The sequence below is a fragment of the Chitinophaga cymbidii genome (genome assembly GCF_007992715.1).
Classification (GTDB): Bacteria; Bacteroidota; Bacteroidia; order Chitinophagales; family Chitinophagaceae; genus Chitinophaga; species Chitinophaga cymbidii.
In genome coordinates, this window is sequence record NZ_BKAU01000001.1 from 2,417,364 (window position 1) to 2,532,706 (window position 115,343).

92 protein-coding genes and 1 tRNA gene (2 of these 93 cut by a window edge) are annotated in these 115,343 nt (G+C 53.8%); 59 read left to right on the forward strand and 34 right to left on the reverse strand.

From position 1 onward, the window contains the following. From CCY01nite_RS10040 to CCY01nite_RS10055, 4 genes are all read left to right on the forward strand, one after another. A protein-coding gene (locus CCY01nite_RS10040; RefSeq protein ID WP_146860221.1) for a RelA/SpoT family protein crosses the window boundary here: on the forward strand, positions 1 to 290 show its 3' portion. Its footprint begins 1,942 nt before the window's first position; only the last 290 of its 2,232 coding nucleotides appear in the window; its start codon lies off the left edge, out of view; the stop codon is at positions 288 to 290. A gap of 75 nt (positions 291 to 365) precedes the next feature. Then, the gene (locus CCY01nite_RS10045) at positions 366 to 1,628 is read left to right on the forward strand and encodes an adenylosuccinate synthase (protein WP_146860223.1); all 1,263 of its coding nucleotides are present in this window, start codon (positions 366 to 368) and stop codon (positions 1,626 to 1,628) included. Positions 1,629 to 1,724: 96 nt separating this feature from the next. Next, positions 1,725 to 2,261, forward strand: a complete 537-nt coding sequence (locus CCY01nite_RS26630; RefSeq protein WP_186830994.1) for a hypothetical protein — start codon at positions 1,725 to 1,727, stop codon at positions 2,259 to 2,261. A 99-nt stretch (positions 2,262 to 2,360) separates the two neighbouring features. Next, positions 2,361 to 3,566, forward strand: coding sequence for an anthranilate synthase component I family protein (locus CCY01nite_RS10055; protein WP_246129901.1), 1,206 nt, complete (start codon positions 2,361 to 2,363; stop codon positions 3,564 to 3,566). A 2-nt stretch (positions 3,567 to 3,568) separates the two neighbouring features. Here CCY01nite_RS10055 and CCY01nite_RS10060 read toward each other — a convergent pair whose 3' ends face one another. Further along, positions 3,569 to 4,489: a TIGR01777 family oxidoreductase gene (locus tag CCY01nite_RS10060; RefSeq protein WP_146860228.1), complete on the reverse strand. Its 921-nt coding sequence runs from the start codon at positions 4,487 to 4,489 to the stop codon at positions 3,569 to 3,571. Positions 4,490 to 4,633: 144 nt separating this feature from the next. On the opposite strand from CCY01nite_RS10060, the gene CCY01nite_RS10065 reads away from it, so the two are divergent. The 5 genes from CCY01nite_RS10065 (at position 4,634) to CCY01nite_RS10085 (ending at position 10,566) form a co-directional block, all read left to right on the forward strand. After that, positions 4,634 to 6,154: a hypothetical protein gene (locus CCY01nite_RS10065; protein ID WP_146860230.1), complete on the forward strand. Its 1,521-nt coding sequence runs from the start codon at positions 4,634 to 4,636 to the stop codon at positions 6,152 to 6,154. 15 nt (positions 6,155 to 6,169) lie between these two features. Next, complete coding sequence (locus CCY01nite_RS10070) at positions 6,170 to 7,150, forward strand: hypothetical protein (RefSeq protein ID WP_146860232.1); 981 nt, start codon at positions 6,170 to 6,172, stop codon at positions 7,148 to 7,150. A gap of 106 nt (positions 7,151 to 7,256) precedes the next feature. Then, positions 7,257 to 7,949, forward strand: coding sequence for a phosphoribosylformylglycinamidine synthase subunit PurQ (gene purQ / locus CCY01nite_RS10075; RefSeq protein ID WP_146860234.1), 693 nt, complete (start codon positions 7,257 to 7,259; stop codon positions 7,947 to 7,949). A gap of 42 nt (positions 7,950 to 7,991) precedes the next feature. Then, positions 7,992 to 8,447 carry a protein-disulfide reductase DsbD domain-containing protein gene (locus CCY01nite_RS10080; RefSeq protein WP_146860236.1) on the forward strand — a complete coding sequence of 152 codons (456 nt, stop codon included), beginning with the start codon at positions 7,992 to 7,994 and terminating at the stop codon, positions 8,445 to 8,447. A 115-nt stretch (positions 8,448 to 8,562) separates the two neighbouring features. Then, positions 8,563 to 10,566 (forward strand): protein-disulfide reductase DsbD family protein, encoded by a 2,004-nt coding sequence (locus tag CCY01nite_RS10085; RefSeq protein WP_146860238.1) that lies wholly within the window; start codon positions 8,563 to 8,565, stop codon positions 10,564 to 10,566. 152 nt (positions 10,567 to 10,718) lie between these two features. Here CCY01nite_RS10085 and CCY01nite_RS10090 read toward each other — a convergent pair whose 3' ends face one another. Then, positions 10,719 to 11,630 carry a hypothetical protein gene (locus tag CCY01nite_RS10090; RefSeq protein WP_146860240.1) on the reverse strand — a complete coding sequence of 304 codons (912 nt, stop codon included), beginning with the start codon at positions 11,628 to 11,630 and terminating at the stop codon, positions 10,719 to 10,721. Positions 11,631 to 11,811: 181 nt separating this feature from the next. Here CCY01nite_RS10090 and CCY01nite_RS10095 point away from each other — a divergent pair, with 181 nt between their 5' ends. From CCY01nite_RS10095 to CCY01nite_RS10130, 8 genes are all read left to right on the forward strand, one after another. After that, entirely contained in the window at positions 11,812 to 12,495 is a 684-nt protein-coding gene (locus CCY01nite_RS10095) for a response regulator transcription factor (RefSeq protein WP_146860242.1), read from the forward strand. Next, a complete protein-coding gene (locus tag CCY01nite_RS10100) occupies positions 12,492 to 13,817 on the forward strand; it encodes a sensor histidine kinase (protein ID WP_146860244.1) in 1,326 nt (441 codons plus the stop codon). Before CCY01nite_RS10095 ends, CCY01nite_RS10100 begins: the two co-directional genes overlap by 4 nt. Before the next feature lie 29 nt (positions 13,818 to 13,846). Then, entirely contained in the window at positions 13,847 to 15,247 is a 1,401-nt protein-coding gene (locus CCY01nite_RS10105) for a TolC family protein (protein WP_146860246.1), read from the forward strand. Positions 15,248 to 15,257: 10 nt separating this feature from the next. After that, the gene (locus tag CCY01nite_RS10110) at positions 15,258 to 18,497 is read left to right on the forward strand and encodes an efflux RND transporter permease subunit (RefSeq protein WP_146860248.1); all 3,240 of its coding nucleotides are present in this window, start codon (positions 15,258 to 15,260) and stop codon (positions 18,495 to 18,497) included. Then, complete coding sequence (locus tag CCY01nite_RS10115) at positions 18,481 to 19,581, forward strand: efflux RND transporter periplasmic adaptor subunit (RefSeq protein WP_146860250.1); 1,101 nt, start codon at positions 18,481 to 18,483, stop codon at positions 19,579 to 19,581. The genes CCY01nite_RS10110 and CCY01nite_RS10115 overlap by 17 nt, the downstream gene beginning before the upstream one ends. Positions 19,582 to 19,765: 184 nt before the next feature. Further along, on the forward strand, positions 19,766 to 21,292 hold the full coding sequence (locus CCY01nite_RS10120; RefSeq protein ID WP_146860252.1) for a response regulator: 1,527 nt from the start codon (positions 19,766 to 19,768) through the stop codon (positions 21,290 to 21,292). A gap of 8 nt (positions 21,293 to 21,300) precedes the next feature. Continuing rightward, positions 21,301 to 24,867 (forward strand): response regulator, encoded by a 3,567-nt coding sequence (locus CCY01nite_RS10125; RefSeq protein ID WP_146860254.1) that lies wholly within the window; start codon positions 21,301 to 21,303, stop codon positions 24,865 to 24,867. 9 nt (positions 24,868 to 24,876) lie between these two features. Next, positions 24,877 to 25,698 carry a CheR family methyltransferase gene (locus tag CCY01nite_RS10130; protein WP_222614336.1) on the forward strand — a complete coding sequence of 274 codons (822 nt, stop codon included), beginning with the start codon at positions 24,877 to 24,879 and terminating at the stop codon, positions 25,696 to 25,698. A gap of 6 nt (positions 25,699 to 25,704) precedes the next feature. Here CCY01nite_RS10130 and CCY01nite_RS10135 read toward each other — a convergent pair whose 3' ends face one another. The 3 genes from CCY01nite_RS10135 to CCY01nite_RS10145 all read right to left on the reverse strand — a co-directional run bounded on the left by CCY01nite_RS10135 (position 25,705) and on the right by CCY01nite_RS10145 (position 27,338). Further along, positions 25,705 to 26,109, reverse strand: a complete 405-nt coding sequence (locus CCY01nite_RS10135; RefSeq protein ID WP_146860258.1) for a response regulator — start codon at positions 26,107 to 26,109, stop codon at positions 25,705 to 25,707. A 53-nt stretch (positions 26,110 to 26,162) separates the two neighbouring features. Then, entirely contained in the window at positions 26,163 to 27,167 is a 1,005-nt protein-coding gene (locus CCY01nite_RS10140; protein WP_146860260.1) for a class 1 isoprenoid biosynthesis enzyme, read from the reverse strand. Positions 27,168 to 27,265: 98 nt separating this feature from the next. Beyond that, positions 27,266 to 27,338, reverse strand: a tRNA-Ala gene (locus tag CCY01nite_RS10145). Positions 27,339 to 27,479: 141 nt separating this feature from the next. Here CCY01nite_RS10145 and CCY01nite_RS10150 point away from each other — a divergent pair. Together CCY01nite_RS10150 and CCY01nite_RS10155 are read left to right on the forward strand one after the other, a co-directional pair. Beyond that, positions 27,480 to 28,157: a response regulator transcription factor gene (locus tag CCY01nite_RS10150; protein WP_146860262.1), complete on the forward strand. Its 678-nt coding sequence runs from the start codon at positions 27,480 to 27,482 to the stop codon at positions 28,155 to 28,157. A 10-nt stretch (positions 28,158 to 28,167) separates the two neighbouring features. Further along, entirely contained in the window at positions 28,168 to 29,430 is a 1,263-nt protein-coding gene (locus CCY01nite_RS10155) for a sensor histidine kinase (protein WP_146860264.1), read from the forward strand. Between the two features lie 2 nt (positions 29,431 to 29,432). On the opposite strand, the gene CCY01nite_RS10160 is transcribed toward CCY01nite_RS10155, so the two are convergent. Together CCY01nite_RS10160 and CCY01nite_RS10165 are read right to left on the reverse strand one after the other, a co-directional pair. Next, on the reverse strand, positions 29,433 to 29,930 hold the full coding sequence (locus CCY01nite_RS10160; protein ID WP_146860266.1) for a GNAT family N-acetyltransferase: 498 nt from the start codon (positions 29,928 to 29,930) through the stop codon (positions 29,433 to 29,435). Continuing rightward, complete coding sequence (locus CCY01nite_RS10165; protein ID WP_146860268.1) at positions 29,927 to 30,208, reverse strand: type II toxin-antitoxin system TacA family antitoxin; 282 nt, start codon at positions 30,206 to 30,208, stop codon at positions 29,927 to 29,929. The genes CCY01nite_RS10160 and CCY01nite_RS10165 overlap by 4 nt, the downstream gene beginning before the upstream one ends. A gap of 151 nt (positions 30,209 to 30,359) precedes the next feature. Between CCY01nite_RS10165 and CCY01nite_RS10170 the strand changes: the two genes are divergently transcribed. Then, a complete protein-coding gene (locus CCY01nite_RS10170; RefSeq protein ID WP_146860270.1) occupies positions 30,360 to 31,853 on the forward strand; it encodes a trypsin-like peptidase domain-containing protein in 1,494 nt (497 codons plus the stop codon). Positions 31,854 to 31,967: 114 nt separating this feature from the next. Here the strand turns inward: CCY01nite_RS10170 and CCY01nite_RS10175 are convergent, their stop codons facing one another. Genes CCY01nite_RS10175 through CCY01nite_RS10195 form a run of 5 tightly spaced genes read right to left on the reverse strand, consistent with a single transcriptional unit; the run spans position 31,968 to position 37,496 of the window. Next, entirely contained in the window at positions 31,968 to 32,381 is a 414-nt protein-coding gene (locus tag CCY01nite_RS10175; RefSeq protein ID WP_146860272.1) for a response regulator, read from the reverse strand. Further along, positions 32,365 to 33,462 carry a hybrid sensor histidine kinase/response regulator gene (locus CCY01nite_RS10180; protein ID WP_146860274.1) on the reverse strand — a complete coding sequence of 366 codons (1,098 nt, stop codon included), beginning with the start codon at positions 33,460 to 33,462 and terminating at the stop codon, positions 32,365 to 32,367. Before CCY01nite_RS10180 ends, CCY01nite_RS10175 begins: the two co-directional genes overlap by 17 nt. A 13-nt stretch (positions 33,463 to 33,475) precedes the next feature. Next, complete coding sequence (locus tag CCY01nite_RS10185; RefSeq protein ID WP_146860276.1) at positions 33,476 to 35,638, reverse strand: sensor histidine kinase; 2,163 nt, start codon at positions 35,636 to 35,638, stop codon at positions 33,476 to 33,478. A gap of 31 nt (positions 35,639 to 35,669) precedes the next feature. Further along, positions 35,670 to 36,368 carry a hypothetical protein gene (locus tag CCY01nite_RS10190; RefSeq protein ID WP_246129902.1) on the reverse strand — a complete coding sequence of 233 codons (699 nt, stop codon included), beginning with the start codon at positions 36,366 to 36,368 and terminating at the stop codon, positions 35,670 to 35,672. Positions 36,369 to 36,395: 27 nt separating this feature from the next. After that, positions 36,396 to 37,496 (reverse strand): ThiF family adenylyltransferase, encoded by a 1,101-nt coding sequence (locus CCY01nite_RS10195; protein WP_146860278.1) that lies wholly within the window; start codon positions 37,494 to 37,496, stop codon positions 36,396 to 36,398. 558 nt (positions 37,497 to 38,054) lie between these two features. Here CCY01nite_RS10195 and CCY01nite_RS10200 point away from each other — a divergent pair. Then, entirely contained in the window at positions 38,055 to 38,777 is a 723-nt protein-coding gene (locus CCY01nite_RS10200; RefSeq protein WP_146860280.1) for a superoxide dismutase, read from the forward strand. 64 nt (positions 38,778 to 38,841) lie between these two features. Here the strand turns inward: CCY01nite_RS10200 and CCY01nite_RS10205 are convergent, their stop codons facing one another. From CCY01nite_RS10205 to CCY01nite_RS10215, 3 genes are all read right to left on the reverse strand, one after another. Then, entirely contained in the window at positions 38,842 to 40,464 is a 1,623-nt protein-coding gene (locus CCY01nite_RS10205) for an ArnT family glycosyltransferase (RefSeq protein WP_146860282.1), read from the reverse strand. Positions 40,465 to 40,568: 104 nt separating this feature from the next. Continuing rightward, entirely contained in the window at positions 40,569 to 41,240 is a 672-nt protein-coding gene (locus tag CCY01nite_RS10210; RefSeq protein WP_186830995.1) for a phosphatase PAP2 family protein, read from the reverse strand. Positions 41,241 to 41,299: 59 nt separating this feature from the next. Next, entirely contained in the window at positions 41,300 to 42,742 is a 1,443-nt protein-coding gene (locus CCY01nite_RS10215) for an LptF/LptG family permease (protein ID WP_146860286.1), read from the reverse strand. A 257-nt stretch (positions 42,743 to 42,999) separates the two neighbouring features. Here CCY01nite_RS10215 and CCY01nite_RS10220 point away from each other — a divergent pair, with 257 nt between their 5' ends. Next, positions 43,000 to 43,608: a hypothetical protein gene (locus tag CCY01nite_RS10220; protein ID WP_146860288.1), complete on the forward strand. Its 609-nt coding sequence runs from the start codon at positions 43,000 to 43,002 to the stop codon at positions 43,606 to 43,608. Here CCY01nite_RS10220 and CCY01nite_RS10225 read toward each other — a convergent pair. Continuing rightward, positions 43,605 to 43,985: an START-like domain-containing protein gene (locus CCY01nite_RS10225; RefSeq protein ID WP_146860290.1), complete on the reverse strand. Its 381-nt coding sequence runs from the start codon at positions 43,983 to 43,985 to the stop codon at positions 43,605 to 43,607. The two genes, CCY01nite_RS10220 and CCY01nite_RS10225, sit on opposite strands and share 4 nt — an antisense overlap. A gap of 400 nt (positions 43,986 to 44,385) precedes the next feature. On the opposite strand from CCY01nite_RS10225, the gene CCY01nite_RS10230 reads away from it, so the two are divergent. The 9 genes from CCY01nite_RS10230 (at position 44,386) to CCY01nite_RS10270 (ending at position 52,310) form a co-directional block, all read left to right on the forward strand. Beyond that, positions 44,386 to 45,255 (forward strand): sigma-70 family RNA polymerase sigma factor, encoded by an 870-nt coding sequence (locus tag CCY01nite_RS10230; RefSeq protein WP_146860292.1) that lies wholly within the window; start codon positions 44,386 to 44,388, stop codon positions 45,253 to 45,255. Positions 45,256 to 45,412: 157 nt separating this feature from the next. After that, positions 45,413 to 46,732 (forward strand): signal recognition particle protein, encoded by a 1,320-nt coding sequence (gene ffh, locus CCY01nite_RS10235; RefSeq protein ID WP_146860294.1) that lies wholly within the window; start codon positions 45,413 to 45,415, stop codon positions 46,730 to 46,732. Positions 46,733 to 46,868: 136 nt separating this feature from the next. Then, entirely contained in the window at positions 46,869 to 47,339 is a 471-nt protein-coding gene (gene rpsP / locus CCY01nite_RS27030) for a 30S ribosomal protein S16 (RefSeq protein WP_146860296.1), read from the forward strand. A gap of 81 nt (positions 47,340 to 47,420) precedes the next feature. Further along, positions 47,421 to 47,942: a ribosome maturation factor RimM gene (gene rimM / locus CCY01nite_RS10245; protein WP_146860298.1), complete on the forward strand. Its 522-nt coding sequence runs from the start codon at positions 47,421 to 47,423 to the stop codon at positions 47,940 to 47,942. Between the two features lie 9 nt (positions 47,943 to 47,951). Next, the gene (gene trmD, locus CCY01nite_RS10250; protein WP_146860299.1) at positions 47,952 to 48,632 is read left to right on the forward strand and encodes a tRNA (guanosine(37)-N1)-methyltransferase TrmD; all 681 of its coding nucleotides are present in this window, start codon (positions 47,952 to 47,954) and stop codon (positions 48,630 to 48,632) included. Positions 48,633 to 48,715: 83 nt separating this feature from the next. Next, the gene (gene rplS / locus CCY01nite_RS10255; protein WP_146860302.1) at positions 48,716 to 49,063 is read left to right on the forward strand and encodes a 50S ribosomal protein L19; all 348 of its coding nucleotides are present in this window, start codon (positions 48,716 to 48,718) and stop codon (positions 49,061 to 49,063) included. A 263-nt stretch (positions 49,064 to 49,326) separates the two neighbouring features. After that, positions 49,327 to 49,554 (forward strand): Sec-independent protein translocase subunit TatA/TatB, encoded by a 228-nt coding sequence (locus CCY01nite_RS10260; protein WP_146860304.1) that lies wholly within the window; start codon positions 49,327 to 49,329, stop codon positions 49,552 to 49,554. Positions 49,555 to 49,615: 61 nt separating this feature from the next. Further along, the gene (gene gatA / locus CCY01nite_RS10265) at positions 49,616 to 51,061 is read left to right on the forward strand and encodes an Asp-tRNA(Asn)/Glu-tRNA(Gln) amidotransferase subunit GatA (RefSeq protein ID WP_146860306.1); all 1,446 of its coding nucleotides are present in this window, start codon (positions 49,616 to 49,618) and stop codon (positions 51,059 to 51,061) included. A 13-nt stretch (positions 51,062 to 51,074) separates the two neighbouring features. After that, positions 51,075 to 52,310, forward strand: coding sequence for a lytic transglycosylase domain-containing protein (locus CCY01nite_RS10270; RefSeq protein ID WP_146860308.1), 1,236 nt, complete (start codon positions 51,075 to 51,077; stop codon positions 52,308 to 52,310). A 79-nt stretch (positions 52,311 to 52,389) separates the two neighbouring features. Here CCY01nite_RS10270 and CCY01nite_RS10275 read toward each other — a convergent pair whose 3' ends face one another. Continuing rightward, positions 52,390 to 53,781 carry a cation:proton antiporter domain-containing protein gene (locus CCY01nite_RS10275; protein ID WP_146860310.1) on the reverse strand — a complete coding sequence of 464 codons (1,392 nt, stop codon included), beginning with the start codon at positions 53,779 to 53,781 and terminating at the stop codon, positions 52,390 to 52,392. Between the two features lie 99 nt (positions 53,782 to 53,880). Here CCY01nite_RS10275 and CCY01nite_RS10280 point away from each other — a divergent pair, with 99 nt between their 5' ends. From CCY01nite_RS10280 to CCY01nite_RS10305, 6 genes are all read left to right on the forward strand, one after another. After that, positions 53,881 to 54,267: an RNA-binding S4 domain-containing protein gene (locus CCY01nite_RS10280; protein WP_146860312.1), complete on the forward strand. Its 387-nt coding sequence runs from the start codon at positions 53,881 to 53,883 to the stop codon at positions 54,265 to 54,267. A gap of 40 nt (positions 54,268 to 54,307) precedes the next feature. Next, complete coding sequence (gene lysA / locus CCY01nite_RS10285; RefSeq protein WP_146860314.1) at positions 54,308 to 55,534, forward strand: diaminopimelate decarboxylase; 1,227 nt, start codon at positions 54,308 to 54,310, stop codon at positions 55,532 to 55,534. Between the two features lie 45 nt (positions 55,535 to 55,579). Beyond that, the gene (locus tag CCY01nite_RS10290) at positions 55,580 to 56,254 is read left to right on the forward strand and encodes a DUF3267 domain-containing protein (RefSeq protein ID WP_146860316.1); all 675 of its coding nucleotides are present in this window, start codon (positions 55,580 to 55,582) and stop codon (positions 56,252 to 56,254) included. A 74-nt stretch (positions 56,255 to 56,328) separates the two neighbouring features. Beyond that, positions 56,329 to 58,695 carry a hypothetical protein gene (locus tag CCY01nite_RS10295; RefSeq protein WP_146860318.1) on the forward strand — a complete coding sequence of 789 codons (2,367 nt, stop codon included), beginning with the start codon at positions 56,329 to 56,331 and terminating at the stop codon, positions 58,693 to 58,695. A gap of 227 nt (positions 58,696 to 58,922) precedes the next feature. Next, complete coding sequence (locus CCY01nite_RS10300; protein WP_146860320.1) at positions 58,923 to 59,345, forward strand: hypothetical protein; 423 nt, start codon at positions 58,923 to 58,925, stop codon at positions 59,343 to 59,345. 25 nt (positions 59,346 to 59,370) lie between these two features. Continuing rightward, positions 59,371 to 59,955, forward strand: coding sequence for a hypothetical protein (locus CCY01nite_RS10305; RefSeq protein ID WP_146860322.1), 585 nt, complete (start codon positions 59,371 to 59,373; stop codon positions 59,953 to 59,955). Between the two features lie 167 nt (positions 59,956 to 60,122). On the opposite strand, the gene CCY01nite_RS10310 is transcribed toward CCY01nite_RS10305, so the two are convergent. Together CCY01nite_RS10310 and CCY01nite_RS10315 are read right to left on the reverse strand one after the other, a co-directional pair. Further along, the gene (locus tag CCY01nite_RS10310) at positions 60,123 to 63,764 is read right to left on the reverse strand and encodes a BamA/TamA family outer membrane protein (RefSeq protein ID WP_146860324.1); all 3,642 of its coding nucleotides are present in this window, start codon (positions 63,762 to 63,764) and stop codon (positions 60,123 to 60,125) included. A gap of 2 nt (positions 63,765 to 63,766) precedes the next feature. Next, positions 63,767 to 64,612 (reverse strand): SdiA-regulated domain-containing protein, encoded by an 846-nt coding sequence (locus tag CCY01nite_RS10315; protein WP_146860326.1) that lies wholly within the window; start codon positions 64,610 to 64,612, stop codon positions 63,767 to 63,769. A gap of 70 nt (positions 64,613 to 64,682) precedes the next feature. Between CCY01nite_RS10315 and CCY01nite_RS10320 the strand changes: the two genes are divergently transcribed. The 4 genes from CCY01nite_RS10320 to CCY01nite_RS10335 are packed head-to-tail and all read left to right on the forward strand — an operon-like array spanning position 64,683 to position 69,828. After that, entirely contained in the window at positions 64,683 to 65,912 is a 1,230-nt protein-coding gene (locus tag CCY01nite_RS10320; RefSeq protein WP_146860328.1) for a Pycsar system effector family protein, read from the forward strand. A 3-nt stretch (positions 65,913 to 65,915) separates the two neighbouring features. Further along, positions 65,916 to 67,910: a polyphosphate kinase 1 gene (ppk1, locus tag CCY01nite_RS10325; protein ID WP_146860330.1), complete on the forward strand. Its 1,995-nt coding sequence runs from the start codon at positions 65,916 to 65,918 to the stop codon at positions 67,908 to 67,910. Positions 67,911 to 67,933: 23 nt separating this feature from the next. Next, the gene (locus CCY01nite_RS10330; RefSeq protein WP_146860332.1) at positions 67,934 to 68,419 is read left to right on the forward strand and encodes a DUF4442 domain-containing protein; all 486 of its coding nucleotides are present in this window, start codon (positions 67,934 to 67,936) and stop codon (positions 68,417 to 68,419) included. A gap of 5 nt (positions 68,420 to 68,424) precedes the next feature. Next, positions 68,425 to 69,828: an MBL fold metallo-hydrolase gene (locus CCY01nite_RS10335; protein WP_146860334.1), complete on the forward strand. Its 1,404-nt coding sequence runs from the start codon at positions 68,425 to 68,427 to the stop codon at positions 69,826 to 69,828. On the opposite strand, the gene CCY01nite_RS10340 is transcribed toward CCY01nite_RS10335, so the two are convergent. The 7 genes from CCY01nite_RS10340 to CCY01nite_RS10370 all read right to left on the reverse strand — a co-directional run bounded on the left by CCY01nite_RS10340 (position 69,825) and on the right by CCY01nite_RS10370 (position 81,493). Further along, positions 69,825 to 72,932, reverse strand: a complete 3,108-nt coding sequence (locus CCY01nite_RS10340) for a sensor histidine kinase (protein ID WP_146860336.1) — start codon at positions 72,930 to 72,932, stop codon at positions 69,825 to 69,827. The two genes, CCY01nite_RS10335 and CCY01nite_RS10340, sit on opposite strands and share 4 nt — an antisense overlap. A gap of 22 nt (positions 72,933 to 72,954) precedes the next feature. After that, positions 72,955 to 73,800: an SMP-30/gluconolactonase/LRE family protein gene (locus tag CCY01nite_RS10345; protein WP_146860338.1), complete on the reverse strand. Its 846-nt coding sequence runs from the start codon at positions 73,798 to 73,800 to the stop codon at positions 72,955 to 72,957. Positions 73,801 to 73,825: 25 nt separating this feature from the next. Then, positions 73,826 to 75,574 carry a hybrid sensor histidine kinase/response regulator gene (locus tag CCY01nite_RS10350; RefSeq protein ID WP_146860340.1) on the reverse strand — a complete coding sequence of 583 codons (1,749 nt, stop codon included), beginning with the start codon at positions 75,572 to 75,574 and terminating at the stop codon, positions 73,826 to 73,828. A gap of 84 nt (positions 75,575 to 75,658) precedes the next feature. Beyond that, positions 75,659 to 78,265, reverse strand: coding sequence for a PKD domain-containing protein (locus tag CCY01nite_RS10355; protein WP_146860342.1), 2,607 nt, complete (start codon positions 78,263 to 78,265; stop codon positions 75,659 to 75,661). A 151-nt stretch (positions 78,266 to 78,416) separates the two neighbouring features. Continuing rightward, on the reverse strand, positions 78,417 to 79,997 hold the full coding sequence (locus CCY01nite_RS10360; RefSeq protein WP_186830996.1) for a PAS domain-containing sensor histidine kinase: 1,581 nt from the start codon (positions 79,995 to 79,997) through the stop codon (positions 78,417 to 78,419). 90 nt (positions 79,998 to 80,087) lie between these two features. Next, the gene (locus CCY01nite_RS10365) at positions 80,088 to 80,483 is read right to left on the reverse strand and encodes a response regulator (RefSeq protein WP_146860345.1); all 396 of its coding nucleotides are present in this window, start codon (positions 80,481 to 80,483) and stop codon (positions 80,088 to 80,090) included. 62 nt (positions 80,484 to 80,545) lie between these two features. After that, entirely contained in the window at positions 80,546 to 81,493 is a 948-nt protein-coding gene (locus tag CCY01nite_RS10370; RefSeq protein WP_146860347.1) for an aldo/keto reductase, read from the reverse strand. A 105-nt stretch (positions 81,494 to 81,598) separates the two neighbouring features. Here CCY01nite_RS10370 and CCY01nite_RS10375 point away from each other — a divergent pair, with 105 nt between their 5' ends. Further along, complete coding sequence (locus tag CCY01nite_RS10375; protein WP_146860349.1) at positions 81,599 to 83,170, forward strand: beta-N-acetylhexosaminidase; 1,572 nt, start codon at positions 81,599 to 81,601, stop codon at positions 83,168 to 83,170. A gap of 6 nt (positions 83,171 to 83,176) precedes the next feature. Here CCY01nite_RS10375 and CCY01nite_RS10380 read toward each other — a convergent pair whose 3' ends face one another. From CCY01nite_RS10380 to CCY01nite_RS10400, 5 genes are all read right to left on the reverse strand, one after another. After that, positions 83,177 to 84,145, reverse strand: coding sequence for an NAD(P)/FAD-dependent oxidoreductase (locus tag CCY01nite_RS10380; RefSeq protein ID WP_146860356.1), 969 nt, complete (start codon positions 84,143 to 84,145; stop codon positions 83,177 to 83,179). A gap of 76 nt (positions 84,146 to 84,221) precedes the next feature. Continuing rightward, positions 84,222 to 84,482: a UBP-type zinc finger domain-containing protein gene (locus CCY01nite_RS10385; protein ID WP_146860358.1), complete on the reverse strand. Its 261-nt coding sequence runs from the start codon at positions 84,480 to 84,482 to the stop codon at positions 84,222 to 84,224. 6 nt (positions 84,483 to 84,488) lie between these two features. Then, positions 84,489 to 86,153 (reverse strand): FAD-dependent oxidoreductase, encoded by a 1,665-nt coding sequence (locus CCY01nite_RS10390; protein WP_146860360.1) that lies wholly within the window; start codon positions 86,151 to 86,153, stop codon positions 84,489 to 84,491. A 5-nt stretch (positions 86,154 to 86,158) separates the two neighbouring features. Beyond that, complete coding sequence (locus tag CCY01nite_RS10395) at positions 86,159 to 87,547, reverse strand: sensor histidine kinase (protein WP_146860362.1); 1,389 nt, start codon at positions 87,545 to 87,547, stop codon at positions 86,159 to 86,161. A gap of 26 nt (positions 87,548 to 87,573) precedes the next feature. Further along, positions 87,574 to 89,004 (reverse strand): arabinose isomerase, encoded by a 1,431-nt coding sequence (locus CCY01nite_RS10400; protein WP_146860364.1) that lies wholly within the window; start codon positions 89,002 to 89,004, stop codon positions 87,574 to 87,576. Positions 89,005 to 89,023: 19 nt separating this feature from the next. Between CCY01nite_RS10400 and CCY01nite_RS10405 the strand changes: the two genes are divergently transcribed. Next, the gene (locus CCY01nite_RS10405; RefSeq protein ID WP_146860366.1) at positions 89,024 to 89,905 is read left to right on the forward strand and encodes a helix-turn-helix transcriptional regulator; all 882 of its coding nucleotides are present in this window, start codon (positions 89,024 to 89,026) and stop codon (positions 89,903 to 89,905) included. A 220-nt stretch (positions 89,906 to 90,125) separates the two neighbouring features. Beyond that, a complete protein-coding gene (locus CCY01nite_RS10410) occupies positions 90,126 to 90,716 on the forward strand; it encodes an RNA polymerase sigma factor (RefSeq protein WP_146860368.1) in 591 nt (196 codons plus the stop codon). 259 nt (positions 90,717 to 90,975) lie between these two features. Here the strand turns inward: CCY01nite_RS10410 and CCY01nite_RS10415 are convergent, their stop codons facing one another. Beyond that, positions 90,976 to 91,380 (reverse strand): hypothetical protein, encoded by a 405-nt coding sequence (locus CCY01nite_RS10415; protein ID WP_146860370.1) that lies wholly within the window; start codon positions 91,378 to 91,380, stop codon positions 90,976 to 90,978. 215 nt (positions 91,381 to 91,595) lie between these two features. On the opposite strand from CCY01nite_RS10415, the gene CCY01nite_RS10420 reads away from it, so the two are divergent. The 15 genes from CCY01nite_RS10420 (at position 91,596) to CCY01nite_RS10490 (ending at position 111,071) form a co-directional block, all read left to right on the forward strand. Continuing rightward, positions 91,596 to 92,756 carry a FecR family protein gene (locus CCY01nite_RS10420; protein WP_146860373.1) on the forward strand — a complete coding sequence of 387 codons (1,161 nt, stop codon included), beginning with the start codon at positions 91,596 to 91,598 and terminating at the stop codon, positions 92,754 to 92,756. A 292-nt stretch (positions 92,757 to 93,048) separates the two neighbouring features. Next, entirely contained in the window at positions 93,049 to 96,393 is a 3,345-nt protein-coding gene (locus CCY01nite_RS10425) for a TonB-dependent receptor (protein WP_222614337.1), read from the forward strand. Positions 96,394 to 96,405: 12 nt separating this feature from the next. After that, complete coding sequence (locus tag CCY01nite_RS10430) at positions 96,406 to 98,094, forward strand: RagB/SusD family nutrient uptake outer membrane protein (protein WP_146860379.1); 1,689 nt, start codon at positions 96,406 to 96,408, stop codon at positions 98,092 to 98,094. Position 98,095: 1 nt separating this feature from the next. Continuing rightward, the gene (locus CCY01nite_RS10435; protein ID WP_146860382.1) at positions 98,096 to 100,519 is read left to right on the forward strand and encodes a hypothetical protein; all 2,424 of its coding nucleotides are present in this window, start codon (positions 98,096 to 98,098) and stop codon (positions 100,517 to 100,519) included. A 10-nt stretch (positions 100,520 to 100,529) separates the two neighbouring features. Next, on the forward strand, positions 100,530 to 101,597 hold the full coding sequence (locus CCY01nite_RS10440; protein WP_146860385.1) for a hypothetical protein: 1,068 nt from the start codon (positions 100,530 to 100,532) through the stop codon (positions 101,595 to 101,597). A 1-nt stretch (position 101,598) separates the two neighbouring features. Beyond that, positions 101,599 to 103,431, forward strand: coding sequence for an FAD-dependent oxidoreductase (locus CCY01nite_RS10445; protein WP_146860388.1), 1,833 nt, complete (start codon positions 101,599 to 101,601; stop codon positions 103,429 to 103,431). Further along, positions 103,431 to 104,390: an FAD:protein FMN transferase gene (locus CCY01nite_RS10450; RefSeq protein ID WP_146860391.1), complete on the forward strand. Its 960-nt coding sequence runs from the start codon at positions 103,431 to 103,433 to the stop codon at positions 104,388 to 104,390. The genes CCY01nite_RS10445 and CCY01nite_RS10450 overlap by 1 nt, the downstream gene beginning before the upstream one ends. A 21-nt stretch (positions 104,391 to 104,411) precedes the next feature. Continuing rightward, entirely contained in the window at positions 104,412 to 104,903 is a 492-nt protein-coding gene (locus CCY01nite_RS10455; protein ID WP_146860394.1) for a hypothetical protein, read from the forward strand. A 66-nt stretch (positions 104,904 to 104,969) separates the two neighbouring features. Beyond that, positions 104,970 to 105,278, forward strand: a complete 309-nt coding sequence (locus tag CCY01nite_RS10460) for a hypothetical protein (protein WP_146860397.1) — start codon at positions 104,970 to 104,972, stop codon at positions 105,276 to 105,278. Positions 105,279 to 105,294: 16 nt separating this feature from the next. Further along, positions 105,295 to 106,143 carry a hypothetical protein gene (locus tag CCY01nite_RS10465; protein ID WP_146860400.1) on the forward strand — a complete coding sequence of 283 codons (849 nt, stop codon included), beginning with the start codon at positions 105,295 to 105,297 and terminating at the stop codon, positions 106,141 to 106,143. Between the two features lie 16 nt (positions 106,144 to 106,159). After that, positions 106,160 to 106,834, forward strand: a complete 675-nt coding sequence (locus tag CCY01nite_RS10470) for a response regulator transcription factor (protein ID WP_146860403.1) — start codon at positions 106,160 to 106,162, stop codon at positions 106,832 to 106,834. 2 nt (positions 106,835 to 106,836) lie between these two features. Continuing rightward, positions 106,837 to 108,207 (forward strand): sensor histidine kinase, encoded by a 1,371-nt coding sequence (locus tag CCY01nite_RS10475; RefSeq protein WP_146860406.1) that lies wholly within the window; start codon positions 106,837 to 106,839, stop codon positions 108,205 to 108,207. A 48-nt stretch (positions 108,208 to 108,255) separates the two neighbouring features. Then, a complete protein-coding gene (locus CCY01nite_RS10480) occupies positions 108,256 to 109,578 on the forward strand; it encodes a KAR9 family protein (protein ID WP_146860410.1) in 1,323 nt (440 codons plus the stop codon). Between the two features lie 80 nt (positions 109,579 to 109,658). Continuing rightward, positions 109,659 to 110,243 carry a Crp/Fnr family transcriptional regulator gene (locus tag CCY01nite_RS10485; RefSeq protein WP_186830997.1) on the forward strand — a complete coding sequence of 195 codons (585 nt, stop codon included), beginning with the start codon at positions 109,659 to 109,661 and terminating at the stop codon, positions 110,241 to 110,243. Positions 110,244 to 110,291: 48 nt separating this feature from the next. Beyond that, entirely contained in the window at positions 110,292 to 111,071 is a 780-nt protein-coding gene (locus tag CCY01nite_RS10490; RefSeq protein ID WP_146860416.1) for a sterol desaturase family protein, read from the forward strand. Between the two features lie 26 nt (positions 111,072 to 111,097). Here the strand turns inward: CCY01nite_RS10490 and CCY01nite_RS10495 are convergent, their stop codons facing one another. Together CCY01nite_RS10495 and CCY01nite_RS10500 are read right to left on the reverse strand one after the other, a co-directional pair. Next, entirely contained in the window at positions 111,098 to 113,461 is a 2,364-nt protein-coding gene (locus tag CCY01nite_RS10495; RefSeq protein ID WP_146860419.1) for a TonB-dependent receptor, read from the reverse strand. Between the two features lie 113 nt (positions 113,462 to 113,574). Then, a protein-coding gene (locus CCY01nite_RS10500; protein WP_146860422.1) for a hypothetical protein crosses the window boundary here: on the reverse strand, positions 113,575 to 115,343 show its 3' portion. The gene runs 226 nt beyond the window's last position; 1,769 of the gene's 1,995 nt are visible here — the last part of the coding sequence; its start codon lies off the right edge, out of view; the stop codon is at positions 113,575 to 113,577.

A 115,343-nucleotide genomic window follows, 5' to 3' on the forward strand; every position in this document is an offset into this window, starting at 1 on the left:
ACTACGGTCACCGGGTGGTGAAAACGAAGTGGGTGAAGAACCGCGAGATCTCCTTCCTCACCGGCCTCCGGATCGTGGGAATGGACGATGTGGGCGTGATCCACAAGATCACCAACATCATTTCCGGCGAGCTGAAGATCAATATCGCGGGGCTGACCATCGAATCGAAGGAAGGGCTCTTTGAAGGACTGATCAAGGTTTTCGTGCATGACAAGGATGAGCTGGACGAACTGGTGGACCGCCTGAAGGGCCTCGAAGGCATCCAGAGCATCAACCGGCTGGAAGATTAGCGGATTATTTCTCCCACAATTCAGGCAATCGCCTTATTTTTGCTCCTCTTTTAAACCATAAATCATAAATATACAATGGTAGATGTACTGCTGGGGCTGCAATGGGGCGATGAAGGCAAAGGCAAGATCGTAGATTACTTTGCGGGCAAATATGATATTATAGCCCGATTCCAGGGTGGTCCCAATGCGGGCCATACCCTGTATGTCAATAACCAGAAAGTGGTGCTGCACACCATTCCTTCCGGCGTGTTCCACAACAACACCCTCAACCTGATCGGCAATGGCGTAGTGCTGGACCCCGTGACCTTTAAAAAGGAATGCGAAAAGGTGGCCGCACTGGGCATCGACCTGAAAAAGAACCTCTTCATTGCCGAGAAGACCCACATCATTGTACCTACCCATCGCGCGCTGGACAAGGCTTCCGAGCTGAGCAAAGGGCAGGAGAAGATCGGCTCCACGCTGAAAGGTATCGGTCCCGCTTACATGGACAAAACCGGCCGCAACGGCCTGCGCGTAGGGGATGTGCTCAAAGCGGATTTTGAAACGGCCTATGGCAAGCTCAAAACAAAGCACCTGCAGCTGCTGGCGAATTATGATTTTACAGAAGATATTACCGAATGGGAAAAAGAATTCTTCGAAGCGGTGGCTTTCCTGAAGGAAATGAACATCGTGAGCGGGGAATACTGGCTGAACGGCTATTTGAAAGAAGGTAAGAAAGTACTGGCGGAAGGCGCCCAGGGCAGCATGCTGGACGTTGACTTCGGCACTTATCCCTTTGTGACCTCCTCCAATACCATCTCCGCCGGCGTTTGCACCGGCCTGGGCATCGCCCCGAAATGGATCGAGGAAGTGATCGGTGTCACAAAAGCGTACTGCACCCGCGTGGGCGGCGGTCCGTTCCCCACCGAGCTGGAAGACGAAACCGGCGAAACCCTCCGCCAGGCCGGTAACGAGTTTGGCGCCACCACTGGCCGTCCCCGCCGCTGCGGCTGGATAGACCTCGTGGCCCTGGATTATACCTGCATGCTCAGCGGCGTCACCCAGCTGGTGATGACAAAAAGCGACGTGCTGGACGCTTTCGACCAGGTAAACGCCTGCGTGGCCTATGAGATCAACGGTCAGCAAACCCGGGAAATGCCGTTCCAGCTGAATGGACTGAGTATCAAACCCGTACTGGAGCATTTCCCCGGCTGGACGGAAGCCACTGCAAAAAGCAGCGCTTACAGTGCATTGCCTGCGGAAATGAAAAAATTCTTATCTTTTGTTGAAAGCTATTTGAACGTACCCGTACAATACGTGTCCAACGGCCCTGGACGGGACCAGATACTCGAAAAGTAAAGTCAAAAAAGTACGAAAAAAAGATCCAAAAAAAAATTTGGCGAATCAAAAAAACTGTTAAAACTTTACGCAAGAATCTAATAGTAACGTACCATTATGAAATCAAAATCTGATAAAGAAAAAGAGACTAAAAAAACTGCTTCTCCGAAGACTGACAAAGCGGCTGAAAAGAAGGCCGGCACTAAGCCTAAGAAAGATGCAGAGGAGGATGATGAGGAGGGCGAGGAGGATACTCCCCGCAAGTCTGCTGCTTCTCAAAAATCAGATAAGCTTGCGGCAAAATCCAGGAAGAACGACGATGATGATGATGACGATGATGACGACGATGATCTCCCCAAAGCTGGCGCCAGAAAGGGTGCCAAGGCCGGTGCTAAAAAGAAGAAAGATGATGATGACGATGATGATATAGACGATGAGGATGATCTGGATGATGAAGATGATGCCTGGGAAAAAGGCGATGACGATGATTATGATCCGGATTTCGAGGAGTTTGATATGCCGAAAGCGAAAGGCAAACGCGGCCGTCCCAGCAAAAAGGGCGGTGATGACGATGATATGGACCTGGACGATGACTTCAAGGACATGGACATGTTCAACGACCGTTTTGATGATGATGACGATGACGATTTCTAATCCGCAATAGTGCTATCATACAGTTTTCCTGTAAATAATATAAGCGCATTTAAACAGCAAATGTTGAACTGGGGCAACCGGTTCAACATTTGTTGTTTTTTGGACAATAATGAATACCGGCTCTCCGGTCAGAATGCGGAAGCACTGCTGGCCGCCGGCGCGGAGGAGGTGCTGCAATGCAACGCCGGCCAGGCATTTGACCGGCTCCGCGAATTTCACAGCGCCGCTCCCGGCTGGCTGTTCGGCCACCTGGCCTACGATCTTAAAAACGAAACCGAGCGCCTGCGCTCCGCCCATCCTGACCACATCGGGTTTCCCGACCTGTATTTTTTCCGCCCCCGTTACCTGCTGCGCCTGCAACAGCAGGAGCTGACCATCAGTGGGAACGGCCTCACGGAAAAGGAAGCGCACGACATTTTCGCCGCATGCCTCCGCGAATCGGTGTCCGCCGACACTGCCGCTACGTGGAAGCCCTTCAGGCTGCAAGGCCCCGTTGACCGCGAATATTACCTCCACGCCGTGAAAGCGCTGCAGGAGCACATCCGCAAAGGTGATTGCTACGAAGTGAACTTTTGCCGCGAGCGGTTCGCAAATGCCGCCATCAACGATCCCCTGTTGCTGTTCAGGCGCCTCAACGCCCTGTCGCCCGCGCCCTTCGCGGCATTTTATAAAACAGACGGCAAATATCTCGCCTGCTCCAGCCCCGAAAGATTCCTGCAAAAGCAGGGCAACCAGCTTGTTTCACAGCCGATCAAAGGCACCGTCCGCCGCTCCGCCGACCCCGCGCAGGACGCACAGCTGCGGGACACACTGCTGCAAAGCGCCAAAGAGCAGTCGGAGAACGTGATGATCGTTGACCTCGTACGCAACGACCTTTCCAGAACCGCCGTACAGGGCAGCGTGAAAGTAGACGAGCTGTTTGGCATCTACGCCTTCCCGCAGGTGCATCACATGATCTCAACGGTAACGGCTACACTGGATGAACGTTTCCATTTTACAGACGCCATCCGCTACGCTTTTCCCATGGGCTCCATGACCGGCGCGCCGAAAGTGCGGGTGCTGCAGCTGATAGAGCAATACGAACGCTCGCGGCGGGGGCTGTTTTCCGGCGCCATCGGCTACATTACGCCGGAAGGGGATTTTGATTTTAACGTAGTGATCCGCAGCATCCAGTACAATGCGGAAACGGAACATGTATCTTTCCAGACAGGCTCTGCCATTACGTTTTACAGTGATCCGGAGAAGGAGTGGGAGGAATGCCTGCTCAAGGCGAAGGCGCTGGAAGCGGCGCTGGGGGCGGAGTGAGCCTATTTGTGTTGCTGCAATATCTGCTCCACCGCGCCGGATACTTCGGGATAAGAAAACAAAAAGCCCGTTTCCTGTATTTTTTCCGACGACACTCTCACGCTTTTCAGGACTTCAATGCTCATCTCTCCCAAAGCGAGCTTCAGCGCGAAAGCGGGGATGTGAACGCTTACGAAACTCTTTCCTTTGGCGGCGCGGGCCAGCGCCATTACCAGCTCTTCGTTGGTCACAGGGTTGGGGGCCACCGCGTTGTACACACCGCTCAGCCGGTCGTTCACGATGGCGTTGAAATAAAGCCGCACCAGGTCCTGCAGATGTATCCAGCTGACCCACTGCTGCCCGTCGCCCATCACCGTGGCGAAACCGAGTTTCAGGGGTTTGTAGAATTCGCGGAGCGCGCCGCCCTGGAGGCTTAGCACGATGCCCGTGCGGAAGACGATCACTTTCTTGCCCAGCCGCTCGGTCTGCCGTATGCTGTCTTCCCAGGCGCGGCTGGTAGTGCCGAGGAAGTCATGTGCCGGGGGATCATCTTCCCGGAAGATCTCATCTTTGTACGGACCGTAATAACCCGTAGCCGAGGCGCTGATCACTTTCCGCACCTTGTTGGGCGTGTCGCTCAGCCGCTCATACAAAAGTTGCCCGCTCTGCACCCGGCTGTCTACGATCTCCTGTTTACGGCGTTCCGTCCACCGCCCTTCCGCCACATTGGCGCCGGCAAGGTGAACGATATGGTCTGCCTCCTGCAAGGCAGTGGTATCCAGCGTTTTGCGGTGCAGGTCCCACTGAGCGTAACGAAGGCCAGGGTGGTTGGAGCGCCGCGGCCTCCGCGAAAGAACGATCACCTTATAGCCTTTCTCCAGTAACATCTCCGTCAACGCCCGCCCCACAAGGCCGGTCCCGCCTGTGATTAATACCGTATCCATAAAATAAAAGTACGCAATAAAATATCAACCGTATATCCATCCTCCCCTTTGCAAAAAGATAATTTTCGTGTAGGTTTGAAGCAGGAGCATGCATAAAACAGCAGCAACGAACGTTTATCCTGTATCAAACCTTAAATAATTGTCATGCGCATTCGCTATATCTTACGGTTTTTTATCCTGATACTGCTCACCACAGCCGCTTCCGCCCAGAAAGTAACCTATTCGGAGCCGGAACGCGATGACTATAAAACCACCGAATTCGAGATCATCGGCAGGATATCCGGCAACATTCTGGTGTATAAAGCCGACCGTGGTGACTATAACATCTCCGTATATGATAACGCCATGCAGCTGAAAGATCGTGTGAAGCTGGACTTTTTACCCAAAAAACTGATCAGCGTGGATTTTGCCGCTTACCAGGATAAAGCGTACATGATCTACCAGTTCCAGCGCCGGGACGCCGTATACAGCTTCGTTGCCAAGCTGAACGGCGATGGTGTGTTCGAAAGCGCACCCGTGATGGTGGACTCTACCCGCATCGGCAATTTCACAAAAGAGAACAAGGTATATTCTGTTGAGATATCGGAAGATAAAAGCCGCATCCTGCTGTACAAGATCAACCAGGATAAGGAAGACAACCACGTTTTTTACACTTTCCTGTACGATGGCGATTTCAGGCTGATCAACAACAGCCGCGTTTCCTTGCCCATGGCCGCCAAGCGCCAGTTCCTCAGCAATTTTCACCTGAACAACGACGGCGACCTGATCTTCACCAAGCTGGAAAGGACCACCAACCGGGATTACATCGTGAACGGCAACGTAGTGATCAAACGGGCGACAGTAGACGATTTCGAAGTAATGCCCTTTGAAGCGAAAGGCGTTTTGCTCGATGAGATAAAGATCAAGCTGGACAATGCCACCAAACAGGCGCTCGTGACCGCTTTTTATTACAAGCAGAAGCGGGGCAATGTGGAAGGCATTTACCTGCTGCGGCTGGACCTCGCCGCCCACACAAAGGTCTTCGAGAAATTGACCGCTTTCAGTCCCGAGCTGAAGCAGAACGCCCGCGGTGAATCGTCCACTTCCTCCGCATTCAACGACTACTTCATCCGCAAGATCATCAACACCAAAGACGGCGGCTTCCTGATGACCGCCGAAGCCTACTACACCACCTCCCGCACCACCCCCTGGAACCGCTGGAACTACATGTACGGCGGCATGGGCGGCTACGGATATTACCCGTATTATTATTCCCCCTACTCACCGTACTACTACAACCCCTACGGCTGGAACGACGGACAGGGCACCCGCTATCACTACGACAACATCGCCATCCTGTCATTCGATGAAAAGGGCGACATGCAATACAGCAACTTCGTGCACAAAAGCCAGTTCGACGACGGGGCCGACCTCTACCTGAGCTATATGCTGGTGAACGTGGGCAGCGAACTGCACTTCCTGTTCAATGAGCTGGACCGCCGCCAGTACGTGCTGTCGGAAAACACCATCGGGGCGGACGGCAAGGTGAGCCGCAGGCCCACGCTGCGTAACCTGGACAAAGGATTTAGCTGGATGCCCCGCTACGGCAAGCAGATCAGCGCCAGAACGGTGATCATTCCCTGCATCTACCGGAATTATATTTGCTTTGCTAAAATTGACTTTTAATTACACCTTTGCACCGTGATACGTTTCTTTAGATCAGGCAACCCCTTAACGGTTCTGCTGCTGTTCATCTACACGTTGCTCATCAAATTTTACTACCTTTTGCACCCGTCCACCTTCCTGGCGGACGGTTCCGAGGGCCTGGTATATAACCTGCTGACAACCTGGCTGGAAGGGCTGGTGGGCAAGAGCCCGCTGTTCTTCACCACCATAGCGCTACTGCTGCAATTCCTGCAGGCTTTGCTGCTCACCCGTATCATCAACAACCACCGGCTCTTTGCAAAGGACAACTACCTGCCGGCCATGAGCTTCCTGCTTTTCACCTCCCTGCTCGAAGCCTGGAACGTATTTTCACCCGCTTTGCTCGTAAATACCATCATGTTATGGATATTCTCCAGCATTGCGGACCTGTATATGCGTACCTCCGCCCGCGATGTGGCCTTTAACATGGGGTTTGCGCTGGGGATATGCGGACTTTTCTACTTCCCGGCCATCATTTTCGCCGCGCTGCTGCTTATCAGCCTGCTGATCATGCGGGCTTTCCGGCTGGCGGAGTGGATCGTGGGGCTGCTGGGGCTGATCTGCCCGTTTTACCTGCTGGGCACCTACCTTTTCCTGACAGACCGCTGGGAGAAGGTGGAATCGCTGCCGGTGATCGGGTTTAACCTGCCGGTGATCACGGATTACAAGGTCTGGGGCGCCCTGATCGTGAGCGTGCTGTTTTTTGTCATCGGCTGGCTGCTGCTGCAGCGCACCTATTCGAAGATGCTCATCCAGGGAAGGAAGATCTGGGCCACCGTAGTGGTGCATGTGCTGGTGGCGATGCTCGTGCCCTTCTTCAGCGAGCATTTTTCCGCGGGATACTGGGTGCTGGCGATTTTGCCGGTTTCCCTGTTCGCCGGGAACGTGTTCTGGAGCATTCCCAATAACACTTTCGCAAATGCCTTACATATTATCGTTTTGGCATATGTTATTGTGATGCAGTACTTTTCACACTAGGAGGATGTTAGGGGAATCATAATTCTGATGAGCGGTTATTGTAAATTCCCCAATGCTAAGTAATTTTGCTTTTTCCAATTGATAAATTAACGGAGGTATTATAATTATGAAATTTGGTGTTGTTACATTCCCCGGCTCAAACTGCGATCAGGACATGGTAGATGCCCTGCGCAACGACCTGAACCAGGAAGTAATTGCCCTGTGGCACAAAGACAAGGACCTGAGCATGTTCAGCACGGAAGATTGCATTCTGCTGCCTGGCGGCTTTTCTTATGGCGATTACCTGCGCTGCGGCGCCATCGCCAAGTTCAGCCCCATGATGCAGAGCGTGGTGGAGTTCGCTAACAAAGGCGGCCGCGTGATCGGCGTTTGTAACGGATTCCAGATCCTCTGCGAAGCCGGCCTGCTGCCCGGCGCCCTGCTGAAGAACCAGAACCAGCAGTTCATCTGCAAGAACATCTTCATGAAGAGCGAAAACACCCACACCTCCATCACTAAAGAAGTCACCGGCCGTCCGCTGATGATCCCCGTCGCCCACGGCGAAGGAAGATACTACGCCGACGAAGCTACGCTTGACAACCTTTTTGCAAATAACCAGGTACTTTTCCGGTATTGCGACGAGTTTGGCAACATTATTGAATCTGCTAACCCGAACGGCGCCGTTCGCAATATTGCAGGTATCTGTAATAAAGAAAGAAATGTATTTGGAATGATGCCGCATCCGGAAAGGGCCTCCAGTGAAGCACTGGGAAACCGCGACGGACAGCTCATCTTCCAGAGCCTGATCAATAACAACTAACATCAAACACCAAAAAATCAACCAACCAGAAAAAAAAGAACTATGAAGAAATTAATCGTTGCATTGTGCATGTTTGCGCTGCCGGTACTGGCTTTTGCTCAGGACGACAATCCGGTAAAATGGGAGTTTTCCACCAAGAAAGTAAGCGGACAGGTATATGAAGTGACCGCAAAGGCCACCATCGAAAAAGGATGGCACGTATACGCGCAGGAAGCCGGCGAAGGCCCGGTTCCCACCACCTTTACCTTTACCAAGAACCCGCTCGTGGCGATGAACGGTAAAGTGACCGAAGTAGGCAAAATGCACAAAGCGTTTGACAAGAACTTTAATTCCGAGCTGAAGTACTACGAAAACACCGTTTCCTTCGTTCAGAAAGTGACCGTTAAAGGCAAAGCTGCCACCAAACTCAAAGGCTCCGTGGAATTCATGGTGTGCGACGACCACCAGTGCCTGCCACCCACAGAAGTTCCCTTTACCTTTAGCCTTGGGGGTAAATAGACAGTGATCCTCACATCACAGGAAATATTATTCAGACATAAGCAGGAACGAGTTCTTTAGTAAGGACTCGTTTTTTGCATATGATTCTTTACAATCTGTTAAGTCTATCGTACATATGAAGTATCTTTTATTACTGATGACGGGCCTTCAGCTCCTCTTCCTGCCGCAGGCGCATGCACAGGAGGAAGCAGCAGCCCCGAAGCTGGTGGAATGGGAATATACAGCCGAGAAAAAGAACGACGGAACATACCTCCTGCACTTCAAGGCGAAAGTCGCCGAAGGCTGGAAACTCTTCTCCTACACCATGAGCGACGATGATCCCAATACCCGCTTTACGCTGGACAGCCTCAGCGACACCCGCGCGGCCATCACCGGCGTACAGGAAGTGGGAGATCTCAAAACCGCCAAAGAGCCCATCCTCGACAACCTCGAGATCAGATATTTTGAGAAGGAAGTGGACATGCAGGCCACCACGGAGTTGAAAGGCGAACCGGGAGATATCAAAGGCGTGATCACCTACATGGTCATCAAAGGAGAGGAAGTAGTGCCGGAAGAAACGGAGTTCCGCTTCAATGCAGACCCCGCCGCGGGCCTCGTGGCCGCGAAGGCCGGCCTGCAGATCAACGCGGAAGAGGCCGGCAAGCTGAAACGCAGCAAAATAGACCTGAAGAACCCCGTTAGCAAGGTAGGCGGCATCCTCGAAGAAGGCAAAGGCGTATGGGTAGTGTTCCTGCTCGGGTTTGTAGGCGGATTGATCGCACTGGTAACGCCCTGCGTATTCCCGATGATCCCCCTGACCGTATCGTTCTTTACCAAAAGCTCGCAGAACCGGAAGCAGGGCATCTTCAACGCCACCATGTACGGTTTCTTCATCCTGCTGACATACGTGCTGTTCAGCGTGCCCTTCCACATCGCGGGCGCCGCGGAGCCGGAGATATTCAACAACATCTCCACCAACGTCTGGCTGAACATCTTCTTCTTCGCCGTGTTCGTGGTATTCGCCATTTCGTTCTTCGGCGTGTTCGAGATCACGTTGCCGAGCGGACTGGCCAGCAAAGCGGATTCCAAAGCGAATAAAGGTACGCTCGTAGGCATATTCTTCATGGCGCTCACGCTGGTGATCGTATCGTTCTCCTGCACAGGTCCCATCCTGGGATCACTGCTCGCGGGCTCGCTGAACTCCGATGGAGGCGCCTGGCTGCTGACCGCCGGCATGGCCGGTTTCGGTCTTTCGCTGGCATTGCCTTTCGCGCTCTTCGCCATGTTCCCGAGCTGGCTGAACTCCCTACCGAAATCCGGCGGTTGGCTCACCTCCGTGAAAGTGGTGCTGGGCTTCGTAGAGCTGGCGCTGGCCGTGAAATTCCTGTCCAACGCAGACCTCGTTACGCACTGGGGCATTCTCCACCGCGAAACGTTCTTCCTCATCTGGATCATCATCGGCCTGCTCACCACACTTTACCTGCTGGGCTTCATCCGCTTCCCGCACGACAGTCCCGTTAAAAAGCTCGGAAAAGTAAGGATCTTCTTTGCCGTGTTGTTCGGTGCATTCACCCTGTACCTCATCCCCGGCATCACCAATACCAAATACGCCAGGCTGAAGCTCATGAGCGGATTCGCGCCGCCGATGTCTTACAGCTGGTACGGTAACAGCGGCCATGAAAAAGGCGCCGTGGAGCCGGATGTGATCAACGATTACGAAAAGGCGCTGGCGCTCGCAAAAGAGCAGAACAAGCCCATCCTGATCGACTTCACCGGCTGGGCCTGCGTGAACTGCCGGAACATGGAAGAGAACGTATGGACCGATCCCGAAGTGCACGCCCTCATCAAGGACAACTACATCCTCGTATCATTGTACGTGGACGACAAGCAGAAGCTGCCGGAAGGCGAAGAGTTCCTGCATCAGTTCGCGGACGGCCGCACCAAGGAGATCAAGACCATCGGTAACAAATACGCCACCATGCAGAGCGAGAACTTCATCAACAGTTCCCAGCCGCTGTATGTGCTCATCAGTCCGGAAGAAAAGCTGCTGACGCTGCCCGTAGCTTATACACCGAATATCCAGGAGTATGCGAACTGGCTGAAAGCCGGTATAGATGCGTTTGAGAAAGTGAAGAATTAAACTTGATGTTGATAAACGAAAAGCGGCTGTCTTTCAGAAGATCAGCCGCTTTTTTTATGGGTGCGATGGAACGCCGGTAAATTTTTCATGAATCTGCGGTCTGGCAATGCGGTACAATGGTTCCTGGTGCCGTGCCTGACCGGGGCGTTACGCTAATACAGTGACTGCCCGCAGCCCCGGTAGCTCTTGCCGTCGAACGTAACGGTCACGGTCATCGGATGGGAGATGTCCGCATCGTCCGTGCAGCGTTTGTTTTCAAATTTCGCCACGAGGGTATGCCCTTCGATCTTCGAATTGAATTCGGTGGATTCCTTGTTGCCCTTCTGCGCGTCGGAGCAGGGAAATTCATATTTATCCTCGCCGTAGTTGAAATTGAAGAGGATCTTTTTATTCGGGATCACCGCGAGGCTCCAGCCCGGTTCGTTGCCCGTGGCCCAGTAAGCGGCGCCCTGCTTGCGGACGTAGTTGGCCTCTTTGCTGAGGTCTTTCCGGTCCGCTTCCACCGCGGAGATCACCTGCTTCGCCAGCGAATCCACCGCCGCAGGTTGCAGGCGGAAGTCCGCCTCGCCGGGGGACTGGTACGGCCTGAATTCCGCTTCTTCCAGCGCCGTGAGGTCTTTTGCCTCGCGGGTTTCCGCCTGTAAAAGCGCGTTATTGCCGAAATAGAAGGAGTTTTCCGTTACTTTTCCCGCAGTGGCTACGATCTCGCGCAGCAGCACGGGTTTGGCCGTCAGGGAATCCAGGTAGATCCAGGTTTCCGTCTGGTCGCCTGTCTGCTTGCCTTCCGGGTAAATGTAGAGCCGCAGCGGCTGGTTATGGTCGTTGAAGATCGCTACGATGCCGGCCGCATTGTCGCCGCGCGTGTAATTGTGAACAGCCAGTGTGCGGTACTGCTGCCCGATCTGCTCGTCCACATCGCCAACATAGGCGCTGATGTCCGCCGCGGACGCCGTCACCGCTTCAGGTGTTTCAGTGGCAGCGCTGTCCGCCTGCTGCTCGGAACCGGGGCCCGCGCAAGCGCTCAGCACAATGGCTGCCATCAATACTAAAGAGTATGGTTTCATATTTATAGGTTTTACGGGTCGATTGTAAGCCAAACCTGTGCCAAAAACAGGAATTGTTGATTGCCAGCGCATTAGCGCCGGCAGGAAAGTATAAGTTAGCATTTTTTTATTATACAGCCCAATCCGGGCGTATCCGCAACTTCAAGATTGCTTCAAATTTGTGCGTAATTTGCAAAATATTATGAAGGTGTTGCTGATTGAGGATAATTTGGAACTGGCCAGCAGTATCAGCGAGTTCCTGGCAAGGGAAGGATATATCTGCGAGGTAAGCTACAATATCAAAGACGCGCAGGACAAGCTCATCTCCTTTCAATATGACTGCGTATTGCTGGATATCATGCTGCCGGACGGGAACGGGCTGCAGATACTTTCTTTCATGCGGCTCGAAAAGATCCAGAGCAGCATTCTCATCCTGTCCGCCAAAAATTCGCTGGACGACAAGATCATCGGGCTGGAAGAAGGAGCGGACGATTATCTTACCAAACCTTTCCATCTGCCGGAGCTGCACGCCCGGCTGCGCGCCATCTACCGCCGCAAGAAGCTCAACGGCAGCAATATCATCGCCTTTAACGAGATCAGCCTGAATATTGATACGCTGGAAGCTACGGTGAACGGGCAATTGCTGGATGTAACCCGCAAGGAATTCGATCTGCTGCTGTATTTCCTCGTGAACAAGAACAGGGTGCTTTCCCGGCAATCCATCGCCGCGCACCTCTGGGGCGATTACACCGACAATTTTGCAAATTTTGATTTTGTATACCAGCATGTAAAGAACATACGAAAGAAGATCAGCGCGGCCAACGGAACGGATTATATCGGTACGGTATATGGGCTGGGGTACAAGTTTAATACGTCCAAACAATGAAGCTGGTTGATAAATTCACCTTGTGGTACCTGAGCGCCACGCTCATTATCCTGCCGCTCAATGCGTACATTTCCTATCAGTCCATCCGCAAGGAGATCGACAAAGCTACGGTGGAAAGGCTGATGCATGTGAACGAGCGCGTAGCCGGACAGGTGAAGGCCGGGGAGCCGGTCAGCGATCATACGCAGGGCTGCAAGATCGTGGTGGCCGAATCAACGGCGGATGTGCCCGCCGGCCATGTTGAAGTGGCGGAGAAAAGCATAAAGGACATTCCCGAGCTGCGGGACAATGACCGCAAGGTGATCGTCAGCTCCTATTACAATATCAACAACCGGCTATACAAGGTCACTTCGGCGGATTACGTCACCCGGCCCGAGCAGATACTCGCGGGGCTGCGTACTTCCATCATGTGGAAGGTAGTGATCCTCCTGGCTTTTGTGATCCTCACCGCCAGGCTGGTATCGCGCTATGTGCTGGCGCCTTTTTACAGTACGCTTAAAAAAGTGCAGCGCTTCAACCTGAAAACCAAGCAGAAGCTGGAGCTGCCCCGCACCCGCACGAAAGAATTCAACGAGCTGAACTGTTTCCTGGAAAAGATGACGGACAAGGCGGTGAAAGATTACAGCTCCCTGAAAGAATTTGCGGAGAACGCCTCCCACGAGCTGCAAACCCCGCTGGCCATTATCCGGAGCAAGCTGGAATTGTTGTCAGAATCAGACATCCGGGGAGAGCAGGCCCATCTGATCGGCGACATGCAGAACGCCGTGGAAAAGCTCACCCGCATCAACCGCTCGCTGGTATTGCTTTCCAGGCTGGAGAACAATGAATATGAAGCCACGGAAAAAGTGCCGTTCAGCCAGTACACCCGCGACGCGCTCAGCGCGTTCTGCGATCTGATGGCCCTGAAATCCCTCCGGGTAAAAAGCCATATCGAAGATGAAGTCTGCCTGCACCTGCATCCCTCCCTGGCTGACATCCTGCTGAACAACCTCCTCAGCAACGCCATCCGCCACAACCAGCCGGAAGGCGCCATCGAAGTAACCCTGAACCACGAATACCTCATGGTGAAGAACACCGGCCACCCGCCCACAGGGCCTACCGCCGAAATGTTCCAGCGCTTCCGGAAAGGCAGCCAGTGCAATAATTCCATCGGCATAGGGCTGTCTATCGTGAAGCAGATCTGCGACATGAATAATTTTGAAATCCAGTACCATTATGCTTCCGGCCTGCATATCATTGTCGTGAACTTTCCTTCAGAAGCCGCCGCTTCAAAATTGCTTCAAAATGATGAGCGCTATTTGCATGAGAAAATCCGGCAGTAAGCCGCCATGCAAAAATTGCTTATTCGCACATGATGACTAAACGACATCCGGTACGTTTGTTCCTGCTCGCCATGTTTTGTTGTTATACCTGTTCTGCGCAAGCGCAGGTGCTGACCATGAAAGATGCAGTGCAAACGGCACTGAACAATTACGGAACCATCAAGGCCAAAGCCAACTATCTCAACGCATCCAAAGCCGCCGTCCTGCAGTCCCGGCGGGACTACCTGCCCAACCTGAGCGTGTCCGCACAGCAGGATTACGGTACCGTTAACGGCCAGAACGGCCCGCTGTACGGCTTTGGCGGCCTCGGCGTAGCTTCTTCCGGCCTTCCGCTGCCGGAGCAGAACTGGAACGCCGCTTTCGGCGCTTTGTACCTCGCCAACATCAACTGGGAATTTTTTGCCTTTGGCAGAATGAAGGAAAAGATCAGAACGGCGGAATCGCTCGCGCGCCGTGATGAGCTGGACTGGCAGCAGGAGCAGTTCCGGCACGAAGTGAAAGTAGCCGGCGCTTACCTGAACCTCCTGGCCGCACAGCGCCTCATCCGCTCCTGGGAGCGCAACCTGGAACGCGCGGATACCTTCCGCGCCATTGTGAAGCGGCGGGCAGACAACGGGCTTATCGCCGGGGTGGACTCTTCGCTGGCGAGCGCGGAAGCATCCAACGCCCGTATCACGCTTACCAAAGCGCGGGACCTGGAAAAGGAACAGGCCAACCTGCTGGCGCAGCTGATGGGCGTTGCCCCCGCGGATTTTGTGCTGGACAGCTCTATCATCACCCGCCTCCCTGCCGTTATAACGGATACGGTTACACTCAACAGCAGCGGCCATCCCTATCTGCAATACTACGAAAGCCGCATCCGGCTCAGCCAGAAGCAGGAGAAATATATCCGAACGCTCAATTACCCGGCGTTCTCTTTCTTCAGCGTACTGCAAACACGGGCCTCCGGCTTTTCTTCCCAATACGCCACAGATCAGACGGCCTTTACGCACAATTACTGGGACGGCATCAACCCCACGCGCAGCAACTACCTGTTCGGCATCGGGGTCACCTGGAACCTGACCAGCCCGCTGCGCGTCCGGCAGCAGTCCGCCGTACAGGGCTTCACCTCCAAAGCGCTGCAAAATGAAATGGAAGTGGTGGACCAGCAGCTGAAAGCGCAGCTGGTGCTGGCGGACGTGAAGATCAAAAATGCGCTGGACAACTACCGCGAAGCCGCCGTGCAGATCAAAGCCGCCTCCGACGCCTACCTTCAGAAATCCGTTCTCTACAGGAACGGGCTCAGCACGCTGGTAGACGTTACCCAGGCCATGTACACCGTGAGCCGCGCGGAAACGGACCGGGACATCGCCTACAGCAACGTGTGGCAGGCGCTGCTGCTGAAAGCCGCCGCCGCGGGCAACTTCGGACTATTTATCAACGAATTCTAACAGACATACAATGGGACTCATAAGAAGCGCACTGGAAAAACCGATCTCCATCCTCGTAATTGTAGCGGGGCTGTTCTTCTTCGGTATCAAATCCGTGCGGGACATCAAGGTGGATATATTTCCGGCGCTGGACATGCCGGTGCTGTACATCGCCCATCCCTTCGGCGGTTATACGCCCGACCAGATGGAAGCCTTCTTCGCAAAGAACTATGTGAACATCCTGCTGTTCGTGAACGGCCTCAAGTCCATCGAAACAAAGAACATCCAGGGCCTCACGCTGATGAAGCTGAGCTTTTACGAAGGCACCAACATGGCACAGGCCGCCGCCGAAGTCTCCGCCTACTCCAACAGGATACAGGCCATCTTTCCGCCCGGTTCCCAGCCGCCGTTCGTCGTTCGTTTTGACGCATCCACTTTGCCGGTGGGCGAGCTGGTGCTCAGCAGCGAGATACGAACGAACAACGAGCTGATGGACATGGCGAACGTGTACGTGCGTTCCTCCTTCACGTCCATTCCCGGCCTGGTGGCGCCGCCGCCCTTTGGCGGCAACATCCGCACCGTGGTCATCAAAGCCGATCCGGAACTGCTGCGCGTGCACAACCTTACGCCGGACCAGCTGGTGGAAGCGCTGCGCCTGAACAACCAGACCGCCCCCTCCGGCAACGTGCGCATCGGTGACAAAAACTACATCACACCAACGAACACCACTATACGAAACATAAAAGACTTTGAGAACATCCCGCTTTTCAAAGGCGGCGTGCAAACCCTCTACCTCCGCGATGTAGCCACCGTGGAAGATGGGGCGGACATCGCAGCAGGATACGCCCTCGTGAACGGCCGCCGCTCCGTGTACATCAACGTAGCGAAATCCGCGGACGCCTCCACCTGGGAAGTGGTGCAGACGCTGAAGAAATCCATCCCGCGCCTGCAAAGCCAGCTACCGGAAGACGTAACCCTGTCCTACGAATTCGACCAGTCCACCTACGTAATGAACGCCGTGAAAAGCCTCGTGAGCGAGGGCATCATCGGTGCGGTGCTGACGGGCCTCATGGTCGTGCTTTTCCTCGGCGACCTGCGGGGCGCGCTCATCGTGATCCTCACCATTCCCGTATCCATCATCTCCGGCGTACTGTTCCTGAACCTCTTCGGGCAAACCATCAATATCATGACGCTGAGCGGTCTTGCACTCGCCATCGGCATCCTGGTGGATGAAAGCACGGTAACGATAGAGAACATCCACCAGCATCTGGACATGGGCAAGCCCAAAGCCCTCGCCATCTGGGACGCCTGTAAAGAGATCGCGTTCCCCAAGCTGCTGATCCTCTTCTGCATCCTCGCGGTATTTGCGCCGGCCTTCACCATGAAAGGCATTCCCGGTTCGCTCTTCCTGCCGCTGGCGCTCGCGATCGGCTTTTCCATGATCACGTCTTACTTCATGTCGCAGACCTTTGTGCCCGTGATGGCCAACTGGATCATGAAAGGGCACAAGCCACATCACCTCCCGTCAAAGCTGGATGAAAGCGACACCTGGGACCAGAAGAAAGTACTCGTGGAGCGCGCGGACAGCAACAACGACGGCAAGATCAGCCGGTTCGAACGGTTCAGGGCGCGCTTCATCCGTTTCATCACCCGCATATTGCCGTACCGCAAACCCGTTGTGATCGCGTATTTGCTGATCATCAGCGGTATTGCCGCACTGCTGCTCATGAACGTGGGGCGTGATGTATTGCCGAAAACCAACGGCGGCCAGTTCCAGGTAAGGCTGCGCGCACCGGAAGGCACGCGCATGGAACGCACGGAAGAAAAAACACTCGCCGCCATCCACAGCATAGAAGACCTCGTAGGCAAAGAGAACGTTTCCATCAGCTCGTCGTACGTAGGGCAACACCCTTCGCTGTTCTCCGTAAGCCCCATCTACCTGTTCATGCCCGGTCCGCATGAAGCCGTGGTGCAGGTAGCGCTTAGTAAAGATTTTCATACAGATCTGGATGATCTGAAAGAACGCATCCGCGCCCGGCTGAAGGAAACAATACCTGACCTGCAATTATCTTTCGAGCCGATCGAGCTGACGGACAAGATCCTCAGCCAGGGTTCGCCCACACCGGTGGAAGTACGCATCACCGGAAGAAATAAAAAGCTGAATGAGGAGTATGCGCAGAAGATCATGACGAAGCTGCGGGAGATAGATTACATGCGCGATGTACAGCTTATGCAGTCCACCAAATACCCCGCCATCAAAATAGAAGTAGACCGCACGCGCGCCGCGCAGCTGGGTGTGGACATGACGGACGTTTCCCGCTCGCTGATCGCATCCACCTCATCCTCCCGCTTAACGGAAAAGAATATCTGGGTGGATGAAAAAGCCGGCCTGAGCTACAGCGTGCAGGTGCTGGTGCCGGAAAACAAGATGAACAGCATTCACGACATCAGCGAGATACCCCTGATGCGCAACGCCTCCCGCCCGCTGCTCGGAGATATCGCCACGATCAAAGAAGATACCACCTACGGCGAAAACGATAACCTCGGCGCCATGCCGATGATCTCCGTCACCGCCAACCTGAATAATAAAGACCTCGGCACGGCGGGCGAAGACGTGAAAGCCGCCATCGCTTCACTGGGCGAGCTGCCGCGCGGCCTTTCGATGGAGCTGGTAGGCATGTCCAACACGCTGGACGAAACTTTGTCCAGCCTGCAATCCGGCCTGATCATAGCGATCGTGGTGATCTTCCTCATGCTGGCGGCCAACTTTCAGTCCTTCAGCGTTTCTTTTGTAGTGCTCACCACCGTACCCGCAGTGATCCTCGGTTCGCTGCTGATGTTGATGCTCACCGGCTCCACGCTGAACCTGCAATCGTACATGGGCATCATCATGTCCGTAGGCGTATCCATATCCAACGCGGTGCTGCTGATCACCAACGCCGAGCATCTGCGCCGGCACAACGGCGATTCGCTGGCCTCCGCGAAGGAAGCGGCCGGGCTGCGCATGCGGCCCATTTTGATGACGAGCCTGGCGATGGTGGCCGGTATGATCCCGATGGCGATCGGCCATGGAGAGGGGGGCGACCAGGTATCTCCGCTGGGCCGGGCCGTGATCGGCGGGCTGGTGGCCTCTACGTTTTCAACGCTGATCATCCTGCCGCTGGTGTTCGCATGGGTGCAGAAAAAAGCATCCATCGTATCCGTATCCCTCAATCCTGAAAATAAAGACAGTAAACACTATATACCTTCTTTGTATGACAACAAACAATAGCATACAGATCATGTTCGCCGCCGTTCTGCTGGCTGGTTGCGGCGTTTCGCAAAGCAAGCCGGACAACAAGCCCGCGGAAACCGTTGCCGCCAACGCGGTGAGCATGTTTACGCTGAAGAAAGACGTTTTTTCCGCATCGCTGCGTATCCCCGGTGAGCTGGTGGCTTATCAGCAGGTAGATCTTTATGCGAAGGTGAACAGCTTTGTAAAAAAATTGTATGTGGACGTAGGCTCCAACGTTAGCGCGGGGCAGTTGCTGGCTACGATGGAGGCGCCGGAAATGAACGCGCAGCTGGCCGGCGCGGAATCACGGCTGCGCTCGCAGGAAGCCGTATACCTCGCCAGCAAGGCCAATTACGACCGCCTGTACCAGACCAGCCAGACGCCGGGCACTGTTTCACAGAACGACCTTGACCTGGCATTCGCCAAACAGCAATCCGATTATGCGCAGCAGGAAGCAGCGAAAGCAGCTTACCGCGAAATTGCGGACACGCGGAATTATCTGGAGATACGCGCGCCGTTCGACGGCGTGATCAGCACCCGGAATGTAAGCGCCGGCGCTTATGTAGGCCCTTCCGGTAAAGGTTCCGAGTTCCCGCTTTTCTCTTTGCAGCAGCAAAGGAAGCTGCGCCTCGTGGTAGCCGTACCGGAAGCATACACCGCCTATCTCGCCGGTGAAAAAGCCATCAGCTTTACCGTACGCTCCATGCCCGGCCGGGCGTTCAACGGTACAATTAACCGCCTCTCCGGCGCGCTGGACAGCCGTTTGCGCTCGCAGCGGATTGAAATGGACGTGCAGAACAACGACAAAACACTGTTGCCCGGCATGGTGGCGGAAGTGAACATTCCGCTGAATAATAAGGACAGCGTGTTCGTAGTGCCCACGACTGCCGTAGTAAGCTCCACCGAAAAAGTATTTGTAGTGCGGCTGAAGAACGGCACAGCGGAATGGGTGAACGTGCGCAGAGGCCGGGACGCGGAAGGAAAGACAGAAATATTCGGCGACCTCGAAGCCGGCGACATACTTGTGGAAAGAGCAAACGATGAAATAAGGAACGGATCAAAGATCACACAGAAGAAGTAACGGATCAATAACCTGGAATGTGCGGGGAGCGGTACGGTGATAGGTACCGTTCCCTTTTTTTATGGCTGTTTCATAAATTATGCCAATGCTGAAAGTGGGGTTAATCAATTGATAATGAATTATATAAGTGTGGAGGTAAATCTACAGTAAAGTAGTATGAAATTTAGATAAATTGCCGCACATTATGATCCTTATAGTTGATGACCGTCCCGATAATATCTATTCGCTCCAGAAGCTGCTTGAGATCAACAATTTTAAAGTAGATACGGCGTCTTCCGGAGAAGAGGCGCTGCGCAAGATTCTGAAGAATACCTACTTCCTGATCATCCTGGATGTGCAAATGCCGGGTATGGACGGCTTTGAAGTGGCGGAGGCGATCACCGGCTACAGCAAATCAAAAGACATTCCCATCATCTTTCTTTCAGCCGTTAATGTAGAGAAGCGGTTTATTGCAAAAGGATACACTTCCGGCGCGATCGATTATATCACCAAACCATTTGATCCGGACATCCTGCTGCTGAAGGTCAGCACTTTTTACCGCCTGAACCAGCAAACGCGCGCGCTGAACGAAACGCAGGAAGCGCTCTGGCAAAGCCTCGAGGAACTGCGCTCCATTCTCGAATCCATTCAACAGATCGCCTTTACCCTGAACGCCGCCGGTGAAATAGAATTCGTGAACAGGTACTGGTACGAGTATGCGGCGGACAAGTCCGTATTTCCTGAAGCGGAGGACGAAAGCCCTGCCGTAGCGGATTGCGTGCGGGTGGCGCTGGCTTCCGGCGTGCAGGAGGTCAATGAAGTAAGGATCAGGCATATCGGCAGGAATGAATACCGTTATCACCTGCTCAGCATGACGCCCGTGCGGAAAGACGACCGTATTGTAAAATGGGTAGGCATCTTTACAGACATCCACGAACAGAAAATGATCAACCAGCTGCTGGAAAACCGCGTGCACGAAAGAACGCTGGCCCTGCAGCAGGCCAACCGCGAGTTGGAGATCAGCAATCATGAATTGCAGCAGTTCGCTTACATTGCTTCCCATGACCTGAAAGAACCGCTCCGGAAAATACAGGTGTTCAGCAACCTCATCAGCGGAAAGATAGGAGAGGAGCAGCCGGAAGCGCTGCATTACCTTAACCGGGTCATGCATTCCGCGGAGCGCATGAACAAGCTCATCACGGACGTGCTGGATTATTCGAAACTTTCCATTACCTCCATATTTCATGTAACAGACATCAACACCGTTATCCGCGAGATCATGGACGATATGGAGCTGCTCATTGCGGAGAAGCAGGCGCTCATTCATGTGCACGAGCTGCTGCCGCTGGAGGTGATCCCTTCGCAGATCAGGCAGGTGTTCCAGAACATTATCAGCAATGCCATCAAGTTTTCCCGCGCGGGAACGCAGCCCCTCATTCACATCCGCGGAGAGCGGGTGAAAGAACGCGCGACGGACAGCAAGGCGGCGCCGGAAGGAGCCTGGTACCGCATCACCGTGTCGGATAACGGCATCGGCTTCGACGACACCTACCGCACCCGGATATTCGAGATATTTCAGCGCCTGCATGGCCGCAACGAATATGAAGGCACCGGCATCGGGCTGGCCATCGTCAAGAAGATCATAGACACGCATAACGGGCTGATCACCGCCCAGAGCGAGCCGGGCAACGGCAGCACATTTATCATGGTTTTACCTGTCAATCAATTATAAAAAGAGAAATGAAGTCTACATTCCAGCGGAATCTCATCATCGGCTTTGGGTTTTCCCTGCTATTACTGATATTCAGTGCAGTGGCATCGTACATCAGCATCCGCAACCTGGTAGAAAGCGCCAGGCTGGTGGACCATACCAATGACGTGCTGCGCAGGCTGGATGGCGTGCTCCTCCGCCTGAAAGATGCGGAAACCGGCCAGCGCGGGTATATCATCACCGGGAATGAAACCTATATGGTGCCCTACCAGAAAGCGATAGACAGCATCCGCATCAACATCGCAAGGGTAAAAGAAATGACGATTGACAATCCGGTGCAGACGGCCGCAGCCGACCAGTTGCTGGAACAGGTGATGTTACGCGCAAATGTGTTAAAATCGAATATCGATAAAAAGAAAAACGGCGCGGTACTGACGGTAGGCGATATTGAAGAAGGCAGGGTTTACATGGAGCAGGTGGATCAGCTGGTACAGCTGATGAAGGCCCGCGAAACGCAGCTGATGAAGGAGCGAACGGAGAACATGAACAAATTCGCGGCATCCACGCCGGCCTTCCTGATCATCGCCACTGTACTGTCCCTGCTCATCACCGTTACCTTCTTTGTGAAGGTGAACAATGATTTCAAGAAACAACGGCAGCTGCGGCGCGAACTGGAAATAAAGGACGAAGATATCAGCCGCCGCATCAGTATCATCCGCGATATTGCAAACAGGATCTCCGCGGGGGATTATTCCACCCGCGCGCAGGAAGTGGGGGAAGACGGGCTTGGCAACCTGTCCGTTTCTCTCAACAAGATGGCGTCTTCCCTGGAATATTCCTTCGGCCTGCTGGAAGGCAAGGAATGGCTGCAAACAGGCGTTACCACGCTGCATGACAAGATGCTCGGAGAATATGACCTGCCTTTGCTGTCCAGGAGCATCATCGATTTTGTAGTGACTTACACCGGCAGCCATGCCGGCGCATTTTATATGGTGGAAGAAGGCTCCGCGCTGCATTTCCTGGACGGGTATGCGGTAGACGGAAAGCATGTAAAACCCGTGATACCCTTTGGCGACGGCCTGGCCGGGCAATGCGCGGAAAGCCGCCAGATGATGCATCTGCAAAACGTGCCGGAAGACCTGCTGGTCATCAGCCACGCCACCGGCGCCGTAAAACCCCGCAACATCGTTGCCATCCCGCTGCACCATGAACGCAAAACAGAAGGCGTGATAGAGCTGGCGTCGCTGCGGCCTTTTTCCGAAAACGACCTCGCCTTCCTGGAAGCGATCGGTTCCAGCATCGGCACCGTGCTGCACGGCGTGAAGAACCGCCGGCGCCTGCAGGAACTGCTGGAAGAAACGCAATCGCAATCGGAAGAATTGCAGGCGCAGCATAACGAGCTGGAAAACATCAACAGCGAACTGGAAGCGCAAACAGAAAAGCTGCAGGCATCCGAAGAAGAGCTGAAAGTGCAGCAGGAAGAGCTGCTGGAAGCGAACGAAGAGCTGGAAGAAAAAGCAAGGCTGCTGGAAGAACGTAACCAGCTTGTGTTTGAAAGGAATATTGAAATACAGCGCAAGGCGGAGGAACTGGAACAGAGCACGCGCTACAAATCAGAATTCCTCGCGAACATGTCGCACGAACTGCGCACGCCGCTCAATTCCATCCTGCTGCTGTCCCGCCTCATGGGAGATAACAGCCAGCAGAACCTGACGGAGGAGCAGGTGGAATATGCCAGCGTGATACAGAACTCCGGCAAGGGCCTGTTGTCGCTGATAGACGAGATACTGGACCTCTCGAAGATCGAGGCGGGCAAAATGGAGCTGGTGTACAGTGATGTGAGCGTGGAAGATATTATGCAGGACATGCGGTCGCTGTTTGAACCGGTGGCGAAGGAAAAGGGGATCGACTTCCGGGTAAAGGCGGATGATAACGTATACAGCATCATTGAAACGGACAAGCTGCGGCTGGACCAGATCATTCGCAACCTGGTGTCCAACGCGCTGAAGTTTACCGCCACGGGATATGTGGAGCTGCGGGTGTCTATGCCGGAGCAGCGCAGCACCGTGATGTTCACCGTGAAGGATACCGGTATTGGTATTTCGCGGGACAAGCAGCAGATCATCTTTGAAGCCTTTCAGCAGGCCGATGGCTCCACGCGCCGCAAATACGGCGGCACCGGCCTTGGGCTGTCTATCAGCCGCGAGCTGACGAAGCTCCTGGGCGGGGAGATATCCCTGAAGAGCGAGCCCGGGAAAGGCAGCGAGTTCACTGTGAGCATCCCCGCCACGCGCGCCGCGGCCGCCGCCTTTACCGTGCAGCCGCAGGAAAAAACGGAGCCGCTGCCGGAAACAAAAAGGGAACGTTTCGTGAGCCAGGTGATACCGGAACAGGTGGAAGACGACCGGGCTTCCATCACGCAGAAAGACCGCGTGATCCTCATCGTGGAAGACGATACCAGCTTCGCCAGGGCGCTGCTGGAATTTACCCGGCAGCGGGGATATAAAGGCGTGGTGACCGTACGGGGCGACGAAGCCGCCGGTCTTGCGCTGCAATACAGGCCGCAGGGTATCTTGCTGGACATACAGCTGCCCGTGAAAGACGGATGGGAGGTGATGGAAGAGCTGAAAAGCAATCCACTCACCCGCCACATCCCCGTGCATGTGATGTCTTCCTTCCAGGGCAGGTTCAAGAGCCTGTCCAAAGGCGCGGTAGACTTCATCGACAAGCCGGTGGCATACGAGATGATGGACGACATCTTTACGAAGATCGAGTTCATGCTCCATAATAATCCCCGCAAGGTGCTGATCGTGGAAGAAGATATGAAGCACGCCAAAGCGCTGGCCTTCTATCTTTCCAATTACAAGGTGAACACGGAGATCCGGGAGAACATCCTGGAAAGCGTGGAAGCGCTGCGGCAGAAGGAAGTGAATTGCGTGATACTGGACATGGGCATTGCCGGCGAGCGGTCTTACGATACGCTGGATGAAGTAAAACGCTCGCCCGGCCTGGAAAATGTGCCCATCATCATCTTTACCGGCAAGCGCCTCTCCAAATCGGAAGAGCTGCGCATCAAGCAGTATGCGGATTCCATCGTGATCAAGGTCGCCAATTCCTACCAGCGCATCCTGGATGAAGTGTCGCTTTTCCTGCATCTTGTGGAAGAGCGGAAAGAGGCGGCCAAGCCGAAACTCGGCGTGCGGGAAGAGGTGCTGAAAGGGAAGACCGTTCTGCTGGCGGATGATGATGTGCGGAATATTTTCTCCCTCACAAAAGCGCTGGAGGCGCATGGCATGCGGGTGCATTCCGCGGTGGACGGCCGTGAGGCGCTCGAGCGCCTGCGTGAGCACCCGGAAACGGATATTGTGCTGATGGACATGATGATGCCGGAAATGGACGGCTATGAATCCACGCGGATGATCAAATCGGATGAACGGTTCTCAAAGCTGCCCGTTATTGCGGTCACCGCCAAGGCCATGACGGGCGACCGCGAGAAATGCATTGCCGCGGGCGCCTCCGATTACATCAGCAAACCGGTGGACATCGACCAGCTGTTGTCGCTATTACGGGTATGGTTATACGATACGGGCAAATAAAATATTGTTGTGCAATACGAGCTGAAGGATGAAGAGATCGCCCTGTTGCTACAGGACATACATGATATCTACGGGTATAATTTCAATGATTACGCGCGCCCCTCGCTGAAACGCCGTATCAACCGGCTGTATTCGCTGAACAGGTTTGCCGGTTTCCTGGACTTCCGGCTGCGGGTGCGGGAAGATCCGGCTTATTTCCGGTATTTCGTGGAGGAGGTGACCGTGAACGTCACGGAGATGTTCCGCGACCCGCATTTTTACCGTACGCTGCGGGAAACGGTGCTGCCGGTGCTGGCGACTTATCCTTTTATCCGCATCTGGCATGCGGGATGCTCCACCGGCGAGGAAGTTTATTCCATGGCTATCCTGCTGAAGGAAGCGGGCCTGCTGGAACGCTCGCTGTTATATGCCACGGACATCAATCCCGCCGTGCTGGAAAAGCTGCGCAAGGGCATCTTCCCGCTGCGCTTCATGAAACAGTATTCGGAGAATTATATCCAGTCCGGCGGGCGCTCCGATTTCTCCCGGAACTACACCGCGAAATACGACTGGGCGAAGTTCGACGAGCAGCTGACGAAGCGGATGGTGATCTCTACCCACAACCTGGTGTCTGACCGGTCTTTCAATGAATTTCAGCTGATATTGTGCAGGAACGTATTGATCTATTTCGACAAGGAGCTGCAGAACCGTGTGCTGCGTTTGTTTGACGAGAGCCTTGAGCCGCTGGGGTTCCTGGCGCTCGGGGCGAAGGAAAGCCTGAAATATTCGGTGATAGCACGTAAATACAAACAGTTGCCGGACCGGCAAAAGATCTGGCGTAAAATGGGTTAAATCGGGTTACGCCATTTGTTTTTCTTCGTTGAAATATTGCTCCAGGATGGTTTTGAGGGAGGAGATGCTAAATTGTTTCACCACATAGTCGCTGGCGCCGAGCCTTTTGGAATCGCTGATATCTTTCGGGTCGGAGGAGGTGGAGTAGATCACCACCGGAATGCCGGCCAGCCTTGCGTCTTTTTTGATCTCGCAGAGGCAGTCTTTCCCCGTCATACGCGGCATGTTCAGGTCCAGGAAAATATAGGAAGGAAAAAAGTTCTGATCTGACTGCAGCAACCGCAGCCCCTCTACGCCGTCATCCGCTGTAAAACAAACCACGTCCTGGTTAATATCCTGCAGCGCAAGCTTGAATATTTCCTGGTCGTCCTTGTCGTCATCAATCAGTAAGCATGTGTTTTTTTGTCTCATCGGGTTTCATGAATAATGACGGAAGATACAAAAAAACATGGAATCCTCCCGGCTCAATGATAATTGACAAAGTATTTCACCTGTTTCACCCATCGCATTTTTTGCCGGAGGTTATCCATATCGCAGACCAGCGCTTTTCTTCCCAGCGCGGCCAGTTCTTCCATGGAACATACGCCGGCGGTGTTGATCTTCAATTGCGCAATGGCCATCCAGCCCATGGCATGCAATGCGTGGATGGTAATGCCGTAGGCGCCTTTCGCTTTGCGGGAAAAGGGCATTTTGCGCAGCATGCGGTTGAATGCCGCCACATCTGTTAGAAATTGCTGCTGCAGCTTGTCGAAATTCCGGTAAAAATTAGGCACCGTGTGGATGCCGCTGTTCACGTCCTTATACACATCAAAAGCATCATTGGTCAGCTGCAGGAGGCCGGCCATGGGATAGAGCATTTTCAGGATGTCGTCCGCCGGATAGTGGTCCAGCACGGAGCAAAAGAGCAATACCGAATGATAGCTTTTTTCATAGGTGATCCGGTACAGTTCCTCTTCTGAAATGTCACTGCTCATCTGGCGGAGGGAAGCCTTTTGCCAGATGAAAACATTGTGCAGGTGCCGGATGACCAGCTCCCGGTCCGGCGACAGTTCCAGCAGCTGCAGGTATGCCTTTTGGGCTACATGCTCTTCAAAGCTTTGCGGGTGGTGCTTTTCGGGGTACAGCGTAAATGCTTCGATGGCCTCGTGGCTCAGGATATTATCGTCGAACAGGTCATCGTATAACGGCCCGAAGATGCTCAGCAGCAGGATCCTGTGATGTTCGTCTTCGCGCAGTTCCCTGCCGGCAAGATGGTAGAGGTTGTTGCAGACCACGTTCAGCGCCAGCTGCCAGTACTTCGTCACCCGCTTTACGGCAGAGGCGGGAAACTGCCCGGGCTGGCCGGCTTCAAGGGCGTTCAGCAAGGTGGGCAAATGCAGGCGGACATATTCGTCCTGCTCCTTTAAGCGCTGCCGGAGCCTGTTCAGGTGGCGGATAACTTTATAAAGACTGACGGTGTGACGTTGCATCGATGTGTTGTAGGGACCTTTGAAGGCGAAAAATAGGAATAACGGTGGAAAAAAAGAAAGCGGGAACCCGATTTTGACATCAGTCTTCCCGCTTTTTGTGGAGGATATCGGACTCGAACCGATCACCTCAAACATGCCATGCTTGCGCTCTACCAGATGAGCTAATCCCCCGAAATGGCTTGAATGGAGTGCAAATTTAGGCGGTTTTTCGATAAAACAAAAAATATTTCTGCCGCCGCCGCTGCTGGCTGTCCGCCGTCCCGCTCCGGCCATCAATGGATTTTTCTGTAAATTAATGCCCCGATACAAAATATGAAGATTCTTATCATCGAAGACGAACAGGCGCTCAGCAAAAGCATTGCCACCTATCTCGCGGCGGAGAACTATACCTGCGAGATAGCGCCGGACTGCAAAACAGCGATGAACAGGATAGAAACGTTCGAGTACGATTGCATCCTGCTGGACATCTCGCTGCCTGACGGCAATGGTCTGCAGGTGCTCAAGGCGCTGAAAGACGATCATAAAACGGACGGCGTGATCATCATCTCCGCCCGCGACTCCATAGACGACCGTATTCATGGCCTGCAGCTGGGGGCGGACGATTACCTCACCAAGCCGTTCCATTTATCGGAACTGGGCGCGCGCATTGCCGCCGTGATCCGCCGCCGGCGCTTCGCGGGCAATACCGCGCTGGAAGCGGACGGCCTCCGGCTGGATACGCAGGCCCGCTCCGTACGGATCAACGGCCAGATGGTAGACATCACCCGCAAGGAGTATGACCTGCTGCTGTACCTCCTCGCCAACAAGAACCGCGTGGTGTCCAAACACGCCATTGCGGAACATCTTTCCGGTGACGGGGACGGGCTGTTCGATAATTATGATTTCATCTACGCACACATGAAAAACCTGAAGAAGAAGCTGAGCCAGGCCGGATGGAAGGATCATATTAAGGCGGTATACGGTATGGGGTATAAAATGGAAGTGCCATAAAAGATCACTGATGAAATTATTAAACAAAACAGTACGCTATTACTTCCTGCTGTCCGTCATCCTGCTGCTGGTGGCGGTGCCGGTGTTCTATTTCGTGCTGAAACGTATTGTGATCGCCAATGTGGACGCCCGCCTGATCGCCACCAAAACCCAGCTGGTGCCGCGCCTGCAGGTGATGGAAGAAACCCCCGAAGGCAACAACCCCCTGCTTAATAACGACATCACCCTCGAACGCGCCGCCCCCCACAGCGGCCGCGATTCCCTGTATACTTCCGATGTGGTGGACAGTAACTCCCGCCGCAAGGTGACCTACCGCCTGCTGACCTCGCACCTTGTTATCAACCGGGACACCTACCGTCTGCAGATCAAGTCGTCCCTCGCGAACCACGAAGCGCTCATCACCAGCATCATTATTTTGCAGGTGCTGCTGTTATCGCTGCTGCTGGCGGGCCTGCTGCTGATCAACCGGAGCCTCGCGCGGCAGGTGTGGAAGCCTTTTTACAACACGCTCCGCAAGCTGCGGGCTTACAAGGTAGACGACGCGGCGCCGCTGCACCTGGGTAATTCCGACATCAGCGAGTTCAAAGAGCTGAACGCCGCCGTGGAGCAACTGGCCGAGCGCAGCCGCAAATCATATGTTTCCCAGAAAGAGTTCGCGGAGAATGCCTCGCATGAAATGCGCACGCCGCTGGCCGTTTTCCAGGGCAAGCTGGAATTGCTGATGCAAACCACGCCGCTGACAGAAGAGCAGGCCACGCTGATCACAGACCTGGCCACCGCCAGCCAGCGCATGGCGCGCCTCAACAAGGGCCTCATCCTGCTCACCCGCATCCAGAACGGGCAGTTCCCCGAAACGGAAGATATTTCCGTGCAGAAAATGGTCATCCACCTGTTAGATCAATACCGCTCACAGGCGGATCAAAAGCAGCTCGGCATTGAAACCAGCTGGCAGGAAGACCTGCTGGTGAAAGCCAATCCCACCCTGATAGAAGTATTGACCGGCAACCTGCTCGCCAATGCCATCCGCCATAACATCACAGGCGGCAACATCCTCGTAAAGATCGCCGCAGGCGCTTTTACCGTGCAAAATACCGGGCAGCTTTATCCCCTCAATACCGCCCGCCTTTTCCAGCGTTTCGCCAAAAGCAGTGCGGATGCGGAAAGCATGGGGTTGGGGTTGGAGATCGTCAAAAAGATATGCGACCTGTATAAGTATGAGATCACGTATGCTTATGAGCATCCCATGCATGTTTTCAGCGTGAAAATGCGGTAATGTTATTTCAACAGCTTTTCGATAGTTTTCATGCTCAGGAACATTTTCTTACTGTCGGGAAGTAATATAAACCCATAGCGTTTATAGAATGCTTCTGCATTTTCATCCAGGGGGTCAACCACTACCGCTATCGAACCAATGATCCTGGCGTTGTCACAACTTCTGTTTAAAGCGTCAAGCAGCAGCTCGCCTAACTTTTGCCCCTTATATCTTGCATCAACAGCAAGCCTGCCCAATAACGTAACAGGTAAATCCTGATATGCATTTGGCATTTTTTTGCTGACTCCCTCAGGTACAAGTTCTTTCCTGATGGAAGAACCAGATAAGGTATAATATCCCTTAACAATATCATTTTCATCTTCAAGAATGAAACATGCAGATAACTTGCGTTTTACATCCTGAGATGCCTGCTCCTGTATGTGCTTGTCAAGCGATTGTTTTCCACAGCTAAAATCCTTTTTGTTATGACTACTTCTTAATGGAACTGTCAGGTAGTTCATTTTTTCTTGTTAGTTTTTTTATACCGTTTAGCTGCTTCTTTCAGGTTAACATTGGGTTCACCGGGGTTCATAATTGCCGTAAAGAAAATTTCCTGGTCTTTTTGAGAGGCTAAAATAGCATTATGTTTCTCAACAATCTTCTCGGCTTGTACTTTTACTGAATAAATTACAAATTCGGTAAGGGTTTTATAACCAGCGAGATCCGCTGCATATTCAAAAAATTCTTTCATTTCAGTAGACAATCTGGTATCGAACCTTGTCATATTTGCCGCTTTCATGGCTATTCTCATTTAAATTTTAACAAATGTACGGAAAATATCCGTACAGTTATCCTCCTAATAAAAAGTTAAAACCACCCCGTCACACCTGTTTATTCAGAATGTATTCAGAATGCCCCCTGAAATTTACAGTATCAAAAAAAGAGATACTATGAGAAAAAAATTAACTATCGCCGCCATTGCTTTACTGGCGGCAGGCATTGGCGGGGGATATGCACTAAGCAACGTTTCTTCCGGCAAGCCGTACAACAGTATCTTGCAGGACGATCCCAAACCCCTGGTACGAACTTCTTATTCCGGCGGCAGCACAGCGGCACAGCCGGTTGACTTTGAAAAAGCAGCGGGCACAGCGGTTCCTTCTGTGGTACATATCAGAACAGTTGTAAAGTTCAAGCAAACACAGTCCCGCGGCGGTATGAACCCCTTCGGGATGGATGATGAACTGTTCGAACGTTTCTTCGGGGGCGGGCGCTCTTTTCAGCGGCCGGACCAGAAGGCTTCCGGCTCAGGGGTGATCATCAGCGAAGACGGCTACATCGTGACCAATAACCACGTAGTGGACGGCGCTACTGACATCAACGTAACGCTGAACGACCGCAAGAATTACAAGGCAAAAATAGTGGGCACAGACCCGAATACGGACCTGGCGCTGATCAAGATCGACGGGAAGGACCTGCCGGTGATGCCGCTTGGCAATTCTGACGAGGTGCGCCTCGGTCAATGGGTGCTGGCGATCGGTTACCCGCTGAACCTGGACGTGACCGTTACACAAGGTATTATCAGCGCCAAGTCCCGCAACATCGGCATCAACAGGCAGGGCAGCGCTCCCGTGGAGGCTTTCCTGCAGACGGATGCGGCCGTGAACCCCGGCAGCAGCGGCGGCGCGCTGGTGAATACGAACGGTGAGCTGGTAGGCATCAACGCCGCCATTGCTTCTCCCACCGGCTCTTACGCGGGATATGCCTATTCCATTCCGTCTAACCTGATGAAGAAAGTAGTGGGCGACATCATGAAATATGGCTCCGTGCAGCGCGGATACCTCGGCATCAGCATGGCGCCGGAGAACCTGGACGAAGCGCAGCGTAAGGAACTGGGCATCACCGGCAATGCTGACGGCGTATGGGTGGCCGATACGGACCCCACTGGCGCAGCTGCCGCCGCCGGTATCCGGAAAGGTGACGCCATCACGAAAGTGGACGATGTGAACGTTGCTTCCAGCGCAAAACTGGCAGAGCTGATCGCCATGAAAAAACCGGGCGATAAAGTAGACCTGACGCTGGTGCGCGACGGCCACGAAAGAAATGTAAGCGTTACGCTGAAAGGCAAACTCGGCGCTATGTCCGGCCAGCAGGCCGCGGCTGTGGAAGCGCTCGGGGCTGACTTTTCCGCGCTCTCCCGCGCAGATGCCGCAAAACTGCGCATCTCCGGCGGGCTGCAGGTAACGAATATCCGGGAAGACGGCGTGATTGGCAATCAGACGAACATGCGCCCCGGATTTGTGATCACAAAGATCGGCGGGATACCCGTGAGAAGTATAGACGAGTTAAAAGCTGCATTGGCAAAACAGGATGGCAATTTTCAGATCGAAGGGACTTACCCCGGCAGCGGCAGCATTTACTATTATGGGATCAATGATTTGAACTAAGAGGATGAATGGTCTGACAGACAAAAGCGTGTCGCTCCGGCGGCGCGCTTTTTTTGTGTGCCTGGCTTCCGGCGGCGTACTTTTTTTGCAGTGCCCCACCTCCGGCGCGCTTTTTTATTGCTGGAAAATATTCTCGATCACTTCCTTCAGCTCCTTCGGCTGCAATGGCTTCTTCAGCAGCCTTACCACCAGCGGGTTCGCATTGGTCCGCGAAATATCGCCGAAATCCAGCGAAGAAGAAACCATGATGATGTAACACTGGTTCTTGATCTTGGATGGATAGGAATCAAAAGAGCGCAGGAACTCGAAGCCGTCCATTTCAGGCATCTGGATGTCCAGCAGGATCACGGTGGGAGGGATGTGCGGCAGGGTGATGTTACTTGAAAGAAACTCCAGCGCCTTGTTGGCATTACTGAATGCAAGCACCGTGCGGCTGATACCCTGTATCGTGATCAGCCGTTCATGCAGCAGCAGATCGATGTCGTTGTCATCAATCAGAATAACGCGAAGATCAGGTATCGAATTCATTTCGGTTCGGAATAGAGATTTCAAATTGAGTGCCTTCGCCGTAACGGGAATCTACGCCAATGGTGCCGCCGATCTTGCTCAGCGCTTCCTTCACGATATAGAGACCGCTGCCGCTGCCCGGCTTGTTGTTGTTCTTGGAGCGGAAGAACATTTTAAAGATGTTGCTCAGATGTTCGCTCAGAATGCCGATGCCATTGTCTTCTATGCGGATGGTCGCTTTATGCGGTTCCACTTTTACGGTCAGGTTCACCTGCGGATATTGCTCATCAGGCTTCTGGTATTTGACCGCATTGGAGATCAGATTATTCAAAATGACACTTATTCTGAAGAAGTCGCCTTTGAAAGGGACGGGCTGATCGATGCTGACATTGAAATTGATGAAGGTATTCTGATGCCGGAACGTATCGATACAATCATCCATCAGCGCTACAAAATCGATTTTCTCATACTCCAGGTCCAGCCGCGAATTGCGGTAATATTCGATGATCTTCTGTATAAAGCTGTCCAGCCGCGTAATGCAAACCTCCACCATATTCATGTAACCCTGCGGGTCTGTCATGCTGTTATCCAGCCGGCTCAGGTTGATGATGCCCTGTACGCTCATGAGCGGTGCGCGCAGGTCGTGGGAAGTGGAATAGATGAAGCGGTTCAGCTCGTCGTTCGTTTTTTCCAGCTCCAGCACTTTTTCCTTGAGCTGCTTGCGGGCGGAGTAAATTTCGTAAGCGTTGTTGATGGTTTTGAAAAGCTCGTGCTCGTCCCAGGGTTTTTTGATGTAGGAAAAGATGTGGCCTTTGTTGATGGCATCGATGATATCTTCCACGTCCGTATAGCCGGTCAGCAGGATGCGGATGGGGTCCGGCAGCACGTCCTTGATCTCGTGGAAGAACTCAACGCCCGTGGTGCCGGGCATCTTCTGGTCTGCAATAATGATATGTACTTCTATGCCTCTTAACACCTGCATCCCTTCCGCCGCGGAATTGGCGGTATATATTTCATAACTCCGCCGGAAGTTCGCCCGGAATGCGTTGAGGTTATGTACTTCATCATCGATGTACAGTATCCTGATACGGTTGCTTTTCATGAGGGTTTATTAATTAGGACGAATGACTCTGGACGCCGGTAATATTGAGTGGTAAATATATAATAAATTCCGCTCCTTTACCCGGGGCCGATTCCACAACTATTTTTCCGTGATGCTTTTCTATAATGCTGAATACGATGGACAGGCCAAGCCCTGTTCCTTCGCCTACGTCTTTGGTGGTAAAGAACGGCTCGAAGATCTTTTCCTTTACCTTTTCCGTCATGCCGATGCCGGTGTCCCGAATGCCGATGCTCACGGTCTTGCTGTCTACCTGCCGCGTGGTGATCGTGATGGACTCGTCTCCCTGTTCCGGTTTCATTTTGATGGCGTTCAGGCCATTGTTGATGATGTTGAGGAACACCTGGTTGAGCTTGCCGGCGTAGCACTCGATCTTGGGCAGCTCGCCGTAATCCCGGATGATCTTTACGTGCTGCGGGGTGGAGTTGCGGAGCAGCACCATGGTGGAGTTCAGGCCTTCGTGGATGTCTACGGACTTGAGGTCGCTTTCATCCAGGCGGCTGAAGGTGCGGAGCCCTTTCACGATCTCGGCGGTACGGTTGGCGCCGTCTTCGATGCCTTTGATAAGGGTGTCTATTTCGCTGTGCACATAGTCGATATCAATCTCCTGCTTGAACCGTTCGATGTCCGCCAGCTGTTCCTGCACATTCCCGTTCTGGCCGATGGATTCATACCGGCGGAGCAGGCTGCGGATGTCTTCGAAATCCAGCTTCAGGGGTTTGATATTGGAGGTGACGAAGTTGATGGGATTGTTGATCTCGTGGGCGATGCCGGCGGTGAGCTGGCCGAGGGAGGCCATCTTCTCCGCTTCCACCAGCTGCGTCTGGGCTTCCTTCAGGCCGTTGAGGGCCTTATTCAGCTCCTTGTTGCTGCTTTGCAGCGCTTCCGTACGTTCCTGCACCTTTGCTTCGAGTATGGCGTTCTGCTCGCGCACCAGCTGCTCGTTCTCCTGCGATACCCGCAGCGCATGCGCCTGTGACTCTTCTTTTTCCTTCCGGTAGATATTGATCTTGTTGGCCAGCGCGAACGACAGCAGTGTTACTTCCGCCGCCGAGCCGATCTGCAGGGCGTAGTAGGTAAAGTCGTTATACGGGAGCACATTGAAATTCCGCAACACGAAAATGCAGACGCTGCTGAGGAAGATGCCCCAGGCCACCAGGAAGAAACGGGCCGGCACAAATCCTTTATTGCTCACTTTCACCCCTACGAAGATCGCGATGATAGATCCGCTCATGGCCACCAGCTGCACCATGATCTGGGCGATAACGAACTGGTCCAGGAACATGGGAATAAGGTTGAGCAGGTACAGCACGATCACCGCGTTGAGCAGGTGATAGCCGAGCCGGTACTTTTCCTTCGCATGCAGGAAGGAGGAGATGAACAGCGCCGCCGTGATGCCGTTGAGCACCGGTATCAGCACGGTGTCGTGCATCGCGAACCAGGTATTGTTGGGCCAGAGAAAGCGGAAAGTATATCCCTGCTGGGATACCTGCGTGAGCCCTACGCAAATGATATAGGTGACGTAAATAAGATAGCTCCAGTCACGGATCGTGATAAATATGAAAAGGTTGTACAGGGCCATTACGAGGATGATGCCGAGATACAGCCCCATGATGAAATTACGTTCCGTGTTCTTCGCGCTCATTTTGGTTTCAGAGCCGAGGTAGATGGGCAGCTGCAGCTGTTCCCCCGATTTTACCTTCAGGTAGAAGGAGCGGGTTTCGTTCTGCGGGATGACGAGCGGGAAGATATAGTTCTGATGCTTGTAAGGTCTCAAAGAAAAAGCCTGGAACTGGCCGAGCCGCGTGGCGCGGTATTCCCCGGAGGGGAGCATCTCGTACAGCGTGATATCGTCGATCGTGGGGTATTCCACCTCCAGCATCAGCTTCATGAGGTCCGATGTATTGGTGATGGAAAAGCGGGCCCAGTAAGTGTAAGGCGATATCTGCAGGTTGGGCACCTGTTGTTCGGAAGGGTAGAACTGCTGGCCGGTGATCTGTTCAATGGTCAGACTATTGGTTTTGTCCGCATACAGCTCCAGGTATTTCCCTATCTGCATCAGCTGCGACTTGTCGGCAAACACCACCGGTTCCGACGCGATCGCAGCGCTGCGCCAGAAGAACGACATGAGCAATAACAGGATGAAACGTACCGGCATGTTTAATCTTCAGTGTAATTTAAGCGTTTTTTTATTTACCCCATCCCGGCAGGGCCAACTGGTAAAAAACCTCGAAGTTCCCTTTGGGCCCGGTTTCTGTGCGTATCTGGTTGAAGTTCTGCCGCAGATCGAACATCAGTTCCCTTTCCTTTGGCTCCGCGCTGCTAAGCACATCTACATCTTTAATGATCATGGCCGTGGCGATGAAGTCGTCTTTCGGATAATAGAAGATGCCCTCATTGCCGAGCGAAGTATCGATCACGGCGCCCACCCGTTTTCCCATGCGGGTGGTGATGGGGGCGCAGAGCACGTGCACCCGGTCTATCGGCAGCTGGCTCATCAACGCTACGGCCACCCGGCACAGGATCAGGCTGCCGATGCCCATGCCGGCCACTTCCTTCGAGTTCCACATCCCGCAAATTTCCGCGCTGCCGGGCCTTACATCGGTATATATCTTCGGATCGTATTTGCCGATCGCGGTTTCGATGGGCAGGGGTATTTCTCCGTCTGCCAGCTGCACCCTGGCGCCGCCATATGTTTTTGTGCCGGTTTCATCTTCCACGATGATCACGATCGTGTTCTTGTGATTGATCCAGTCCACATTCCCTGAAGTGATCTTGGCAATACCAAAATGTATTTCCAGCAGTTTGCTGTGGCCTTCGTAGAACCGCATGCAAGCCTCCGGGTCTTCCGGAGCAATAAAGGCCCTTACCTTGATCAAGTCACTCATTGGTTTGCTCTTTTAGTTTACTGGGCGCTATTTGATGAGTTGCTCAAAATCCACGTAGAACCTGCCGGAGACTTTCAGTTCATCCAGCAGAATGCGGCGGCAGGTATCCGCCACCATGCCGCCTCCCAGCATCACGGAGGATGCCAGCTGCGGCCATGCGGTAATGGTTTTCCCGATCTGTGTCAGGGAATATTTCATCCGGCTGCTCATGGCTTCACCGCCCACCATGGGCCCCAGGATGGGCACTTTCTGCTCTGTGGTAAGGTTGCTGAGCGTTTCCATGTCGATGTCCGGGATAAGCCCGTGCATCATCGGATAGTCCGGTTCCAGGTCGTACCGCTCAATGTCCAGCATGCCGCGGTCGTTCATTTCCATGACCACCGGCATACGCAGGGCTTTGGCCCTGATGCGGCTCAATATTTTTACATTGAGGCTGTCGCATTCTTCCACCAGCAAGTCCAGCTGGCCGCCGCCCGTCAGAAAATCCTGGAGGTTTTCTTCCGTGGCGCCGTCCGTATAACATTTCACTTTGATGAAAGGGTCCAGCTCCGCGATCTCGCGCGCGGCGGAGATCACTTTCGGCACGCCGAGGTTGTGCACGCTGGTGCGGATGCGGTTCATATTGGAAAGTTCCAGGTCGTCGAAATCCGCCAGGCGAAGCTCTCCGCCGATGCGTTCCATCGCCAGCGTGAGTGCAATCGTTTGCCCTACGGACAAGCCGATCACGCCGATCTTTTTACGGATCAGCAAATCCCTTTCCTCCACTTTGATCTTGTAAATATTGCGCGAAGTGCGCATGGCGATGAACTCTTCCTCGTCCAGCAAATGCACCAGCCTTTCAGACCAGGGGTAGTATACCCATACGCCATAATCCTCCTCCGGCCGGCCTGCGAGGTGCGCTGCAATGGCGGCTTCCGTTTCTTCCGCGCTGAGCACGCGCGTCGGGTGCCTGCTTTTGATCAGTTCCTTTAACTGCCCGTGCAGCTCATCATACACCTTGATCGCCGGGTTCTCCCGCAACAATGCAAGCAGGGCATCTTTCTCTCCGGACCCGGACGCACGGTAAAAAACGGGCGAATAGGTCAACGGCTCATGTTTTGTCTTTTGTACGCGATCCTGAATCATCATGCTGCTTCCGGACTTGATTTATTGGGTGAATAAATTTTTCCTGAATTAAAAAATCTGTGCCTGTCAGCCCGGCATATAGTAAAAACCCGGCCTTCCCGGATGCATCGGAAAGGCAGCGTCGTGCGGACAGCGTGTTATCTATAGTGTGATTTTATCCAACTCCTGCTTCTCCTCTATCAGGTGAAGCGGGCAAAACAGCAGTTTGCAGGTAAGAGAAATTCAGCATTCAACATGGACCGGGTATGGACGAATCCCGGCGAATGCCGGTGAAGGTAGTACAGGGCACCATCCGGAGCCATGTTGACCGGAGCGGGGCTACGTCCGCAACCAGGGATAAATAACTTCATCTTTCGAAAATGATTAAATACGACAACAACACATGAATAGAAAAGTAAAATAGCAATTAATTTTCAAATTAAACTATAATATTCCGCATTATTTTGATGAAAATTCAAAAAGCAGGTAAAATTAAATGAGAGGATTGCGAACTATCTATATTTATTGGTGTAAAATTTGCTTAATCTTATAGATTTGTACAGAACAAACAAATATTGACATATGCATAAAAGAGAATTCCTCAAGGTAGCCGGCCTTGCCGGCGTGGCTGCCCTGGCAAACCCGAAAGGGCTGTTTGCTGCAGAGGGTCCGGAAACCCTGCCTGATTCGAAAGCACCTTTCACCCTGCCTGAACTCCCGTACGCAACGGATGCGCTGGAACCGCACATCGACAAGCTGACGATGGAGATCCACCACGGTAAACACCACAAAGGTTATGTTGACAATCTGAACAAGGCGCTGAACGGCACCGTGCTCGCTTCGCTCAGCCTGGAAGACATCCTGGCCAAAGTAAGCGCGAAAGAGTCCGCCGTTCGCAACAACGCCGGCGGGCATTACAACCACAGCCTGTTCTGGACCGTGATGTCCCCGCAGAAAACCGAGCCCTCCGCGAAGCTGTCCGCCGCCATCAACAGCGCCTTCGGATCGCTGGATGCGTTCAAAACGAAGTTCAGCGACGCCGCGAAAGGTGTGTTCGGCTCAGGCTGGGCATGGCTGATCGTTGGGAGAGATAAAAAGCTGGCGGTGACTTCCACGCCGAACCAGGACAATCCCCTGATGAAAGGACTGGTGAAAGAAACCGGTACGCCGGTTCTCGGGCTGGACGTATGGGAGCATGCGTATTACCTGAAGCATCAGAACAAACGCCCTGACTACATCGCCGCCTTCTGGGACGTGGTGAACTGGGCGGAAGTGGAGAAGAGATATGAGGCGGCTTTGAAATAAGCAAAGCGCCGTAAGATATGCGGGGGCTGAACCAAAGTGTATACTGCCTTGGTTCAGCCCTTTTTTACTTTCTTTTCAGGAACACGAACCCGTTCTTTTCCCCGATCACCTCGAGGTTGGGGTGCGCGCGCCACGGATCGCTGTCCGTTATACGGCAGATGAAATAGGTCGGTTTGTCCACCGGCCCTTCCAGCAACCATTGGTCGTTATAATAATTTTCGTTGACCGGCGGCAGCTTTTTGGTGTAGTACATGTAGGCGTAGCTCTTATAACTCAGCGGCCGCACATATACATCCTTCCCTACAAAAGATTTGAACCAGTCGATCGCAGCGCCCTGCGAGAAACGTTCCACCTTGGGCACAAAATGCAGCACCGTTACCTGTATCATCACCAGTGTGCTGATGAACAGGCAGAGCAGCCCCTGTCTTGTTTTCCGTTTGAACAGCAATACGGAGGAAACGATCACCAGGATCGTATAGACGAGCCCGTAAGCCATTTCGCCAAAGCTGAAGGGAACGTCCGCTTCCAGGTTGGCTTTTGCAAAGCGGTCACCGATATGCGGGATCAGGTCCGCCTTATAGATGCCCACGAGCGGCAGCAGGCTGATGGCAAGGCCCAGTATTACGCCGATCACCAGCATGCATACGATGTTCCATCCTTTCAGCGTGAACCTGCCTTCCAGCAAACGGTGCACCTGCAGGGCGGCGAGGAAGCTCAGCGGGAAATAACACAACGACGAGTAATGCACGATCTTGGTCTTCACGATAGAAAACAGCAGCAACACCACCCAGAACAATATCCACATCCATACTTTGAAATCCTTGCTTTCTGTGCTTTGCTGCAGGTAAATGGATTTTCCGCGCGCGGTCTGAATGTAGCTCAGCAGGAAGATACTGGCCGGGAAGCAGCCTATCAGCAATACGATCCAGTGATAGAAGAACGGCCCGCCATGGCCGGCGTCCGGTGTGCTGAACAGCCGCCACTGGTATATCACGAACTCGTTTACGAACCACCATCCATGCGATATGATCTCGTAGCCGAACCATAGCGCCGTAGTGAGCACGGCAAACAACGTGATCCAGACGAGGTGTATTATTTTAATGTGGATGCGGAACTTGTTGTAGATCCAGTACACGATCAGGGTAAGCACCGCGATGAGTATGGCGGCCGGGCCTTTCGTGAGCACGGCCAGCCCCAGCGCCACGCCGCTGTATATCGCCATGCGCGTTGGTTTGGCGGCATACCCGATGCGGTAAGCGAAATAGAGGGAGAGGAAAATGAAATAGTTGAAAGTAGGGTCGATGATGCCGGATTTGAAATAGAAATGCGGCAGCCAGGAACCTGCGTATACGAGCGCCCACCAGAGGCCGAGCTTTTCATCGCCGGTTTTTTTGCCGATGTGAAAAAAGGTGAGCAGGGTGACGATGCCGATCACGGCGTTCGGGAAGCGCGCGGCAAAGTCGTTTACCCCGAAAAGCTGCATGCTGAGCACCTGCATCCAGATGAACAGCGGCGGCTTTTCCCAGAACGGCTTGAAATCTATCTGCACCTGGGAATAGTTGCCGCTGACGATCATCTCCCGCGCGGCTTCGGCAAAATTGATCTCATCCCAGTCGAACAGGTGTACGGCTCCCAGGAATGGTATGAATAACAGGGCTGCTACGATAGCTATCAACAGATATTTCATTCGTAATCTTTCTTATTAACAGGCTGATGGAACTTTGCGTTTCACTCGTCATCCGGGCAAAACGCTAAGTTCGTAAAGAATGTGTAATAATCCGAATGATAAATCTATGCCGGCTGCGGCATGGTCATCGTATTATGCGTACAGGCCTGACCGGGAGTCTGGCGTTTGCGGTATTCGAACATCCAGAAAATAAGCGAGCTGACGGATGTGCCGATAATACTGCCCACGTATACATCTGCAAAGAAATGCTGGCTGAGGTATAGCCTGGAGTGCGCCGTAAGGATGCCGAGCGTAAACATCAGCAGGCCGGCCTTTTTATTGCCGGATACCAGCGCCAGGAAGCAGAACATGGCAAACGCGGTGGAGGTATGGCCGGACGGGAAGCTGAGCCCTCCGTGGACCTTTACCCATTGCACAATGTGGCAAACCTCGGTTTCCGCGCCGAAATAAACGATCGGGCGGGGCTCGTTCACGGCATGTTTAATGCTCTGCACGATCAGTGTGACAATGAGCAATGTGCCTGCGCCCATGAAGAAAAGCTTCCATTTACGCATGATAAGCAGCACCAGCAGCATCAGGCCAAATACAATGCCGTCGCCAAGGTACGTTGTGGCGGTGACGAACACGTCCGCAACAGGGTGATTCGCGCCGTTCACGGTAAGGAAAAGGTCATCTTTCGTAAAAAGGGATAGGAGTGCACCGCCGGTAATCAGCCATAGGAGGAACGGGACATAGAAATAGCGGTTTTGTTGCACTAGTGTTACCAGTGTTTTCAAAGTAAACAGTTTTAAGTTGTAGGTCCGTATGTTATGATAATGTCAGCAGGAGCATATAGTTATGCGACTGTATGTTTGTTACGCCGCTGCTGAACGAATTTTTTAATGCGCTGGAACACGCGGAACCAGGCTTCTTTGTTAAACAGTTGTGAGTCATTCATTGCTTTATACACCAAAAAGGCAGCAATAGGCATAAGGACTGCATTGGCCAGCCACATTCCCCCCCACGATGTCATTACATCTTTCCTGGCCATTTTCTCGCCTAACATAAAAAATATATTGAAGATTACAAAGAATATAACGGCAAAAACGAGCGGAGTCCCTAGTCCGCCTTTACGAATTATTGAACCAAGCGGCGCGCCGATGAGGAAAAGAACGATACAGGCCGCTGCCAGTGAGAATTTGCGCTGCCATTCCACTTTGAAGAGGGCGATCTTGGCCTGGTTGTCCGCAAACTCTTTGGCGGGAGCGGTGAGGCTGGATTCCGCTTCGCGGATGCTTTGGTCCACCCGCTCAACAATATACCGCATGGATTTCTCCGGGATGCTGTCCAGGAAGGACTTTCCATGGAAGAGGGACGCGGATGCGGCCCAGCCGGTGTCTTTCCATTTAAAGAAGGGGTAACGGCTGCTCACGTAGGCCCTGGTGGTGCGGATAAAACCGGAATCGAGCCGTTTCAGGGAGTCGATGCCAATGTCCAGCTGGCGGACGTTCAGCATTTGCTGGTTGGACGCAAAATCGTCCATGTTCCAGCGGCTGAACGCGAAGGTGGACAGATCGAAGGGCTTTTTGTATTTTTTGAAGCCGAGACGGATCAGCTCGTTTTTTTCCGGGTTGCGCGCATCGCCGCGTTCTTCGTAGCTCCAGCCGTTTTCAAGCGTGAAGTAGAGGAAGCGTTTGTCCGGCGACAGCTCCATGACCCCTTTGTCCGCCAGGATCACCCGTCCGTCCCGCGAACCGGGTGTACGCTCATAGATCATCACCTGGTGAATGGTCTTGTTGTCCGGCTCCTTCTTTGCCACTTTGATCACATATCCGGGAATATCGCTGTAGAACACGCCCTGTTTGATGTTGAAGGCCGGTTTGGAATTGGTGATGTCCCACAACAGCGACTTTGACCGCAGGTTGGCTACCGGGATCACGTAGTTGGAAAAGAGAAAAGCGCCCAGCGCAATGAGGGCGGAGAACAGGAACAGGGGACGGATGAAGCGGAGCAGGGAGATGCCGGCGGACTTAATGGCCACCAGCTCGAAGCTCTCACCGAGGTTCCCGAACGTCATGATGGAAGAAAGCAGCACGGCCAGGGGCATGGCCAGCGGCACCAGGCTGGCGCTGGTGTATACCAGCAGCTCGATGATCACCGGCGTATCCAGCCCTTTACCCACGAGGTCATCAATGTATTTCCATACAAACTGCATGACCAGCACGAACAAGGTCACAAAAAAAGTGGCGATGAACGGGCCGAGGAATGTTTTTATAATGAGTTTATCGAGCTTCTTCACGGACGGTGATGAAAAAAATAATTTAAATAGATGTAAAACTATTTGATATTCAGCATACTTTTGTTTTGCTGGCTGCACAAAGTTAATACGAATCCCGCAAGCTCGCAGCTTTGGCGGGCTAAAAAAGCGTTAATTTATTTAACCGGCCTCCGGGCTGTTGCCAGGGAGTATTTTTACAAGGTATTACTAAGGTATCACTAGGGTATCTATAGGGTATCACTAAGGTATCTATAGCGTATCTGTAAGAAGCGAACACCATGAAACCATACGAATTAAACCCGCAGGAACAGCAGATCGTTACGGATGCGGAGTGGATACTGCGCAAAAACGGCGTGATACAGAAAGCATACCATCTTTTCGGCGCGCTGCACGAGGCGATGGCGGCGCATCCCGTTATATCCCGGTTCCCCGGCGAGGGGGCGCAGCCGGCGAAGATCTCCCGCGGGGAGCAGTACCAGGGCTTGCCTTACGTGGTGCTGGACTATCCGCGGTTGTTTAGCAAGGAGGATATTTTTGCCTGCCGCACATTTTTCTGGTGGGGGCGTTTCTTCAGCACTACGCTGCACCTGGCCGGCGAAAGCCTGGAACCTTACCGGGCTGTGCTGGCAACACTGCAACCGCAACTCGCTGCCGGCGAATGGTTCGTTTGTGTGCAGAACGATCCCTGGCAGCATCATTTTGCGCCGGAGTACTACCAGCCGGTAGCGGTCATATCAACGGAGCAGTGGGAGGAACTGGTGCAAAATAAATCCTTTGTGAAGCTGGCAAAACGGTTTGACGTACTTACGTGGGGAAAAATGATTGCCAATGCCGTGGCCGTGTATGCGGCACTGCTGGATATGTTGTCGGGCAGGGAGGGCGCCTAGTTCCCGATCCTGTGAAAAAGGTCCTTGATCTGGTAATCCCATAACTGGCTCTGATCCGCGATTTCCTTCTTCTCAGCGAAATCTTTAATGATCAGTATAGTCATGTTCGTTACTTCTGATATCTGGATACTGAATTCAAAGAATTCATTTTTTGGGGCATGTAACCAACGTAAACGAATGCGTTCATCTTCCTCCTGCTCAAGCACTTCCGCCTCTTCGGCAGAACCGTTCCAGGAAAACGAAAAAACATTATCTCTGAAATCTACTTTATCTGCAAACCATTCCTGCAGGCCCGCGGGGGTGGATAGAAATTCATATAGGATACTTGGAGAGCACCGTACCGGATATTCTAACTCATATTGCACTTTCTTTGACATCGCTCAATATTATTATAAAATCAAAATCATCTGCATGCAATTATAGAAAAATATTCATTACATCAAAATAAATTTTAGATTTTATTTTATACGTTAACTTCTTCATTTTCATGCGTGATTATATTTTGAAATATGATCTTTCTTGCTTATATAGCTAACGGAAAATTACCTGTTTAATCACCGGCTTTGAAACGATGAAGCCTTTTTAATGTTAAAACAGCACTAGAATGGGGTAATTCAGCTCAATATAGTGCAGATAATCAGACACAATCGATTTAGCTTAAAAAGGTTTTAACGGTTTGAGATTTTTTTTGGGTGGTATCTAAAAAAAGTTATTTTTGTCTAGCATTCTTCTAATAATAACTTTTTTTTAACCTGTAACTGTTCCCGTGCTATGTCAATGCGCCAGCTTAAAATCACGAAGTCGATCACCAATCGTGAGTCTCAGTCGTTAGAAAAGTATTTGCAGGAGATCGGCAAAGTGGATCTCATTACGCCGGAGGAAGAAGTGAACCTGGCTATCCGCATTAAACAGGGCGACCAGCGCGCGTTAGAGAAGCTGACCAAGGCAAACCTCCGTTTCGTTGTGTCCGTTGCCAAACAGTATCAGAACCAGGGACTGTCCCTCAGCGATCTGATCAATGAAGGCAACCTTGGCCTGATCAAAGCGGCACAGCGTTTTGACGAAACACGTGGTTTCAAGTTCATTTCTTACGCCGTATGGTGGATCCGTCAGTCGATCCTCCAGGCACTGGCCGAACAGTCCCGCATCGTACGCCTTCCGCTGAACAAAGTGGGCCTTTCCAACAAGATCAGCAAAGCATATTCCCAGCTGGAACAGGAGTTCGAGCGTGAGCCGTCTCCCGACGAACTGGCTACCATCCTTGAGATCAATACCGAAGAAGTGGAAGCTACCCTCGGGGTGGCCGCCCGCCACGTATCTATGGACGCGCCGTTCATCGACGGGGAAGACAATTCCCTGCTGGACGTACTGGAGAATCCCAATGCTGTTAGCGCGGACGAGGAACTGGACCACCATGATTCCCTCCGCCGCGAGATCGAGCGTTCCCTCTCCACCCTCACTGACCGTCAGAAAGACGTGATCATGCTTTACTTCGGCATCGCCGTGGAGCATCCCATGTCACTCGAAGATATCGGCGAAAAATTTGGCCTGACCCGCGAAAGGGTGCGTCAGATCAAAGACAAAGCCATCACCAAATTGCGCACCACCTCCCGCAGTAAATTGCTCCGCAATTACCTGGGCGGCTAATAACAGCAAACGAGTACGATACATTATTCGAAATGGTGAATACCTGCGGGTGTTCACCATTTTTTACTTTCACCGTTAATTCTTTACTTTTGTACCCCATGGTCAATATCAGCCCATATTTTCCATGTTATTTTTTACTTTTTTAATTTTTTAACCTGTGTTTGAATCATTATCGGAACGGCTCGACTCGGCCTTTAAGCAGTTAAAAGGTGAAGGCCGTATCTCTGAAATCAACGTAGCCACCACCGTAAAAGAGATCCGCAGGGCGCTGGTAGATGCGGATGTCAACTTCAAAATAGCCAAGGAATTTACTGACAGAGTAAGGGAAAAGGCAATGGGAGAGAAGGTGATCACCGCCATCTCGCCCGGTCAGCTCATGGTGAAGATCGTGAAAGACGAGCTGGCGGAGCTGATGGGGAATACCGAAGTGGAGCTGGAGCTGAAAGCAAACCCCACGGTGATCCTGATCGCAGGGCTGCAAGGTTCCGGTAAGACCACCTTTTCCGGCAAGCTTGCCAATTTCCTCAAAACCAAGAAGAACAAGAAACCCTTGCTGGTAGCGGCTGACATCTATCGTCCCGCTGCGATCGACCAGTTGAAAGTACTGGGCGGCCAGATAGGAGTGGAAGTATACAGCGAACCCGAGAACAAGAACGCGGTGCAGATCGCGGAAAACGCCATCAAAGAAGCGAAAGCCAAAGGCAACAACGTGGTGATCATCGATACCGCCGGCCGCCTGGCCGTGGATGAGGTGATGATGACGGAGGTCGCCAATGTGAAAGCGGCTGTTGCTCCGCAGGAGATACTGTTCGTGGTGGATTCCATGACCGGCCAGGATGCCGTGAACACCGCAAAAGCGTTCAACGAGCGGCTGGATTTCTCCGGGATCGTGCTCACGAAGCTGGACGGCGATACCCGCGGCGGTGCGGCGCTGACCATCAAATACACCGTGCAGAAGCCCATCAAGTTCGTGAGCATGGGCGAAAAGCTGGATACGCTGGACGTGTTCTACCCCGAACGTATGGCGCAGCGTATCCTGGGCATGGGAGATATCACCACCCTCGTGGAAAGGGCCCAGGCGCAATTCGACGAAGAACAGGCTAAAAAGCTCGAAAAGAAGATCCGCCAGAACAAGTTCGACTTTGACGATTTCAAAGAACAGCTGCAGCAGATCAAGAAAATGGGCAGCATCAAAGACCTGCTTGGCATGATCCCTGGGGTAGGTAAAGCCGTGAAAGACCTGGATATCAGCGACGACGCCTTCAAAGGCATCGAAGCGCTGATCAACTCCATGACTCCTGCGGAAAGGGCCAATCCCGAGCTGATAGACGGCAGCCGCCGCAGGCGCATCGCCAAAGGAGCGGGCAAGGAGATCCAGGACCTGAACCAGTTCATGAAACAATTCGAGCAGATGCGGCAGATGATGAAAATGATGAACAAAATACCGGGTGGTGCTAAGGGATTGAAAATGAGATAATAAACTTTTTACGGCAGCGGTTTTAAGATGTTACGGACCGAATTTTATTTGGGAAGTTTCAATTTTAAGCCTACATTTGCTGCCCCAATAGAAACAATATTTTTTAACAACTCGCAAGAAATAATTCGACTTATTTATGCCAGTAAAGATCAGATTACAGAGACACGGCGCAAAAAAGAGACCTTTTTATTTTATTGTTGTGGCTGATGCCCGCGCGCCCAGGGATGGTAAATTCATCCAGAAAATCGGTACCTACAATCCTTTGACCGTACCGGCTTCTATCAACATCGATACGCAGAAAGCGCTCCGCTGGCTGCAGAAAGGTGCACAACCTACCGATACCGTTAGAAGAATCCTTTCCTTCAAAGGCGTATTGTACCTGAAACACCTCCTGAGAGGGGTGAAACTCGGCCTGTTCGATGAGCCTACCGCTTACACCAAATTCGAACAATGGCAGGCTGACCACGAGCAGAAAGTTTCTGCCCGCCGCGAAAGCCAGAGAAGAGCTTCCCGCCCGGTTGCACCGGTAGTGCGGAAAGTGGAAGACGCTCCTGCTGCTCCCGCTGCTTCTTCTGAAGCTGAAGACGAAGGAACTGCTGAAGCATAATCATCAGCATACCATATTGCAAAAAGGGAAGATTTGTTCGCAAAGATTCCCTTTTTGCTTTTCTAAAACAGGCATCATCGAATGGCCAATTATTTCAATATCGGCAAGCTGTCCGCCGTATACGGCACGGAAGGGGAAATGATCGTGAAGCACAGCCTCGGGAAAAAATCGTCCCTGAAAGACATCACGGCTGTTTTTATCGAAGACCGTAAGGACAGCTTCCTACCGTATTTCATTCAGAAAGCCAGGGCAAAAGACGCCGAACACCTGTACATCAAGCTGGAAGGCATCGATTCCCGGGAAGCCGCCAGGAAGTTGTTGCAGAAAGGCATTTACCTGGACGAGGCCGATTTCAAGGGGCTGGCATCCGCCTCCGCACCTTTGTCCCTCCTCGGCTTCAGCGTAACGGACAAACAGCATGGGCCGCTGGGAGAAATATCGGAGATCATTGAAATGCCGTTACAGGTACTGGCAAAGGTCATGTTCCGGGAAAAGGAAATGCTGCTCCCGCTGAATGAACAGACCCTGCTGAAAATCGATAAAAAACAGCAAACCGTGCACCTGGACCTCCCGGAAGGTTTGCTAGACATCTACTTAGGTTAAAACGAGCACATGCGGATAGATATCATCACTGTACTGCCGGAACTGCTGGAAAGCCCGTTCGCGCACTCCATCATGAAGCGCGCAAAGGCCCGGGGCCTCCTGGAGGTGAACCTGCACCCCCTGCGGCAGTATTCCAATTTCCGCCAGAACCAGGTAGACGATTACCAGTTCGGCGGCGGCGCCGGCATGGTCATGATGATCGAACCGCTGGTGAACGCCATCGAGAGCCTGCAAAAAGAGGTCACGTACGACGAGATCATCTACCTGACGCCGGACGGGCAGACCTTTAACCAGAAGATGGCCAACAGCCTCTCCCTCAAAGGGAACCTGCTGATCATCTGCGGCCACTACAAAGGCATCGACGAACGGGTAAGAGAGCATTTCGTTACGATGGAGATCTCCATCGGCGACTTTGTACTATCCGGCGGGGAGCTGCCCGCGGCCATCCTGGTGGACGCCATCGGGCGCCTGCTGCCCGGCGTGCTGAACGACGAAACCTCCGCACTGTTCGACTCCTTCCAGGACAACCTGCTGGCGCCGCCGGTGTACACCCGGCCGGAAGACTTCCGGGGCTGGAAAGTACCGCCCGTGCTGCTGAGCGGGGACCACCGCAAGATCGCCGAATGGCGGCATGAAGAAGCCCTCAGAAGAACGAAAGAGCGGCGGCCGGACATATTCCGGCAGGATTAAGAGTTATTTTTCTAAAAACACGGGAAAGCTTTTGGTAATTGGGAAATCTTACATACCTTTGCCGTCCTATAAATTATTGAATGATGAACGCAATTTCTTTTGTTCACGAGCAGTTGACTGCTGGCAAGCAATATCCGAAGTTCAAAGCCGGTGACAATGTTACCGTTAACTATAAGATCGTAGAAGGCAACAAGGAACGTATCCAGTCCTTCAAAGGCGATGTGGTAAAGATCCAGGGCACCGGATTTACTGCCTCTTTCACTGTGCGCAAGATCTCTGACGGCGTGGGCGTGGAAAGGCTGTTCCCCTACTATTCTCCCAACATCGATTCTATCGTGCTGAATAAAGTAGGTAAAGTAAGAAGGGCTAAACTGTACTACCTGCGCGAACGCCAGGGTAAAGCTGCCCGTATCAAGGAAAAAAGGGTTTAGTATTATATACAGGGAAATTAGTATTGGCGGGAGTCCGGACGGGCTTCCGCTTTTTCTTTTCCCTGCCGGAGAAAGGACCAGCCATCACCGCCTGTCATATGCTTGTTTTTCATTTTCCCGAAAAGCTCCCCGTAATGCCTGTATTTAAAGATTATCAAGCTCCCGGCGGCTTTCTTAAAACTTAATTAAAGTCTTGTCCGTTGATTGAAAAACCCCGAATTATAACATATCTTTGTTAGCTGAACATTATAAAAACTGAGAAAATGACTGCTATTTTCGCTAAATCACCGCTCTTACTCTTTCAAGAACTTGGCATGACCGAATTAATTCTGATCGCACTCGTAGTATTACTCCTGTTTGGTGGTAAGAAGATCCCTGAATTAATGCGTGGCCTGGGCAAGGGTATCCGCGAGTTCAAAGATGCCAAAGACAACGTGCGCCGTGAAATGGAAGAGGGCATGAAGGAAGCTGACGTTAATAAAAACGCTTAATCCCCACCTCTTTTATCCGGATTTTAGAGATCTCCATTGTAAGATTTAAACTGGTTTGGGTTTGACTGAATTCAGCAGTATATCGTCTTTTCATGAGGCGTTGTATGCCGGAAAAACGACCTGCGAGTCTGTCGTACGTTTGTACCTCGACAAAATTGAGCAGGCCCGGCACCTCAATGCATACCTGGAAGTATTTACCGAAGAAGCTTTGGCGCAGGCCGCAGCGCTCGACGCCCGTATCCAAAAAGGAGAAAGGCCGGGAAGCCTGGCCGGCGTGGTGGTCGGGATCAAGGACGTGCTCTGTTACAAAGGGCATAAAGTGACCGCCGCCTCAAAAATACTCGAAGGGTTTACCTCCCTCTATTCATCAACAGCCGTAGAAAGACTTATCGCGGAAGGCGCCATCATCATCGGGCGCCTTAATTGTGACGAGTTTGCCATGGGCTCCACCAACGAGAACTCGGCATACGGTAAAGTACTGAACGCGCTGGACAACAGCCGTGTTCCCGGCGGGTCCTCCGGTGGTTCCGCCGTAGCCGTGCAGGCCGGCCTTTGCCAGGTCAGCCTCGGCAGTGATACCGGCGGCTCCGTACGCCAGCCGGCGGATTTTTGCGGGATCATCGGGCTGAAACCGAGCTATGGACGCATTTCCCGGCATGGGCTCATCGCCTATGCCTCGTCATTTGACCAGATCGGCATTTTTGGCGCGAATATTGCTGACGTGGCTATGGTTCTACAAGTCATAGCCGGGCCGGATGCGTACGACAGTACGGCCGCCCAACGCGAAGTCCCTGATTACCAGGCAAATTTCCGGCACAATAAAACCAGGAAATTTGCGTATTTAAAAGATGCCCTCCATCACGAAGGCCTGGATACAGAAATGCGGGCGGGATACGAGAACTTCTTTGAAGATTTGAAATCGGAAGGACACACTGTTGAAGGAGTGAATTTCGATTACCTGGATTATGTGGTGGCAGCCTATTACGTGCTGACCACAGCAGAAGCCTCCAGCAATCTCAGCCGGTTCGACGGAGTAAAGTACGGGTACCGTACCTCCGGAAAGGACCTGGACCTGACGGACTTTTACAGGAAAAGCCGCTCAGAGGGATTCGGAAAAGAGGTAAAACGCCGCATACTGTTAGGCACCTTTGTGCTGAGCGCCGGTTACTACGACGCTTACTTTACAAAAGCACAACAGGTGAGAAGGCTGGTGGTGGAGAAAATGCGCAGCATACTCAGCGAATACGACGCTATCCTCTTACCTACCGTACCATCAACAGCATTCAGAATCGGGGAGAAAATGGATGATCCCATCGCCATGTACCTGGCAGATATTTATACGGTACTGGCGAACCTGACCGGGGTTCCGGCGATTTCCGTACCTTTGCAGCGGCATTCTAACGGAATGCCCTATGGGGTGCAGATCATCACGAAGGAGTTTGACGAAGAGAACTTATTGCAAATAGCAAATAACATATTGCAAGAGCAGCAAGTAAATATATCATAAAACTAAATAGTGTATGACGAAAGTCTTTTTATTACTCTTATCGCTGGTTGGGACCCTGAGTTCCTTCGCCGCCGGTGATTCGAGCCCTAAGGAGATGGCCGTTCCCGTACAGGAAACGCCCGCCGATACCACCACCGTCAAACTCAGGAAAACGGCACATCTGCCCAAGGATACAGTGGTGCATGGATCTCCGGCTTCTGCAGCCGTTAAAAAAGCAGCACAGACAATGACGCCGCTCGTCCGCCACAACCCCAAGGTATATGAGCAGATGAACGATAACCGTTACGTTACCGGCTATATCAATGATTACGCTACCCGCTACAGCCGTCACCTTGCCGTGATGGTAGACCGCGCGGCGCCGTATTTCACCATGATAGAAAAGATCTTCTCAGACCACGGTATTCCCGAAGAAATGAAGTACCTGGCCGTGATAGAATCCGGCATGTCCTATAACGCCCGCTCCCGCGTTGGCGCCGTAGGCATGTGGCAGTTCATGAGCAGCACCGCCCGTATCTTCGGCCTGAGCGTTGGAAAGAAAGTGGACGAACGGAAAGATTTCTATAAATCCACCGTGGCCGCCGCCAAATATCTCAACGAGCTGTACGAACAGTTCGATGACTGGTTACTGGTAGTAGCCGCTTACAACTGCGGCGCAGGCGGTGTGCAGAGAGCACAGCGCATCAGCGGCAGAAGCGATTTCTGGGGCATCCAGTATTTCCTGCCCGCCGAGTCCCGCAGCCATGTATATAAATTCATTGCCACCGGGTATATCCTCGACCGTTTCAACACCTTCTTTGGTGTAGGCGATAACGTAGCTACTTCCCCCGCTGCAAGGCTCAAGCCCGCGCCCGAATTCCGCAAACCCGCGGAGCTCACGGAAGAAGACCTGTTCAATACCGTAGAATTCAACATTAGCGGTAAATACAGGATGGAAGCCATCGCCAAAAAACTGGAAATGGAACAGGCGGAACTGGAAAGGCTCAACCCTGACTTTGCGAAGGAACTGGCCGGAGAAGACAACAGCTACGACCTCCGCATTCCGAAAGAAAAGATGAAGACCTTCCTGGCGCAGAAAGAAGAGATACTGAAAGAATCATTGCAGCTGACGCTGGATGATAAAGCAGCGACCGTAGATAAATCACGTTTCCCTGCTCCGGTGAAGAAACCCGAAGTGAACGCCAATCCTAAAAAGAAGGCCGCCGCTGCCAATACAAAAACGACAAAGAGAAAAACAACGGCGAAAAAGTAAGCGCTGATAGAAGATACAGAGGGCTGACCAGGAAATAATGGTCAGCCCTCTTTTTATGTCGATGATTATGTTGATGCAATTATCCTTTAAAACCCGCATGGCGGCGGAATGGCGCGTAGTAATAACCGATCGCGTCCAGCAGCGGCCCCGTCATGAACGTGGTGGCCAGCGCCATCAGCACCAGCATCGCAAAAACGTCCGGCCGGAGAATCCCCAGGTCATACCCGATATTCAGCACTACCAGCTCCATCAACCCCCGCGTATTCATCAAAGCCCCGATAGACAGGGAATCCTGCCATGACTGTCCCACCAGCCGCGCCGTGAGCGCGGAGCCCGCGAACTTGCCGCCCACGGCCACCAGCATAATGGCGCCGAAAACAGCCCATAAATGCCCTTCGTTCAGCAGCCCGATCTGCGTGCGCAGGCCCGTAAATGCAAAGAAGATGGGCAGCAATATTACAATGCTCACATCCTCCAGCTTGTCCGTCAGCACCTGCTTGATATTCGCTTCCGCCGGCATGATCACCCCTGCGAGGAAAGCGCCGAACAACAGGTGTATGCCGATCACTTCCGCCATGTATCCCGCTATCAGCAACACAAAGAAGCCCAGCGCCACTTTGGTCTTTGTGCCGGAAAGCCCGCTCATCCTGCGTTTCAGCCAGGGGCGTACGATTATCAGCATCGCCACTACGAACAGCACCGCCAGGCAGATCGTTACCACCGCGCTCAGGAAGCCGCCGGCCTTTACGATCGCCACCACTACGGCCAGGATGCACCAGGCGGTGATATCATCCGCTGCGGCGCAGGTAATGGCCATGGTGCCGAGCGGCGTGCCGGTAAGCCCGCGCTCCTGCACGATGCGCGCCAGTACCGGGAATGCCGTAACGCTCATGGCAATGCCCATGAACAGCGCAAAAGAGAGGAAGCTCACATGCGCCGGCGCGAACTGCCGGTAAGTGAAATAAGCGAGGCAGACGCCGAGGAAGAACGGAATGATAATGCTGGCGTGGCTGATCATCACCGCATCATGGGCTTTTTGGCGGATCTTGCTGATGTCCAGCTCCATGCCTACGATGAACATAAAGAAAGCAAGACCTATCTGGCTGAGGAATTGAAGATTGTTCAATGTAGATGCGGGAAAGATGGCATGCATGGCTTCCGGCCAGCACCAGCCCAGCAGGGAAGGGCCAAGCACAACGCCGGCAACGATCTCGCCCACTACAGCGGGCTGGCGGATCAGCCACGCCAGGTAACCGAACAGGCGGGAAACACAGAGAATAACGATGATCTGCAGCAGCAGCATGCTCAGCGGATGCCGCACATGCCCCAGCAGCTCCGCGAAGAGGCCGTCACTTCCCGCTGCCGTGGCTTCCTGCACGGAGGCAAGGCGTTCGCCCCGGTCAATAATGAACCATATCAACGCGGTGAAAATGCCGATTATCAGGGGATAGAGCAGATGTTTCCTTTTCATGGCGGGCGCAGCTTTACAACGAAATATACAAACTAAATGACGAATCCCGCTTGTCATCCTGTGACAACATACAATCCCGCTTATTCGTAATTTTGCGCCATGAGCGCAGAAAAACTCCGCCTGGACAAGTACCTCTGGGCGATCCGCATATTCAAGACCCGCACGCAGGCCGCTGCCGCATGCGATACCGGCAAGGTGAAAATGAACGGCAGCGCCGTGAAAGCCGCCCGCAACGTGAACATCGGCGACCAGTACGAGGTCAAAACAGAGGCCAAACGCTGGAAGATAGAAGTAGCGGGCCTGCTGCACAACCGCCAGGCTTATTCCGAAGCCATCAAATACTACCTGGATATCACGCCCGAAGCCGACCAGCAGTTCAACCAGCGCGTCGCTTCCAGCTTCCATACCGGCAAACGCCCCAGCAAGATCGGGCGCCCCACCAAGAAGGAACGCCGGGATCTGGACGATTTTATGCAGGAAGATTAATATTCTTATTATTTTCGCACATTCAATTTACAACCATACAATGCCTAAGCAAAGCGATGTTCTCAGCGCCGATTTCCTGGTGAAAACGGCAGAGCAGTTCGGTACACCGGTATACGTGTATCATGCGGAAAAGATCAAAATACAGTACGAAAAGCTGCAGAATGCCTTCAGCAAGGCCGATGCGCGCTTTTTCTATGCCTGCAAGGCGTTGACCAATATCAACGTGCTGCGCTATATCAACTCCATCGGCTGCGGGCTGGACACCGTGTCCATCCAGGAAGTACAGCTGGGGCTGAAAGCCGGCTTCGATCCGAAGAATATCATCTTCACCCCCAATTGTGTAGACCTTTCAGAGATCATCGCGGCGAAGGAACTGGGCGTGAATATCAATATCGATAATATTTCCATCCTCGAACAGTTCGGCAACCAGTTCGGCGGCAGCTATCCCATCTGCATCCGCCTGAACCCGCACATCATGGCAGGAGGGAACTTCAAGATATCCACCGGGCATGTGGACAGCAAATTCGGTATCTCCATCCACCAGCTGCGCCACATCGAGCGGATCGTGAAATCCACCAAACTGAAAGTGACCGGCCTGCACATGCATACCGGTTCCGAGATCAAGGATGTGGACGTGTTCCTGCGCGGCGTGGAAATCATGTTCGAAATGACCGAACATTTCCCCGATCTCGAATTCATCGACCTGGGCAGCGGCTTCAAGGTAGCCTACCAGCAAGGCGATCCGGAAACGGACATCGACCTGCTCGGCAAAAAGCTCACCGATGCGTTCAATCATTTCGCAAAATCCTACAAACGCCCGCTGCAACTCTGGTTCGAACCAGGGAAATTCCTCGTGAGCCAGTGCGGGTATTTTGTGGTGAAAGCCAATGTGATCAAGCAAACGACCGCTACGGTATTCGTGGGCGTGAACTCCGGTTTCAACCACCTCATCCGCCCCATGTTCTACGATTCTTTCCACCTCATCAGGAATATATCCAATCCTAAAGGCACCGAGCGGATCTACACCGTTGTAGGTAATATTTGCGAAACCGATACTTTCGGGTGGGACCGCAAGATCAGCGAAGTGCGCGAGGGCGATTACCTGGTGTTCTACAACGCCGGCGCCTACGGCTTTGAAATGTCCAGCAACTTCAACTCCCGCCTGAAACCCGCGGAAGTGCTCGTGAAGGACGGCAAGGCGCACCTCATCCGCAAACGCGATACACTGGAAGACCTCCTGAAGAACCAGGTAGAAATTCCCCTGTAACAACCATGTGCGCAGCAGCGCACCTAAAGCCGTTGAAAGACCCGCATGCAAAACATCATTCAAAACCTGGAGGCCAAAGGCTACGTTTTCCTGTCGAAATACGGCTTCAGGGAGCTGGTCATTCCCTTACGGGAGGGCCTGCAAACCTCCAATGTTTTTACCCGGATGATGTGGTTCTTCACCATTTTGGGCGGTATCTGGGCCGGCGTTACCTACGCTTATCTCTATGGTGCCGGGCAGATAAAGCTGTCCACCTTCCTCTTCTGTTTTTTTGCCGGCATTCCCGCTACATTTCTGCTGATACCGCTGCATGAAATGATCCACGGATGGATGTTCCGCTGGTACGGCGCCAAAGATGTCAGATACGGGGTCATCTGGCGGTACCTGATGTTCTACGCCGTCGCCCACCAGTTTCCTGTCAACTACCGGCAGTTCCGGTACATTGCGCTGGCGCCGTTCGCCGTGATCACGCTGTTATGCGCCCTCGGCTACATATGGCTGCCCGCGGAGGGAAAGGCTCTCATACCCGGCCTGTACATCTTTCACACCGTCTGCTGCGCCGGCGATTTCGGCCTTTGCGCCTATTTCTACAAATACCGGCAACGGGACCCCGTGAGTTTCGACGACGCCGACAGCCATATTTCCTGGTTTTACGCCCTGCCCGAAGCGCCGGAAGGTAATCCCGAAACCAAACGTACATCGGATACAGAAAACCCGTAACTTTGCCCTACTAAACTCCCCTTGCCATTCCGTTATCCTGCGCTGTCGACTGTCTGCTTTTTTGTTGATTTTTTATGAAGATACTAACTGCACATCCCGGTCTGTTTAAAGACGATTATCTGATCGATAGTCATATATCCTTCGTTCCCTTTATCCGCTTCATGAAGGAAAAGGCAACGACCGCGCAAGGCGCGCGCGCCGCATATTTTTCCGAGATCGTAAGGCATTTTGAAAGCAATCCCGCCCTGCAGCAGCCGCTGAAGGAGGATGTGGACATCACGCAGTACCAGGAGTACCTGGACCTGCTGACCGCTACCGTTTTTCCCGTGACGATGGATGATTCGAAAGACATCTTCGGCATTGGCGTGCCCTACCGTTTCGCCATCTTCTACTATTCGGAACGTTTTAAAAAGATATTTTCCGAAAATGGCGCCGAACTGATGGCGGTGCCCAAAGGCATCTCCGAGGAAAAGGTGAAGCGCGACAAGCTCATCTGGCTGTACAAGCTGGTGCTCGAACGCTGGTATGGCCTTCGCATCAATTACGAGCCTTCGCTCATTCATGCCGTAGACGCCCCGGAAACAGGCACACGTAAATACATCAAGGTGAATATCGATCCGCGTTTTGTGGACGTGAAGCTGAAAGACACGCTGCCTCCGCTGGACTGCGACAGCATCTGCACCGGCAACTTCCAGGAACAGAACCTTGGCGACCTGGTCAACATGCTGCCGCTGAGCCATTTCGAGCTGGAAGGGTTCGTGATCTGGACGATCCAGGACGTAACGGAAGAGCATGTGGTGACCGGCATGAAGAACCTCGTGCTGAACATCCGCAATCACAACGAACAGCAGACCTACACAAAAGCCCGGGAATATCTCCGCACGCTGGCTGGCCGGCCGGACATCAACATTCACCTGATGCCGTTCCTGAAAGTGAACAACAAGCACGTGCTGGAAACCGCCTATACGTCGCAAAGCATGATCTTCACCAATGCCCGCAACGATGTGGAGCGCAGCCACCTGAACGACCAGATGCTGCAATATCTGCAGGCCCATCCCGCGCCGCTGGTGATCGAACAGGTGACCCGCGAATCCGTTGAGCTGTATCCGTTTCTGAAATACCTGCCCCTGCACGGCGTCCGCAGCTTCATTCTGCTGGCGATCAAGCATGAGGACAATATACTCGGCACGCTGGAACTGGCCACCACCGGAGGAAAAGAGCTGGAATGGGACCTGCTGGCGAAGCTGCAGCCCATGTACGCCGTCGCCTCCCTGCTCCTGCGGCGCAGCATAGAATTGCATAAGGAAAGGATCAGTGACGTGATAAAAGACCAGTTCACCGCATTGCAGCCCGCCGTGGAATGGAAATTCATGGAAGCCGCCTGGGAATACCTCCACACACCCAAAGCGCAGCAGAAAGACATCGGCAACATCCTGTTCGAAGACGTGTACCCGCTGTACGGCGCGGTAGACATCCGCAACTCTTCCATCGAGCGCGGCTCCGCCATTCGTGACGACCTGAAGGAACAGCTGCAGCTGATCCAGCATACCTTCAAACAGATCAACGGCGATCTGCATCTTCCCTTGCTGGAAGAACTGCAATTCAAGAACAACCGCATGCTCAACAACATGCAGGACACCCTGTTTGCTGAGGATGAAGTACGAATCAACGACTTCCTGGATTCAGAGATCGCGCCCACCTTCCGTCACATCTACGAAAGCCAGCCCGAGCTGAAACCTTTGCTGAACCAGTATTTCGAGAAGATCGACAAAGTATCCGGCCATGTATACCACCATCGCCGCGAATACGAGGAAAGCCTCCAGCAGATCAACTCCGCCATCAACGCCTACCTCGAAAAAGAAAAAGAAGGATTGCAAAAATCCTATCCCTGCTATTTTGAAAAGTACCGCACAGACGGCGTCGAATACAACATCTACATCGGCCAGTCCATCGCCCCGGAAAAGAAATTCGATACGCTGTACCTGCGCAACCTGCGCCTGTGGCAGCTCTCATCAATGGCTAACATTGCACGCATCACCCATCAGCTGGAACCGCATCTGAACATTCCCCTGCAAACCACGCAGCTGATCCTTGCGCACAGCAACCCCATCGCTATCAGCTTCCGGAAAGATGAAAGACGCTTCGACGTGGAAGGCGCGTACAACATCCGCTACGAGATCATGAAGAAGCGTATCGACAAAGTGCGCATCCGCAACACGAACGAAAGGCTCACCCAGCCCGGCAAGATCGCCATCGTTTATTCATATGTGCGTGAAGCGGAAGAGTACAACAAGTACATTGAGTTCCTGCAGAACAAGAAGATCATCCTGCCGGACGTGGAGATGCTGGACCTGGAAGAAGTGCAGGGCATCAGCGGCCTGAAGGCGCTGCGGATGAGCGTGAACCTGGATATGCAGACGCAGGCGCCGGTGATTATTTGAGCTAGATGATGGATTATATCTGCATAGATTTGATCTGGTCAATCCTTATCCTGTTGCATTAAAAGCAGCACGCTAATGACGGGGGACCGTTGTTAACCCATTTGAACCCATACCGGGCACTTGTTATAGCCAAAGTAAAATGACAATAAAGTTGTAGAATGTATTGTCGTTTTATTGTATATATTTAATATTGGCTACAATTTTCAATTGATCATAAGTTTAAAAGAATGAGGTTTATTTTATCCCTTTTTTTGGTTGTTGCGTTGGCAACTATTGTAAATGGACAATCTCTTTTAATTTTTGGCGGGAAGGATCATGATGTTTTTTTGGGCTGCTTGAATTGTGATAAATATCAAGACAAATCAATTTGGAATGCTTATGGTGCCTTTGGCTCAAAATGTAATGATAAATGTATTTGGAATAAATATGGCAATTATGGTGGAAAGTATAGCGACTATTCACCTTTCAACCAGTATGCCAGTCACCCGCCAGTTTTAGTTGACAAAGACGGGAACTTTTATGGCTACTTTACTACTAATAAATTTTTCCCCAAAAGAACTACGTCCAAACTTGCATTGTTAATTGTAGATTTTTGGGAGGCTATTGCTGAGGATGTAAGCGGATATTATGAAAAGATTTTTAAACGATAGACTTTGACAAGTGAGAAACTGATAAATGAAAGCTGACAACATCCTACCTGGACTTTTAAAATGGCATTTTTATTTGCTAGGTTTCATCCTGCTGGATTTATTAACAGGCATCTTTACAGGGTATCGGCTTAACCAAAATCTGATATTTTTCTTCAAATTGGTATTGTACTTATCTGGAGCAATTCTGTTTTTTCGGACACTCAAACCCTTTAAAATAACGGCGGTTTATTTTTCATTTTATATTATATCAACAGCCATTACGGGGCTTTTCTTATTATTTGGCGGAATTTTTTTGGCGATCATGTCATCAATCTTATTGTATCCAATCTATCCGAAACAAACAACGTATAAAAATGAAACAATTAAGGTATATAATAGATTTCAGGGCTTTTTTTCCAGGTGCTGTTCCTATGAAGTAGTTGAGCCAAAACTATATTTTTTCGAAAAGCGTTTGGGCGTCATAAATATTAATAAATCGATAGCGCCAGACAAAGATGAGTTCAGATTAAGCAATAATGTAATTTTATATAAGCACGAAAATGAAAATTATGACAATGACAATCAAACAGTAACAAAGCGAGATACAACGGAAATAATACCAATTGAATAATACTTCGCTTAGCCTTATTGCCATTTCAAAAATGCATGAAGAATATTGCGTCCGGAATGTCTTTGGGTGGAGATGAGAGCTGGCGTTACTGGGATGTGATGGAAGTGTATTCTGAAAAAAGATAACAGCGTCATCAGCCGGGATGCACCATGTGCATCCCAGCTGATTTAAAACTTGAACCCAAACGTCACATAAGGCAACGTCTCCTCCTTCGAATGCCCCACCACCGCGGTGATCACCAGCATATTCACCGGCGATACATATAATCCGCCGCCAAACCCGTCGTGCCAGCGGTGTGAAGTTTCGCCTTCCGCCCACACCCGGCCCACATCATTGAAAGCGATCAGCCCCACGGAGCCGGGCAGCAGGTAAGACGTAAAGTCGAACAGCTTTGCGCGCAGCTCGATGTTGTTGTACACCATGCTGTTGCCTGCGAAGCGGTTGTTGCGGTAGCCGCGGAGGTTGGCGGTGCCGCCGAGCGTCAGCGCCTGGAAGAACTCATGTTTGCCCCAGGTGACGCCGCCGCCGAAACGAGCCACCAGCACCACGTCCGCCGGTAATCCAAAAGAAGCGTAAATGCTCATGTCCGTACGCAGCTGCGCATAGTCGTGCGAAAAAGTGTTCAGCCCTTTGTTGCCCTGTAAAGACGTATTCCAGAGCAGGCCGCGGGTAGGAATGATATCGTTGTCCCTTGTATCGATGTTAAAAGCGGCGCGCAGGCCCGCGTGAAATTTATTCTTAAAAATAACGGCGGAATCGATCTTGTTGACATCGTAGTCCGTCAGGTAACGCCCGCTGTTATCTTCTGCCTCCAGCGTAACGGCGGTAATGGACGGGCCGATGCTGGCGGTGATGTTCTGCGTAAGGTTGTTGCGGAGCAACGCTTCCAGGCTGAATACATTGAAGCGGCTGCGATAGTACCGTATAGGCGGGTCCGTTATATCCTTGTCGAAAGCGGTTTCATTGCCGAAGCCGAAGAAGTTCATGGTATTGTGCGGCGCTCTCGCCAGGCCGTTCACCAGCAGGTCAGACCGGTCGATGGCGTCCGTGAACTCGCCCGCATACTTGAAGCTGAAAGCGCTGGTGGCGAGGGCATGCACGCCGGTGAAAGTATGCTTCACGGCAAAGGGTTCTTTGCGGAAGCCGTGCCCGGTGTACTGCAGGCCAAGGCCCAGCAGCAGCCCGTCGTCGAGGTTAAAGCCCCCGGCTACCATGGGCATCAGCTTGTTGTATTTGAACTCGGTCCGGTTGTAGGTGATCACCTCCGGCCTGGTGGAAAGGCGCAGCTTTTCACGGTTCGTTATGGCAAAGCTGTCTTTTCCGTTTTGAAGATCGTACAGGAGGATGCGCTTGCCGCCGGCGCCCGTGCTCTGGTCGATATAAGTATCCTGTTCCCTGCCGCCGATGAGGCGGACGCGGATCGGCGTGGCGCCCGCTCCCTGGATGATGAATTTGTCGCCGCCGCCAAGCCCGAACAGTCTTATTTCTTTGGTATGCGCCGGATCAAACGTTCTGCTGTACAGTGTTTGTTCCGGCTCTCCTTTTTTGCTGATCTTTTGCGCGGTGATTTGCAGGCGTCCTTCCGGCATGCGGGTCACGGTGAACTGTTCGTTCTTTTGCGACCCGGTAACGTCCACCGTTTTCGCCAGGAAGCGGTAGTATTCCATGGCTTGCTTTGGAAGATTATCCCTGCGGGCTTTCAGCACCGCGATCGTCCGTTCGCTCACCTGGCTGCGGACCGCTTCGGGGAATTGCGCCACCGCATTTTCAATAACGCTGTCTGTCACCATCCGCGAAAACTCCGCCGCCTGCTTTTCCCAGTCCTCTTCGCTCAGCGCATGGAGGAAGTTGCGGTCCAGGTAACGGGAGCTGAAGTTCCAGCCGTTGATATTTTTTGTCTCTGGCCGGAAGCCCTGTATGGAAGGCAGCAGCCAGGAGCGCGACATGGCGCCCGGCAGAAATCCTTCATTGACGAAGAAAGCCTGGTCGCGGTCGCGGGGAATCGGGTAGAAGGTCTTGTTCTTTTTCTTGTCTTTCTCCGCATACCACCGCCATTGGTCCTCATGGCGGTCCCAGTCGGCGATCAGCATGTCCAGCAGCCGCGCCTGCAGCATGGAAGGCTGGTCTACGCTGTTATCATTATCGTCCAGCAGCTCTTCCAGCACTTTCGGCGTGTTATATGTTTTACTGGCGGTAACAGGCTCGCGTTCTTCGAAAAGGTATACGCCGTTGGCAAAATCTTTCCGGTACACGCTGAGCGCGGTGTCATCCGCGAGATAAACAAAAGACGGATTCGTATGCGGCACGCCCGCCGCTTCCGCGATGGGAGATACGGCGAGCGGGGCATAGGGATTGGCGGCGGAGATCTGGTCCTGCACCACTTCGCGGGCGAAGGTTTCGCGCAGGGCTTCCGGAATGGCGCTCACAGGCCATTTGCGCAGGGAGCGCAGCACCCATTCATTCCCGTTTTTATCTTCCAGCCGTAAAGAACGTGTTTGCTTGCCGCCCCCGCGTTTGGTGATCTTCAGCCCGCCTTTGACAGTATCGAGGTCTATCACGGGGAATGTCAGCGGTGTGGCCCATACCTCGCGGTAGTTGTTGCCGAGGATGGCGCGGTGGAATTTTCCCGCTTTGGCATATTGCAGGTCCGGCGCTGTTGTCACCGCTGCGGGATGCGGTAATGCAGCGGTCTGCTGCGCCACGCGCGCCACGTGCTCCCGGATGTTGAGCAGGGTATGGGTGAACATCGGCGCGGTATCCTGGTCGTTATAGAAATTCACCCGCACGGTACCGTTGTGTAATACTTCTATCACGCTGAAACCGTTGCGGCGGCTGGCGAACAGGGACAGCTTACCCTGCTTTACACGGTTATCTTTCGCACCGGAACCGCTCACGATATAATGCCTGTCCAGATCTTTTATCAGCTGCAAAGTGTGATCATGACCGGAAACGAATACCACCGGTGCTCCTGCCGGTATCGCTTCTTCTATGCCCTGGACCATTTTGCGGTACAGCGGATGCGGCAGGTCTTCCCGGGTGCCGAACACGCCGCGCACCAGCGGGTACACGGAGCCGATCACCGGCAGCGGCAGGTACAGCGAAGGCTTTGCGTCCGTCAACGGAAAGAGGTGCTGCTTGAACGTATAATAGCCGCCGTGAATCCCGTAGCTGCGCAAAGGATGATGCGCGGCGAAAACGATGAGCTTGCCGGGATTCAGCGCAACAATGTCGCTGATGGCGGAAAGCACTTCATCTTCTGTTTTGCAGTCGCAGCTGGATTCTATGCCCGGTTTCTTCCCCGGGTACAGCCACCATTCCGTGTCCATCACGATCAGCATCACATCTTTTCCCAGTGGTACCGTGGTGGGGTCCGGACAACCGTCTTTCGGCAGGAATTGCAGGTTGGGCAGCAGCAGTGAATCGATATAGGTCTGCTGGTTGCGGATCACCTGCCAGCCGTCAGGATGGTGTTTGGACCAGTCGTGGTTCCCCGGAATGAAGATGCCTTCCGCTTTTGTGCCCCGCACAAGGTTGGCCTGGTAGTCCAGTATTTCTTTTGCCAAAGGGTAGCTCGCGGCTGATTCGTCGGGTAACCCCAGCGGATATACGTTATCGCCCAGGAAGAGGACCGTATTTTTTCCGTTGTTCAGGTCGATGAGTTTTCTTACCGCATCTACGGTAGGATTGCGGCCGTTGTGCACTTCACCCGCGTCCCCGATGAGGATGATGCGTTGCTGTATGCTGTCCGTCTGCGCGCTAACGGCGGCAGCGGCAAAGAGGAATATGGGGAGCAGGAGGTTTTTTAGCATGATTATGGTCGATAGCTGAATTTTAGAATATCGGCGGTGTTTTCATCGTCGCCTTCGTTGGAAATATACATATCACCGTTCGGCGCGAAAGTGATGCCTTCCGGTTGATTGAAATGTTTACGGTCCAGGTGATGCGCTTCCAGCACATGCCCCTGCAGGTCCGCGATCACGAGCAGCCGGTTGATGGAGGCAACGATGTATAGCCGTTTTTCCACCGGGTGAATGGCCGCAGCGGAAGGTCGGAAGTGTTTGGACGGGGAATCCTGCAGCTTTTCGATGTCATCCGCTTTGAACTGGTAGGCGGGGCCGGGAAGATGCCGCATGCTGTCCATCGTAAACGCATATACGCTGGTAACGCCCTGGCCTTTGTCATCTTCACAGTTCTTGCAGATGATGAAGGTTTTATTCTGGGAAGGATCGTAGTAAGCCGCCTCGAACTCGTTTTTCTTTTGCGGGAAATGATAGGCTTGTGATTCGGTGGTATCGGTAAAAAGATGCAGCACATGATAGATGCTGCCGTTGCTTTTGAGCACCAGCCAGTCCTTCCCCGTAAATACCAGCTCTTCATAATCTCCGCCCTTGCCGAACTTCCAGGTGGGGTAGGCGGACTTCGCGCGGAGGCCGATCTGGAACAGCTTGCCCTGTTCATCGTTCATCGACATGAAATGATCTTCATCACGATAATATACCAGTCCGGATATTTCCTGCATAGACTCGCGTACCTTGAACCTTTCCGGGCTTTCCAGGTGATAACCTTTGGGCGATGTGAGGTTCTTTTGCTTCCGCTCACCGAGGGCCTGGCAGGATAGCAGCAGTGTGAGCAGGCAATAGAGTTGGATACCCTTCATAAGCCGATTCTTTAGTTCGTAAAATTAAAGCAAAAAATGCCGTAATTTGGAAGTAAATCAACATGATGTCATGGAAATAAGTTCAGTCATCGCCGCCGCGCAGTCTCATGTGACCCAATTGTTCAATCAACATCCCGATCCGGTACTGGTCTATCATAACCTGGCACATACCAGGCAGGTAGTGCAGGCGGCAGAGCAGATCTCCTCCTATTACCGGCTGACGGATAATGACCAGTTGATCGTGATGCTGGCCGCATGGTTCCATGACGTGGGTTATGTGCTCGGAGAGCGCAGGGAACATGAACAGGCAGGCGCCGATGCCGCCCGCAATTTCACCGGCATGCAGCAATTGCCTGATAGTGTGGCGCAGGCGGTGGAAGGATGCATCCTCGCCACACACATCCCGCAGGAGCCGAAAAACCTGCTCGAACAGATCGTATGTGATGCGGACCTCTTTCATCTCGGCAGCAAGGATTACAAGAAGCGCGACAAGCTGCTGCGCTCCGAAACGGAGCTGGCTACCGGCAGGAACATATCCGGGCTCGAATGGACCCGCACCAGCATCCTCTTCCTGGAATCACATAAGTATCATACCGCTTATTGTCAGACGCTGCTGAAGGCGCAGAAAGAAGACAATCTCGAACGCCTGCGCTCCCGGCTGGAACGGAAGCAGAGCGAAAGCCTGCAGGAAGCCGCGGAAAGCGAAAGCAGGCCGGAGAAGCTCTCAAAAGAAGGCAAGCCCCCGAAAGCGGAGAAAGTGCGCAAACCCGAAAGAGGCGTGGAAACCATGTTCAGAACAACATCCACCAACCACATCCGCCTTAGCTCCATGGCCGATTCAAAGGCCAACATCATGATATCGGTGAACGCCATTATCATTTCCGTGTTGCTGTCCGTACTGCTGCGCAAGCTGGAAGATTACCCGAACTTCATCCTGCCGGCCATCATCTTTCTCTTCACCAGCGTAACCACCATTGTGTTTTCCGTGCTCGCCACGCGCCCCAACGTCACCAGCGGCCGGTTCACGGACCTGGATATACGAAGCAAGAAAGCCAACCTCCTTTTCTTCGGCAACTTCCACCAGATGACGTACCAGGAGTACGAGGAAGGGATGGAAACGATCATGGAGAACGGCGAATACCTGTACAGCAATATGATCCACGATATTTACAACCTCGGCGTTGTGCTCGGCCGGAAGTACCGCCTGCTGCGCTTCGCCTATAACACGTTCATGTTCGGCATCATCGCCTCTGTGCTGGCGTTTGTGGTTGCCGCCGTATTTTTCCCCGTAAAAGGATAGTCATTGCAAACTGTATTATTTGACCGGGACCTGAGCTGGCTGTCTTTCAACTACCGCGTGCTGCTGATGGCCGCCGATCCGAAGGTACCCTTATATGAGCGCGTCCGTTTTTTGTCGATCTTCTCTTCCAACCTGGACGAGTTTTCGCGTGTCCGCCTGCCCGCTTTGCTGGCGCTTCACCAGCTGAAGGCGGAAGCGGAACCTGCCGTGCTGCCCGCGGTGCAGCGGGAAATTTCCCGGCAGCTGGGCGTATTCGGGGAGATCTTCACGCAGCAGCTGTTGCCCGCACTTCGCAACGAAGACATTCATCTTTATCATAACGAACCCCTGCAGCCCGCCCATCACGCCGCGGTGCGCGATTATTTTTATACAACGGCGATGGGCTTTCTGCAGCCCGTGTTCATCCGGCTGGAGCAGCCGGTGGAAATGTTCCTGGAGAACAATGCGCTGTATCTCGTTGTCAGCTTTGAGAACGATGAACATGCCATTGTAAATGTGCCGTCGCACGCACTGCCGCGCTTTCTCGCGCTGCCGGACCAGCATATCATTTTCCTGGACGATGTGATCCGGCATTTCCTGCCGCAGTTGTTCCCCAGCCGCAAAGTAACCGGCTGCTACAGCATCAAGGTAACCCGTGATGCGGAAATTGATGTGGACGAGTTCAGCGGCCATCTGCTGCAAAAAGTGGAAAACATGCTGGTGAGAAGAGAGCTGGGCCTGCCCACCCGTTTTTTATACGATGCTTCCATGCCGGATACGCTGCGTGACAGGCTGGCCGCGTATTTCAGGATCGCGCCGCAGGAAATGGTGGCCGGCGGCCGCTATCATCACCTGCGGGACCTGGCGGACCTGCCGATGCCCGTGCGCAACCCGGCCTTCACCTATCCAAAGCAGGTGCCCGCCCGCATACAGGCGCTGGAAGCAGCGGACTGCCTGCTGGACACGGTGATGAAACAGGACGTGCTGCTGCATGTTCCCTACCAGCATTACGACTACATCCTCCGTTACTTCAATGAAGCCGCCATCGACCCGGACGTGCGGGAGATCTATGTAACGCTCTACCGTGTAGCGTCCGGCTCGCAGATCGTGAACGCCCTCATCAGCGCCGCGAAGAACGGCAAGCAGGTGACCGTGATGGTGGAGCTGAAAGCGCGCTTCGATGAAGCCAACAACGTGCGCTGGGCCAAACGCATGAAAGAAGCCGGTGTGAAGATACTGTACAGCATTCCCGGCCTGAAGGTGCACGCCAAGGTAGCGCTGGTAAAACGCCGCAGGGGCTACCGCTATGAGCACATCGGCCTGATGGCCACGGGCAATTTCAATGAAAGCACCGCGCGTTTTTATACAGATCATGTACTGCTCACCGCACATGCCGGCATGACGCAGGAACTGGAGCTGCTGTTTATTTATATGCAGACCGGCCTGCCGCCCGCGCGTTACCAGTTCATGCAGTTTACGCACCTGCTGGTGGCGCAATTCAACCTGGTAGACCGGTTCACCGCGCTCATCCGCCGCGAGGCGGAACATGCCCGGGCCGGGCAGCCCGCGCGCATTGTGATCAAGCTGAACAACCTGCAGGAAAAGCAGATGATCGCGGAGCTGTATGCCGCGGCGGACGCCGGCGTGGAAATAACGTTGATCGTGCGGAGCATCTGCTGCCTGGTGCCGCGCAAAGGTATTCGCGTGCGGAGGATCGTAGACCGTTTCCTGGAACATGCGCGCGTATTTATCTTTCATAACAAAGGCGAAGAGGAAATATTCATGGGCTCGGCGGACTGGATGAACCGCAACCTGCACCGCCGCATAGAAGTATGTTTCCCAATATATCACCCGCAATACCGCAGGGAAGTAAAAGATATTATCGCTTTACAGCTTGCAGATAATACAAATGCTGTAATATTGGACAGTCAAATAGTCAATATACCGGTGGAAAAGCAGCCCGGTGAAGAAGACGTGAATGCGCAGCAGGCGATACAGGCTTATGTGCATACGTTGTAACCCGGTCATCATCATAACAAAAGATGAAAACAGCACCCGTACAAACCGAACGTTTCATTCAACTGGTGAACAGCCGGTGGAAGTTCTCGTTGTACCTGCTCTGGAAGCTGCCCAGCGCCTGGATCTGCGGAGTGCGCGTAGCGGAAATGGATGCGCTGCATTGCACTACGCGCGTACCTTACCGCTGGCTTTCGCAAAACCCTTTCCGCTCCACTTACTTCGCCTGCCTGGCGATGGCCGCGGAAATGAGCTCGGGTCTGCTGTCGATCGCTTATGCAGGTTCCCGTATATCCATGCTCGTTACCGGCATGGAAGCCGTCTTTGTAAAAAAAGCCAAAGCAGCCACTTATTTTACCTGCGATGCGGGCAACCGGATCAAGGAAGCCGTTCATACGGCCGCCACCACCGGCGAGCCGGTGACCATTACGGTGGAAGTAACCGGCAGATCTCCGGATGGAACAGAGATAGCCAGGTTCAGGATCACCTGGAGTTATAAAGGAAAAAACTGAATATTATGAAGATTGCATTTCATGGGGCAGCGAGGACCGTTACAGGGTCCAAGCATCTGATCACTTTAAAGAACGGGAAAAAGATCCTGCTGGATTGCGGGATGTTCCAGGGCATGGGCAAGGAAACCTTGTCGCTGAACAAGGAATTTGGTTTTGACGCCACGGAGATAGACATCATGATACTCTCCCATGCGCATATCGATCACTCTGGCCTGGTGCCCCGCCTCACAAAGCTGGGCTACCGCGGCAAGATCTATTGCACGCCCGCTTCCCGCGACCTGACGGAAATATTGCTGCTGGATTCCGCGGAGATACAGGAAGATGATGTGAAGTTCGTGAACAAGCGGAACGCCCGCGAAGGCAAACCTTATGTAGAGCCATTGTACAAGGTGGAAGACGCCAAGCGCGCCATCGACCAGTTTCATCCCGTGCCGTATAACAAATGGTACAAGATCGATGAAGATGTGGAAGTGCTGTTCACCGATGCCGGCCACATCATCGGCAGCGCCAGCGTGCACCTGCGCATCCGCGAAAACGGAAAAACGCAGCAAATTACTTTCAGCGGCGACATCGGGCGGTACGGCGATCCCATTCTCAAATCACCGGAAGAATTTCCACAGTCCGATTATATCATCATGGAATCCACGTACGGCAGCTCGCTGCATGCGGACATCGCGCCCTCCGATGAAGCGCTGCTGAAATTTATCCATGAAACCTGTGTAAAGAAAAAGGGCAAGCTGATCATTCCCGCGTTCAGCGTAGGCCGTACCCAGGAGTTACTATATGCGCTGAACCGCGCGCAGCTGGAAGGCAAGCTGCCCGCGGTGGACCTCTTTGTAGACAGCCCGCTGTCTATGGAAGCTACACAGGTAACGCGCATGCATCCGGAATGCTTTAACCGCAAGGTGGCGAAGATGCTGGAAGTGGACGATGATCCGTTCAGCTTCCCCGGCCTGCGGTACATTAAAACAGTAGACGAATCCAAAATGCTGAACTTCCGCAAGGAGCCCTGCGTGATCATCTCCGCATCCGGCATGGCGGAAGCGGGGCGCGTGAAGCACCACATCGCCAACAACATCGATGAATGGAAAAACACCATCCTGATCGTCGGGTACTGCGAGCCGCAATCCCTCGGCGGCCGGCTGATGCGAGGCGCCAAAGAAGTATCTATTTACGGAGACAGGTTTGAAGTGAAGGCCGAAGTAGGCGTGATCCGCTCCATGAGCGCGCATGGCGATTATGAGGATATGAGCCAGTGGCTCGCCTGCCAGGACCCGAAGCAGGTGAAAAAGCTGTTCCTCGTGCACGGGGAATATGAAGTGCAAACGGTGTTCCGTGACTGGCTGCTGAAAAAAGGCTTTGCCGACATCGAGATCCCTGACCGGCACCAGGAGATCGGCCTCGGTTAATCCTCTTCCAGCGGAAACCAGAGGTTGACGCGCGTTCCGCGTGCGTTCCCCGCTTCGTCATACAGATCTTCCACGTCAAACGACGCATCCATATTGAACCGGCTGTTGTATAACTGCAGCCGGTCTTTTGTTATCTGCAATCCCCGTGAAATATGACCGGGATGGCTTTGCTGGCGGAACGCCGTGGCCGCTTCCCGGCCAATGCCGTTATCTTCTATGATGCAATGTATGCGGTTCTCTTTCCGCACGAACGCTATGGTCAGCAGGCCCCTGCCGTCCTTGTGCAGCAGCCCGTGCCAGATGGCGTTCTCCACGAAAGGCTGTATCACCATGGCGGGTATCTCCACAAAGTCGCTGTTCAGCGAGGGGTCGATGACGATGCGGTAATCAAACTGGTCCGCCAGCCGCAGCTTTTCCAGCTCCATGTAGTTTTCCAGCATGCCCGTTTCCCGCGCGATGGAGATGTTGTTGAGCTGCGAGTTGTCCAGCACGTTGCGGATGAGGCGGGCGAAGCGGCTGAGGTAAGACAGCGCCTGCTCCGTTTCATTCTTCATCATGAACGTCTGGATGGAATTGAGGGAATTGAAAATAAAGTGCGGGTTCATCTGCGCGCGCAGCGCTTTCATTTCAAGCTGCGCCAGCTCCTCGCGGAAGGCGGCGCGGCCTTTTTCTTCTTTTTTCACGAGGTACAGGCGGAAGCGGAAGTAGCCGTATACGAGCGCCATCACGGCAATAACACACAGCGCCCTGAACCACCAGGTCTGCCAGAATGCTGGCCGGATAAGGATGTGAAGGGTAGTGGGATGACGGGAGAATACGCCGGCCATGTTCATGCTTTTCACGTGGAAGGTGTATTCTCCGGGAGGGAGATTGGTGTAACGCGCCGCCAGCATGTTTTCCGTGGGCAGCCAGTCCGCATCCACGCCCACCAGCCGGTAGTAATATCTTGTTTTCACTTCGTGGAACTGCAGCGACTTGAACTCGATGCTGATAAAATTCTGATGGTGTGAAAGTACGAGCGGTTTGCCGGTATCCAATACGGTATCCACGTTGATAGGGTGTTCCAGTACTTTCAGCTCGGTGATCGTCACATCAGGCGGCGGTGGTTTCACCTGCAGGCGGTCGATGGAAAAGGCGGTGACATGGTCGGAGGCGCCCACGAGCATCCAGCCGTCCGGCATCGTAGCGATGTTTCGCCTTACGCGGCGGGAGTTGTCAATGATGTCATCGTTCTGAATGAAAGCGATCAGCCGGCGTTTGGCGCTGTTCAGGCGATAGAAGCCGTAGGGCGTGGTGAGCCAGGCATCCTGTCCGCCCGCGGAATGCATGCTCAGCACCCATTCATCGAACCGGCTGTCGTTGATCTGCTGTGCCTGCCAGGTGTCGCGGAGCAGGTTATAAAAATAGAGGCCGCTGCTGGTGCCGGCGATCAATATACTGTCGTTGCTGCGCAGCAGGGAAGTGACGTTCTCCACAGAATCTTCTTCCGTGTGGAAGATCACCTGCCTGTTCACCAGCCCGCTTTCCTTGTTGAACCGCAGCAGCCCGCCGTTGCTGGCCGCCAGCCATAAAATGGAATCGCCCTGCGGCACAATGCCCATGATGGAAGTGCTGCGGCGGATGTATTGCAGGAGCTGGGGAAAAGTGCGCACGGTGTTGTTCTGCGGGTTCCAGCGTACCAGGCCCCTGTTGTAAAGGCCGATCCATACCGCAGTGTCTGCCTCTGGCAGCATGGTGAGCACGGTCTGCTCGCTGAAGGCGGGCGGCTGGAAATGCGAAAAGCGCCGGGTTTGCGGATCAAAGCGGGAGATATAACCGTTCTCCTGCCCGATCAGTATGCTGCCGTCGCGCTGCTCTGCAAAGCTCCACGCCTGGGCGCGTTCATCGGGGAGTTTCGGGAAGTATTGCTTCAGGTGCAGCCGGGCATCCAGCCAGGCAAAGCCCGCGCCCCAATATCCAATATATACGTCACCGTTAGCCGCGCTGAATACCCCCGTCACTTCCGCCTGCGGCAGCTGCTGTGCGGTGCCGGGGAACCGGGAGCGGTGGTCCAGGCGGTTGAAGGACTGGTTGTGCAGGCTCATGATGTTGATGCCGAGGTCCGTACCGGCCCACATGTGCCCTTCGCGGTCGCTGAGCAGGCAGTTGGTTTCGTAGTTGAAATGCAGGCCCAGCGCATCTTCGTTGTTGCCGGGAATGTGCAGGCTGAAGCTGTCGGTCGCGTGACTGTAGCGGTACAGGCCCTCGTTTTCCATCGCCACCCAGATGCGGCCGAGAATGTCCGCTTCTATATCATATACCTGGTCGTTGTCCGTGTGGCCCCTGTGTACGAAGCGGTAGGAGCGGAGCTGGTTGGTGGAGGCATGCCAGGCATAGAGAATGTTGTCGCCGCGGGTGGCGATCCACAAACGCTGCTGTTTGTCCAGGTACATTTTTTTCGCGCTGGCGGGAATGCGCAGCGCGGTGATGCGTTCGGGATTATGAAAGCGGCTGTAGACCGTTTTGCGGTCTTTACCAAGGATGTACAGGCTGTATCTGCCGCTGACCCACAACCTGCCCGCGGCATCTTCCTGTATGGCGCTGTTCATCTGCAGGCGGATGCTGTCCGGTATGGCCGGTTTTCTGAATACCTGCTGCTTTTCATCGAACTGTATCAGCCCGTATTTGGTAGTGGCCCAGGTGACGCCCTGGCGGTCCTGCATGATGGAGTGTACGTTGATGTTGCCCGTGGCCTGCAGCGCCGCTTCCAACGGCACGTCCCGGATCTTTGTGCTCACGGGGTCGTAGAACCGTACGTGCTCGGGCGTGCCCATCCAGATGCGGCCCTGCTGATCTTCATACAGCGCAATGTCTTCATAATAAATGGAGCCCGGTAAACGGTCGAACTGCGCGATGGTAACGAGCTGCTTGCCGTCATACCGCTGCAATGCCGTGCTGGCGATCCAGATAAATCCTTTCCTGTCCTGCAATATGGCGGACACATGATTGCCGGCGAGGCCGTTCTCAATGGTGAGGTGATGGAAGGTATGAGCGTTATGCTGCTGCGCTGCGGCAGGCAGATATAATATAAGTGCTGCAATGAAACAATAGATCTTCAAGCTCATTCCTGGTGTAACGGAGGCAGTTTTATTTTGCTGCCTTCAATTGATAGGCCGTAACGGTATTCCCGAAGAAGGTCGGCACGTACACGATCCGTTTTTGGGGATCATAGCCGATATCCGCTGTCTGCAGCTTTTGCGCCTGTGTATCCAGCAATTTTGCGGTGGTGCCGGCCATTGCGTTCACGTAAAATATCTCGCCCGGCCAGCACGAAACTACGAATTCGCCGCCTTTTACATGCTCAATGCCGTCAGGAGATTTTGACAGCTTCGCCAGCACCGTCAGTTTTTTATCTTTCCCTACTGCCTGCAACCCGTTATTATCCACCACCAGCAAGCCTTTGGCGCCATAGAACACACCATTGGGGCGGGAGAGGTTGTCTACCAGCACGGTGATAGCGCCGTTGCGGTAAGTATATATTCTTCCTTTTTCGGAGTCGGAGAAGTAGATGGTGCCTTGCGGGTCCGCGGTTACATCGTTGAGGCTGTGGGCGCCTTCCGGTTTTTCCCGTTTGATGATCGCGCCTTTATTGATATCGATGATGATCAGCTCGTCCATATCCGCCACGTACATCGTGTTGCCGTGAACGGCCATGCCCTTCGGAGAGTTGAGGCCGTCCACCCACTTCAGGTCGGTGATCTTTCCATCTGTTGACATCCGGGAAATAAAGCCTTTGCCGTCTTTCGCCCAGGGAGCGCCGTCTATATTGGTGACGAACAGCGTACGCTGTTTCGCGTGGAAGTATACGGATTCGGGCGTGCGGAGCGTAGTGTCAGAGGTCCATATTTTTTCCAGTGCGGCCTCCTGTGCGGAAGTACGCAGGAACGGGCACACGGCGCATGCCAGGAAGAGGATGAATGCTTTCGTTTTCATAACCGGTAAAGATTGATGATTAAATTTAGCAAATGTTGGCTGGTTTTTCCGTTGCAACGCCGAGATATTTTTCCAGCACGCGCTGCAACGCCACGAACTCTACCGGTTTGATCACATATTCATCGGCGCCTTCACGCAGGAAGCCGTTGGCCGTTTCGGTGAAGGCGTCGCCGGAGGCAACGATCACGGGAATGTGCTGTAACAGCGCATCCTGGCGGATATGAAAAAGCGTTTCCCGGCCGTTCATGCGCGGCATATAGGAATCGAGAATAATGAGGTCGGGTGGTTGCCGGCGCGCAGCCGCCAGTCCCTCTACGCCGTTGTTGGCGGTTTGTACTAACAGTCCCAGGCTTTTGAGAAAGTTGCACAGGATCACCTGGCTCATTCTGTCGTCTTCAATGATCAGCACCGTCTTGCTGTCGAACCGCGCCTGTACGCCATTTTCGCCGGGCGCTTTCACCCGCGGGCCGCTCGTGTCTGACAGCGGGAAGAACACGGTGAACGTAGTGCCGGCGCCTTCTTCGCACGCCACGGTGATACTGCCGTTCATCAGCTCCGCAAAATGTTTCGAAATATATAAACCTAATCCCGTGCCTTCAGTGAAAGTGCTTTTCTCCCGTACAAAAGGCTCGAAGATATGCTGCAGCTTTTCTTTTTCTATACCACCGCCCTCGTCTGTGATGCTGATGTGCCACCGGTCGCCTTTTACCGCGCAATGCACCCGTATTACGCTGTTGTGGCGGGTGAAGCGGATCGCGTTCGTGAGCAGGTTGCTGATGATCTGTGAAAGCTTGATCTCGTCCGTATACGCAAACTCGGGCAATGTTTCATCAAAGCTGGTTTCAATGTGCACGGACCGGGTGCCGGCTACGTACTCGTAGATGCCGGCAAAGGCGCGTATGCCGGAGCGTATTTCCATTTCCTTGCGGTGCAGCTCGTCCGTTTGCCCCGCTTCTATCCGGGACAATTCCAGCACGTTGTTGATGATGCCTTTTACGTTGAAGCTGGCTACATACAGGTTGTCGATCAGCGGTTTCATGGAGGCGGGTATTTCTCCATCGTCTTCCTCCATCTTCATCAGCTGCACAATGCCGAAAATGGCGTTGAGCGGATTGCGTATCTCATGGCTGGTTTCCTGCAGGAAGTTGCGGCGGGACAGATTGGCTTTTTCCAGTTTTTCGGTTTGATCTTTCAGCGAATTGAGCAGTTCGGTGTTCTTCCGCTTGCTCAGCACGATCGCCATCGTGTTCATGATCAAGATGAACAGGATGCAGTTCCAGCGGATGACGGAGAGCACCTGGTGGTCCAGCGGCAGGGGTGTGAACAGTTCCGTGTAGTAGGATATTTCGGCGAACAGGAGCGCGCTGCAGCTCACCGCCACGCAGATGATAATGGAAGATCTTTTTTTATACAGCAGGAAAGACGCGCTGATCATGAAGATGATAGCCGATATGATCTCTACTTTCGGACCGAGCAGTATGGCGAAATAGGTGGCCCAGATGACCTGGTACACCAGCATGGCCACAGCTGCCGCTTCGTGTTTTTTCTTTTTGTTGAGCAGGAGAATGAGGAAGAAGCCGAGGCTTTCCAGGATGGCGGGGATGAGAATATGCAGCTCGCCGGTGAGCACGAAGAACAGGGTGCCGGTAGCAATAGCCAGTAAAGCGGTGGCGAGGCTGAGGGAATTGATGATCCTGGTCCGCAGGTCCAGCGCATCATTTGTTCCCGCTGTGCCCGTATCGATGATCCTTGCAATGAGGCGAGGTAATTTCATGCTCAGGGGTGCGTTAACCTTGTAAATTTAACGAATCGCGCCATGCGCTCAAAAACATTAACAGTGCAAACATGTTTGTGATGCTCAGCGGATCAGTGTTGCCGTTCCTGTTTTGAAGAAATCGAATCCCAGGTAGTCCACTGCTTTCACCTGCCATACGTATACGCCGGAAGATTGCAGTACGCCGTTGATGCGGCCGTCCCATCCTACGCCGGTCTGCCGGCTGGCGAACACCAGTTGCCCCCAGCGATTGTACACCATGAAGTATTGCAGCTCCTGCATGCCGGCCGCGATGGGGCGCAGCTGGTCGTTCATGCCGTCGCCGTTAGGCGTCCAGGCGGTGGGCACAAAAACGGTGGGCAGCGTGCTGTAGACTTTCACCTGCAGGAAGGCGGAATCCGTGCAGCCTGCTATGTTCTGCACCAGCACCCTGTACCGGATGCCCCGGCTCGGCGATGCGTAGGTGGCTACGGGGTTGGGGATATTCAGCGCGGACAATCCTGTTGCCGGCGACCAGGTGTATTGCAGGCCGCCGCTGGCGTTCAGCTGCAGCGGCTGCCCGATCACAACGGCGGTATCTCTTCCCGCAAATGCCTGTATCTCCGGCAATACCGTCACCACTACCGTGTCGATAGCGGGTTTGGGGCAGCCCCGGTTGTCGTACGCGGAAAAAATATAGGGGGTTGTTTCCGCGGGGCGTACGACCGGATTTAGATCCGCATCCATATTGTTCCAGGTGTAGGAGTTGCCGTTGGTGGCGGCGTGCAATTGGGCGGGCGTGCCGTAGCAAATGGTGGTGTCGGGCCCTGCGGAGGCCAGCGGATAGGGGACCGTGCGCACCGTCACCTGGTCCGTGGCGGAGCAGTTGCTGATGGTGGCCGTAACGGTGTAGGTAGTGGTGTTGATGGTGGTGGCGACAGGATGCTTAACGGCTGGATCGTTGAGACTGGCGGCGGGCGTCCAGGTATACAGCAGGCCGTCAGACACGGGGCGCAGCGTGATGGGATCGCCCTGGCAAATGGTGGTGTCCGCGCCGGCGGACAGTGTAACGTGATCGACTGTACGAATGGTGACAGAATCCCGGTTCAGGCAGCCGTCCTGGTCCAGGTCAACATAATATTTGATGTCCGCTGTGGGGGATACGGAGGGGTTCGGTGTATTGGCGCCCGTCATGTTCACCACGGGCGACCAGGTGAAAACGCCGGTGCCGGCGGCCTGGAGCTGCAGCTGGTCCGGCGGGCATATCAGCGTATCGCGGAAGGCGAGGCGGATCGGCGGTTTGTCCAGTATATCGATCGTATTGAACAGGGTATCCCTGCAGCCCACGCTGTTGCCGGCGATCAGGCGTACGCGCTTGCTGCCCATCGATGAATAATTATAGGAAGGGTTTTGTTCTTCCGCGTAATCGGTTTGTGTGGAGAGATCGCCGAAATCCCACAGCCAGTAGTTCACGCTGCCGTGCACGGTGGTGGACTGATCGGTGAAAAGCACCGGTTTGTTGATGCAGGTCCCCGCGCTGGTGAACGCCGGTTCAAAGCCGGGGAATACGATGGCTTTGGCAGTGGTGGAATCCGGGCATTGCAGCCCGCGGTTGGTAGCCAGCTTGATGTCGTACACACCGGGTGTTGCGAATGTATGATCGGCGGTGGCGCTGGTGGAATTGTACACAACATTGCCTGCGCTGTTGGTGAATTCCCAGTAATAGGTGGATATCAGCGGGCTGTTGGAGCGGTTGGAAACCACCAGCTGCTGCGAGTTTCCGCAGAGCATGTATTCCGGCAGCAGCGACGCTGCGGCAATAGTACAGCCGGTGATGTTGATCTGCAGGTCTTTCCGTTGCGTGGCAATGGCTACGCCGTTGCGGATCTCCTGTACGCAAACGGTCACCACGTATATGCCCGCGCTGGGCGCGATGCCGGTGATAAGACCGGTAGTGGGGTGAATGCTTACGAGGTTGCCCAGCGGCCTGTCTCCCCCGAAATCATTACCATAAGGCACCCCGTAGTAAGGCGGCGCTGCGGGCGGTGCGCTGTTATTGCCGCCACCAGGGCCGCCGCCGGGATTGTTCTGCACATATCCGATCGTCTGGTAAGCATCACAGAAATAGTAGCGCAGCTCGTCGTTATCGCCATCTTCCGCGGCGAAGCTATAGGAAAAACTGTTCTCCGCGCAGACCGTCACCAGGTCCGTTCCCACGAACCGCGCGCTGTGATTGGCCGCCGGCGTGCCCGGTATCTCGGCTGTATAGGTGGCGCCAATGCGGCCATAGTTGGCCGCGAGATTATTGATCGCATCCACCCTGAACGTTACCTGCGATGTGAGTACGTAGCCGTCCGGCGAAGGCGGCAGCGAAATATCAAATTCCCAGTAACCGACATAGTAACAAACGAACGGCGCGCGGGTGATGCAGGGATCGTTGCTGGTGGTGCTGATCTGTTCTTCCCTGTACAGCGGCACGGAGATATCGCGGATGCGTTCGCCGGTAGCGCGGTTGAATATGCCGATGTAGGTAGGATTATAAAACTGGCGGTTGAGCGTATTGCAGCTCCTGAACTGTTTGAGGGTAACGTGATAATTGTGCGTGCCGCCACTGAACCCGGAGTAAGTGTAATACATCTCCCCGCCGGTGATGTGATCGGCTTTTGCCACCAGGACAAACCCCAGCAATATGAGCAGCAGAAAGTGCTTCATACAGATTATTAATCCTTGGTCTGGTATACGAAAGTGACAGTCGGTTAGTTGCTCCGGGGCACACAGTCAGGTTGATGATCTGATGTAAATGTAATGATCCTTCCCATACGCCGGTAACGCATAAGAAAGAAAATTTACATGCTGTTTATGTTTAATGTAATGATGGTTGCCGTACAGGTAGGTACACATGGAAAGTAGCGCCCTGCCCTTCCGTGGCGTGCGCGAAGATATTTCCCTGGTGGTGCAGTGCGATCTTTTTGCAGAGCGCCAGCCCGATGCCGGTACCGGAATATTCCTGCCGGGAATGCAGCCGCTGGAAGATGTTGAAGATCTGTTCCGCATACTGCTGGTCGAAACCGATGCCGTTATCGGAAAACTCAAGCTGGTAATAGCTGAGCTGCTGGTGCAGACCTTCCAGGCGCGGGATCTGTACGGCATCTACGGGCGTGGCTTTGATGCGGATCTCCGGCCGGGCGCCGTCATTGAATTTCAGGGAATTGCTGAGCAGGTTGGAGAACAGCTGGCTGATCTGTAAAGGGTTCGCGTCGATGGACGGCAATGTGTCGCACCGGATCACCGCATTTTTTTCCTGTATCAGTAATTCAAAATCATTGACCACCTGGGATACCAGTTCGTTCAGGTCCACTTTCCGGAACGTGGTCTCCGGCCTGGTGAGGCGCGAATAATAGAGCATGTCGTCGATCAGTTTGCGCATTCTGCCGGCGGCATTGCCGATCTTGTCCAGGTACTTGTGGGAAGGCTCGCTGATCTCGCCGAGGCTTTTTTCGAGCATGGCGGTGAACATGCGGATTTTTCGCAGTGGTTCCTGCATGTCGTGGCTGGCCACGAAAGCAAATTGCTCGAGTTCTGTATTGGAGCGCTGCAAATTGTGGTTGGCGTTGCGCAGCGCTTCCGTGTAACGCAGCTCCCGCCGCGCTTTCACCTCTGTTGTGAGATCATTGGACACTACAATTACGCCTTCGATTCTGTCGTCCGCATCAAGGAGGGGCTGGTAGAAAAAATTAAAGATGCCGTCCGGCGTTTCAAATTCCGGACCGTAGCAAGGGTTACCCGTTTTGAGTACAGAAGTGAGTAATGGCTCCACGGTTTCCCTCATCGCGGGCAGCGCATCAAACAGCGGTTGATTGACGAGTGCCTCTTCTGTGGTGCACAGCAACCGGATATATTTATCATTCACTGTTTCCACAATATGATCCGCCCCTTTGAGGACGGCAATGCCTGCCGGCGCCTGCCGGATGATGTGGCGGAATTTTTTATCCGCTTCTTCCAGCTGCAGTTTTGCTTTTACTTTTTCGGTTGTTTCCTGGCAGATGACGAGTATGCCGCTCACGGTGCCGTCGTCTTCTTTCAGCGGAGAGTAGCTGAAGGTCCAGTATACGTCTTCCAGCATATTGTTCCGGTAAATGGGAATGAGCTGATCTTCGCTCCAGTTGGAATTTCCGGCCCATACTTCATCAATGATGGGCTTGATCACCGGCCATATTTCCGGCCAGCATTCCTCTCCGCGCTGGCCTACGGCTGTAGGGTGCTTGCCTGAAAATCCCAGGCTCGGGCGGTATGCATCGTTATAGAACTGGATCATTTCCGGGCCCCACCAGATGAACATGGGGAAGCGGGAAGAAAGCACCAGGCCCAGCGCGGTGCGCAGGGTCTGTGGCCACTGATCAGGCGTGCCCAGGGAGGTGGCAGACCAGTCGTATGACCGGATCAAAGCTCCCAGTTCACCTCCGCCTTCAAGAAATTTATGAGCAACAGCGGTGTCTGTATGGCTGAAATTATTTACCAAGGCAATAGTTAGCGTTTATTTTGTCGCAGGGTACAAAAGCCCGTGCAATAATCCTACCAGTTCGGAAAATTTTTCCGGCTTGGAAATGAACTGGTGTGCGCCTAACTGCTTTGCTTCTTCTATTGTTCTGATGTCTGAAGCGGTGGAATAGATGATGATGGGCACATCCCGGAGCCTGTTGGTGGCTTTGGCTTCTTTCAGGAACTGGGCGCCGTTCATGAGGGGCATGTTGAGGTCGAGGAAGATCATGTCCGGCAGGGTATCGGCATTCTTTAATTGCCGCAATGCTTCCACGCCATTCGTGGCAATGGAGCAAACGATGGAACTGTCGATAAAGGCGAGCGCAGAAGTAAACATCTCCTGATCGTCGGTATCGTCGTCAATTAGAAGTATGGAGGGAGTGGGAAGCATTAGACCGTTCTTACTGTTAATATACTGATTTTATGGCAGATTTGCCGGAACGGTTGTAAATTCTATGCGGAAGCGGCGTTCAGTATTTCCAGGTCGCCTTTGTCCAACTTCAGGGAAGCCGCGGCCATCATATCTTTCAGCTGGTCCGGATTGGTGGCGCTGGCAATAGGCGCGGTAATGCCGGGGCGTGTGAGCAGCCAGGCCAGTGCCACGGTAGCCGGTTTGCTGTTATATTGCGCCGCCACATCGTCCAGCGCTTTCAGTATCCTGGCGCCGCGGTCGGTGAAATATTTTTCGAGATATTTTGCGCGGCTGCTGCCCTGGATATCCTGCTTTGTGCGGTACTTACCGGTGAGAAAGCCGCTGGCCAATGCAAAATAGGGGATCACGGCAATTTTGTTGATCAGCGCGAACTGCTCGAATTCCGTTTCATATCTTTCCCGGTCGAACAGGTTGTATTCGGGCTGCAGCGTTTGATATATGGCGAAATCATTGTCTTCACTGGTAATGATCGAATCGGCCAAACGGTCTACCGTGATGTTGGAAGCGCCGATGGCGCGCACTTTGCCGGACTTTACCAGTTCGGTGAATGCTTCCAGCGTTTCTTCAATGGGCGTGTCCAGGTCATCGTAATGCGACTGGTACAGATCGATATGATCGGTTTGTAAATTCCGGAGTGATTCTTCCACCTGCCGGAGTATATAATCCTTCTTCAATCCCTTTTTTTCTTCGCTCAGGGTGCCGCCCACTTTTGTGGCGATCACCACCTGGCCGCGCTTACCGCTGCGCTGCAGCCATTTTCCGATCAGCCGCTCGGAATCGCCGCCGGTGTTGCCGGGTACTCTTACCGTATAAGTATCCGCTGTGTCGATCATGTTAAAACCTGCGTCCGTAAATTCGTCCATCAGGCGGTACGACATGTGCTCATCTGCTGTCCATCCAAAAACATTTCCTCCGAAAATAAGTGGTGCTATGCTGAATCCTGTATTTCCCAGTGGTCTTCTTTCCATGTCTTGCTATTTTGTGGAAAGATAGGTGCTTGATGGCAAACACTCAAATAAAAAAGCGTTAAAAAGATTTTATATTTTTATCGCTTTCTAACAACGCTACATCGTATGATAAGAACATTCTTTTTCCTGCTGGCATGCGCAAGCCTGGCGCTGCCGGCCGCTGCACAGCAGCTATGCCCCGTTATCCCGCTCCCGGACCGCCATGAGCCATCCGGCGGACATTTTTTACTGAACAACGAAACGGCCATCATTGTCACCGATCCTTCGCTGGAAACTTCCGCGCACATGCTGCAACAGCAGTTGCTGAAGTATGCGGACGTTCGCGTTACGATCCAGCCAACGGCAGGCGGCACTTCCATCGTTCTGAAAAGAAACCGGAACAATAACCCCGAAGCCTACACGCTGGGTATGAACAACCGTACCGTTACCATCAGCGCTTCCGGCGATGCGGGCATCTTTTACGGCATCACCTCGCTGATGCAGCTGGCGAGCGCCAGGAGAGAAGCGGCGGGTGTTCCCTGCTGGAACATACAGGATGCGCCGTTATATAAATGGAGAGGTTTTATGCTGGACGAATCCCGGATGTTCTTCGGAAAGGCGGACGTGAAAAAGATACTGGACCAGATGGCGTTCTACAAGCTGAACCGTTTCCACTGGCACCTGACCGATGATCCGGGATGGCGCATCGAGATTAAACAATATCCGCGGCTAACACTTGTAGGCGGCATCGGCAACGTGCATGATTCTACGGCTCCCGCGAAATATTATACGCAGGAAGAGATTGCGGAGATCGTGTCTTACGCTGCGGAGCGCCATATTACCGTGATTCCCGAAATAGATATGCCGGGCCACGCAAGGGGCGCCAACAGGGCCTATCCGCAATTCAGCGGCGGCGGTTCCGCCAGGTATCCTGATTTCACCTTCAATCCCGGCAAGGAAGAAACTTACCAGTACCTCACCAATATTCTCCGGGAAGTGGATGTGCTGTTTCCTTCTCAGATGATCCACATCGGCGGCGATGAAGTGAGCTTCGGCAGCGAAGCGTGGAAAAAAGATGCCGCCGTGCAGCAGCTCATGCGGCAGCAGAAGCTGGGCTCACTGTTGGAAGTGGAGCATTATTTTTTGAAACGCATGGCGGACACTGTCATAAAGCTGAACAACCAGTTGCTTGGATGGGATGAAGTGACGGCTTCCGCGCTGCCCGCGGAGAAAACCATTGTGTTCTGGTGGCGGCAGGAAAAGCCGGAGCAGCTGACCTCCGCCATAGAAAAAGGTTACCGCGTTGTACTGTGCCCGCGTCTTCCTTTTTACCTGGACTTTGTGCAGGACAGCACCAGCCTGAAAGGGCGGCGCTGGAAAGGCGAAGGCTACAATACTGTGCAAAGCGTATATGATTTCTCCCGGCAGCAGCTGCCTGCATCTGTACGGCAGAGCAAACTGATAGAAGGGTTGCAGGCCAATCTCTGGTCTGAAACGATCGTGAGCAGCCAGCGGATGTATTACCTGACCTTCCCGCGCCTGCTTGCATTTGCGGAAGCGGCGTGGACGAAGCCGGAGAAGAAGGATTATGCACAGTTCGAAAAACGGCTGGCGGCTTTCCTGCCGGGGCTTCGCAAGGAGGGTATTTATTATTATAACGTGCAGGACCCAACGAAAACGCCGGAGGTGGTGGAGTAGCGGTTTTTATTTCAACCGCTCAAAATCCTCCACACACAACACCCTGTTACAGGCCGCGCCCGCCATGTGCCCGCCGGCCACTGCCATCGACACCTGGTGATGCCCCGGATGCGAAACGTCGCCGGCGGCAAATACATTAGGCACTGTAGTCTGGTACATGGCATCCACTTTCACGGAGCCGGCTTCCGTCAGCTCGCAGCCCAGTTGCTCCGCCAGCGCTGTGTGAAACCGGAGGCCGGCCACCCGGAGGTATGCGCCTGCTTTCAACAGCGTGCTGCCATCCGCGAACGTGATCTTTATCCCTTCGCCTTCTTCCTCCATCCGGCGGATGTTTTTTTCTATTACCGGCACCGGCAGTTTTTCAGGGATGGTGCTTTTCCCGTTGGTAAGAATGACGATGTCTTTATTCAGATTATGCACCATCGGCACGAGGTGCAGCGCATCTTCACCGTTAGCGATGATGGCAACGGGTTGGTTTCTCATTTCCCAGCCGTGGCAGTAAGGGCAGTGCACCACGCGGTTGCCCCAGAGCTTTTCCACCCCTTCAATGTCCGGCAGTATGTCTTTCACGCCGGTGGCAAGGATGATGCTGCGCGCGGTGATCTGTTTACCGGAGGCGGTTTCCAACCGGAAGTGCACACCGCTTTTGGTGGCCGAGATCACTTTATCCTGTTCGATCTGCACGGAAGGATATTGTTGCAGCTGCCGGCGGCCGATGGCGAGGATTTCAGACGGCGGCGTGCCGTCCTGCGTAAGAAAGTTGTGCGCGTGCGCGGCGGGCCGGTTGCGTGGTTCTGCGGTGTCGAAAACGATGGCTTTGCGGGCGGAGCGGCCGAGCGTCATGGCGGCGGCGAGCCCCGCGGAGGCGCCGCCGATGATAGCGGTATCAAGCATAATAGTTTCTTTTTTGATGTTCCCGAACAGCGGTATAGGCACCAGAAGCATGCCGGTACGGATGAATGTTTTCCTGTTCATCCGCAAATGTAGCCACGAACACGCTGCCGGTCATGGAACAGACCGGGGCGCCTATGGTACGGATCACGGATTTTGCCTAATACTCCACAAATGCGCTGTCGATATAACACCACATCCACCGCTCGCCGCGTTCCGCCGAGATGATCACGGGATGGCCCGTTTCGTGGAAATGCTGCGTCATATGCTTTTTGGGAGAATCGTCGCAGCAAAGCGTGACGCCGCAGGTCTGGCAGGTACGGAGGTGCAGCCAGTGGCCGCCGTGTTTCCTGCATTCCTCGCAGGCGCGTTCTTTGGGCTCCTTCAGGGTGGTGATCGCTTGAATGTGCTGGCAGGACATATATCGTTATTTTACTTCTGCAAGATATTTATGAACAAAGCTGATGGCCATCGATCCTTCCCCAACGGCGGCGGCTACACGGTTCATGGAGCGGGCGCGCACGTCGCCGGCGGCGAATATGCCGGGACAGCTGGTTTCCAGCAGGTAGGGGTCCCTGTCCTGCTTCCATATTTTGGGAAATGAATCATAGTTCCGCAGCTCGCGGCCCGTTTCAATGAAACCTTTTTCATCCCTGATGATGTTCAGCGCGATCCAGTCTGTGAAAGGCTTTGCGCCGATGAAGACGTACAGCGCGTCCGCCGTTACTTCCGTTGTTTCACCGGTGCCGATCCGGCTGATGGTCAGCCGTTCCAGCTTTTCGTTGCCGGCGGCGGAGGCGATCTCGGTGCGGGGGCGCAAGTGGATGTTGGGCGTGCCTTTGATCTGGTCTATCAGGTAGGCGGACATGGTGCTGGTCAGGTCTTCCTTGCGGATGAGGATGTACACGTTCTTCGCGAACTTGGAAAGGTACATGGCCGCCTGCCCCGCGGAATTGCCGCCGCCTACGATGTACACCTCCTTGTCCGTGCAGGCCGCAGCTTCCGTCATGGCCGCGCCGTAGTAAACGCCGGCGCCGGTGAAGTCCGCGATGCCCTGCGTTTCCAGCTTGCGGTAATCCACGCCGGTGGTGATGATCACGCTGCGGGTGTTGATCTCGGTATCGTCTTCCAGGATGATCTTGTTATAGCCGTCTTTCTGGCGGATGTCTTTTACGGATTGCGGGGTGATGAACTCGGTGCCGAGGCGCGTGGCCTGGGCGATAGCGCGGCGGGTCAGTTCCGCGCCGCTCAGTCCTGTGGGGAAGCCGAGATAGTTCTCGATGCGGGAGCTGGTGCCCGCCTGCCCGCCCGGCGCGCGCCGTTCTATCAGCAGGGTCTTCAATCCTTCGGAAGCGCCGTACACGCCGGCCGCCAGACCCGCGGGCCCCGCGCCGATGATCACCACATCGTACACATCATGCTTTACCTGCGGGTTCAATCCCACTTTCCGCGCGATGTCGATGATAGCGGGGTTTACAAGGTGCCCGCCGTCTTCCAGGAACACCACCGGCAGGTCCTGCGTGGAAAGGTTATTGAGCGAAAGCAGGCGCTTGCCTTCTTCGTTGGTCTGTACGTCCAGCCACTGATAGGGGATGAGATTGCCCGCCAGAAAATCCTTCACGGCATGCGACTGGCGGGAGAACTGGTAGCCCACCACTTTGATGCCTTTGAAATCCGGGTGATGGATGTTCTGCCAGTCGTCCAGCAACTCGTTGATGATCGGGTAAAGCTTTTCCTCCGGCGGGTCCCAGGGTTTTACAAGATAGTAATCGAGCTGCACGGTGTTGATGGCGCGGATGGCGGCGTCGGTGTCTGAATAAGCGGTGAGCAGCACCCGCCGCGCATCGGGATAGAACTGTTTGGCCTTTTCGAGGAAAGCCACGCCGTCCATGTCCGGCATGCGCTGGTCCGAAATGAACATGGCGATGGTCTCGCCCTTGTTCTTCATTTCCAGCAGGCTGTCCAGCGCCTCCTGTACAACGGTGGTGCTGATGATACGGTACTCGTTCCGGTACCGTGCTTTCAGGTCGCGGACGATGGCGCGCAGCACCTGCGCATCGTCGTCAATACAAAGTATGATGGGTAAATTCATGCTGATTAACCATTGATGGGAAGTGATACAAAAAACTGTGTGCGTCCCGGCTGTGACTGCACTTTGATGTTGCCGTGATGCTGGCGGATGATCTGGCTCACAATGTCCAGCCCCAGCCCGGTTCCCTTGCCGATCTCCTTGGTGGTGAAAAACGGTTCGAAGATGCGGTGGGTGTTCTCCGGTGGAATGCCCGGCCCGTTGTCTGTGATGATCACTTTCACACAGGCATTGTCCGGCTCCGTGCGGATCTCCAGCTTCCCTTCCGGAACGCCTTCCATCGCGTCCACCGCATTGTCTATCAGGTTGGTCCACACCTGGTTCAGTTCCCCCACCAGCGCTTTGATCTGCGGCAGGCCGGTATTGAAATCCAGCACCACCGAAATATTCCCTTTCCGCAGCTTGTGCTGCATGATGGCGAGCGTATTTTCAATGCCGGTGTGGATGTCCGTCAGCTGTTTATCGCGCGCCTGGTCCATGTGCGTGAAAGTTTTCACGGATTTGACGAGGGTGGCGATGCGGTTGGACGCTTCTTCAATGTCCGTTACCATTTTTTCCGTGACGAGGTTGGCGTTGATCCAGTTGAAGATGGGGGAAATGTAGGGGGAGGGGATGTGCGCTTTGAATTCGTTCAGGTGACCGGTGGTGAAACCGAACTCCACGAAGTTCTCCGCCAGTTCCGCGCTGTTCTCCACGGCATGTTCGTCCAGCCAGTCCGCCAGCTCGTCTTCCTTTTCCGAACGTTCCATGAGGGACAGCTTCGGCTTTTCCGGCTGGCGGAGCACTTCGAACATTTTATTGTTGACGATGTCCACATCCGCTTCATCCATGCGGATGGAAATGATCTTTTTGAAAGATTCCGGTTCGAGCTGTAAATGTTTTTTCAGGGTAACCGCGCCGCGCACAACGGCGGAGGCGGGATTGTTCAGCTCATGCGCCAGGCCGGCGGACAGCTTGCCGAGGGCGAGCATTTTTTCATTCTGCAATTGCAGGGACGTGAACTCCCGTACCCGCGTGGTCATGAAGTGCACCAGCGCCTGCGTCAGCTCATAGTGTGTGCTGATCAGCTCCCGCGCCTTTTCGATGGGCAGGGTCATCACCTGCGTTTCTTCCAGCGCTTCGCCGATCACCTGCGCTACCTTGCCTCTCGAAAAAGGGAGGTAGCCGGTGATGCTTTTGGCGCCGAAGCGCGCCAGCTCTTCTTTCCGCTGGTGTACACGGATGCTGCCGGTGATGAGGATATGGGTGCCTTTGATCGGATCGCCTGTCTGGAACAGGAGATCGCCGGCCTGAAGGACGTAGTGGCGGCTCTGGTCGATCATCCATTGCAGCTGATCGGCCGGCACATCCTTCAGGGCTTCTATGGATTGCAGCCAGGTGGCGGTTACTTCTTGCATGTGAGGCGGAGCTTGTTCCGCTAAAGTTAACAAACCTTCACCACATCCATCCCAAGCAGCAATCCGAGTTTTTCGATCTTCGTACTGATATGCCCTACGCCCACCGCGCAATGATGCGCCGGGCCGTGACTGTTCCATTGATTGATGAAATTGCGCACGCCAATGGAGAAGCGGTACCGGCTGTTGGTATTGCCGATCTGGAGGATGGGCCCCGCAACGGATTCCCCTTCCGCGGTGAGCAATATTAATTTTCCGTCTTTTTTCTCCACAACAGACAGCAGCGTGACCGGCCCGTTCTTTACGGACATCTCCACGGAAAGCCCGCTGCCCACCTTGCCGTGATACACGTACAGCGGCCGCACTTTTGTTTTACCCTCCGCAATAGCGATGTGCCCCGGCCCGTCGTGCCCCATCAGCACCACATCATCCCTGAAATCCACCGCGTAATATTCCGTGAAGGAGCCGCCGGCGCCAAAGCTGTCCATGATCTTCATCGCCTGCGCGTTCTTCACTTCGTATTCCCCCGCCACCGGCACGCCATTGGCCGTGAGCAGCGAGTTGCCGAGGATGATGGAGCTGATGGCCGTTTCATTGTCCGGGTTGCCGGTGCCCTTGTAATAATAAGCCATGGAACCCAGCTGATGCTGCGCGGCCAGCTGGTCCAGTGCCACGGAGGTGATAGCCGCTTTTTCCAGCTCTTCGGCGGAGCAGTCCGGCTGAATATCAAAAGCCTCATCGAACAACGCGAGCCGTTCTCTCATGGCGGCGGTGGTGACGTGCTTCCGCAAAGCGGCCAGCTCTTCCACTTCCAGCAGCTCGATGTGCCCGCCGAAGTATGCATATTGCTGGGTGAGATCGGTATAAATATCCAGCATGCCGCTGTAATAATGCCCCATGCAGCCGAGGCGGTTGTTAGACATGATGTGCGCCACACGGCCGGCTTCCACCCATTCCCGTATTTCCCGCCAGCAGTCCGGATCATCGTTCAGCATGCCCGTTACCTGGTGAAAGCGGATGCCGGTGCGGCTGAACACGTTGGCGATCTCGGGAACGGGGCAGGCGGAGCAGTATGCCAGCCATTCGCCGGTCATTTTCGTTCTGTCCGTCATCGCATTGAAGGCCGTATAATCGATGGCCGCTTCCGGCGAGAGGTTGAGGATGATCACCGGCACTTTGGCCTTTTGCACAACGGGCAGCACGGTGGAAGAGAGCGCATAGGTGGTCACGTAGAGAAAGATAAGGTCCACTTCCTGCGCGCGGAACAGCCGTCCCGCCGCAAAGGCTTTGTCCGCCGAATCCACCAGCCCGGCATTGATAATATCCGGGTGAATGGCCGCCAGCTTCGTTTCCACTTTTTGCAAATATCCTTCCAGGCGTTCTTTAAGGCCATCGAATTGCGGCCAGTAAGTATCGAGGCCGATACCGAACAAGCCGATCCTGAGTTGTCCGTTGTTCATTTTTGGTTATTTTAGAATCGTGATCAATTATTACAAATACCTGCCCGTAAGCGCGGAAGACCAGCGTTGGGGGCTGTATGTGCTGAATGCGGGCTGCAACAGCATCGGCCCGTCGGAAGCCTATCCGCGCCCCGGCCATCCTTCCCGCCATCATTTTCAATGGGAGCAGGGCCGGGTATTGCAGGAGTTCCAGGTCATTTACATCTCGCGCGGCGCCGGCGTTTTTGAATCCACGCATTGCCCGCCGGTGCGTATCACGGAGGGAACGGTGATGCTGCTGTTCCCCGGTGAATGGCACCGTTTCCGGCCGGATGAAGCCACCGGATGGGATGAATGGTGGGCAGGCTTCAAAGGCGATATTCCCGCCAGCCTCCGGGAAGACGGCTTTTTCAGTCCAGCGCAGCCCCTGCTTCATACCGGCCTGCAGGAAACGATCCTGCAATTGCTCACCGATATCATTGCGCACACCCGTTCGGAAAAACCCGGTTACCAGCCGCTCGTTTCCGGCGTCATACTGCATCTGCTGGGCTACCTCCATGCCTGGAACCGGCAGGCAGAGCTGCAGCAGGAAGATGTGCAGGAGAATATCGTGCACAAGGCCATGCAGATCATCCGGGCGAATGTGGACCGCCAGCTCTCTATCGAAAGCCTGGCCGAAGAGCTGTGCGTCAGCTATTCCTGGCTGCGCAAGGCGTTCCGGCAATATACCGGCATTGCTCCCGGACAGTACTTGCTGCAGCTGAAAATCGAAAGAGCGAAAATGCTGCTGGCCGATCCTTCCAAATCCCTGAAGGTGATCGCTGCTGAAACGGGGTTCGAGTCCGCTTTTTATTTTTCAAAGATCTTCAAGGTGAAGACGGGCGTGTCGCCTGACCTTTACCGGAAGACGCATAACGTGTGATCTCAAAAATACCCGTTGCCGGATAGCCGGACAATATCAATTCTGACATTTAACATGCAGTTTTTGACCGGATGCCTCCCCCGGCAACAAAAAATTGGGAACGTTCTCATAGTGGTCCGGAGCGGGAAGCACCATAAAAAACTTTTCTGCAAGGAAATTATTCCTATTTTTACTTGGAACGTTATGAAATAGCCATCTTCCATTTTCTCTATTCCACGTTATGGAGTCCGCTAAACTTGAACAGGAACTTTTAAAGCGATCAGCTGCAGGGGATGCCACCGCGTTTGCGGAGCTTTTCCGGATGTACCGGCATAAGCTGTACAGCTTTCTGCTGCGTGCCAGCGGTTCCCCGGAGATGGCGGAAGACATTACCCAGGACATATTTCTGAAACTCTGGAAAAACCGCGAATTGCTGACCGGGATAGCGCAGTTCGGGGGATATATTTACCGGATGGCGCAGCACCAGGTGATCAATTCGCTGAAGCGGATGGCCAGGGAAACGCTGATCCTGGGCGAGCTTGGCAAAACACAGCCGCTGGCGGGCCCGGATGCGGAAGCGCAGCTTAGCCTGCAGGAGGTTACGCAAAGCCTGCACCATGCGCTGGACAAACTCACGCCCAAGCAAAAACTGGTTTATACCCTCAGCCGGGAAAGAGGGCTGAAGCACGAAGAGATCGCCCGTTACCTGAACATTTCCCCTTCTACCGTTAACAACCACATGATAGAAGCCCTGCGCCTGATCCGGCAGCAGCTGCGCACCAGTCCCGAAGCGTTTACCGTACTGCTGGTTTTGCTGGTTTTTGTTCCCTGACTACAGCGAAGCCTGATGGCCCGGTATGGTCGCCATTTTCGTTTGTCGTAAAAAAACGCTGATAGAATATTCACAAAATTAACGGCAGATCAAGTCCACATCATCTCCACCTCACATCCACCTTGTCCGGCCCGTTCCTTCGGTTACCATGGCCGTTTTCCGGCTATATCCGGCATTGTTTTCCAGCTCAAAGTTAATACTATCAATAGGAGATAACCTGATTACCTACTGAATCGTTATCAATTGGGTGTAAGATCAATTAACGGGCTATCCCCTGATGAATGATAAATATTTCTTTCAGGTGATAGGTTACTGGTGACGGAACTTCACATCCTGTAGTTTCAACCTTTTCTCTAGTGATTGTTTTATACTCAATACCAATGCTGGTACCCAGTTCCTGCAGTTCAGGGAGCAGCCCTTTCACTTTAATTACGTTAGTGTAGGTTTCGTTGTCCACAACGATAGTGTCGCCTATGGACGGAGTATTGGGGTGTACGGTGCAATCGAGCAGCCAGTAGTCATTATCCGGATCAGGATGACAGGTTTCTTTGCCGATGAGGTATCCTGCAATGAACTTGGTTTCCACCTTGTAAGGACGTTTGGTACAAGAAAGTGCGAACAAAAGCAAGGCTAACCAGGGCAAGGATAAAGGGCTTGGTTTCATGGGGTAAAGCTTGAATTCCTATTAAATTTAAAGAAAATATGTGGGACGGGAAGAATGCATCCATAAAATAGGACAGTCGCAAAAATATTGGTCATACTTTTCAGTCGCTGTATCATGGACGCGAACCACTTGCTACCGTCCTGAAAATATTTTTCTGAAAAAACTAGGTATACTTTTTTTTCCAATTGTCTATTAAAAGGGTAAATCACTCAAGCATGTTGAGAGAACGTATGCAATACCTCATGGAAAGGTATTTTAATGACACCTGCACCGCGGAAGAGAGGCAAGAACTGGCGGAATGGATCAGCGAAGCGGGGCATGACGACGACCTGAAGGCCGTTGTTGCACAGACCTGGGAGCGGTTCCATCCCGCGGACCAGATGCCTGACGAGGTTTCCGCGCGTATCCAGGCGGCGCTTTTCAGCGATGAGAAGCTCCGCGTGCGTTCCCTCTACCGCTGGCTGGCCGCTGCATGCGTATTGCTGCTGGCGGTGGGCGCCGGCTTGTTCTGGTTAAGCAAATCAGAAAAACCCGCCCCGCAGGTGGCGCAGCATAACCGCTATAAAAATGAAGTGCCCGCGGGCGGCAACAAAGCGGTGCTGACACTCGGCGATGGCACGGTGATTAACCTGGACAGCGCCGCGAACGGCGTACTGACAACACAGGGGCGCGTACGGGTGGTGAAGCTGGCCAACGGGCAATTGTCCTACGAGCTGGAAGGCCAGGCGGACGGCGTGGTGCTGTACAACACCATGCGCACGCCGCGCGGCGGAGAATACCGCCTTTCCCTGCCGGACGGCACCATCGCCTGGCTGAACGCCGCGTCGTCCATTACCTATCCCACCGCATTTACCGGCGATATCCGGGATGTGAAGATTACTGGTGAAGTATATTTTGAAGTGGCGAAAGATGCCGGCAAGCCGTTCATGGTGGAAGCCGGAAAAATGAAAATAGAAGTACTGGGCACGCATTTCAATGTGAATGCATATGCCGCCGAACCGATGGTGAAGACCACCTTGCTGGAAGGCGCGGTGAAAGTATCCGGCGGCGGGCGCGGAGATGTACTGCAACCCGGCCAGCAGGCCCAGCTGGCACGTAACGGGGATATGAAAGTGGTGGATGATGTGGATTTGGAAGCAGTGATGGCGTGGAAGAACGGGTACTTCCAGTTCCTGGATGCGGACATGCCTGCGGTGATGCGGCAACTGGAAAACTGGTACGACGTGACGGTGAGCTATGAAGAAGGATTTGTGCCGCGCAGAAGCTTCGGCGGCGGTATTCAGCGGTCGCTGCCACTGTCTAAAGTATTGACAATTTTAGAGGAGAATAATGTCAGATTCCGCGTAGAAGGGAAGAATATCACGGTTTTGAAATAACAAAAAAATATCCACGATTATGAAACGAACGCCGCAAACGTAAACAGATCAGCCTGCCGCTGAAAAAAAGCCAGAAATGGTTGCAACATCTCTGGCGGACGTTCAGCTGGCATGAACACTCAATCGGCTAGGACTGCCTATTCATTCAACCAAACAATGCAAATGTATGCAATTTAAATTTATCGCTTTCCGGAAGCGGACGGCCGTTGCTACACCAATTCCCGTACCGCCCGGAGTACACGGTGCGGGCTCCGGCCACCGTCTGCAAAACTCAACCAAAATTTTGTTAGCTATGAAGTTAACATGCGTGTTCCTGACGGTCTTGTTCCTGAATGTAAGTGCCACCGGCGTATCGCAGACGGTGAGCTTTTCAGGCAGAAATGTGAAACTGAAAACGATCTTTTCCGCTATCCACAAACAAACCGGCTATGTGGTATTTTATGATAACAGTTTGATCAAAGACGCAGATCCTGTAACGATCTCGTTGATGAATGCGCCGCTGGAAACCTTCCTGACGGCCTCCCTGCAGGGGCAGGACCTGAGCTATTTCATCATCGACAAAACGATCACCATCAAAAAAACGCCGCCGCTCCGGGTGGTTTCCCCTTTCATTCTTCCTCCGGTGACGATTACCGGCAGGGTAACGGATGAAACGGGAGCGGGATTGCCCGGCGTGACCGTACTGGTGAAGGGTACCCGCTTGGGTACTACTACCGATGAAAAAGGCGAGTTCAAATTCACCGGTATTGACGATAAAGCGGTACTTGTGTTTTCCTATATCGGTTATGCCACTGCCGAGGTAGAAGTGGCCGGCAGAAAAAAGGTGGACGTGATGATGGAAATAGCGGACAATACCACGCTGGAAAGTGTGGTAGTAGTGGGTTACGGCTCCATCAGGAAAAGCGACCTCACCGGTTCCGTATCCGCCGTGGAAGGCAAGGAGATCGCCGCCAGGAAAACCACGCAGATCTCTCAGGCACTGCAAGGCTCCATGCCCGGCGTAACGGTGACAAGAAGCAATAATGCCCCCGGCGCCACCGCCACCATCCGCGTGCGCGGCATCACTACGCTCAACGACGCCGGCGCTTCACCGCTGATCATCCTGGACGGGGTGCCGGTGGATGATATCAACTCCATCAACCCGAACGATGTTGACAATATCTCCGTGCTGAAAGACGCCGCCTCCGCATCCATCTACGGATCAAGGGCTGCGGCCGGCGTGATCCTCGTGACCACCAAGCGGGCGAAGAGCGGCCAGCTGAGCCTGGACTACACTTATGAGTATGGCGTGGAAAAACCTACTGTACTGCCGGATTATGTGGACGTGAAAAGGTTCATGCAGCTCACCAACGAACTACGCTGGAACGACAACGGCAACAATACCAACGAATATCCCACTTATCCGAAAGCCACCATCGATAATTATGACCAGCTGCATGCGGACAACCCGGATGAATACCCGGATACCGACTGGCGCAGCATGATCCTGCATAATTCAGCGCCCCGGCAAAGCCACATCCTGAGCGTTTCCGGCGGTGGCAAGACCATCCGCTCACGGGTATCCCTGGCATACGATAAAACGGACGCGCTGTACGATGACCGCACTTACGAACGCCTGACGGCCCGCATCAACAACGATATCACCATCAACAAGTACCTGTCCGCCAGCGTAGACATCAACTTCCGCCGTTCCATCATCAAGCAGCCGACGGTCAATCCCATGTATAAAATGGGCATTGTACCGCCGTTGTATGCGGCCATGTGGTCAGACGGCAGGATCGGCGCGGGAAAGGACGGCGCGAATATTTACGCGCAATTGAAATACGGTGGTTTTGATCACGACTGGTACAACCAGATCGGTGGTAAAATAGGGCTGGATTTCACGCCTATTGAAGGATTGAAGTTCTCCGGCATTATTTCTCCGTTTGCGGGTTTCGACAAGATGAAGACCTTCAACAAGAAGGTGCCGTATACCTCCTGGAACAACCCGAACTCGGTGTCAGGTTATATAGAAGGCGCCAACGAAACAAAACTGTCGGAGAACCGCAACGACAATCAGCGGTATACCATACAGGCGCTGGCGAACTACACCAAGCAGCTGGGCAGTCATAACCTCAACATACTGGCGGGCTACGAATATTTCTATGCTTTTGATGAAGGTCTGGGCGCCTCCCGCGGGCAGTATATCCTGGACAATTATCCGTACCTGAACCTCGGCCCGCTGGAGTTCCGCGACAACAGCGGCAACGCAACAGAAAACGCCTACCGCTCCTGGTTCGGCCGTGTGATGTATAACTACAAGGATAGATACCTGTTGCAGGCGAATATCCGTTACGACGCTTCTTCCCGTTTCGCACCGGGCTACCGCTGGGGTTCCTTCCCGTCCGTATCGGCCGGCTGGATCATCTCGCAGGAGCCGTTTATGAGCAAGACATCCAACTGGCTGTCTTTCCTGAAGGTCCGCGCTTCCTGGGGAACGCTGGGTAATGAAAGGATCGGCGACAACTTCTATCCCTACCAGGCGCTGCTCCGCTTCGAAACCAATTCGCTGTTCTACCGCGGCAACACCGCTGTGTCCGCGCAATCCGCCGCGCAATGGCAATATATTATCCGCGACATATCCTGGGAAACGACCGAATCGTACGACTTCGGGATGGACGTGAACTTCCTGGACAACAGGCTGCGTGTGACCGCGGACTATTACAGGAAGACCACCCGCGACATCCTGCTGGAGCTGGAAATACCGGACTACATCGGGTTTGACAATCCTTACCAGAATACCGGCAACATGTACACCACCGGCTGGGAATTCCAGGCGGGATGGAACGACAAGATCGGCGATTTCACCTACAGCGTTTCCGCCAACATATCCGACTTTGTGTCAAAGATGGGCGATCTCGGCGGCACGGAATTCCTGGGCGACAAGATCAAGACCTTCGGCAGCGAGTTTGACGAGTGGTATGGATATCTTTCTGACGGGCTTTTCCAGACGCAGGATGAAGTGGACAAATCCCCCACGCTGAATGCCAACACCCGGCCCGGCGACGTACGCTACAAGGACATCAGCGGTCCTAACGGCGTACCCGATGGAAAAATATCTCCTGAATACGACCGTGTATTGTTAGGCGGCTCGCTGCCCCGTTACATGTACGGCGCTACTTTGCAGGGCGGTTATAAAAACTGGAACCTCGGCATCGTGATACAAGGCGTAGGCAAGCAAAATTCAAGGCTGACCACTGATATTGTGCGGCCGCTGCTGGAAAACTACGGCAACTTCCCGCTGATACTCGATGGAGCAAGCTGGAGCCATTACAACACGCCGGAGCAGAACCTCCAGGCAAAATACCCGCGCTATTCCAACACCGCCGCCGGGAACAACTATACGCTCTCCGACTACTGGCTGATCAAAGGCTCTTATTTCCGCCTCAAGAACGTCAACCTGAGCTATACCGTTCCCAGGTCACTGACAGAAAGGATCAAGATACAAGACCTGCGGGTATATGGAGCCGTTTCGGACCTGTTCTCCCTCCATCATTTCCCGAAAGGATGGGACCCGGAATGGGGCAGAGATGCATCCAACAACCTGGGCTATCCCATCACCATGTCATTTGTATTCGGCGTATCTGTTAAGTTTTAAAACCGCATGATCATGAAATTCAAATTATATATCACCTGCATGGGCCTGTTCTTCATGGCAGCCTGCGCGAAGCTGGACCTGAACCCGTTGTCCGACGGATCGAGTGAAACGTGGAACTCCACAGCGGAAGAAATCGAAATGTCCCTCAACGGGTTATACAAAGATGTTTTCTGGCCGCAGGATAACGACGACTGGACAGATGATTTTATGTACCGCGATGTTACCACGCCCATTACCGGCGCTACGATAAACGGCGAAACCGATTTTGTGCGTACCTGGTGGGTAAACAGCTACAAGGTCATTGCACGGGCCAACACCATTGTGCACAGCGTGAGCAGGGCCGCGGACAAGCTGTCCCCCACACAGATCAACCGTTACTCGGGAGAAGCGCGTTTCGTGCGCGCGGCGCAGTATTCAAAGCTGTTATCGCATTACGGCAATATCATCTACACCGATTCCGCGATGGACATTGACCAGGCATTGCAGCAGAAGCAGGTAGAAAAAGCTATCGTATTGCAAAAGATCTATGCCGATTTTGATTTCGCAGCGGAAAACCTGCCGCCTTCCTATACCGCCAACGAACTGAAACGCGCCACCTCCGGCGCCGCGCTGGCCATGAAAGCCCGTATCGCCCTGCAAATGGAAGACTGGGCCACCGCCGCGGAAGCGGCAAAGGATTGTATGGACCAGGATATCTACAAGCTGCATCCGGATTTCAGCAGCCTCTTCCTCTCCAAAACAAAGAATTCGGTGGAGATGGTATTCGGTCTGCCCAGGTCCATTGCCCTGAATGTGAAGATGGGCGACCTGCAGAACTATGTGCCGCGCAATCCGGGCGGATGGGGCGCCAAGAACCCGTCCTGGGACCTGTTCTGCGCTTTCCTTTGCACGGACGGCCTGCCCATTGATGAATCGCCTTCTTTTGATCCGCATAATCCCTTCCTGAACCGTGATCCGCGTTGTGCCGCTACCATCGTGCCTTTCGGGACTTCCTTCCTGGGCTACACCTATCAGCCGCATCCGGATTCTCTGAAAGTATGGAAGGATGCCGACATGAAATATGTGGAGAACAAAGACAACCGCGCGGTGGCGATTTTCGCATCTTACAACGGCCTCATCTGGAAGAAAGGGGTAGACGGCGACTGGCTACTGAACTCCTGGAACGCGGAGCCTGACAAGATCATCATCCGCTATGCCGATGTGCTGCTGATGTATGCCGAAGCAAAGATGGAGCTGAACCAGATCGACCAGACCGTGCTGGATGCCGTGAACCAGGTACGCGCCAGGGCGTATGGAGTGGACTATACGGCTACCAATCTTTATCCCGCGGTAACTACTACCGATCAGACCGAACTGAGAAGGATCATCCGTACAGAAAGAAGAATGGAATTTGCCAAGGAAGGCATCCGTTATATGGACATCATCCGCTGGAAGCTCGCAGAGAAAGTATTGAACAACATCAACTACGGCATGCTCGATCCGGCGGACCTGCGTACGAAAGTAGTGCAGCCCGGCCTGTGGTTCTTCCCGCAAACGCCGGCCATTGATGAAGATGGCGTGGCCGATTTCACCGCACTGGCGGATGCCGGGTTGATCAAAACAGTAGCTGTTCGCAAGTTTGACGAAACACGGCAGTATCTCTGGCCGATTCCTTCTACCGAAGTACTCACCAGCGGCCTGGACCAAAACCCGAACTATTGATATGACGAAAGGATACAGACACCTGATCATCGCAGGCGCTGCGCTTGCGCAGATAACGGCTTGCAAGCCATCAGAAGAAACTGCGAAAGCCAGGTCTTTCAGCGGCGTTTACCCGCACCTGGCCATGTATAACAATGAAGGAGAATGCGGTACCGGCGCGGTAGTGCCCTGGGCCGGCAAGCTCTGGGTGATCACCTACGGCCCGCATTTACCGGAAGGCTCTTCCGACAAACTGTATGAAATATCGCCGGACCTGCAACAGACCGTGCGCAGCGAAAGCATCGGCGGAACGCCGGCCAACCGCATGATCCACACAGAAAGCCGGCAGCTTTTCATCGGACCGTATGCGATAGACAGCAGCGGTAAAGTAAGGGCGATCCCCTACACCGCCATGAAGGGCCGCCACACCGGTAATGCCCGTCATCTGACAGATCCCGCCGGCAAGATCTATTACGGCACGATGGAAGAAGGTTTTTATGAAGTGGATGTAAAAACGCTGCAACCAACGATGCTTTATCCGGACGCCAACCCCCGCGGCTCCGTTCCCGATCTCCTGCCCGGCGCACATGGCAAGGGACTATATTCCGGGCAGGGCGTAATGGTGTATTCCGATAACGGCGAGCCCGGCCCGAAATCACTCACAGACTACACGGTGGAATCCGGTTCTTTATCGGAATGGGACGGGAAGAACTGGAAAACGGTACGCCGCAACCAGTTCGTGGAAGTGACCGGCCCCGGCGGTATCTACGGGAATAAAAATTCTGATACCGATCCCATCTGGTCAACAGGTTGGGACCACCGCTCCCTATTGCTGGCCGTGCGCGATCAGGGCAAATGGCATTTCTACCGCATGCCGAAGGCCAGCCACAGCTACGACGGCGCGCATGGCTGGAACACGGAATGGCCGCGCATCCGCGACATCGGCACGCCTCAGCAGCCGGATTACATGATGACCATGCACGGCATGTTCTGGCGTTTCCCCGGCGGTTTTAACAGCACACACACCGCCGGCATCCGCCCGCGTTCCGCATATCTCAAAGTGATCGGCGATTACGCCCGCTGGAACGATCAGCTCGTATTCGGCTGTGATGACTCCGCGCAAAAGGAATTCCTCAACAAACGAAAAGCGAAAGGCGGCATCGAAGGGCCGGGGCAATCCAATTCCAATCTCTGGTTCACCTCCATGGATATGCCGGACCAGCTCGGCCCCAATACTGCGGAAGGCGCCGTATGGCTGAACGACAACGTAAAGGCGAACGAGCCCTCCGAACCCTTCCTGTTTGCAGGGTGGCCGCTGCGCTCCGCCTGGGTGCAGAATAACGGCAACAAGCCTGTGCAATTCACGTTTGAAACAGATAAAGAAGGCAATGGTCAGTGGGCTGAAACACAGACTGTGACGGTATCCGCGGGTGGGAGCGCTCCCATTGTATTTCCGGCGGATATGCCGGGTGAATGGATTCGCGCAAGGACGAACGGTAACACAAATGCCACGCTGCATTTTTACTACGCCGCGAAGGATAGCCGGAAATCCGCGCCGGACGCGATGTTCAACGGACTGACAAATATTTCCGCTACAAAAACGACCGGCGGCCTGCTCTATGGATTAGGAAAAAACCGCCGTACATTGGGAGTGCTGAACGATGCGGGATATTATGAGCTGAATGAAAAGATGGAACTGGAAAAGAAAGAAGATACCGCCACGAGCGCGTTCATCAGCAAAAAGTTTGCGGTCCGGCATGAAGGAGTGACCATAGACGCTGCTTCCGTACTGGTGGTGGACGACAAAGGCCGCCGCTACCGCCTGCCGCTCGGGGATGATGCTTTCACCGGCCTCACGCAGAACGGCTCGCTGCGCATTTGCCGCGAAGTGGCTACGGAACGCGACCTGTTCAACTGCCACGGTACGTTTTACGAACTGCCGGCAGAGAACGCGGACGGATACGCGAAGATCCGCCCGGTAGCGTCACACGCTTACCGCATCAACGATTATGCATCCTATCGAGGATTGCTGGTGTTGACCGGTGTGGATGCGGACGTGAACAGCGAACATATCATCCGTTCTCCGGATGGAAAAGCGGCGGTATGGGCCGGTGTGATAGATGATCTGTGGAAGCTCGGAAAACCCACCGGGCACGGAGGCCCCTGGAAGCAGTCGCCCGCAAAGGCCGGCACGCCTTCCGATCCGTACCTGTTCGGTTTTTATGATAACCGCAGCCTGCAACTTTCACACGACGCGCAGCAGCCCGTCACCTTTAAAGTGGAGCTGGACCCCGTTGGCACCGGTGTATGGATGCAGTATAAGGAGGTAACGGTAGCGCCCGGCGAAAGCTTTGCGTTTCAGTTCCCCGCAGATGTGCAGGCCCGCTGGATAAGGTTTGTGAGTAACAAGGATTGTAATGCTACAGCCCAACTGGAATATAAGTAGACTGATTTTTTTGGTCATCCTGTGTGCGCAGGCGGCAATGCCCGCGCACGCGGATGATACCATCCGCAAATATGAAGTGAAGGAAAGCGACAGCCTTACCTACACGCTGAACCTTGTGCTGAACGAAGCGGGGCAGCCGCAGTATTTCTACCGGAACATCTATACGCCGGTGTGCAATACCGGCGAATGCAAACCGGTGTACATCAATTTTTACTGGGACCTGATGGGCAACTACATGCGGTTCGACATGCCGCCGAACGAAGTGCTCACCAAAACGGACCACCGCGAATTCCTGGAAAAGGACTATGCCAAGCTGCAGGAAATACTTGCGCGCGAAAGCTCCCTCCTCGCGGAGCTGAAGATGGAAGACCTCGTTGTGAAAGGCACGGAGAACATTTCCGATTCGGCCAATATCAAAACGGGCGCAACGCTGAAGACGATCAAAAACGAAGTGATAGAAGGCGCGGTGTTCACCTGCTATACGCTCTGGCATATCGCGCATGGAAAGGTGGTAGAGGAGATACAGCAAATCACGGAGAGCTATACTTCCCCGAAGCTGCTGCATCATTTCCTGCGCAGCAGTAACCATCATTACGAATACTGGGCCATGGAAAAAGTGATCGGGGCGGATGGACAGGTGCGGGCCGGGTATGAGGAAGACATCAAAGGGATCATTGCGGGGGAGAACATTTTTACGGCGCGGCACGCCCTGCAGGCGGTGCACCCCGCTTTCTTCGCAACGTCCGCCCGCCAGCGCTGGCTTTGGGAAGTATACCGCCCCGCCGTGTATCCCTTCCAGATGGCCATCCTGCGAAAACTGAAAGACATTCCCCTTACCGAAGCCCTGGCTGTTCGTATAGCTAAGGCCGTTAGAGAGGGAAACCATGAGCAATTTAAAATAAAACTGGCGCTGCTGGCCGCGCAGCAAAAGCTGGCGGACAAAGCGCAACTGGAGCTGGCTGCGCAGCTGAACGACCCGGACGCGGGCGCGGAAATATTCGCGGCGCTGTCTGCCATGAAGCCGGCGCATAAAACAGTACGCCAGAAATTGTTGGATTATAAAAAGAAAAATGACTGATATGAAACTATTGATGCGCCTCGCGGCGGCCGGCATTGCCCTCCTGCTGCTGCACAGCAGCCTTTACGCCCAAAAGCATGTGTTCGTGGAAGCAGAATCCTTTGAAAACAAAGGCGGATGGGTGACCGACCAGCAATCCTTCGTGGTCATCGGCTCTTCCTACCTGATGGCGCACGGCATGGGCAGACCGGTGAAAGACGCCGTAACCACGGTGACCTTCCCCGCCAAAGGCAAATACCGGATGTGGGTGCGCACCAAAGACTGGGCGCCCTTCCCCACAGGTCCGGGTAAATTCACCCTTTCCATCGACGGTCAGCAGGCGGGCCCCGTATTCGGCGCCAGCGGAAACGACGCCTGGAAATGGTACGACGGCGGCACGGTGGACATCAAAAACGAACAGGTGAAGCTGACGATGAAAGACCTCACTGGCTTTAACGGCCGCTGTGATGCCATCCTCTTTACCGACGCTGCGAAATTCACTCCGCCCAACACGTTAAAGGACCTCACCGCTTTCCGCAACAAGCTGCTGAATTTGCACGCGGAACCGGATAACGGTGGGCACTACGACCTCGTAGTGGTAGGCGGCGGCATCGCCGGTACCTGTGCCGCGATCTCCGCGGCGCGCCAGGGCCTGAAAACCGCGCTCATACAGGACCGCCCGGTGCTCGGCGGCAATAACAGCTCCGAAGTGCGCGTGCACCTGAAAGGGGATATCGACAAGAACCACTACCCCAAGCTGGGCAGGATCGTGCGGGAAATGGATAACGGCGATCCCGGCAACGGCCATCCTGACGCAGCAGAGTATGGCGACAAACGCAAGATCGAGATCGTAAAAGCGGAAAAGAACCTGACGCTGTTCCTCAACATGCACGTGTACAAGGTAGAGATGGATAAAGACCAGATCAAAGCCGTGATCGGCAGAAATATTTCCACCAACCAGGACGTGCGTTTTACCGGTACATTTTTCTCCGACTGCACAGGAGACGGCACCGTGGGCTTCCTGGCCGGCGCAGACTTCCGCATGGGCCGTGAAAGCAAAGCGGAAACTGGCGAATCGCTCGCTTCAGAAAAAGCGGACGATTTTACACTCGGCACTTCTAACCTCTGGGCTTCCCTGGAGCGGGACACCGTATCGTCTTTCCCCGAAACGCCCTGGGCCCTGCAATTCTCCGATGAATATCATATCGACCAGGCAAGGTCAGACTGGGAGTGGGAAACCGGCTTCGGCAATTTCAACACCATCACGGAAGCCGAACAGATCCGCGATCATAATCTCCGCGCGATCTACGGCAACTGGTCTTACCTGAAAAAGAGCAAGCCCGAAAAATATGCGAAGCGCGAGCTGGCATGGGTAGCTTATATCGGCGGCAAAAGGGAATCGCGCCGGATACTCGGCGATCACATCCTCACGCAGATGGACATCCAGGAAGGCAAATTCTATCCGGACGGCGCCGTGACCGCTACGTGGACGATCGACCTGCATTTTCCGCAGGAAAAGAACAGCAAGTATTTTGAAGGGCAGGAGTTCTTCGCCAGTACCAAACACATCCGCGTAGCGCCGTACACCATTCCGTACCGCTGCCTGTATTCCCGCAATATTTCCAACCTGTTCATGGCCGGCCGGAATATCAGCACCACGCACGTGGCCTTCGGCAGCACCCGCGTGATGCGCACCTGCGGCATGATGGGCGAAGTGGTGGGCTTTGCGGCCGGCATTGCGAAAAGACATAACACATCGCCCAGGGGCGTATACCAGCATCACCTGCCGGAACTGATCGCCATCCTGAAAGATGAACCGCTGCCGCCGCAGCAAATGACGAACAAGGTAGAATAATGTGGATCATCGCCGCCCTGATCAGTTTCCTGCTGCCGGAGGTCAGCTTTGAAGGCACCGCCCAGGGAACCACGTACCACATCCGTTACCTGGATGTAGGGCAGCGTTATCTGAAAATACAGGTGGATTCCATCCTGTCGGACATCGACAAGGCTTTGTCCACTTACCGGACTGATTCCGAAATATCAACCTTTAATGCGTTCGATGATTTCCGGTATCAGTCCGGTCATTTTTACCCCGTGCTGCAACGCGCGTATGAAGTGTATATAGCCACCAACGGCGCTTTTGACCCTACCATATCGCCGCTGACGGAAGCATACCGCAAAGGGAAGCGCAGGGGGCAATCCTGGACCGGACAGCTGGATTCCCTGCTGTCATACGTCGGCTTTCAATACATTACTTTCGATTCCGTTTCCGTGCACAAGACCAAATCCAATGTGCGGCTGGACCTTGACGCCATCGCACAGGGATATACGGTGGACGTGATCGCCGCTTACCTCGAAAAAAAAGGCATCACGGATTACATGGTGGAAGTAGGCGGCGAGCTGCGCGTGCATGGAGATAGAAAATGGCCGGTGCAGATAGAAGACCCCGTTCATCCCGGCCAGACGCTCCGCACATGCATGATCTCCAACCGGGCGATGGCTACCTCCGGCAATTATAATAATCACTATCAGCAAGGCAACCAGGTATTCAACCACATCATCAACCCCAAGACCGGCCTTTCCCGGCCCGACCCGCTGCTGAGCGCCACCGTTTTCGCGGCGGACGCCATGACCGCGGACGCTTACGCCACCGCCCTGATGGTATTGGGGCTGGAAGAGGCAAAACGTTTGTTATCAAGGGAAAAGCAGCTGGATGCCATACTCGTATATAATGATAACGGCCGGCCGGGCGTTTTTTTTCATTTTTCATCTTCGCTTCATCTTCCCGAAATAGTTTTGTCATGTAATCATTGATCAAACTATAAATCGGAAATTATGAAAACAAAAGGAATGATCGTGGCTGCGCTGCTGTTATCTGGCGCGGCATTTGCACAGGCACCGGTAAAAGCCGGCGGCAGCGTAAAAGCAGGGCAGGCCATTGAGGCCGGAAAGGCTGGCCTGAAAGCCAATACGGAAGCATCCGGAAGCGCCCGCATACATGGGGCGAAAGCAATGAAAGCAAAAGTGGAAGACGGAATACAGACTGCCGCGGACCATGCCTATGCCGCAAAGCACAAGGTACGGCAAACCGCCGCTGATGTGGTGAATAACGCCCCGAAGGCGGTACAGGTGAATGCCGGCACCAACGCGCATGTACAGGCAGATCACCCCGCGGTACAGGTGCGCACGAAAACAGGCATTTCATCCGGCGTAAAAGCGCCTGCCGTGCAGGATGCGTTGCATCACGCCGGTATGATGCATACAAAGGTGGTGCCTGTAAAGGTAAGCACCCGCATCAACGGCGGCGCGGGACTGAGGATTTTGTAACCTTTTTTCAGCGAACAGGTTTTTGCCGTCTTGCGGCGGCAAAAACTTGTTACTTTTAGTTGAGCAATGGGAAGAGTTTTTTTATACCAGGCGGCGTTGATATGCCTGCTTTTTATGGTCCGCCCGCTCAGGGGGCTGGGGAACAGTGACGTGCGCCCGGTGGCGGTGACAGATACCGTGCCTGCGGCGCCGAAGCCGGCGGAGAAAGGAAAAGAAAAGGAAACGGTGAAGAAGCAGAAGCCGGACATCCTCAAGGAAGTGCCGAAAACACGCCGCAAGTTAAAGCCTATTCCCATTCCGACGCCCATTCCTGTGAAACCCATCAAAGTCATCAAGCCAAAAGTTATTAAACGGGTCACCGGATTGATCCGGTAGACTTAACGATATCTGTATGAAAAACATCATTGCTTTATCCATCCTGGGATTATGGAGCATGAGCGCGTCTGCACAGGAAGACAGCACGGAGAAAAAGAAAACCACCTTTACCGTTGGCGCCACCTATGCGAACGATGTCAGCTATTACGGGCAGCGCGCGGAAGAACGGATGCCGTACATCGCGGCCAGCGCTTCGCTCCGCCTGCCGTCGGGCATTTATTTCTCCGGCCTGGGTTACCGCTTGCTGAATGATTCCAGTAACGTGGTATCCGCCTCCGCCGTCAGCGCCGGCATTGCCTTCAACCTGGGCAAAAAGCTGTCCGCCGACATAAGCTACAGCCATCTTTTTTTTCCGGCGCATTCCCCTCTTTTGCAGGCTGCCAACTCGGATATGGCCAGCGCCTCCCTGAGTTATGAATACTGGATGACGACCGGTGTGAATGTGGACTACGCCTTTGGTAAGGAGCAGGATGTATTTGTAACGCTGAGCACGGAAAAGTTCATCAACCTCGGTCACCTTTTCAGCCAGAAAGATTTTGTTTCGCTGACGCCCTCCGTGGAGATCGTGGGCGGCACACAGCATTTTTACCAGACCTATGTGGAAGAGAAGCGGCTGCGCGACAGCCTGCTGGGCATTCTGCCACTGCCCATTATAGGCGGCCAGGATGACGAGCCGGCTACCACCACTTCCTCATCCACGAGCTTCGACCTGTTGTCTTACAACCTGCGCATCCCGCTGGCGTACAACCGCTCGAATTACCTGGTGGAAGCGGCCTGCCAGTTGTCCCTACCCGGGAAGCATGCGGAAGCCGGCGCGGGAAACCTGAATACATTTTTTACGTTTAGCTTTTATTATCAGTTCTGATCAATTATAAAAACAGATGAAGGTATTGATCGTGGAAGATGAAAGGTCACTGGCGGCAGAAATGGAAGCATTCCTGAAAAAGGCGTTTTATTTATGCGACCTGGCTTACACCGCAAAGCAGGGCCTGACGAAAATGGAAGAGAACCAGTACGATTTTATCCTGCTGGACCTCGGCCTGCCGGATAAGGACGGACTGCATGTACTCGGTGAGGCAAGAAAGAATTGTCCGGATGCCGCATACATCATTATCACCGCCCGCGGGCAGCTGGAAGACAGGATACAGGGGCTGGACCTGGGCGCGGATGATTATCTGCCCAAGCCGTTCTCGCTACTGGAATTGCAATCGAGGATGCAGGCCATTGCCCGGCGGAAGTTTGCGGTGAGCGACAGCGTGATGGCGCTTGGGGATTTTACGATCGATATGAACAAGCGCATGATCTATTTCGGAGAAGAGGAGATCGTATTGTCGCGGAAAGAATTTGACCTGCTGAGCTACATGCTGCTGCACAAGAACAGGCCGCTCACCCGGATGCAGCTCAGCGAACATATCTGGGGGAATTTTTCGGATGACGATTATGATTCGAACTACATCGATGTGCATATCAAGAACATCCGCAAGAAGCTGGCGGCCTTTTCGTCCGTAGAGTGGTTACAGACCATCCGCAGCGTAGGATATAAAATAAAAGTCTGAGCGTGAAGTTATTTACCAAATTGACGCTTTTCATTACGCTCTCCAAAATGGCGATCGTGATATTGTTTGTATTGCTGCTGCCTTTACTGGTGGATCATGTTGCATCGCGGTATAATGATTACTACCTGGGAGAGCAGAAAAAGAAAGTGCTGCATGTCATTCAGCAGAACGGCATCGATTTTTATCTGCAGGGGGAGGACAGCTATGGCAGCTATACCATGCTGAAGGAGGAATACATTTCACTGGAGCCGGTAGGAAAGATACAGATACCCGACACCATCGCCACGCTGCGCCGCATTGTGGAGGCGGACACGCTTACCTACCGGGTGCTGACGCATATTTTTTCCTACGGCAGCCACCGGTACATCCTGGAAGTAGGTAAAACGACCGAAACCATCGGCCAGTATAACCGACCGCTGCAGGCGGTAGCGCTGTATGTGCTGATCGGGCTGATCGTGATGACCATCCTGATCGATCTCATATTTACCCGTTTATTGCTGCGCCCGCTGGGGCAGATCATCAAAACGCAGCTGCTGAACAGAAAATTCCCTTTCAGGGAGCAAATTCCTCCCGTCAATACCACTACAACCGATTTCCGGTACCTGGACAGCTCGCTGACTGCCCTGATGGACCGGATCAAGACGGCATTCGAGAAGGAAAGAGAATTTACATCGAATGCATCTCATGAGCTGATGACGCCGATCAGCATTCTGCAGCATAAAATGGAAAATATGCTGATGGACGGAGCGCTGGACGAGGAGATGCAGCACAGGATCACCGGCATGATGAAAACGCTGAACCGGCTGAAGAAGATCGTGCAGTCGCTGTTGCTCATTTCACGGATCGAGAACGACCAGTTCGCGCGTTCCGATACTTTTTCCATACACGCCCTGCTGACGGAGGTGATGGAGGAACTGGGGCACCGGCTGGAAGACCGGGAATTGCAGTTTTCCATGAATATTTCCCAAAAGGTTGTTTTACAGGGGTTAAATCACGACCTGATCTTCCAGCTTTTTTATAACCTGGTCAACAATGCCATCCGCTATAATAAGCAGCAGGGAAAGATCGTTATCAGTGAGCGGAAGGCTGGTGACGGTGTTTATGCGGTGCGGGTAACGGATACCGGCATTGGCATACCGGCGCAGGAGCTGGCGACCGTCTTCAACCGATTCAAAAAAGTGGAGAGAACGGAGCAGGAGGGATACGGGCTGGGACTTTCCATTGTTCAGGCCATTGCGGGCTACCATGGTATCAGCCTGGAAGTGGAATCCGTGCAGGGCAGGGGAACCACGTTCACTGTTTTGTTCCCTCCGGGCGTTTTAAGCCCCTCGCCGGGGAAGAATTTTAACATTTCTACAACAGGAAACGGATAAACTTTCCCCCTCATTTGTCGTCTTATATATGTAACAACAGCGTATCGTATGAGAATATTACATTCACTGCCTGCCGTACTGATCAGCTTAATGCTGACTACCGGCGTAAAGGCACAGGACGAAACGGGTTTGCCGGGCGATCACTTCAGCCTCGAAGGCGCGCTGGAGATGTTCAAAAAGGCCGGAAACCCCGGAGAATTTGAGAAAATGCTGAATACAAAGCAAAATGGTGTAAACAACCTCGACCTTAACGAAGACGGGGATATCGATTATATCCGCGTAGTCAATAAAAAAGACGGGAATGTGCAGCTTTTCGTGTTGCAGGCATTGGTATCGGCCTCAGAAAGCCAGGATATTGCGGTGATCGAGCTGGAAAAGACCGGTGAAGAGCATGCCGTGATACAGATCGTGGGGGATGAGGATATTTATGGCGTAGCAAGGATACTGGAGCCCTCCGCCGATGATGTGACCGCATTTAACGACGGTGTGATAACCGACAGGCCGCACGGGCCGAATGCCGCCTTTGCACCATCCGGACTGGTGGTGAACGTGTGGTTCTGGCCGACGGTGCGTTTTGTGTTCGCACCGTACTATGAGTGCTGGGTATCTCCGTGGAGGTGGTATCATTACCCTACCTGGTGGGACCCCTGGAGGCCGCTGTCGTGGCATGCGTACCATCCGATCTGTTACCGCTACCAGCCGTACTATGTGATCGTGCATACGCACCGCATCTACCGCGCACCGCGTATGTACCGCCCGATGCGGGTATATGCGCCGAGCGTGTACCACCGGAACCGTGTGGTGGTGAACAATTACCGCACGAATTACCGGAACACGCCGTCCCGGCAGTTCGACAGCCGTACGGTGAACCGCACCACGCCGCCGCGTCAGCTGGATAACCGCAGTGTGAACCGCAGTACGCCTTCGCGCCAGTTTGACCGCAATACGCCTCAACGCCAGGTAAACCGTAGTTCCGCTACCATTACCGGCCCGCGCCGCGAGGTGAACAGGAGTTCGACTACTGTTACCGGTCCGCGCAGGGAATACAACCGGAACTCTTCAACGGTTACCAGGCCGCAACGCGAGGTCAACCGCAGCTCACGGACGATCAGTTCGCCGCAGCGCGAGGTCAACCGTAATTCGCGCACGATCAGTTCACCGCAACGGGAGGTCAACCGCAATTCGCGGACGATCAGCTCGCCGCAGCGCAATGTAAACCGCAGCTCCCGCACGATCAGTTCACCTCAGCGTGAGATGAACCGCAGCTCCCGCACGATCAGTGCGCCGCAGCGCCAGATCAACCGCGCCCCGCGCTCTTCCGGCGCGCCGCAGCGGAGTGTGCCCCAGGGCAGAAGCGTGCGCAGAACATAAGCAACTTACGTTGATTGTTAATATGAATAACGGGAACACATCGTCTGGTGTTGTTCCCTTTTTTTATGCAAATTGCAGGCATGCAATTGTTACTGGACGCCATCCGCCAGATACCGGGCGTCAACCCGGAAGATGTGCAGTTTCTTTTGGGAAAGGCTGCACGAAGAACGCTGACCGCCGGAGAAATATATATCCGGGAGGGCTCTTCTTCCCGGAAGCTCGCATTCATTGAGCAGGGCATCATCCGCACCAGCACCGTTAAACAAAACGGCGATGAAGTGACCATGCTGCTGCGCTGGGAAGGGCAGTTCGTGGCCTCGCATGACGCCATCATCCGGGAAAGGCCCGCGGAGTTCAGTTACAGCGCGCTGGAACCTGTTTCCATCCTGGAAATGGATTACGGTGAGCTGGAAAAGATCATGAACGAACACCCGCGTTACGAGCCCCTGCGCACATTTTTCCTGATGAAGATGCTGTCGGAATCCCTGGAGCGGGTAGAAACCTTCGTGCTGTATTCGCCGGAGGAACGCTACCGGAAGCTGGTGGAGGAAAAGCCGGACATCGTCAACCGCGTGCCGGGGAAATTCATCGCCTCCATGCTTGGCATCACACCGGTATCCCTCAGCCGCATCCGCAAGCGCATTGTTGCCCGCGCAAAACACTAATTATCTTTTGTTAATCATTCCTGCCGGCTGCTCCATTTACTTTGTAATATGGAAAAAGCCACAGACATCCTTGCGCAGCTCTTCGGCATGTCCGCCCTGCGGTATTTCCTGATCGCGGGCATTCCTTTTGCGCTGTTTTATTTTCTCTTTCCGGCGCGGCTCCGCCGTTTCAAGATCCAGCAGCGGCTGGCGGGGAAGAAAGATTTCTTCCGTGAAATATGGTATTCCATGCAAACCACGCTGGTGCTCGGCCTCATCGGGTTTGCGGTGCTTTTTACGCCGTTGGGAGAGTATACGCGCGTGTACCGGAACATGCATGATTACCCCTTGTGGTATATTCCGGTCAGCGTTATTTTGAGCCTGATCATACACGACACCTACTTTTACTGGATGCACCGCCTGCTGCATCATCCCCGGCTTTTCTCCCGGGCGCATCTTGTACATCACCGTTCTGTGAACCCTTCGCCCTGGGCGTCTTACTCTTTTCATCTGCTGGAAGCCATTGCGGAAGGAGCCGTATTGATCGTGATCGTGCTGATATTGCCGATGCATGGCGTTGCCGTGCTGTGGTTCACGACCGTGGCGTTCGCTATCAATGTATACGGGCATCTCGGGTACGAGATCGCGCCGAAATGGTTGCGGCATACGGTGCTGTTCGAGGTGCTGAACACCTCGGTGCATCATAACCTCCATCATAGCAGGTTCAAAGGGAATTACGGGCTTTATTTCAGGGTGTGGGACCGGCTGATGGGCACGGAACATCCGGATTACGTGAAGGAATATGACCGCGTGCAGGCGCAGCGGTTTGGAAAGAGCCGGGCAAGCTGAAAGGGAGGCTTACCCGGCTGTGTTTTTTAGAATTTCAGGCTCACGCTTGCCGCGATGTTGCGGGTTTTCTGCGCGAGGGTATTGGTGTTCCAGTATTCTTCATCCAGCAGGTTGTTGAATTTGAGGTTGAGTGCATACCGGGGATGATCGTAGAACAGGGATGCGTTCAGGAGGGTATAACCCGGAAGGGTAAACGTATTGCCCGTATCGAACCAGGAATCGCCTACATAGTTGCCGCCCGCACCAATGCCCAGCCCTTTGGCGGCGCCGCTCATCAGCTTGTAGCTGATCCAGAGGTTGCCGATGTGCTCAGGCGCCCAGGTGGCGGATTTGCCCACTAACGAGGAGCTGGACTTCGTGAATTTGTTTTCGTTATTACCATAACCCGCCACGATATTCAGGCCGGGAACGGGATTGGCGATCAGCTCCACTTCAAACCCCTTGCTGCGTTGCGTGCCGTCCTGCGTCACGAGCGCGGGGTTGTTAGGATTCAGGTAGGTGGAGTTTTCCACCTGTATGTCGTAGTAGCTGATGGTGCTGCTCAATTTTCCATCGAACAGATCCAGTTTCACACCACCTTCCACCTGGTTCGCGCGCTGCGGTTTCAGCGGCTCGGGATCGCCGCCGGCGGTTTGCACGGCGGGCGCGAGGTTCTGGAAGCCGTTCATGTAATTAGCGAAGATGGCCACCTTGTCTTTCACCGGCTGGTACACGATGCCGAACTTGGGGGACAGGGTGGTCTGGTCATACGCGCCGGAAGTTTTGCCGGTGTTGGCGTTGTAGCTGCCTTCGTTCACGTTATGGTCCAGGCGGAGGCTCAGCATCACGAGCAGGTCGTCGGTAAAGTTGATCACATCAGACACATAGGCGCTGTAAATGTTCCGGATAGATTTGGTGGCCGTCCACGGCAGCTTCGCGCCCCATGCGTCCAGCGCGGTAACGTCGATGGTGGGCACGGTGCCTTTTACATTTACCGTATCATAGTTGTACTGCGCGTAGGGCGTACGGTTCAGGCGGGAGTAGTCGCGGGAATAATCCAGCCCTATCACCATCCTGTTACGGAAGGGACCTATTTTGAAATCACCGTTGAAGTTCTGTTGGAATTGTGTGTTGCCGAATTTGTCCGGCATGAAGAATGATATCTGCCGGGCGAGCGTGGAATCCGTCAGCCAGCTGAATACGATGTACTGAAAGCGGTCGTAATACCCTTCAGATACCGCGTAGTTCGTGGAAGATGTCCATTTTTCGGATATTTTATAATCGGCATGCGCAAAGAAGCTGTTGATGGTATTCTGGTCGTATACAGAATTGCCGATGATGTTGCGGCCGTGCGGCAGCGCCACTTCGGAGAAGCTTTTCGCCTGTACGTTGGGACCGATCACCCAGCTCAGCGGCGGCGCGCTCCATTTCTGTCCCACTCTTTCATATTCGATGCTGAAGGTCAGGCGGTCGCTGGCTTTGTATACGAGGCTGGGGGAGAAGGAATAGCTGCGCGCGTATCCGCGGTCCTGGAAGGAGTTCTCCGTCTGGAAGGAAGCGGTGGTACGCACCAGCACGGATCTTTCCGCGTTCACGGGCGCGTTGATGTCCGCCGTGATGCGGCTCAGCTCCCAGCTGCCGCCCGTGTAGGTCACTTCACCGCGGAAAGTTTCAAAAGGTTTTTTGGTGATGTAGTTCAGCACGCCGCCATACGAAGGCTTGAGGCTTCCGAACAGGGTAGCGGAGGGACCTTTGATGGCTTCCACCCGTTCGAGGTTCACGGGATCTTCGGGACCGATGGCGCCGGTGTTCAGTCCGTTCCGCACATTGGCGAAGGTGGAGAATCCGCGGGACATCACGCCCGATGATCCGCCGCCGGCTTTCATGGTCATTACGCCGGGGATGTTGCGGAAAGCGTCCGCCACGTCCGTAGTTACCTGTTCCTTGATGAGATCTTTGCCCACCACGGAGTACACCTGCGGGTTCTCGATATTTTTGATGGGCAGGCGGGCGATGCCGTCGGTTTCCTTATCGCCGAACTTGTTGTTGCGGCCGGTCACCACCACTTCCTGCAATTGCTGGTCGGAAATTTCCAGCTGCATGCTGATGCTGACGGTCCTGCCGCCTTCCACGGTCACCGGCTGTGACTTTGTGGTGTAGCCCACGAGGGACACCGCTATTTCATAATTTCCCGCGGGAACGTTGCGCATGGTGAACATGCCATCCTCTCCTGTGAAAGCCACTTTCTTCGTGCCTTTCAGTACAACGGTCACATATCCGGCGGGCTGGTCGCCGGCGGTGGTGATCGTGCCTTTGATGACGCCCCTGTTTTCCTGGGCGGATATCGGGGAGATGGCGAGCAATAACAGGCAAATGGCTAGTAATGGTACTTTGTAGCAAATCCGGTGCATATGTTGATTTTTTTTGGCTGCAAAGTTCCGGTGAGGCGGGGCGGTACGGTAATCTGATCGGGAATATTATTTACGCGATGGGGAATATGTGTGGCTGGATAAGATGTGCGGCGTTACGGCGCGAACTGTTCCATCTGGCGGATGGTGAAGATATCTTCGATGCGGCCCGTCATCCGGGAGCTGTCCTGCCGCCCCAGGTTACCGGGGTGCACGAGGCCATAGGGAAGGCTGGCTTCGCTGTCGCCGAGTTCCCCCTCCAGCCTTTCCCGCAAGCGGCGGAGCCTGCGCCTTTGCCTTTCCAGCACGCTGACCCCGGAATGCAGGCCGCTGATCTCGCGGCTGCGGCTGCGGGATTCACGTTCCAGCAGACGAAGCGCTTCGCGGAGGTCGTTCAGCGTTTCCCTGACGGTGGCCCTTTCCGGATCGCGGCGCCGCATTCTTCCGAGTTGGCGTCTTAGCCGCGCGATCTCTCTCCGCATGTCCCTTAACTGTGGTGCAAGATCTCTATCGCGTAATACTTCGTTGAGCCGTTCTATTTCAGTGGCGGCGGTGGCGAGATCGCGGTCGGCTTCCGCTATTTCCCCGGTGATCCGGGCGGTTTCCAGCTCGTGCGCTTCCAATGCCGTGGCGTACCGTTCATTCAGGCGGCCTTCGTAGGTCGCTTCGATATTATTTTCATAGATCTCCGTGTTGTGCCGCAGTGCGCGCAGCCTTTGGGTGAGGCGCACCAGCGTTTCGAGGCTGGTGGTGGCGTTGGCATCCTGCAAGAGGGTACGCTGGCCATCGGTCAGGCGGTGCGATACAGCGGCGATGGCGTCGTTATTTTCCTCGCGCAGGTGTTCGATGAGCAGTTCGCGGCTGACGGACCTTCCGAAGCGGCGGGAGGCCCTGGCCAGGAAGCGTTCGTTGGCCGCGCTCAATCTTCCTTCCGCGCGCGCGTTGCCGGAGGGCAGCAGCTCGTCCACTGTGCTTGCCGGATGGGCCGTTGCGGAAACGCGGGTAACGTAAGTGATGGGGTAGATCTGTATGCCGCCTGCGTTATAGTATTGCTCGCCGAGGTTGGCCGTATGTTCCCGGCCGCCTCTTCCGGGGTTGGGCTGGCTGAAGAGGATGGCCCTGTGGTAATGGACGCCGTTCACTGCATCCGCAGGGGCAGCCCAGCGGGAGAAGATCACGCTGTGCGATCCGCCGCCGGAGGAGTTAGCATTGTAATACCAGAGCCAGTCGCCCGGTTGCAGTTCCCCAAAACGGGCGAACGGAAATGCATGCCGGCGGTGCACTCTTCTGCCTTCCGTGGGGTCTACGGCCCTTCTGCTTTCTTCGCTTTCCGCCGCATCTTCATGGCCGGTGTCCGCAGGAATAGGGCCGATGCCGCCGCTTTCATCCACGGGCAGATCGTCCGCAAATACACGGTCGCCCATAAAGGTCCCTTCCGCGCGGCCCGCGGGCAATACGATATTCCCCGCATGATCGAAGCTGCCCATGATGCCCCTGCCGAGTGAAGCGGGTGTTACGCCGGCGTAGTGATGCACGATGTGGACCCAGTGGAAGCACATCCTGGCATGTACGCGCTGTTCAAAGGAGCCGGGCCGGTAGGTACCGGTGGAGAGGATCAGCGCTGCCATGAGGAGGCGTTGCTGCGCGGTGGTGTGGTTCACTTCGTCGCCGTTGAAGAGCCGGTCGGGGATCTGGCCGGTGGAGAAGAAGTCCATCAGCAGGCGCCGCTGGTTGTCGGTGAACAGGGCTTGTAATTGCGCTTCATCCAGCGAGTCGCCGCTTTGCGAGCCGGGTGCGGTGTGGCTGTCCGGGGGCCAGCCTCTTTCGTTGAATACGTGGAGGATGGAGCGGAAGTGGGTGTTGAATTCTTCGGCGAAGATGGTCC

Bases quoted from the DNA above. Each gene is read 5' to 3' on its own strand.
- CCY01nite_RS10420 (WP_146860373.1), top strand. From the start codon at position 91,596: ATGTTGAGAGAACGTATGCAATACCTCATGGAAAGGTATTTTAATGAC.
- CCY01nite_RS10115 (WP_146860250.1), top strand. From the start codon at position 18,481: ATGACAACAAACAATAGCATACAGATCATGTTCGCCGCCGTTCTGCTG.
- CCY01nite_RS10090 (WP_146860240.1), bottom strand. From the start codon at position 11,630: ATGAAACCATACTCTTTAGTATTGATGGCAGCCATTGTGCTGAGCGCT.
- rpsP (WP_146860296.1), top strand. From the start codon at position 46,869: ATGCCAGTAAAGATCAGATTACAGAGACACGGCGCAAAAAAGAGACCT.
- CCY01nite_RS10220 (WP_146860288.1), top strand. From the start codon at position 43,000: ATGAAACCATACGAATTAAACCCGCAGGAACAGCAGATCGTTACGGAT.
- CCY01nite_RS10120 (WP_146860252.1), top strand. From the start codon at position 19,766: ATGATCCTTATAGTTGATGACCGTCCCGATAATATCTATTCGCTCCAG.
- lysA (WP_146860314.1), top strand. From the start codon at position 54,308: ATGCCTAAGCAAAGCGATGTTCTCAGCGCCGATTTCCTGGTGAAAACG.
- CCY01nite_RS10365 (WP_146860345.1), bottom strand. From the start codon at position 80,483: ATGCTTCCCACTCCCTCCATACTTCTAATTGACGACGATACCGACGAT.
- CCY01nite_RS10310 (WP_146860324.1), bottom strand. From the start codon at position 63,764: ATGCTAAAAAACCTCCTGCTCCCCATATTCCTCTTTGCCGCTGCCGCC.
- CCY01nite_RS10270 (WP_146860308.1), top strand. From the start codon at position 51,075: ATGACGAAAGTCTTTTTATTACTCTTATCGCTGGTTGGGACCCTGAGT.
- CCY01nite_RS10400 (WP_146860364.1), bottom strand. From the start codon at position 89,004: ATGAACAACGGACAACTCAGGATCGGCTTGTTCGGTATCGGCCTCGAT.
- CCY01nite_RS10390 (WP_146860360.1), bottom strand. From the start codon at position 86,153: ATGAATTTACCCATCATACTTTGTATTGACGACGATGCGCAGGTGCTG.
- CCY01nite_RS10140 (WP_146860260.1), bottom strand. From the start codon at position 27,167: ATGCAACGTCACACCGTCAGTCTTTATAAAGTTATCCGCCACCTGAAC.
- CCY01nite_RS10110 (WP_146860248.1), top strand. From the start codon at position 15,258: ATGGGACTCATAAGAAGCGCACTGGAAAAACCGATCTCCATCCTCGTA.
- CCY01nite_RS10375 (WP_146860349.1), top strand. From the start codon at position 81,599: ATGATAAGAACATTCTTTTTCCTGCTGGCATGCGCAAGCCTGGCGCTG.
- CCY01nite_RS10185 (WP_146860276.1), bottom strand. From the start codon at position 35,638: ATGCCGGTACGTTTCATCCTGTTATTGCTCATGTCGTTCTTCTGGCGC.
- CCY01nite_RS10080 (WP_146860236.1), top strand. From the start codon at position 7,992: ATGAAGAAATTAATCGTTGCATTGTGCATGTTTGCGCTGCCGGTACTG.
- CCY01nite_RS10455 (WP_146860394.1), top strand. From the start codon at position 104,412: ATGAAAACAAAAGGAATGATCGTGGCTGCGCTGCTGTTATCTGGCGCG.
- CCY01nite_RS10150 (WP_146860262.1), top strand. From the start codon at position 27,480: ATGAAGATTCTTATCATCGAAGACGAACAGGCGCTCAGCAAAAGCATT.
- CCY01nite_RS10100 (WP_146860244.1), top strand. From the start codon at position 12,492: ATGAAGCTGGTTGATAAATTCACCTTGTGGTACCTGAGCGCCACGCTC.
- CCY01nite_RS10415 (WP_146860370.1), bottom strand. From the start codon at position 91,380: ATGAAACCAAGCCCTTTATCCTTGCCCTGGTTAGCCTTGCTTTTGTTC.
- CCY01nite_RS10460 (WP_146860397.1), top strand. From the start codon at position 104,970: ATGGGAAGAGTTTTTTTATACCAGGCGGCGTTGATATGCCTGCTTTTT.
- CCY01nite_RS10260 (WP_146860304.1), top strand. From the start codon at position 49,327: ATGACTGCTATTTTCGCTAAATCACCGCTCTTACTCTTTCAAGAACTT.
- CCY01nite_RS10060 (WP_146860228.1), bottom strand. From the start codon at position 4,489: ATGGATACGGTATTAATCACAGGCGGGACCGGCCTTGTGGGGCGGGCG.
- CCY01nite_RS10435 (WP_146860382.1), top strand. From the start codon at position 98,096: ATGACGAAAGGATACAGACACCTGATCATCGCAGGCGCTGCGCTTGCG.
- CCY01nite_RS10320 (WP_146860328.1), top strand. From the start codon at position 64,683: ATGGAAATAAGTTCAGTCATCGCCGCCGCGCAGTCTCATGTGACCCAA.
- CCY01nite_RS10350 (WP_146860340.1), bottom strand. From the start codon at position 75,574: ATGAAATTACCTCGCCTCATTGCAAGGATCATCGATACGGGCACAGCG.
- purQ (WP_146860234.1), top strand. From the start codon at position 7,257: ATGAAATTTGGTGTTGTTACATTCCCCGGCTCAAACTGCGATCAGGAC.
- CCY01nite_RS10200 (WP_146860280.1), top strand. From the start codon at position 38,055: ATGCATAAAAGAGAATTCCTCAAGGTAGCCGGCCTTGCCGGCGTGGCT.
- CCY01nite_RS10315 (WP_146860326.1), bottom strand. From the start codon at position 64,612: ATGAAGGGTATCCAACTCTATTGCCTGCTCACACTGCTGCTATCCTGC.
- CCY01nite_RS10280 (WP_146860312.1), top strand. From the start codon at position 53,881: ATGAGCGCAGAAAAACTCCGCCTGGACAAGTACCTCTGGGCGATCCGC.
- CCY01nite_RS10395 (WP_146860362.1), bottom strand. From the start codon at position 87,547: ATGCAAGAAGTAACCGCCACCTGGCTGCAATCCATAGAAGCCCTGAAG.
- CCY01nite_RS10290 (WP_146860316.1), top strand. From the start codon at position 55,580: ATGCAAAACATCATTCAAAACCTGGAGGCCAAAGGCTACGTTTTCCTG.
- CCY01nite_RS10205 (WP_146860282.1), bottom strand. From the start codon at position 40,464: ATGAAATATCTGTTGATAGCTATCGTAGCAGCCCTGTTATTCATACCA.
- CCY01nite_RS10340 (WP_146860336.1), bottom strand. From the start codon at position 72,932: ATGAGCTTGAAGATCTATTGTTTCATTGCAGCACTTATATTATATCTG.
- CCY01nite_RS10045 (WP_146860223.1), top strand. From the start codon at position 366: ATGGTAGATGTACTGCTGGGGCTGCAATGGGGCGATGAAGGCAAAGGC.
- CCY01nite_RS10195 (WP_146860278.1), bottom strand. From the start codon at position 37,496: ATGATGATTCAGGATCGCGTACAAAAGACAAAACATGAGCCGTTGACC.
- CCY01nite_RS10370 (WP_146860347.1), bottom strand. From the start codon at position 81,493: ATGGAAAGAAGACCACTGGGAAATACAGGATTCAGCATAGCACCACTT.
- CCY01nite_RS10385 (WP_146860358.1), bottom strand. From the start codon at position 84,482: ATGTCCTGCCAGCACATTCAAGCGATCACCACCCTGAAGGAGCCCAAA.
- CCY01nite_RS10275 (WP_146860310.1), bottom strand. From the start codon at position 53,781: ATGAAAAGGAAACATCTGCTCTATCCCCTGATAATCGGCATTTTCACC.
- CCY01nite_RS10445 (WP_146860388.1), top strand. From the start codon at position 101,599: ATGAAACTATTGATGCGCCTCGCGGCGGCCGGCATTGCCCTCCTGCTG.
- CCY01nite_RS10125 (WP_146860254.1), top strand. From the start codon at position 21,301: ATGAAGTCTACATTCCAGCGGAATCTCATCATCGGCTTTGGGTTTTCC.
- CCY01nite_RS10430 (WP_146860379.1), top strand. From the start codon at position 96,406: ATGAAATTCAAATTATATATCACCTGCATGGGCCTGTTCTTCATGGCA.
- CCY01nite_RS10330 (WP_146860332.1), top strand. From the start codon at position 67,934: ATGAAAACAGCACCCGTACAAACCGAACGTTTCATTCAACTGGTGAAC.
- CCY01nite_RS10425 (WP_222614337.1), top strand. From the start codon at position 93,049: ATGAAGTTAACATGCGTGTTCCTGACGGTCTTGTTCCTGAATGTAAGT.
- CCY01nite_RS10295 (WP_146860318.1), top strand. From the start codon at position 56,329: ATGAAGATACTAACTGCACATCCCGGTCTGTTTAAAGACGATTATCTG.
- CCY01nite_RS10160 (WP_146860266.1), bottom strand. From the start codon at position 29,930: ATGAACTACCTGACAGTTCCATTAAGAAGTAGTCATAACAAAAAGGAT.
- CCY01nite_RS26630 (WP_186830994.1), top strand. From the start codon at position 1,725: ATGAAATCAAAATCTGATAAAGAAAAAGAGACTAAAAAAACTGCTTCT.
- CCY01nite_RS10165 (WP_146860268.1), bottom strand. From the start codon at position 30,208: ATGAAAGCGGCAAATATGACAAGGTTCGATACCAGATTGTCTACTGAA.
- CCY01nite_RS10335 (WP_146860334.1), top strand. From the start codon at position 68,425: ATGAAGATTGCATTTCATGGGGCAGCGAGGACCGTTACAGGGTCCAAG.
- rplS (WP_146860302.1), top strand. From the start codon at position 48,716: ATGAACGCAATTTCTTTTGTTCACGAGCAGTTGACTGCTGGCAAGCAA.
- CCY01nite_RS10380 (WP_146860356.1), bottom strand. From the start codon at position 84,145: ATGAACAGGAAAACATTCATCCGTACCGGCATGCTTCTGGTGCCTATA.
- CCY01nite_RS10410 (WP_146860368.1), top strand. From the start codon at position 90,126: ATGGAGTCCGCTAAACTTGAACAGGAACTTTTAAAGCGATCAGCTGCA.
- CCY01nite_RS10480 (WP_146860410.1), top strand. From the start codon at position 108,256: ATGAGAATATTACATTCACTGCCTGCCGTACTGATCAGCTTAATGCTG.
- CCY01nite_RS10180 (WP_146860274.1), bottom strand. From the start codon at position 33,462: ATGAAAAGCAACCGTATCAGGATACTGTACATCGATGATGAAGTACAT.
- CCY01nite_RS10450 (WP_146860391.1), top strand. From the start codon at position 103,431: ATGTGGATCATCGCCGCCCTGATCAGTTTCCTGCTGCCGGAGGTCAGC.
- CCY01nite_RS10170 (WP_146860270.1), top strand. From the start codon at position 30,360: ATGAGAAAAAAATTAACTATCGCCGCCATTGCTTTACTGGCGGCAGGC.
- CCY01nite_RS10470 (WP_146860403.1), top strand. From the start codon at position 106,160: ATGAAGGTATTGATCGTGGAAGATGAAAGGTCACTGGCGGCAGAAATG.
- CCY01nite_RS10300 (WP_146860320.1), top strand. From the start codon at position 58,923: ATGAGGTTTATTTTATCCCTTTTTTTGGTTGTTGCGTTGGCAACTATT.
- CCY01nite_RS10175 (WP_146860272.1), bottom strand. From the start codon at position 32,381: ATGAATTCGATACCTGATCTTCGCGTTATTCTGATTGATGACAACGAC.
- CCY01nite_RS10190 (WP_246129902.1), bottom strand. From the start codon at position 36,368: ATGAGTGACTTGATCAAGGTAAGGGCCTTTATTGCTCCGGAAGACCCG.
- CCY01nite_RS10305 (WP_146860322.1), top strand. From the start codon at position 59,371: ATGAAAGCTGACAACATCCTACCTGGACTTTTAAAATGGCATTTTTAT.
- CCY01nite_RS10105 (WP_146860246.1), top strand. From the start codon at position 13,847: ATGATGACTAAACGACATCCGGTACGTTTGTTCCTGCTCGCCATGTTT.
- CCY01nite_RS10345 (WP_146860338.1), bottom strand. From the start codon at position 73,800: ATGAAAACGAAAGCATTCATCCTCTTCCTGGCATGCGCCGTGTGCCCG.
- CCY01nite_RS10230 (WP_146860292.1), top strand. From the start codon at position 44,386: ATGCGCCAGCTTAAAATCACGAAGTCGATCACCAATCGTGAGTCTCAG.
- CCY01nite_RS10355 (WP_146860342.1), bottom strand. From the start codon at position 78,265: ATGAAGCACTTTCTGCTGCTCATATTGCTGGGGTTTGTCCTGGTGGCA.
- CCY01nite_RS10490 (WP_146860416.1), top strand. From the start codon at position 110,292: ATGGAAAAAGCCACAGACATCCTTGCGCAGCTCTTCGGCATGTCCGCC.
- CCY01nite_RS10465 (WP_146860400.1), top strand. From the start codon at position 105,295: ATGAAAAACATCATTGCTTTATCCATCCTGGGATTATGGAGCATGAGC.
- CCY01nite_RS10085 (WP_146860238.1), top strand. From the start codon at position 8,563: ATGAAGTATCTTTTATTACTGATGACGGGCCTTCAGCTCCTCTTCCTG.
- CCY01nite_RS10495 (WP_146860419.1), bottom strand. From the start codon at position 113,461: ATGCACCGGATTTGCTACAAAGTACCATTACTAGCCATTTGCCTGTTA.
- CCY01nite_RS10095 (WP_146860242.1), top strand. From the start codon at position 11,812: ATGAAGGTGTTGCTGATTGAGGATAATTTGGAACTGGCCAGCAGTATC.
- CCY01nite_RS10225 (WP_146860290.1), bottom strand. From the start codon at position 43,985: ATGTCAAAGAAAGTGCAATATGAGTTAGAATATCCGGTACGGTGCTCT.
- CCY01nite_RS10135 (WP_146860258.1), bottom strand. From the start codon at position 26,109: ATGAGACAAAAAAACACATGCTTACTGATTGATGACGACAAGGACGAC.
- CCY01nite_RS10155 (WP_146860264.1), top strand. From the start codon at position 28,168: ATGAAATTATTAAACAAAACAGTACGCTATTACTTCCTGCTGTCCGTC.
- trmD (WP_146860299.1), top strand. From the start codon at position 47,952: ATGCGGATAGATATCATCACTGTACTGCCGGAACTGCTGGAAAGCCCG.
- CCY01nite_RS10485 (WP_186830997.1), top strand. From the start codon at position 109,659: ATGCAATTGTTACTGGACGCCATCCGCCAGATACCGGGCGTCAACCCG.
- CCY01nite_RS10065 (WP_146860230.1), top strand. From the start codon at position 4,634: ATGCGCATTCGCTATATCTTACGGTTTTTTATCCTGATACTGCTCACC.
- rimM (WP_146860298.1), top strand. From the start codon at position 47,421: ATGGCCAATTATTTCAATATCGGCAAGCTGTCCGCCGTATACGGCACG.